The organism is Pseudomonas sp. FBCC-B35, from assembly GCF_059133755.1.
Map to the genome: position 1 here is coordinate 4,360,172 of NZ_CP101439.1, position 115,343 is coordinate 4,475,514.

Sequence of the window (115,343 nt, forward strand, 5' to 3'; positions counted from 1 at the left end):
CATCACGTGCCAGGCTCACCGCGCCAACGCCATTCATCCAGCGCGGGTCGTCGGGACACGCCTTGGCAAGGTTCTCGAAGCACTGCTGCGCAGCGTGCAGATCCTGTGCTCGGAACGCCGCCCAGCCCTGGTCATTGAGCGCAGTCGCCTGCTCGGCACTGAGCGTTTTTTTATTCGTGAACCACATGGTGTTTCCTGCCTTGCGAGGGTCTGCCATGTTAAGGGCGTATAGAAAAGCCAACAAGGTAATGGCTCTGCTGGGCAGGTTCGAACCACCTTCTTTGAAGCCGCGCAACTGTGCGGCTTTTTTGCATTTCATATCACGTCATGGGCCCGATGCCCGTGTTGAAACCGCCCTTGAGGCCACTATGTTCCCCGTTATGCATTAGACAGTGAGCCGAATAGGCGGCATTATCGGCTCATTTAATGAGCCGAATAGGCTCGCTAATCGGCTCACGTGAACGTAACCTATGAATGACCCGCAATGGATCTGGCAGCAGCCCGGTTGGCCAGGGTTTACTTGGCAAACTGAAACACTCGCCCCACTGCTGCACGCCTGCAGCCAGGCGCAGGGCCGTCTGTTGGGGATGCTCGATGCCGCAGGGCACGAAACTGAAGTGCAGAGCAGCCTGGATGCCATGCTGCAGAACATAATCACCTCTTCCGCCATCGAGGGCGAGCAACTGAATGTTGGTTCCGTGCGCTCATCGCTGGCGCAGCGCTTAGGGTTGAACGAGGAAAGCCAATCAGCCACACCGCGATCAGAAGGCCTGGCAGCATTGCTGCTCGATGCCACTCAGGGGTATGAACAAACGCTAGACACAGAACGGCTCTTCATTTGGCACCGCTGGTTGTTTCCAAGCGATGACCCGCTGATGTCAAGACCTCTGCATATCGGCACATTGCGCGGCGATGAGCCCATGCAGGTGGTTTCCGGTCGGCTCCACCGCCCGACGGTCCACTTCGAAGTACCTGCGCGAACTGGCCTGGAAACACAAGTGGCGGATTTTCTCGTCTGGTTCGAGCGCAGTCGCCGCGATGCCAGCCTGAACCCTTTCTTGCGTGCGGGTATCGCGCATCTTTGGTTCGTTACCCTGCACCCGTTCGATGACGGTAACGGCCGCCTTACCCGCGCCCTCACCGACTTGGCGTTGGCGCAAGGTGAACGACAAGCCATCCGTTTCTATGCGATGTCCGCGAGCATTCTCGACGACCGCGCCGGTTATTACCGCATCCTGGAAGCCAGTCAGAAAAGTGGGCTGGACATCACCCGTTGGCTGTATTGGTTTCTGACCACCTTGCTCAACAGCCTGGAAAAGGCTCTCGTACGTATTGATCGAGTACTGGCAAAGGCGCGATTCTGGCAGGCGCACCGCGGCCAGGGGTTATCCGCAGAGCAGGTAAAAGTACTCAACCGTCTGCTCGACGGTGGCGAGCGCGGCTTCGAGCAAGGTATCAGCGCAGCGCAGTACCAAGCCGTAGCGAAAGTTTCCAAAGCCACTGCTACTCGCCACCTCAGTGATCTTCTGGAAAAAGGCTGCATCGAACGCCTGCCCGGTGGCGGCCGCAGTACGCGTTACCAAATAGCCCAGTGAGCCTCAATGAACGTCTGAGCGCAGCGGGGCAATCCTCCTTGCCCCCACCCACCCAGCCTAGCTAGGCTACCTCCCCCCTTTCGCTCGCCGAGCCACGCCATGCCAGACCCTCGCCCGTTCGCCCTGGATGAAATCGACCGACAGCTGATCGCCCTGTTGCAGATCAATGCCCGCGAAAGCGTAGCCATGCTCGCGCGCCAGTTGGGCATCGCTCGCACCACGGTCAACTCACGGCTCGAGCGGTTGGAGAAGAACAAGGTGATTTCCGGTTATGGCGTGCGCTTGGGGCAGCAGGTGATGGGCGGTGGGCTACAAGCATATGTGGGCATCAAGGTGCAGCCACGCTCGGGCAAAGAGGTCGTCAAACGACTAAGCACGATGGCCGCTGTGCGGCAGTTGTGCGCAGTGAGCGGCGAGTTCGACTACGTGGCCTGGCTGCACACGGAGTCACCGGAGCAACTGGACCAGTTGCTGGACCGGATCGGCAACGTCGAGGGCGTCGAAAAAACCACCACGTCGATCATCCTCAGCAGCAAGGTGGATCGCGGTCAGGCGCTTTGAAACCCATGCTCATGAAGCCGAAATCGTCAAAGTGCTCACCTGACACGTCACTATGACCAACCCTGAGACATTTCGACCTCATTCTGCTTCTTAATAACGAAACGTCCCCTCTCTAAAATGACCGCCAGACGTCTCCTATACTCAGGCTCAGCACATCGCGCAGCCGCTCTGGCAAGGTCCTTCAATGAACAAGAACAACCGGCACCCTGACGACGGCAAGAAACCCATCACCATTTTCGGCCCGGATTTTCCATTCGCCTTCGATGACTGGCTGGAGCATCCGGCAGGCCTGGGCACGATTCCGGCGCAACGTCACGGCGAGGAAGTCGCGATCATCGGCGCCGGAATCGCCGGCTTGGTGGCCGCCTACGAGCTCATGAAACTGGGGCTCAAGCCAGTGGTGTACGAAGCCTCGAAACTGGGTGGCCGGCTGCGCTCGCAAGCCTTCAATGGCACCGATGGCATCGTCGCCGAGTTGGGTGGCATGCGCTTTCCGGTCTCGTCCACGGCGTTCTATCACTACGTGGACAAGCTAGGGTTGCAGACCAAGCCCTTCCCTAACCCGTTGAGCTCGGCCTCCAGCAGCACGGTGATCGACCTCGAAGGCCAGACCTACTACGCCGAAACCCCTGCCGATCTTCCCCAGTTGTTTCATGAAGTGGCCGACGCCTGGGCTGACGCGCTGGAAAGCGGTGCGCAATTCGCCGATATCCAGCAAGCGATCCGTGATCGCGATGTACCACGCCTCAAGGCGCTGTGGAACAAACTCGTACCGCTGTGGGACGACCGCACGTTCTACGACTTCGTCGCCACCTCGCGCTCGTTCGCCAAGCTCAGCTTCCTGCACCGCGAAGTGTTCGGTCAGGTAGGCTTCGGCACAGGCGGTTGGGACTCTGACTTCCCCAACTCGATGCTGGAAATCTTCCGGGTGGTCATGACCAACTGCGATGATCATCAGCATCTGATCGTGGGCGGCGTGGAGCAGGTACCGCAAGGTATCTGGCGTCATCGGCCCGAGCGCTGCGCCCATTGGCCCGAGGGCACCAGCTTGCGGTCCCTGCATGGCGGCGCACCCCGCACCGGGGTCAAGCGGATCCAGCGCGCTGCCGATGGCCGCCTGGCCGTCACCGACAACTGGGGTGATACCCGCCAGTACGGCGCCGTGCTCGCCACCTGCCAGACGTGGTTGCTGACCACCCAGATCGACTGCGAAGAATCGCTGTTCTCCCAGAAAATGTGGATGGCACTGGACCGCACCCGCTACATGCAGTCGTCGAAAACCTTCGTCATGGTCGACAGGCCGTTCTGGAAGGACAAGGACCCGGAAACCGGCCGCGACCTGCTGAGCATGACCCTGACCGACCGCCTGACCCGCGGCACGTACCTGTTCGATAACGGCGACGACAAGCCGGGGGTCATCTGCCTGTCCTATGCCTGGATGAGCGATGCCTTGAAAATGCTGCCACACCCGGTCGAGAAACGCGTGCAGCTGGCCTTGGACGCGCTGAAGAAGATCTATCCGAAGACCGACATCGCCGGCCACATCATTGGCGATCCGATCACGGTGTCGTGGGAAGCGGACCCGTATTTCCTCGGCGCCTTCAAAGGCGCTCTGCCCGGTCATTACCGCTACAACCAACGCATGTATGCCCACTTCATGCAAAAGGACATGCCCGCCGAGCAGCGCGGCATCTTCATTGCCGGCGACGACGTGTCCTGGACGCCTGCCTGGGTGGAGGGCGCCGTGCAGACGTCGCTCAATGCGGTGTGGGGTATCATCAATCACTTCGGCGGGCATACCCACCCCGAGAATCCGGGGCCAGGCGATGTGTTCGACGAGATCGGCCCGATCGCGCTGGCCGACTGACCCAGGAGCTGTCATGCGCATAGCCTTGTTCCAAGCGCCGCCTGGCCCGCTGGATGTGCCCGGCAACCTGCAGCGGCTGCGCGACCAGGCGCAGTTGGCGGCCGGCCAGGGCGCGTCACTGTTGGTTTGCCCGGAAATGTTTCTGACCGGCTACAACATCGGCTCGGCCCAGGTGCAGCAACTGGCCGAAGCCTGCGATGGCCCGTCAGCGCAGCACATCATGCAGACAGCGCAGACCTATGGTATCGCCATCGCCTACGGTTACCCGGAACGCGACCCAAACGGTGCCGTTTTCAACAGCGCGCAACTGATCGCTGCCGATGGCCGCACCCTGGGCAACTACCGCAAGACGCATCTGTTCGGTGAGCTTGATCGCACGATGTTCACGCAGGGGCCGGATCATTTTCCGGTCGTCGAGCTGGACGGCTGGAAAGTCGGCCTGCTGATCTGCTACGACATCGAGTTCCCGGAAAATGCCCGTCGGCTGGCCTTGGCCGGCGCCGAGCTCATCCTGGTCCCGACAGCCAACATGAAGCCTTACGACTTCGTTTGCCAGGTGACGGTGCGGGCCCGGGCCCAGGAAAACCAGTGTTACCTGGTGTATGCCAACTACTGCGGCACGGAAGACGCCATCGACTATTGCGGACAAAGCAGCATCGTCGGCCCGGATGGCGGCGTGTTGGGCATGGCAGGCCATGAAGAATGCCTGCTGCTGGCCGAGCTGGAACAGCAAGCCGTGGTGCAAGGCCGTCGAGCATTCCCCTACCTCACCGACCTGCGTCAGGCCTTGCACGGACGAACGCCTGGGCAGGATCACTGACAGCGCAGCGCTTGCAGGCTAGCATGGTCGGACCACACGGAGCCCCCATGCCTGACACCATCCGCCAGCTCACCCTTGCCAACGGCCTGCAGCTCACCCTGCGCCACGCCCCTCGTCTCAAGCGCGCCGCGGCGGCGCTCAGGGTGCACGCGGGCAGCCACGACGCCCCTGCCAAGTGGCCTGGGCTGGCGCATTTTCTCGAGCACCTGTTCTTTCTGGGGACAACGCGTTATCCCCTCGAAAATGGCCTGATGCGCTACGTGCAGGCGCTCGGCGGCCAGGTCAATGCAAGCACCCGCGAGCGGACGACGGACTTCTTCTTCGAAACCCCGCCCACAGCCTTGGCGGGCGGTTTGATGCGGCTGTGCCAGATGCTGGCCGAGCCGGACCTGGCCATCGCCCGCCAACGCGACGAGCGCGAAGTGATCCACGCCGAATTCATCGCCTGGTCGCGCAGTCGTCAGGCCCAGGCGCATCATGCCTTGCTGCAATCCGTCGCGCCGTGTCATCCGTTGCGCGCCTTCCAGGCCGGTAACCGTTACACCTTAACGCTGCAAGACCCCGCCTTCCAGCAAGCACTGAGGGACTTTCACCGACGCTATTACCAGGGAGGCCAAATGGTGCTGGCGGTGAGCGGCCCTCAGTCCCTGGATGAACTGGAACAGTTGGCCGTGCCCCCCGCGCAACTGTTCGCCAGCGGCACGCGCGAGCTGCGGCGCCCTCCACCCCCATTGGGCACAAGCTGCAACCCGCAACTGTTCGCTCATGACCAGATGCCGGCCGGCGCAGAGCATGCCCTAGCGCTGCTGATCAGTTGCCTGAACGACAGCCGGCCCGGTATGTGGCTCGCTGCCGCGCGCCAGCACTGCGGGTTGCAGGCCATCAAGGTTGAAACGCTCTACGCCTTCGCCGGGCAATTGCTCTGGCACATCGATCTGACGCCAGGCACCGGTGTGGCTGTTGGGCAGGCCATGGCCCTGCTTCACGGCTGGTTCGGATACATGCAGAACGCGGACTTGGCGCAGCTCAATCGAGAATTCGGGCGCTTGCAAAGGCGTCGTGAGCACAGCGCCAGCGCCATGGAGCTGGCACGCAGGGACAGCGCAGGGCTTCCCTTTACCGCGCTCGACACACAGGGCCAGCGCGCTTTTGCTGCGCTTCTGGCGAGCCTGCCCCATTCGGACCAGGGTCGCTGGCAGCTCCCTGTGAGCGAGCCGTTGCTGCACACACCGTTGCCTGAGACCGGTGAGTGGTCCTTACCCGGTGGACTGAGCATCAGCGACGCCTTGCCTGCCACGCGTCAGCACGCAGCCCTGCTTGTGCGTTGGCAGGTACCCCTTGCTTTGAAGGAATCACTGCATGCCGTTCTGGATCAAGCCCTGGCCCCACTCAAAGCGCGCTGCGAACGCGCTTCGGTACAGCTGAGTTTCGCCAGGGCCGGCCAGGGATGGGCGCTGCGCTGCGCAGGCGTAGCTTCGGCCGTGGTCACCGCCATGGGGATTGCCCTGCCATTGTTGAAGGCCCCGCCGGCCGACTGCTGGGCTGACCGCGCGGTACCACCCAATGAGCCCATGCCCATCAGGGCACTGCTCGAGCAGTTGCCAAACGCCGTGGCAGGCCTCGACGTGCAGGCGGAGACCGTGTCACGGCAAAGCCAGGCCCAACTCGACAGGCTCTGGCAACAGGCCACCTGGCGTGGGTTGGCTGTGGGTTTCGATACAGATACACAGCGGGCACTGGCAGCCGTCCTGCAAGGCCTGCCTGGCCATGGCCGCGCGCCTGTTCCCGTCCCACCGCCCGCCCGTCGTTGGCACACGGTGGACGGGTACGGCAGCGAGCATGCCCTGCTGTTGTTCTACCCTCTGCCAGCGGGCATGGAGGTAGCGGGCAGGCTGCTGGCTCACCTGCTTCAAGGCCCTGTCTATCAACGTTTGCGGGTCGAACTGCAACTGGGCTATGCGGTGTTCAGCGCCATGCGCCAGGTGGAGGGCGTGCACGGGCTGATGATCGGCGTGCAATCGCCCCACGCCAGCCCGGCCATGATCCTGGAACAGGTGGTCACCTTGTTGCGCGAGCGCGTCACGCTCGATCTTTCCTCGCAGCAACTGCTGGCCGATCAGTTCGATGAAGCGGTGATGAGCAACGCCGAGGTCGTGGAGTGGGCCTGGCAGACACACCTGGCTACACAACCCTGGACGCTGGATGGCGTACGCAGGGCTATCCTCAATGTGCGGCAGCATGATCTGGACAGGCTGCAGGACGCATTGCTCAATGGGCAGGCGCCCTGGATCTGTCTGGCCACCGCTGCCGCGCCACCTGACTTTCAGGCCAAGCAGCGCGAGATTATTGCACCTGGTGCAACGCTACTTTCCTGATACACAGTCTTCGGATGAACGGTTTTCTTGTAAGATAGCGCAACCCTGATTCAGGGAACCTCCTGCCCATGGCGGTACCCAAGTAGTAGTCAAGCGTTCCTCAAACCCATTCGGAAGGAGTAATCCCATGTGGACCAAACCTGCATACACTGACCTGCGTATCGGCTTCGAAGTCACCATGTACTTCGCCAACCGCTAAGCACGGCTTAGGGTACGACGCCTCGGCCTGCCGGGGCGTTTTCGTTTTTCAGGCATGACTTTCCGCACAGCATAGAGAGCACCCATGTATATCCAGGTTCTCGGCTCGGCCGCCGGTGGCGGATTTCCGCAGTGGAACTGCAACTGCGTCAATTGCAAGGGCTTCAGGGACGGTACCCTGCGGGCCACTGCCCGCACCCAGTCATCCATCGCCCTGTCCGACGACGGTGTGCATTGGGTGTTGTGCAACGCTTCGCCAGACATTCGCGCACAGCTTCAGGCCTTCGCGCCCATGCAGCCTGCCCGGGGTCTGCGCGACACCGGCATAGACGCCATCATCCTGCTGGACAGCCAGATCGACCACACCACTGGCCTGCTCAGCCTGCGCGAAGGTTGCCCGCATCCGGTGTGGTGCACCGACATGGTCCATCAGGACCTGACCACCGGCTTTCCGCTGTTCACCATGCTCAGCCACTGGAACGGCGGCCTGCAATGGAACCGTATCGAGCTTGAGGGCAGTTTCGTCATCCAGGCCTGCCCCAACCTGCGGTTCACCCCTTTCCCGCTGCGCAGTGCGGCGCCGCCTTATTCGCCACACCGTTTCGACCCGCACCCAGGCGATAACCTCGGCCTGCTGGTCGAGGACACCCGCACCGGTGGCAAGCTGTTCTATGCGCCCGGCCTTGGCCAGGTGGACGAGCAACTGCTGGAGATGATGCAAGGCGCCGACTGTCTGCTGGTCGATGGCACCTTGTGGGAAGACGACGAAATGCAGCGCCGCGGTGTGGGCACGCGCACCGGCCGTGAAATGGGCCACCTGGCCCAGAACGGCGCCGGCGGCATGCTCGAGGTGCTCGACGGCTTTGCACGCCAGCGCAAAGTGCTCATCCACATCAACAACACCAACCCGATCCTCGACGAAGACTCCCCCGAGCGTGCCGAAGTGCTGCGCCGCGGTGTGGAAGTGGCCTTCGACGGCATGAGCATCGAGTTGTAACGGGCCTGCCCGCCACCCCCAGACTTCCAGGAGCCAGCCGAATGAGCGATGCACTGCCGATGTCCCCTGCCGAGTTCGAGCAGGCCCTGCGCGCCAAGGGCGCCTACTACCACATTCACCACCCCTACCACGTGGCCATGTATGAAGGCCGTGCTACCCGCGAACAGATCCAGGGTTGGGTAGCCAACCGCTTCTATTACCAGGTCAACATCCCGATGAAGGACGCCGCCATCCTGGCCAACTGCCCGGATCGCGAGGTGCGCCGGGAGTGGATACAGCGCTTGCTCGACCACGATGGCGCACCTGGTGAGGATGGCGGCATCGAAGCCTGGCTGCGACTGGGCCAGGCGGTTGGTCTTGACCCCGAGCAGTTGCGCTCACAGGAGCTGGTATTGCCGGGGGTGCGCTTTGCCGTGGACGCCTACGTCAATTTCGCCCGTCGCGCCAGCTGGCAGGAAGCGGCCAGCAGCTCGCTGACCGAGCTTTTCGCCCCGCAGATCCACCAATCGCGCCTGGACAGCTGGCCACAGCACTACCCTTGGATCGACCCGGCAGGCTACGCGTATTTCCGCACGCGCCTTGGCCAGGCTCGCCGCGACGTTGAGCATGGCCTGGCCATTACGTTGCAGCACTACACCACCTGGGCTGGGCAGCAGCGTATGCTGGAAATCCTCCAGTTCAAGCTGGACATCCTGTGGAGCATGCTCGATGCCATGAGCATGGCCTACGAGCTGAACCGGCCGCCTTATCACTCCGTTACCCAGGAACGGGTATGGCATAAAGGGATCACCCTATGAATTTCGATCGTCAGCAAGTGCCCAGGTGGCGCCAGGGTTACCGCTTCCAGTACGAGCCTGCCCAGAAAGGCCATGTGCTGCTCTACCCTGAAGGCATGATCAAGCTCAACGAAAGCGCCAGCCTGATCGGAGGGCTGATCGACGGTCAGCGCGATGTGGCAGCCATCATCGACGCACTCCAGCAGCAATTCCCCGATGTGCCGGAAGTGGCCGACGATATCGAGCAGTTCATGGAGGTGGCCCGTGCCGAACACTGGATCGAGCTTGCCTGATCTGCCGCCCACGCCCGAAGTCGGCCTGCCGCTGTGGCTGCTGGCCGAGCTGACCTATCGTTGCCCGCTGCAATGCCCCTATTGCTCCAACCCTCTGGATTTCGCAGCCCAGGGCCAGGAGTTGAGCACTGCGCAGTGGTTCAAGGTCATGGCCCAGGCCCGCGAGATGGGCGCCGCGCAGATTGGGTTCTCCGGGGGCGAACCCCTGGTTCGCCAGGACCTCGCCGAGCTGATCGCCGAGGCCCGCCGGCTGGGGTACTACACCAACCTGATCACCTCCGGTATCGGCTTGACCGAGGCGCGCATCGCCGCCTTCAAGCAGGCCGGCCTGGACCATATCCAGATCAGCTTCCAGGCCAGCGACGAGCAAGTGAACAACCTGCTGGCCGGCTCCCGAAAGGCGTTCGCACAAAAGTTGGAAATGGCCCGCGCCGTGAAGGCCCACGGTTACCCCATGGTGCTCAACTTCGTTACCCATCGGCACAACATCGACAAGATCGACCGCATCATCGAGCTGTGCATCGCCCTGGATGCGGATTTCGTAGAACTGGCCACGTGCCAGTTCTACGGATGGGCGCACCTGAACCGGGTCGGGCTGCTGCCCACCCGTGATCAGCTGGAGCGGGCCGAGCGGATCACCAATGAGTACCGCGACAAGCTCAAAGCCGAAGGCAACCCGTGCAAGCTGATCTTCGTCACGCCGGACTACTACGAGGAGCGGCCCAAGGCCTGCATGAACGGTTGGGGCAATCTGTTCCTGACCATCACTCCCGACGGCACCGCGCTGCCGTGCCATGGCGCCCGTCAGTTGCCGGTGCAGTTCCCCAACGTGCGCGACCATGACCTGCGACACATCTGGTATGAGTCGTTCGGTTTCAACCGCTTCCGTGGCTACCAATGGATGCCGGAACCCTGCCGCTCCTGCGATGAGAAGGAGAAGGACTTTGGCGGCTGCCGCTGCCAGGCCTTCATGCTCACCGGTGATGCCAGCAATGCCGACCCGGTATGCGCCAAGTCGCCCGACCATGACTTGATCCTGAAGGCCCGCGAGCAGGCGCAAAGCGCCGACCTCGCCATAGAACAGATGACTTTCCGAAATGAACGAAACTCCCGTGTCATCGCCCGAGGCTGAGTTCACCGCCGCCCAGGCTGTCGCCGCCGGCACCGATTTCGCCGAACTCAAGGTCGGTGACGCCGGCCTGTTCTGGGTCGAGTTTCGGCCTGCCGACGACGCTTGCCGCATTTGGCACTGGCATCATCACCAGGCACGCTGCCTGACCCCCGACGGCTTCAGTGTACGCAGCCGTGTCTACGAATATGGCGGGGGCAGTTTCTGCCTGGGCGGGGACGGACTGGTGTTCGTCAACGAAAAGGACCAGCAGGTTTACACCCAACCTTTGGACAACACGCCGCCGCGCGCCCTTACCCATGACCCCGCCTGCCGTTATGGCGATGTGCAATGGCATGGCGGGCAGGCCCTGGCCGTGGAGGAGCGCCATGGCGAAACCGTGGAGCACCGTCTGGTGGCCTTGGCCGAGGGCACACGTCAGGTGCTGGTCGAAGGCGCCGATTTCTACGCTTCGCCCACGGTCAGCCCGGACGGGCAGCGCCTGGCCTGGATCGAATGGGATCGCCCGGCGCAGCCGTGGACGGTAACGCGACTCATGACCTGCCGTCGCGAGACCAGCGGCCAATGGGGGCCAGCGCAAACGGTGGCAGCGGGCGATGAATCGCTGCAGCAGCCCCGATTCGATGAGGCCAACCGCCTGTACTGCCTGTCCGATCGCGATGGTTTCTGGCAGCCATGGGGCGAGCGTGACGACGGCTGGCAAGCGCTGGCAAGCGAGCCTGCCGACCATGCTGCAGCGCCCTGGCAATTGGGCGCCAGTACCTGGCTGGCACTCGGGCCGCAGCATTACCTGGCCACTTGGTTCGAAGCAGGTTTCGGACAACTGGGTCTGCGCACGCCCGATGGTCGCACTGAGCGATTCGCCAGCGCCTACACCCGCTTTCGGCACCTGGCCATGGACGCCACCTGCGTGTATGCCATCGCCGCCTCGCCCATCAGCCCGGCGGCGGTCATTGCGATTGCGCGTGACACCCACGAAGTGAGCATACTGGCTGGGGGCGCCGAGGTACTGCCGGCGCATCGGGTCAGCGTGCCCCACTCATTTCATTGCGGAACCGGGAGTGCGCTGGCCCATGGCTTTTTCTATCCGGCGGCAGGCAGCACTACGCCATCGCCGCTGATCGTCTTCATTCATGGTGGCCCGACCTCGGCCTGCTATCCGGTGCTCGACCCGAGGATCCAGTTCTGGACGCAACGAGGTTTTGCCGTTGCGGACCTCAACTACCGCGGCAGTAGCGGCTATGGCCGCGCGTACCGCCATGCGTTGCACCTGCGTTGGGGGCAAAGCGATGTGGAAGATGCTTGCTCAGCCGTCGAGCGCCTGGCGGCCGATGGCCTGATCGACAAGACCAAAGTGTTCATCCGTGGCGGCAGTGCCGGCGGCTACACCGCCCTCTGCGCACTGGCGTTCAGGGAGGTATTCCGGGCAGGCGCGAGCCTGTATGGCGTCAGCGACCCGGTTGCATTGGCGCGTGCCACGCACAAGTTCGAGGGTGACTACCTGGACTGGCTGATCGGTGATCCGGAACAGGATGCCGAGCGCTACCGGCAGCGCACGCCGCTCCTGCATGCCGAGCGAATCAAGGTGCCGGTGGTGTTCTTTCAAGGGGAACTGGATGCGGTCGTGGTGCCGGAGCAGACCCGCGCCATGCTCGCAGCGCTCAACGCCAATGGCATCGAGGCCCAGGCACATTTCTACGCGGGGGAGCGGCACGGGTTTCGCAAGGCCCGTAACCTTGAGCATGCGCTCGAACAGGAATGGCGATTCTACTGCAAGGTGCTTGAGCAGCATTGAACCTGCGGCTCACGGCTACCCGTGAGCCGCAGGGAATTCAACGCTTGGCGATGATGTACACCGCGTGCACGATGCCTGGGATATAGCCAAGCAAGGTCAGCAGGATGTTCAGCCAGAAGGCTCCGCCAAACCCCACCTGCAGAAACACGCCCAAGGGCGGCAGAATGATTGCGATGATGATCCGAATAATGTCCATGCGAGTCTCTCCGTAAGGGGTTACATCACAGACTCGCCGCCGCTTGCAGAGGTTCCACAGGCAAAAAAAACGCCCTGGATCGAATGTGACAGACCCAGGGCGGTGCGCAGAAACGCCAGACGGTTCGGTTGTACGTGGGTGGACTAGGCGGGCATCTTGCGCCCCGAGACCTGGGCCGCGTGCAGTCGCGCGAACGCGCGCGATAGGCGCAACAGCATTTCGTCGACGTTGCCGCGGGTCACGGTAAGCGACGGCGAGAGCCGCAGTACATCGGCCTGGGGCGCACCGACCAGCAGGCACTCTTGCAACGCCGCACGCTCAAGCGCCCGTGCCAGGGGCTCGTTGAGCTGCAATGTCCACAGCAGCCCGCTCCCGCAGACCTGGCCCTGGCCAAAGCGGCCCGCCAAGCGGCTAAGTCCCTCGCGTAGATGGCGGCCAGTGTCCTGCACGTGCTCGATGAAGCCCGCACTCAGCACCGTTTTCAGGACTGCCAGGCCTGCTGCGGCCGTCAACGCATTGCTGTACCAGGCATCCGGCAGGCCCGCCATCGGCGTGCAGCCAGCGCTGCTGCGTACCAGCAAGGCGGCCAGTGGAACGCCTCCACCCAGGCCGCCACCTAGCACCACCATGTCGGCATGCACGCCGTACAGGGTTTCGGCCAGCAACGCACCGCAGCGGCCCACGCCGGTGTGCGCTTCATCAAGGATCAGCAGAATGCCCAGCTCGCGGCAAAGAGCCTCAGCGCCCTTGAGGTATTCCTCGGTTGCAGCAACGATTGCACCCTGGCTTTGCAACGGTTCCAGCACGACGGCTACCGTGCGCGACTCCACGGCCGCGTGCAGTGCGGCCAGGTCATTGAACGGCACATGGCTGAGAGGGGCGTGTTCGGGTTTGCAATGGCTTGCACGGCTGGCCACAGGCGCACCATACGCGGCTTCGCCGCCCTGGCGGGCAACGATGATATGGCCAGCACCGTGGCGATGGCGCTCACCCCACTGGCGAGCCAGGCGCACAGCACCTTCATGTGCCTGAGCCGTGCTGTCGAAAAGCAGGGCACGGTCACTCCCGGTTGCTTGGCAGAGCTGGTCGCGCAACGCCAGAACGCCCTCATGCGAGCGCCCCACGCCCGGGTTGATCAAGGCTTGAGCCTGGTTCGCCACCGCCTTCACCACGGGCTCTGGGCTGTGCCCCAGCATGTTGACCCCGTCGCCTTGATTGAAGTCCAGGCACGCGCGGCCTTGGTCGTCCCAAAGCCAGGCGCCTTGCCCTCTGACGAAAACAGGTGAGCCCATTGCCGCTGTATCGAGACGAGGCCGAGCACGTGCTGGCTCATGCAATGTTTCAATCCCGACAGCACGCGCTGGACGGCGAAGGTTGAACAGATTCATCGAAGTTCTGCACGCTAGGATGATGGGCAGGGCTGGAACGGCTTTGATTCAACTGAATGCCGTACCTATGAATAGGAAGTCAGGCTGCGGTAACGGTGGGGTCCGCACAAAGCCTGTAACCCGTTGTTATACAGCGATAGACTAGGCGCCGGATGCCGATTCCGACATTTCGATTTAGCAGTATTTTCAATAAGTAGAACTTATGGATTTTCGTCAACTGCGTTATTTCGTCGCGGTCTATGAAGAAGGCCATGTCGGGCGCGCCGCCGAGCGTCTGTCATTATCTCAACCGGCCCTGTCCCAGCAGATTCGCCAACTCGAGCATGGCCTGGACCTGAGCCTCTTCGAGCGCAGTAACAAGCGCCTGCTGCCTACACTGGCGGCGCACACCTTGTACAATCATGCCCTGCCCCTGCTCGACGGCCTGCAAAGGGCCCACGAGGCGATGCGAAACTTCAAAGGCCAGGCACTGCGCACCTTGGCGATCGGCGTTTTGCAAACGGTTCGGCCAAGCCTGGTACCGCAGCTTCTGGAACGACTGCGCAAGGCCCAGCCGCACCTGGTGGTGCAGATCTATGAGTTGTCGGGTCTGGAAATCGAGAAGCGCCTGATCAGTGGCACGCTGGATATCGGCATCAGCTATTTGCCCGCGCGCCAACCTGGGCTGCATGGCGTTTTGTTGTACGAGGACGAATTGCAGTTGGTCATCCCAGCGACCCACCCGCTCAAGGACTTCAAGAAGGTGTCGATCCACCAGGCGGCGGAATTGCCCATGCTGATGCTGGGCGAGGAGTTCCAGATGCGCCAGATCTGGCAGGCCCAGCTGGCCAGCCAAGGTCGTCGCCCGCAGGTTCAGGCAGAAATGAATAACATGGCAGGCATTCTCGACAGCCTGTCACACACCTCATTGGCGACCATCCTGCCGGGCCGTGCCAAGGAAGCCGAACAGGCGCAGCAAGGGCTGCTGTGGAAACCATTGAGTGAACCCAGGGTGCCCTTGAAAGTAGGGCTGGTGTTTCGTGACGCTCAGCGTCAACAGGCCTCTATCGAGCTTCTGCGTGGCCTGCTCGAAGAAGAAACCAACCTGCGCGGACCGGTGGCTTCGCCACTGGATGCACTGAGCTGAACGTGACGCACAAGAAAAACCCCGCCGAGGCGGGGTTCTTCAGACTGTTTCCCTGTGACATCCGTATCGCCCCACCATCCTGGCAGGAAATCCTTCGTCGTCTTCCTTGATCTGTCCTATGCGCTTCCTGCGCAACGTCCATGGAAGAAAGATAACCCTGGATCCAATCTGAGAACAGTGGTGAAAAGTCACCACGTGTTGTAGGAAAAGGCTTACAAAGGGTAATCATTCCTATCACCACCCTTTGTCATGGCGACCACCCTGGCGCCGAGCCCTTGCGCTACAGTCGTCTTCATCGCCTGCGCCAGTCCTAGAACTGTTCCGCACCCAGCAGGTACAGCGATTCGCTACCCGCCTTGACCGAGGCGATAAGCGAATCGACGCGGGGCAGCAAGCGAGCGAAATAGAAGCGTGCCGTGCCAAGCTTGCCTTGGTAGAACGCTTCATCACCCTCGCCTGCCAGTGCAGCCTGGGCCATCAATGCCCACATGTAGCCATAGGCGACATAGCCAAAGGCATGCAGGTATTCAACCGACGCCGCCCCGATTTCGTTCGGATTGCCCTTGGCTTGTTGCAGCACCCAGTCGGTCACGCCATCGAGCTGGTCGAGCGCCGCTTCCAAGGGGCTGGTAAACGCAGCCATGCCATCACCGGCACCGGCAATGAACTCACGCACTTCGTTCGAGAACAGCTGGTAGTACGCGCCACCACTGGCCACCACCTTGCGGCCCATCAAGTCCAGCGCCTGGATACCGTTGGTGCCTTCGTAGATCTGGGTAATACGCACATCGCGCACCAGCTGCTCCTGACCCCATTCGCGGATATACCCGTGCCCACCGAACACTTGTTGACCGTGCAAGGTGCACTCAAGGCCCAGGTCGGTCAGAAACGCCTTGGCCACCGGGGTCAACAGCGCGACCAGCTCCTCGCTGCGCTTGCGCACGGCACTGTCTTGCGCGTATTTGGCGCTGTCCAGTTGCAAGGCCACGTAGCTGGAAAACGCCCGTCCGCCCTCGGTCAGCGCCTTCATGGTCAGCAACATGCGCCGCACATCCGGGTGCACGATGATCGGGTCAGCAGGCTTTTCCTTGGCTTGGGGCCCGGTCGGTGCACGGCTTTGCAGGCGATCCCGGGCGTATTCGACAGCGTTCTGATAAGAGCGCTCGGCCGAAGCGAGCCCTTGGATGCCAACCCCGAGCCGCTCGTAGTTCATCATGGTGAACATCGCGGCCAGCCCCTTGTTGGGCTCCCCCACAATGTAACCGACCGCCTCGTCGAAATTCATTACGCAGGTGGCCGAGGCCTGGATACCCATCTTGTGCTCGATGGACCCACAGGTCGCCGGATTGCGAGCACCCAGGCTGCCGTCTTCGTTGACCAGGAACTTGGGGACCAGGAACAGGGAGATCCCTTTGGGGCCTGCCGGTGCGTCCGGCAGCTTGGCCAGGACCAGGTGAATGATGTTCTCGGTCAGGTCGTGCTCGCCACCGGTGATGAAGATCTTGGTGCCGGTCACACGGTAGCTGCCGTCAGCCTGGGGCTCGGCCTTGGTGCGGATCATGCCAAGGTCAGTACCTGCATGAGGTTCGGTCAGGCACATGGAGCCTGCCCACACACCTGAATACATGTTCGGCAGGTACGTGTGCTTGAGCGCCTCGTCGGCGTGGGCGTTGATCGACAGGCAGGCACCTGCGGTGAGCATGGGGTACAAGCCAAACGACAGGCTGGCTGCGTTGACCATCTCCTCGACCTGGGCCGATACCGCCTTGGGCATGCCCATGCCGCCGAAGGCAGGGTCGCCACCCACGCCTACCCAGCCGCCTTGAGCATAGGTGTCGTAGGCTTCGATGAACCCGGCAGGCGTATGCACCGCGCCGTTGTCCCAGCGGCAGCCTTCCTCGTCGGCAGCGCGGCTGAGCGGTGCAATGCTGCGTGCAGTGACCTTGCCTGCCTCCTCAAGCACCGCCATGGCCGTTTCGGCATCGACCAACTCAGCCAAGCCCGGCAACTGCGCCCACTGCTGGCCCACGTTGAAGACTTCATTCAGTACGAAGCGCATGTCGCGCAGGGGCGCTATATATTCAGCCATGACAACCTCTCGCTGGTCAGGACGGGCGGCGATGAGCATCGCAGCACGGGTAGTGGAACCAGTGTAACCGAACAACTTTTACGACACATAGGGTCATCAAGAGACTAGGTAGTCAGTTATGGTCACGCTTCCCGCACTGCTCCCCGACGATTTTTCAGGCCGTGCACCATCAAGCAATTACGCCCCGCGGCCTTGGCAGCGTACAGCGCCTGATCGGCAGCCTTGAGCACCTCTTCAACGCTGCGGTTATCGCCCTGCCGTTCGGCCACACCTACGCTGATGGTCACGGTAACCGTGTCGCCACTGCTGCCTGTGCGGCGCTGGCGGCCGGCGTTGTCATCCAGCGGACGAGCACTCTGGTCACGCAAGTGCATGGCATAGCCGGCAATCGCTTCTCGAACCGCTTCCAGATGCGGCACGCACTGGTCAGCCGTCTTGCCCGCGAACACCACGGCGAATTCTTCGCCGCCATAGCGGTAGGCGCGGCCTCCCCCCTTGACCTTGCCAAGCCGGCTGGCCACCAGCCGCAATACCTGGTCGCCCACATCATGGCCATGGGTGTCGTTGAAGCGCTTGAAATGGTCCACGTCGGCCATGGCGATCACATAGGAGCGCCCTAGTCGCTGCAGGCGCTCATTGAGCGCGCGACGGCCCGGCAACCCGGTGAGCTCGTCACGGAACGCCATCTGGTACGCTTCGTGAGCGACTGCCGTGGCAATCATCAGCATGACCTGGCTGCACATGATGTTCAGCGTGAAAGGCAACACGAACGTCTTGGGCAGCATCCAGAAAATACCGACCAGGCCCACGATCAAGGCGCCATGCAGGGGCCTGGGCGCACGCAGGTACTGTACGACGAGTAAGGCCAGCATGCCCATGAACACCGGGTAGGCCAGCTGAATCAGGCTCATCCACTGACCGTGCAAGATCGGCCAGCGGATTTCCGCCAGGCTGGCCAGCAGTGCCTCGGGAAAGCTTTGCTCGAAGCCGGCCGCCACTGCGGCCGTGGCCAACAGCACCGCACACCTGGCGACCAGGTCCTGGAGCAGGTGCGTGCGCTCCTGCCAGATGCCATAAAGGCCATACAACGCCGGTAACAGCAGGCACACGAGGTGGAAGATCACGGCAGCATCTTCACGAACGCGGCCGTTGTCTCGATAGAAGTCAGTCTGGGTATCGAGCAGGAAATAGGCGATGTAGACCGTGAGCATCAGAAACAGCTCCCGCTGGCGCCTGTACACCGCGCAATAGGCGCCGCCCATCAACAGCACGAGGGTTGGCAGCACATTGAAAAGCGATGTGAAGAAAACGCTGAGGTCCTTGACGTAAGCCGCAGCCAAGCCTGCCCCCAGCAAGACGAGAGAGGGTACGAAATGGCTTGGGCGGACAGCGTTAAGGCGAAGCAAGGGCAATTCCAACCTGGCAGAACAATAGTGGCATTGTGCCCTTAGTTGATCGGCCGTTCACCTGGACACTTGAGTACCTTTATTGTTGGCTTGCGCCAGACATAAAAAAACCGTCTGCCGAAGCAGACGGTTCGCATACGACCTGAGATGACTCAGTAAGCCAGGCCGAAGTGTTCTTCGTCCATGGCCATCAGGTTGTCAGCACCGGACAGCATGGCAGCCACATGCGTGCGGGTACGCGGCAGGATGCGCTGGAAGTAGAAGCGTGCCGTTTGCAGCTTGGCGGTGTAGAACGCCGCTTCACTGGTACCTGCTGCCAGCTTTTCGGCAGCCAAGCGGGCAATGTCGGCCCAGAAGTAGGCCAGGCAGGCGTAGCCGGAGTACATGAGGTAGTCCACCGATGCCGCACCCACTTCCTCACGGTCCTTCATGGCAGCCATGCCCACCTTCATGGTCAGCTCGCCCCATTCCTTGTTCAACGCAGCCAGGGGCTGAACGAACTCGTTGACCGCCTCGTTGCCTTCCTGCGACTGGCAGAACTTGTGCACGATCTTGGTGAAGCCCTTGAGGGCCTCGCCTTGGGTCATCAGCACCTTGCGGCCCAGCAGGTCCAGGGCCTGGATGCCCGTGGTGCCCTCGTACAGCATGGAAATACGGCTGTCACGAACGTTCTGCTCCATGCCCCACTCGGCGATGAAGCCATGCCCACCGTAGACCTGAACCCCATGGTTGGCCGCCTCGAAGCCGACCTCGGTCATGAAGGCCTTGGCGATTGGGGTCAGGAACGCCAGCAGGGCATCGGCCTTCTTGCGCTCTTCCTCATCCTGACTGTACTTGACGATGTCCACCTGCTTGGCCGTGAAGTAGACCATCGCACGGGTGCCCTCGGCGAAGGCCTTCATGGTCAGGAGCATGCGACGTACATCCGGGTGGACGATGATCGGGTCGGCGGCCTTCTCAGGCGCCTTGGGCCCGGTCAGCGAGCGCATCTGCAGGCGCTCGCGGGCATACTTCAAGCCACCCTGGAAGGCCACTTCGGCATGGGCCAGGCCTTGCAGCGCAGTCCCCAGGCGTGCCGTGTTCATGAAGGTGAACATGCAGTTCAGGCCTTTGTTGGCCGGGCCGATCAGGTAACCGGTGGCTGCGTCGAAGTTCATCACGCAGGTGGCATTGCCATGGATACCCATCTTGTGCTCGATGGAGCCGCAGCTCACACCATTGCGCTCACCCGCTGCGCCTTCGGCGTTGGGCAGGAACTTCGGCACGATGAACAGGGAAATGCCCTTGGTGCCAGCCGGTGCATCGGGCAGGCGTGCCAGCACGATGTGCACGATGTTCTCGGCCATGTCGTGCTCACCGGCCGAAATGAAGATCTTGGTACCGCTGACCTTGTAGCTGCCATCGGCCTGGGGTTCGGCCTTGGTGCGCAGCATGCCCAGGTCGGTGCCGCAATGCGGTTCGGTCAGGCACATGGTGCCGGTCCATTCACCCGAAACCAGCTTGGTCAGGTAGGTGTGCTGCTGTTCGGCAGTGCCGTGGGCCGAGATGGTGTTCATTGCGCCGTGGGACAAGCCTGGGTACATGCCCCACGACCAGTTGGCCCCGCCCACCATTTCGCTCAGGGCCAGGCCCAGCGACTCGGGCAACCCCTGACCACCGTGCTCCACATCGTGCGCCAGGCTCGGCCAGCCGCCTTCGACGAACTGCTGGTAGGCTTCCTTGAAACCGGTCGGCGTCTTCACGCCCGCCTCGCTCCAGGTGCAGCCTTCCTGATCGCCTACGCGGTTGAGCGGCGACAGTACCTGCTCACAGAACTTCGCACCTTCCTCGAGAATCGCGTCCACCATGTCGGGCGTGGCGTCCTGGCAACCTGGCAGGCTCTGATAGTGCGCCTCGTAGCCGAGTAGCTCATCACGCACGAAGCGAATATCACGCAGGGGGGCTTTGTAGTCAGGCATCGCGATGAACCTCTAGGTGAGTTCTGTGGGGGACCGGCGCACGCGGCAGGGTCTATCAAACAGTTGTTTGAAACTTACGTTTACCGCTGGCGGATGTCAAGAAGGGCCAGAGGTGCCATTTACGCCACGAAAAATGGCGAATCCGCCATCAACGCCCACGCCACTTCGCCCGTGAGGACGGGGACGCTTCTGGCGAAGAAAAGAAAACGAGGCAGTGCAAGCCTCTGGGCGGTGTGTGGCAGGCGGGAACGCGCTATCGACCGTTAGGCGTAGGTGTCGATGATACGACCCAGCATTTCGTCGGATGCCTTGACGACTTTGGCGCCAAGCTCGACTTCGGCTCTGCCCAGCGCCATTTGCACGGTGCTGGTGGCCAGGTCCATTTGCTGACTTCTGTCGACGGCACGCAGCCGCTCGGCCTGAAAATCACTCGACTGACTGGTGGCGGAACGTTCGGCGGTGGTGTTGGCGACCTGGCTGGCGGCCTGGTCAACGCGATTCTGACCATTGTGAATGGCACCAAGGCCTGCGTAGAAGGCGGAGCTACCGGTGATTTCCATGTCAGGACTCCATCGACACTGGATGACGGTGAGGCCTCATTAAAGCAGGCCAGCTACCAAAAAGCCCGTTTAAATCGCTAATGGCTCAGTGCCACTTGATAGGCCTTGACCATACCAGCGTCAGTTAACCTTGCACACGCTTGGCCCCGCCGCTACCGCAGACACGCGCTGGTTAATCCAGCAAGTCCAGTTGCAAATGCTCGGCCACCTTGTCCGCCGTGGCTTGCTTGAGCTTGGGCACTCGGCCCAGACAAGGCGCCGGCAGCCGTTCGGCCAGGCTGGCCAGATTCTCTTCGAGCCGCGACGTTTTTGGCTCGATGATGTTCGCCACCCACCCGGCGAGCTGCAGTCCGTCACGTTCGATGGCTTCGGCACTGAGCAGCGCGTGGCTGATGCAGCCCAGCCTTACCCCGACCACCAGGATGACCGGCAGCTGCAATGCAACGGCCAGGTCCGACAGGTTCGCCAGGCCCGAAAGCGGCACCCGCCAGCCGCCTGCGCCTTCGATCAAGGTGAAATCGGCCTGGTGCTGCAACACCGTGCGCATATCCGCCAGCAGCTGCGCCACCGCCAGCGTCACACCGGCTTCCCGCGCGGCGACATGGGGGGCGATGGCTGGCTCGAAGGCGAATGGGTTGACCTGCTCGTAGGCGAGCTTGATGGTGCTCTCGTCGATCAGCGCCAAGGCGTCGCTGTTGCGCAAGCCCTTGGCCGTCATGCTGCAGCCGGATGCCACCGGCTTGGCCCCCAGGGTGCTCAACCCCTGCAACTTCGCTGCGTGTAGAAGACCGGCTGCAATGGTGGTCTTGCCGACATCGGTGTCAGTTCCGGCAATGAAATACGCCTGACTCATGAAGTACTCCTATGCCACAGGCTTGCGCAGCACGCCGTAGACCACTTGATAAGTGGCAGGCAGCCCTTGGGGCTGGCGGTAGGCCTCGTACGCCTGGAGCATACTCTGTATGCGGGCGCGCCCGGTGAGCCCGGCAGGACGACCCGGGTTGAGGTTGTGCGCCCCCAGCGCCTTGAGTTCATGGGTCAATGTGCGCACGTGTGCATAATGCAATACATGCGGCAACTGTTGCAGTACCTGCGTCTCGAGGGCACTGGCGGCACATGAACGCTGGTATTCGTCGAAGCGCCTGAAGCGGTTGACGTGTACCTGGCCATCCACGGCCTGCCAACTACCGCGCAATTCATCGAGCGTACCCACGCACAGGCTGCTGAAAGCCAGGACGCCGCCTGGTCGCAGAATACGCGAAGCTTCTTCCAGCACTTGGGCAAAATGGCTGCACCACTGGACGGCCAGGCTGGAAAAGACGAGATCGACGCACCCCTCCCCCAGCGGCAAGCGCTCGGCATCGCCGACGATGTAGCTTTGGGCGCCATCGGCTCGATCGCGAGCATGACGCAGCATGCCTTCGGCGATGTCCACGGCAACACCGCTTGCAGGCCCGTAACGCTCGGCAAGCACCCGGCTGAAATGGCCCGTGCCACTGCCCAGATCAAGCCAGCGAGTCGGTTCGAGGTCAGATGGCAGCATCGTCAGCAGGTTCATACCGACCGAACGCTGCAGGGCTGCCACGCTGTCATAGCTGGCTGCCGCACGCGAAAACGACGTGGCCACCTGGCGTTTGTCGGGCAAGGCGCCAGGCAAGCCTGGCTGGGAAAGATCAGTCATCGCCACTCTCATGCAGGAAACTTTTGATACCGCTGGCCAGTTCTTGTGGGTACTCGAGCACAAACGCATGGGAACTGTCTTCGACAAGGCCCACTTCCACGTCGGGCAACAGCTCGCTCAACGCCTGCGCAGCTTCGGCTGGCACCAGGGCATCTGCGCCGGCAAAAAGATGAAGCTGCGGGCCGGCGAATGCCTCCAGCGCTGCTCGGGTATCGAGCTGGGCCAGTACCTGTAGCGCCGTAGCCAGGTACAGCGGATCGGTGTCTGGAACGCCTACGCCCAGCTGGCGAAGCAAGGTGCGCGGTTGCATGGCCCCTTCGCTGCACAACGTGCGAAAGCGCTTGAGCGTGACCGACGGATGGCTGCGGCAACCATCCAGGAACGTCCCGAAGGTGTCTTCGGCCATCCCGTGAGGCCAATCGGCACGGGCCACGAAACTAGGGTTACTGGCCAGGGTGAGCAAGCCGCAACAGTGGTCGCCGCGCTTGTCGGCCAGGGCACTGGCCAGCATACCGCCCAGCGACCACCCCCCCAGCCACACATCGTTGGGTACCTTGCGATCCAGGTGCTCGACCCAACCCTGGACGTCACAGTGATCCAGCTCCGGCATGGGCATCAGCGTCACCTGAAGCCCAGGGTCCTGGGCGCGCAGGCTGGCTGCAAGCGGCTCAAGAGAAGCGGTGCCCAGGCCCCAGCCTGGTAGCAGTACGAGTCGGTTACGCATCGGCGCGCTCCAGCTGTGGATAACACTCTGCCAATGCATTCAACAATAGCTGCACCTGAGCTGCTGTGTGGGCAGCGCTCAAGGTAACGCGCAATCGCGCACTACCGACCGCCACCGTAGGTGGCCGGATAGCGGTCACCAACAGACCGCGCTCGCGCAGTAGCTGCGACAGGCGAAGCGCTTGCGCGCTGTCACCGATGACAATCGGCTGGATCGGCGTCTGGCTCTCCATCAGGCGCAAGCCCAGTTGTTCTGCGCCTTCGCGAAATTGCTGTATCAGTGCCGCCAGGTGCTCGCGTCGCCAAGGCTGTGTCCGCACCAGCTCAAGGCTCTTGAGGGTGGCGCAGGCCAAGGCGGGCGGTTGGCTGGTGGTGTAGATGTAAGGCCGGGCGAACTGGATCAGCGCTTCGATCAGCGCTTCACTGCCAGCCACGAACGCACCCGCCGTACCGCAGGCCTTGCCCAGCGTACCGACCAGTACCGGGACATCGTCCACGCCCAGGCCATAGTGCTCGACGACTCCGCCGCCGCCCACACCCAGGGTGCCCAGGCCATGGGCATCGTCCACCATCAGCCAGGCATCGCGCGCACGCGTCGCCTGGGCCAGCGCCGGCAAATCGGCCACATCACCGTCCATGCTGAACACGCCATCAGTCACGACCAATGTATTGCCCGTGGCCTTGGCCAGGCGGTCGCTCAGGCTGCCGACATCATTGTGCAGGTAACGGCTGAAACGCGCGCCGCTGAGCAGGCCACCGTCGAGCAGCGAGGCGTGGTTCAGGCGATCCTGCAACACCGTATCGCCCTTGCCCACCAATGCGGTGATTACCCCCAGGTTGGCCATGTAGCCGGTGGAGAACAGCAGCGCTCGCGGCCGCCCGGTGAGTTCGGCCAATGCTTGCTCAAGTTGATGGTGTGCCGTGGTATGGCCTATGACCAGATGCGAAGCCCCCCCACCCACACCCCAGCGATCAGCACCTGCCTGCCAGGCCGCGAGCACTTCAGGATGACTTGCCAGGCCCAGGTAATCGTTGCTGCAGAAAGCCAGCAGCGGCTGGCCATCGACCACTACCAGCGGCCCTTGTGGGCTTTCCAGCAAGGGGCGCTGTCGGTAGAGGTCCGCCGCGCGCCGGTCGGCCAGCCGCGCGGCCAAGTCGAAGGCCATGTCAGGCCGAAGCTGCATCGTAGAACAACGCATCGTTGCGCTGCTCGACCAGCGCCTGCTCGATCGCAGCCTGGTGGACTTCATCGGCGTGCTCTTCACCAGCTTCAGGCTTGATTCCCAGGCGTGCGAACAGCTGCATGTCCTTGTCGGCCTGCGGGTTGGCCGTTGTCAGCAACTTTTCACCGTAGAAGATCGAGTTGGCACCGGCCAGGAATGCCAAGGCCTGCATTTGCTCGTTCATCTGCTCACGGCCTGCCGAAAGGCGCACGTGCGACTTGGGCATGAGAATACGGGCCACTGCCAGCATGCGGATGAAGTCGAACGGATCGACGTCGGCCTCGTCGGCCAGCGGCGTACCGGCCACCTTGACCAGCATGTTGATCGGCACGGACTCCGGATGCTCAGGCAGGTTGGCCAGTTGAATCAGCAGGCCTGCGCGGTCATCGAGCGTCTCGCCCATGCCGAGGATGCCGCCAGAGCAGATCTTCATGCCGGCATCGCGCACATAGGCCAGGGTCTGCAAGCGCTCGGCGTAGGTGCGCGTAGTGATGATGCTGCCGTAGAACTCGGGGGAGGTATCGAGGTTGTGGTTGTAATAGTCCAGGCCCGCCTGGGCCAGCGCCTGGGTCTGCTCCTGGTCGAGCTTGCCGAGGGTCATGCAGGTTTCCAGGCCCATGGCCTTGACCCCTTTGACCATCTCCAGCACATAGGGCATGTCCTTGGCCGAAGGGTGCTTCCACGCAGCGCCCATGCAAAAGCGCGTGGAACCAATGGCCTTGGCGCGCGCGGCCTCCTCGAGCACCTTCTGCACCTCCATCAGCTTCTGCTTTTCCAGGCCGGTGTTGTAGTGCCCGGACTGCGGGCAGTACTTACAGTCTTCGGGGCAGGCACCGGTCTTGATCGACAGCAGGGTGGAGACTTGCACCCGGTTGGGGTCGAAATGCGCACGGTGTACAGCCTGGGCGTTGAAGATCAGGTCGTTGAACGGCTGTTGGAACAGCGCCTTGACCTCGGCCAGGGACCAGTCGTGACGTGTTGTTGCAGTTGTACTGGCGCTCATCGGCGTTTCCTTGTTTAGGCTCTAGCAGGCGCCGGGCAAGGAGAACGCCCGCGCTTCACGGATAGCCGAAATAGTCAGGGAAGGCCCATGAACTGTCAACTTAAGCTTAAGAGGCTGGTCTACAACTGGTCACTAGTTAACCAAATATGCGCACTATGCGGTGCCACTGCGCTCCAGCCCTACGCGCTATGCGAGCCATGTGAACAACAACTGCCCTGGCTGGCTGATGACCAATGCTCACGGTGCGCCCTGCCTCTGGCCATGGCAGGCATGGAATGCGGACAGTGCAACCGCAGGCCGCCAGCATTCGAACGGGTTCTGGCACCCTGGCATTTCACATTTCCGGTGGACACCCTGATCAGTCGGTTCAAGCACAACCGTCAGTGGCCGCTGGGACGCCTGATGGCTGAGATTGCCGGTCATGCGCTGAGCCATCACTATGCCGAAGGCCTGCCCCGCCCCGACGTGCTGCTTGCTGTACCCCTGACACGGCGCCGGCTGCGTGAACGGGGGTTCAACCAGGCTGCGATGCTGGCGCGTTGGTGGTCAAGGCAACTGGCAGTGCCTTTCGTCGAACACCTGCTGGTACGCACCCGCCACACCACGGCCCAGCAGCATCTGAGCGCCAAGGCTCGATGGCGCAACCTGCGTCAGGCGTTCGCCGTATGCGGTGGCCTGCACGGCCAGCATGTCGCGCTCGTCGATGATGTACTGACCACCGGCGCGACGGCGCAGGCTGTTGCACAGGTCCTGCGCAAGGCAGGTGCCGCACGTGTAGACGTCTACTGCCTGGCACGCACACCCAAGCCCGGCTATGCATGAGCGTGCAGGCCAGTGGCGGCGACGCAGTGGTACGCTACGCCCACCCCGTACACTGGCCCATCACCGAACCGGTCGGATGCCCATGCCCTTACCTGCCCCACTGACCCATCACATTACCCGCCGCCCACAGCGCGTGGCCCTCTTGCAGCACATTGCCGAGCAGGGCTCCATCACCCGCGCCGCCAAGGCTGCCGGCATGAGCTACAAAGCTGCCTGGGATGCGATCGATGAACTCAACAACCTGGCCAGCAGCCCCTTGGTAGAGCGCAGCACTGGCGGGCGCGGCGGCGGCGGTGCACGCCTGTCTGCCGAAGGCGAACGGGTGCTGCGGCTGTATCAGCGCCTGCAAGCCTTGCAAGCTCAGTTGCTCGAAGCCACCGATGATGTGAGCGACCTTGACCTGCTCGGTCGCCTGATGCTGCGCACCAGCGCCCGGAATCAGCTGCAAGGCCAGGTCAGCGCCCTTCATCGCGTGGGGTGGCATGACCGGGTCGGCCTTGCACTGAGTGGGGGGCTGCAGATCGAAGCCTTGATCACTCATGACAGCACCGAGCGCCTTGGGCTGACCTTGGGCACGACGGTGGTGGCCTTGCTCAAGGCAGGTTGGGTGCGCCTGCTGGGCCACAGCGACGAGGCGGATCAACAGCACAATTGCCTGCAGGTGACCGTGGACTCGATTCTGACGGGCACCGATGGCCCCCACGAGGTGCGCCTTGCGCTTGGCAATGGTCAGACCCTGTGCGCCTTCGCCGAACCGGCCTGGCTGGCAGAGCACCAGGTGACCGTTGGCAACGCCCTGCGTGCGCAGTTCTCGGCCGCCGATGTGGTGATTGGTATCCCGGCCTGACCTGTAACGGCGTTTGGCACATGGCCGAGTGCCCTGCGGCGCCTCGGTGGCCAACGCGGTAACATGGGGGCCACGCTGCCTACCGCCGGAGTCATCATGTCCCACCCGTTCGCCACACTCACCCCCGACTTGGTGCTCGACGCCGTGGAATCATTGGGGTTTCTCAGCGATGCGCGGGTATTGGCACTCAACAGCTATGAAAACCGCGTCTACCAAGTGGGCATCGAGGGCGAGCAGCCCTTGATCGCCAAGTTCTATCGACCCGGTCGCTGGAGCGATGCAGCCATCGTCGAAGAACACCGCTTCACGGCCGAATTGGCCGGCTGCGAAGTGCCGGTGGTAGCGCCCCTGCAGCATCAAGGCAACACGCTGTTCGAACACGGCGGCTTTCGCTTTACGCTGTTCCCGCGCCGTGGTGGGCATGCCCCTGAACCCGGCAACCTCGATCAGTTGTACCGCTTGGGCCAGTTGATCGGACGCCTGCATGCCGTGGCTGCCAGCCGGCCGTTCGAACACCGGGAAGCGTTGGCTGTGGATAACTTCGGGCACGCCTCACTGGACACACTGCTAAAAGGCGGGTTCGTGCCCCGGGAACTGTTGCCCGCCTTCGAATCGGTCGCGCGCGATGTACTGGCTCGAGTGGAAGCCATCTATGCCCGCACCCCGCACCAGGTCATCCGCCTGCACGGTGACTTGCACCCGGGCAACCTGATGCACCGCGACGAGATCTACCATGTGGTTGACCTGGACGACTGCCGCATGGGCCCTGCGGTACAGGACCTGTGGATGATGCTGGCAGGCAATCGGGATGAGCGTCAGGGCCAGTTGGCCGAGCTGGTCGAGGGCTACAACGAATTTCACGACTTCGACCCGCGTGAGCTGGCGTTGATCGAGCCGCTGCGTGCCCTGCGTCAACTCCACTACAGTGCCTGGCTGGCGCGTCGCTGGGACGATCCGGCATTTCCGCCCAGCTTCCCGTGGTTCGGTCAGCCTAGATACTGGGGTGATCAGATTCTGGCGCTGCGTGAGCAAATGGCCGCCCTCGATGAAGCCCCACTCAAGTTGTTCTAGATCGACCGTCGGCGCTGTCTACAATAGCTGCCGTTAATCAGCATCTTAAGCAAGGACTCTGCATGCACGCTGCAAACCCGCGTCGCGGGTATCTACTGGGCCTGAGTGCCTACATCATCTGGGGCCTGTTCCCCCTGTACTTCAAAGCCATCCAAAGCGTCCCCGCCGTGGAGATCATCGTCCACCGTGTGCTGTGGTCAGCGCTGTTCGGCTCGATACTGCTCGCCTTCTGGAAACACCCCGGCTGGTGGCGCGACCTGCGCGACAACCCGCGGCGCTTGGCCATCCTGGCATTGAGCGGCACATTGATCGCAGCCAATTGGCTGACGTATGTCTGGTCGGTGAACAACGGACGCATGCTCGAGGCCAGCCTTGGCTACTACATCAACCCGCTGATCAACGTGCTGCTCGGCATGCTGATTCTCGGCGAGCGCTTGCGCCGTTTGCAGTGGCTGGCGGTCGGTCTGGCCGCGCTCGGCGTCATGCAACAGGTCTGGCAGGTGGGCAGCCTGCCCTGGGTATCCTTGGCACTGGCGCTGACCTTCGGGTTCTACGGGCTTATTCGCAAGCAAGCCCCCGTGGCGGCCCTGCCCGGCCTGGTTGTCGAGACCTGGATGCTGGTACCGCTGGCGCTTGGGTGGTTGCTGCTGCACCCCGGCGCGATGAGCGCGCAAGGTGAGTTCTATACCACAAGCGAGGCCTTGTGGCTGATGGCTGCAGGCCCCGTGACACTGGTGCCGCTGGTGTGTTTCAACGCTGCCGCACGGCATCTGCCCTACACCACGCTGGGCTTTCTGCAATACCTGGCGCCAACGCTGGTCTTGCTCCAGGCCATCTGGCTGTTCGACGAGCATCTATCCCCAAGCACGCTTACGGCATTCATGTTCATCTGGGCAGGGCTGGCGTTGTACAGCGTCGATGCGTGGTGGAGTTTGCGTAAAAATCGCTGATCAAAAAACGATCATGTCTCTGTACGCCTTGATATACATGGCCTGCAGAGACATCTCCAGAGCTTATCCACACCCTCGTCCCCGCCGTTTGTGCACAACCTCTCTACATTGATCAATTTTCGATCAAATCTCTGCAGCCCTTGCAAGCCGGGCGCTGGGACCCGATAGCCCCAGCTTATCCACAAGGCCGTCCTCTCTAAATCGGGATAACCTCTGCCAGAGTCTGCGGCAGTGGCGAGCCGCATTTACTCATCCGCGCGCAACCGCAACTCCACCATCAAGTCATCGGCCAGCGCTTCCAGACGTTGCTGCAGCTGCTCCAGCGGCAGGGACGCGGGTAATGCCAGAAGGGCCTCGGCATGAAACAGGGGTTCGTTGCTCATCGGTGCCGGGCGCACCTCTGTGGCAATCCGTTCGACGTTCACATTCAGCTCGGCCAGCACACGGGTGATATCCCGCACGATCCCTGGTCGGTCGTTACCTACCAGCTCCATGCCAAAGGGTTTGGATGCATGGGCAGGCTCGCTGCCACTTTCGGCCAGTTGCACGCGAATGCCGTGTGCGGACAATGCCCCGAGCGCGTCCACCAACGCGTCATACCGATCCGCCGGCACTGCCACCCGCAGGATGCCGGCAAATTGCCCAGCCATGCGCGACATGCTGCTTTCCAGCCAGTTACCCTCGAAGTCGGCGATGCACTGGGCGATCCGCTCGACTTGGCCGGCCTTGTCCGGGGCGATCACGGTAAGCACAAGATGTTCCACGGAATGTTCCTCGAGTGGGGTTCAGGCCATACAGCGCCAAGGTGTCGCCACAGTATAGGCAAGGCGCGTCAACCTGCCGCAGGGCAATCCTCCTTATAAATCGTGTACTGTTTTTAGATTTATCTGGAACAATCACTCCGTTTTTTGCGAACATGGCGCTTCCTTGCAGGATCCTGTGCGACCAACAGGTCGCCTGACGGCGCTTTTAGTCTGATAGTGCCCAGCCGGCTGCTTCATGTAGTATCCGTGGGCGCGGACTACACAACGTCGTTTGAAGGTCTGTCGAGGCGCCTGTGAAGAATGCACGTTGCTTGCTGTCAGGCAGGCAAACCGCACCCAGCCGCGTCCGGGCTTGTACCGGAGGCATGCACTGGTGCCGTGCGAGGAGAAGCGCTACAGGCTCAATACAAAAGAGCGAAATAGCTGAGCAGAGTGAGGCAAGCAATGACTGGATACGTTCAAGTCGGTGGCCTTCAGGTCGCCAAAGTCCTGTACGACTTCGTGAACAACGAAGCCATCCCCGGAACCGGCATCATCGCCGAGCAGTTCTGGGCAGGTGCTGAAAAGATCATCAACGACCTCGCTCCAAAGAACAAAGCCCTCCTCGCCAAGCGCGACGAGCTGCAAGCCCAGATCGACGCCTGGCACCAGGCCCGCAAAGGCCAGGCCCACGACGCCCCGGCCTACAAGGCTTTCCTTCAGGAAATCGGTTACCTGCTGCCACAAGCCGACGATTTCCAGGCCACTACGCAAAACGTGGACGAAGAAATCGCCCACATGGCCGGTCCGCAGTTGGTGGTACCGGTCATGAATGCACGCTTTGCCCTGAACGCCGCGAATGCCCGCTGGGGCTCGCTGTACGATGCGCTCTACGGCACCGACGCCATCAGCGAGGAAGGCGGCGCCGAAAAGGGGCAAGGCTACAACAAGGTACGTGGCGACAAAGTGATCGCCTTCGCCCGTGCCTTCCTCGACGAAGCGGCACCACTGGCTGCTGGCTCGCACGTCGACTCCACGGCCTATCGCATCGAGGCCGGCCAGTTGGTCGTCACCCTCAAAGGCGGCAGCAACACGGGCCTGCGTGACGACGCCCAACTGGTCGGGTTCCACGGCGACAGCAACGCCCCCACTGCCGTGTTGCTCAAGCACAATGGCCTGCACTTCGAAATCCAGATCGATGCCAGTACCCCGGTGGGCAGCACCGATGCCGCAGGCGTCAAGGACATCCTGATGGAATCGGCACTGACCACCATCATGGACTGCGAAGACTCCGTGGCGGCAGTCGACGCCGACGACAAAGTGATCGTGTATCGCAATTGGCTGGGGCTGATGAAAGGTGACCTGGCCGAAAGCGTCAGCAAGGGCGGCAAGACGTTCACCCGCACCATGAACCCCGATCGCGAGTACGCAGCGCCGAACGGGGGCAGCGTCACGCTGCATGGTCGCTCGCTGCTGTTCGTACGCAACGTGGGTCACCTGATGACCAACCCGGCCATCCTCGACGCGCAGGGTAACGAAGTCCCGGAAGGTATCCAGGACGGTCTGTTCACCAACCTCATGGCGCTGCACAACCTCAACGGCACCACCAGCCGCCGCAATACCCGTACCGGCAGTGTGTACATCGTCAAGCCGAAGATGCATGGCCCGGAGGAAGTGGCGTTCGCCGCCGAGATATTCAGCCGGGTCGAAGACCTGCTGGGTATGCAGCGCAATACCGTCAAGGTCGGCATCATGGACGAAGAGCGCCGCACAACGGTCAACCTCAAGTCCTGCATCAAGGCCGCTGCCGAGCGCGTGGTGTTCATCAATACGGGCTTCCTCGATCGCACGGGCGACGAAATCCATACCTCCATGGAGGCAGGCCCGGTCGTGCGCAAAGGCGCCATGAAGAACGAGAAGTGGATCGGCGCCTATGAGAACAACAACGTCGATGTAGGCCTTGCCACCGGCCTGCAAGGGCGTGCGCAGATCGGCAAGGGCATGTGGGCCATGCCCGACCTGATGGCCGCCATGCTGGAGCAGAAGATCGCTCACCCGCTGGCCGGTGCCAATACCGCGTGGGTGCCTTCGCCGACGGCAGCCACCCTGCACGCCCTGCACTACCACAAGGTGGATGTGCAGGCGCGCCAGCGCGAGCTGGCTTCGCGCACACCGGCTTCGGTCGATGACATCCTGGCCATTCCGCTGGCGACCAACCCCAACTGGTCGGACGAGGAAATCCGCAACGAGCTGGACAACAATGCCCAAGGCATCCTGGGCTACGTGGTGCGCTGGATCGATCAGGGTGTGGGTTGCTCCAAAGTGCCCGACATCAACAACGTGGGGCTGATGGAAGACCGCGCCACCTTGCGCATTTCCGCCCAGTTGCTGGCCAACTGGCTGCGACATGGTGTAGTCAGCCAGGAGCAGGTGCTCGAAAGCCTCAAGCGCATGGCGGCAGTGGTCGACAAGCAGAACGCCAACGACCCGCTGTATCGCCCGATGGCGGGCAACTTCGACGACAACGTTGCCTTCCAGGCGGCAGTCGAGCTGGTGCTCGAAGGTGCCAAGCAGCCTAACGGCTACACCGAGCCTGTGCTGCATCGCCGTCGCCGTGAGTTCAAGGCACGCAACGGGATCTGAACGACCGGCGTATAGCGTGAGCTGCTTGCAGCGTTGATCGGCGGGGCCTTCGGGCCCCGCTTGCACATCAGGCCAGCTTCAATTCGCGCTTCACCAGTTCGAGCAGTTTCGCCAGGTCGACGGGCTTCAACAGAAAGTCCACAACCCCCAGGTGCATGACATCAACGGCCTCTTTCACATCGGTATCGCCTGATACCACGATGATCGAAAGCGCAGCCCGGTCCGCTTCCTGCATCTCGCGCACCTTGTGGATAAGGTACAGCCCATCCTCGGGCTGCATCCGCAGGTCGGTGATCATCAGCGCGATGCGAGGCTCCCAATGGAGCTTGAACAGCGCCTCCTGGGCGCCATCGGCCGTCATGCCGTCGATACCCTTGCTTTTGAGATACAACATCAAGGCTTCGCTGTTGACCGGATTATCGTCGACCACGAGCACTACCGGCCGGGCAGGCGGCGGCGCACTCACAGCAGCGAGTGCCGCACGCTCTGCGTCGCTCAAGATGTCGGTGTGCTCGGACATGGTCGTCTCGTATCCATTCGCTCTACTGGTAAGACCGCAGATTCTCCGACACACAATTTACCTTTCGTCGGATTATTGACGTGTTCGTGCCCTAGACTTACGTCCAATGGGCACCACGCCCTCTGCAGGCCGACCATGAATGCCGAAAACAACAAAGCCGACCCTATAGATAGATATATATAGTTCGGCGTAGCGATACGGTCAGGTCGATGAGCAAAAAAGACGCCTACCAGCAAGCGGGTAGAACGGCAGTGCTGCAAAACATCCAGGGCACCCTGCAATTCCTGCAGCGCTTTGCGCCCTTCAACCAGATGGAGCAGAGCCATCTGGCCTACTTGGTCGAGCAGTGCCAGCTGCGCTTCTACGCCAGCGGCGAAAGCATCATCAAGCCAAGCGACGGGCCGGTCGAGCACTTCTACATCGTCAAGCAGGGCCGCGTGGTTGGTGAGCGGCAGCACCTGGTCAAACCCGGCGTCGAAACCACGTTCGAGATTACCCACGGCGAGTGTTTTCCACTGGCAGCCTTGCTCGGCGAGCGAGCCACGCGTACGGAGCACCTGGCCGGTGACGACACTTTCTGCCTGCAACTGAACAAGGCGGCATTCATCCGCGTCTTTTCCCTTTCCGAGGTGTTCCGCGATTTCGCCTTGCGAGGGGTCAGCAGTCTTCTGGATCAGGTCAACCAACAGGTCCGTCAACAGGCGGTGCAAACCCTGGGCACCCAGTATTCCCTCAATACACCGCTAGGCGAACTGGCCATGCGTCACCCCGTGGCCTGCGCCCCCGAGACACCGCTGCGCGAAGCCGTGCGGCTGATGCATGAGCAGCAGGTTGGCTCGATCGTGATCGTCGATGGGCAGCGCCAGCCGACGGGCATTTTCACCTTGCGCGATCTGCGCCAGGTGGTTGCCGCAGCCGATGCCGATCTGGGTGCACCCATTGCACGGCACATGACCGCCGCACCGTTCTACCTGAGCCCCCAGGCGAGTGCCTTCGATGCGGCCATGGCGATGACCGAGCGGCATATCGCGCACGTGTGCCTGGTGGAGAGCGGGCGGTTGTGTGGGGTGGTGTCCGAGCGCGATCTGTTTTCCCTGCAGCGGGTGGACCTTGTGCACCTGGCGCGTACCATTCGTCATGCGCCGCGCCTGGACACGCTTGTTTCCCTGCGAGGCGAAATCAGTCAGTTGGTCGAGCGCATGCTCGCCCACGGTGCCTCCTCTACGCAGATCACCCAGATCATCACCTTGCTCAACGACCACACGGTATGCCGGGTCATCGAACTGGCGCTGGCAGAACGTGGCGATCCGGGGGTGCCGTTCAGTTGGCTCTGTTTTGGCAGTGAAGGGCGGCGCGAGCAGACCCTGCACACCGACCAGGATAACGGTATCCTCTTCGACGCAGCCGATGACACCGAAGCGCAGGCCATCCGGGCGCGGCTGCTACCGTTGGCGCAGTACATCAACCAATGCCTGGCGCAGTGCGGTTTTACCCTGTGCAAGGGCAATGTCATGGCCGGCAACCCTGCGCTGTGCCTGTCGCACAGCGAGTGGTCACGGCGCTTTGCCGGCTTCGTGCGTGACGCAAGCCCGGAGAACCTCCTGGGCTCGAGCATCTACTTCGACCTGCGAGTAGTCTGGGGCGACGAACACACGTGCGAGGCGTTGCGCAGCACATTGCTGACGCAGATAGCCGACAACCGTATCTTCCAACGCATGCTGGCTGACAACGCCCTGCGCCAACGCCCGCCTGTGGGGCGTCTGCGCGACTTCGTGCTGACACGCCAGGGCACTGACAAGGCTGGCACCCTGGACCTCAAGGTTCAGGGCCTGACGCCCTTCGTCGATGGCGCACGTGTGCTGGCGCTGGCCCATGGGATCGGTGCTTGCAATACCCTGGAGCGCATCCGCCAACTGGTGGTCAAGGGTGTGATCGATCCCCTGGACGGCGCCGCCTACGAAGAGGCGTACCATTTCATCCAGCAGACCCGCATGCAGCAACATCAACGCCAGGCACGCGACAACCTGGCCTACTCCAACCGCCTGGACCCAGACAGCCTCAACCACTTGGACCGGCGCATCCTGCGCGAGTCGTTGCGCCAGGCTCAGCGGTTGCAAAGCAGCCTGGCCATGAGGTACCAGCTGTGAGCTTCTTCGCATGGCTGCGCCCCCAAGCTCCGCAACTGGCGCTTTCGCAGCGCGAACGCCTGGCGGCCTTGCCCCTACCCACCGCGCTTGGCACCTGCACCCTGCGCGAGCAGCGCTGGGTGGTACTTGACCTGGAAACCAGTGGCCTGAACACCAACCGCGATCAAGTCCTGTCCATAGGCGCAGTGGCCATCGAGGACGGGGCAGTGGACTTCTCGCAGCAGTTCGAGCGGACCCTGTACCGACCTGAGCAGAAGACCAACCCCAGCGTCCTGATACACGGCCTGGGCCCAAGCGCCCTGGCAGCGGGCTGCGACCCAGGGCACGCATTGCTTGACCTGCTCGAGTTCATTGGCACCAGCCCGGTGCTGGCTTTCCATGCGCCGTTCGATGAGCGCATGCTGGCACGGGCCCTCCGACAGAGCCTGGGTCATCGTCTGCAAATACCCTTCCTCGATGTGGCCGAGCTGGCACCCATGCTCAATCCCGACACGGTGTTGCGAGAAGCCGGTCTCGATGACTGGGTAGCGCGTTTCGAGCTGCAGGTACAAGCGCGTCATCACGCCAGCGCCGACGCACAGGTAACCGCAGAGCTGGCGTTGATTCTGTTGAGCCAGGCGCGCCGCCAGCACATCCAGAGCCCGGCGCAACTTGAGCAATGCCTGCAGAACTGGCGACGTCGGATGGCCCAGCGCCACGGCCTATAGGCAACGGGTCAGGCACCCGGCCCTTACTACGTGATGGCGGTAGCGGGCTAGCACGCATGCCCCTGCCATATCGCCCAGGCTCGCGATCTCTCTAAAGGAGTTCGCACCATGCCATCCGTCTCACCCTTGCAACATTTCGAGTCATTCGACGCTGAAATCACTGCCCTACTGGCTCCCCTGCCCTTACCAGACCTGCAGCTTTCACCGCTGGCGGGCCGGCAACAATTCTTCGGCGCGCTGGCAGACTACTGGAACCTGCCGGACGAAGCAGGCAGCAACCGCCGTGCTCGGCTCATTGCGCTTCGGCGACAACAGCTTCAGGCCGAAATGGACCTGCGCATCGCTGACGCAACACTGGAGCCTCCGGCAGCATCGCTATTACAGATGTGCCTTGACCAACCCATGTCCTGGACTCGCCAGGGCATCGAAGCGTCCAAGCGCCCACAGCTCTATCGGCTGCTGCTCGATTGCTCAAGACCCAACTGGCGGGCCTACTTGCCCGGCGCCATACTGCTTGTACAAGGCAGTATCGAGGGACAGATGATGACGGGCGATGCGGCCGGCGGCCCAGCCTTGTTATGCAGCCTCTCCCACGGCATCGAAGCGTTCGCCGATGTCCAGAGCCTGCACCTTGAGCTGTGCGAGCGGCTGGATGATCCCCTGCAAAGTCAGCCGATGCTCAAGCTACTGGCGCCTGGTGATGCCGACCGCGCCCATAACGCACAACGACTGCGTTACGACTGGCTGCCCGACGATCTAGTGGAAGTCCAGATTCAGGCCTTGATCGATGCCCAGCGAGCGCGATTGAACGCGGTATGGGGCAGCCAACCCGTGGATCAAACTGGGTTCGCCGAACGCCTGGCAACGGCCGCAGACCTGCTGCCTTGGGTGACCAGCAAGGCAGCGCTGCCGACGCGTTATGGCCTGCTGCTTGAAAAGCACGCTCCTGCCTGGCTCAAGAAGACCTCTACCCAAGGGCTCACGCATATCATGCAGACGATGCAGGAGCTGATCGTGGCCATCGATCAGGCCGCAGCGTCGGGCATTCCTACGCTTGAGCAGTTCACCGAACGCAACAGCCTGCTGCAGTGGACCCGCGCCCGCCTCAGCGAGCGATTGAGACTGGACCACCAACTCGATCTGGCACCCGAACAGATCTTCATCAGCGTCACCATTGCCCGTCAGACCGGCCCGGTGATGCCTCCAGCTCAGCCCAGCAGCTATATACCCATCGCTAGCCGGCCGCAGACAGGGGACACCGTGGAGTTGGTCAGGCAAACCTACAGTCTGGATCAGTTGGCGTTGGTGAATGTGGGCTTGCTGGACCTGGACTACTGGCTGACCGCTCGAGTCCACCATAAGGACGAGACAAACATTCAAGGCTTGTCCCCTGCGCAGGCTCGGCAGATGGTCCGTGAGCTCAATGTCGGCGACAGCTATTCACGCTTTCTACGCAGCCACCTGATCGATCTGGAGCAAGGCCAGTGGCGACGGGATGCACATGCGCGAATCAACTGTGCTCGCATGCGGGCTGAAGCCGCCAAAGCCCGCTATGCCGGCCACTTCATGCCCGACCCGCTTGAGCAGGGCTATCGCTGGAGCAGGACCGTGCTCAACTACCCCGACAGCGACTGGCGCCCCCTGGTGCAAGAGAACCGCCTGAGTGTACGGCAGTTGCTGATTGCCGGGCACACCGTACAGGGGGTACTGCTGATCACGCCTGAAACACCGCAAATGCAGCGCTTTCTGGTGTATGCGCCAGATGCACCGGATCGCAGGCCTTGGCGCGAATACGCCAATGCGCGTGCGCTGATCCGATCGCTCCGCGCCAACCCGGATCTACGCACCTACGTGATGGACCGCATACCCTTGGCCCGGCGCAAAACCATCGAGCGCTTGCTGACCAAGGGCGGGCTCGCTCAGCGTCTGAGTCGCCCGGTCATCTCCGGCAATTTTTTGCACGCCTGTTATCTGGCAGAGGTCCGCGCGCTCATGTCGACGGTCGATGCCAGCACTAACACCAAACTGGAGCTGCTGGGCGAGGCCAGCCTGCATGCGTTGTGGATAATACTCGACTTGCTCAGCTTCGTGATTCCGGTACGTGGCCTGGCGCCGTTGGCATTCGCCCGCGCGGTGCTGAGCGTGCTGGACAGCCTTGAAGCGCTGGAAAAGAAAGATCGGGTAGGCGTGCTCAAGCATATGGTGGAGGCTTTTACCCACATGAGCGACGGGGTCAACAGCATCGGCGGCACGACAGTGATCAGGCGCGCCATTCGCGCCATGCCTCCCAACCCACCCTTGATGCTACCGCCTACCTTCCAGGTACGTCCGGACACCGCCAAGTTGCGTTACCGAATCGACGGCATCCATAGCGAAGGCGTGTATGAAAAGCCATCCGAACGTGCGGGACTGGCCCTCTACTACATCCAGGACAAGCAAGGCCGGTACTATCAGGTGGCGTTCGACGGTTATCGCTGGCGTGCCATAGACCCCAGGAAAACCGATGCCTACAGCAAGGTGGCGGTCAGACGGAACGCTGAAGGTGAATGGATCGTCGACTCACCCGTGCTGTGGCACGACGGCCTGCCAGACCTCAACGCATTGCTGGAGCTCTGTCAGCTTCCCGCGCCCCCAGACGGGATCCCACTGGAAGGGGCGAAGGAACTGTACGAAAGCGACGGCCAACCTTACTTGCTTGCCGGTGGCCATGCCTTGCCCGTGCGTGCCCACCTGCTGGCGGATCACTACCATCTGCTGATACCCGGACAGCCCGCTGCGACCACCACCGCATGGGCAATCCTGCGCTGGCACGACGGTCAATGGCGTATACGCGTGCGCCAACCGGGGCGAAGCAGCGACTGGCTGGCACTGCCTGCCGCTTATGCCGTCACTGTAGGCAGCACCTGATCCAGCCGTTGGTACAAGGCACTCTCAGCCGGCCAGTTGCGAAGTAGCCTCGCCCGGTCCCGAGCGAAAGCCGGCGCGAAGCTGCCCTGGCTACCGTGCTGGCACATGGCGTCCAGGTCGATCAGCGACCACCGGCCCCGCTCCCAGAACAGGTTGTGCCCCTTGAAGTCACCGTGGCTGATGCGCTCGCCGATCAGCTGTTGCATGAGCTGCACCAAGGCCTCCACCTGTTCGGCCGGCGCATCGCCCTGCTCGACGAAGGGGGCAAAGCATTCGATGAGGTCGGGGCCGTCGATGTAGTCGGTCACCAGGTAGGCGCGCGTGCGCAAACCCAGTACTCGCTGCTCCAGCACCGCCAGCGGGCGCGGGGTAGCGATGTCGAGAAACGACAGGCGATGCCCTTCGATCCACGAGTGCCAGGCCCTGCTCGGTCGCCAGAAGCGCTTGAGCCAGTGGAGGGTGTTCTTGATGTTGTAGCGTTTGATGACCCGCTTGCGGCCATCCACCTCGACCCGTGCCACGCTGGCTGCGCCGCCAGTCTTGTACAGGTGCCCACGGTCGATCAGCTCATCCGCCTGCTCAAGCACCGGCAACAGGGCCTGGGCCTCGCTACGGACCACAGCCCGCAGGCTCGTCAGGCTGCGCTCCACACTGAACAGGCTGCAATCGCGGCCGGCCTTGTTCAGGAAGTCGCGTTGGCGCCAGACGCGGATCTTGTCTATGTGCTTCTGCAACGCCTCCATCGGCAATGCATGCTCGGCATTGGCCAACAGGTAATGCACCAGCAGCTCCTCGGTGTACGGTTCCAGGCGCTTGGGTAGCTGCGCGAAGAACACACCAAGGTTTTCCAGCACGCGAGGGCGAGAAAGCTGCTGGCCTGGCGTTTCAGCCTTGATACCGGCCCCATCGATCAGGTACAGCTTGCCTGCATGACGCAGCAGGTTGTCCAAGTGCAGGTCCTCCTGCCACAGCCCCTGCTTGTGCATCTGCGCCACAGCCGCCAGGGCCTCGCCCAGCACCTGCTGCTGCTCGTCGGCGAGCACAGGCAGGTGCTCGACCGCCGCCCAGGCATCGGCCAGGCTTTGCGCGCCATCGAGGTACTCGAACAACAGCCAGCCGCCCTCACCCTCCACCAGGCCATCGGCGAGCAGCACCGGCGTAGTCAGCCCCTGCGCGGCGAGCAGCTTCACGCCTTGCAGCTCACGCTGGAACTGGCGCGCGGCATTGCTGCCCACCAGCAATTTGGCCAGTACCGGCCTGCCACGCCATACCCCGGCCCCCACATAACGCTGGCCCGGCAGCACGCGCAGTAGACTGAGCAACTGCAGCTCGGCGCTACCGGCGGCATCGGCGAGGTTGATGGCAAGCGGCAGCGATGGGCTGCGTCCTGTGTCCTTCAGCTCGGAAAGCTGCATCAGCGAGCCTCCTTGTGATGACGGCGTTGTACCAGGCGGTTGACCCAGGTTTGGACCAGCGTGCTGTCGATGGGTTGTGCGAGGTAGGCTGCCAGCAATGTGCGTATCTCGCCGTCGCTCCATACCGGTGCCCGGCGCAGCAAGGGCTCGAGGTCCTTGAGGCGGTCGCGCATGCCGAAGAGCAAGGGCCGGGTCTTCTCCAGGTCGATCAACTGCGCCTCCCAGCCTTCTTTGCGCTTACGCAGGAAGATGTGCTTGGGGTAGAAGCAACCATGCACCTGCCCAGCACCGTGCAGCGTGCGCGCCAACTGGCCGCAGGCCTGGAGCATGCCATCGCGTACCGATGCATCGAGTTCGGACCATTGCAGCAACTGGCTGTCGAGGTCGCGCCAGTCGTCCAGCGCGCGGGTCATCAACAGGGCCCGGTGCTTGCCACCTTGCTTGCGCTCACCGTAGAACACTGCCTCCAATGCAGGAATGTGCAGCTTCTGATAGCGAACGATATTGCGAAATTCGCGAGCGAAGGTCGGCTCGCCAAAGGGCTTGTGCAGGCTACGGGTAAGGTAGTCGCTCTGGCGCTTGAGGTAATACCCTTTGCCCTCGAGTTCCAGGCGGTACACGCTGCTCCATCCGCCGCGGCCGGTATTGGGCTCGTCCACCGCGTCGAGTTCGAGCGCCCACAGCGCCTCGAAGTCGTCCAGGCCATGGCGCTGGAGCAACGCACGGTCTGCGCTGGCCATATAGTCGGTCATTCCCTTCCCTCGAAAAAGCCCAGTACCTGACGAATGCGCTTCTTGTCACGGGCATTGAGCCGGTCGCGGCCTCGGTACTGCAAGTAAAAGCGCAGGCGCTGGGTTGCCGAAAGGTGGTACTTGGCGACCTTGTCCAGGCAGGCCAGGTCCTTGATCAGGCGATGGCGCCACATGAACCCACGCCAGAAGTCACCCGTGGGGCAATCGATGAAGAACAGCGTCCCTTGGTCATCGACCAGCAGGTTGCGCCACTTCAAATCGTTATGGGCGAAGCGATGCTCGTGCATGACCCGGGTGTGGCGTGCCAGCTGGCGGCTGATGTGGTCCACCCAGGCGCGATCGGCCAGGCGGGCATCGTTGCGGTCGGCCAGTGCCGAGAGGTCCTCGGTGTTGGGCAGCTCGCGGGTGATCATTGCGCCACGGCCGAACGCCAGGCCATTGCGTTCGAGCCCCCAGGCGACCACGTCGGCCGTGGGGATGCCCCACTTGGCGAACTGCTTGAGGTTCTGCCATTCAGCCTTGATACGTGGGCGACCCAGGTAGCGGCGCATGTGCTTGCCAGCACCGGTGTAGCGCTTGACGTAATAGTTGACGCCTTCACGCTCGACACGCACCACTTCGCTGAGCGGATCCCGGGTCAGGCGTTCGCCCTGAAGGGCGAATACCGCCTCGAGGCTGCCGAAATCATTCGCCAGGTGCGCGTAACCTGGCGCCAGTGTCCAACTGGCCATCAGAGTGCATCCCCATAGCGTTGTTTACGGTCGTAGAGTTTCTGCGCCTTGCGCTCAAGCCAGGCGAGCAGTGCAGCTTCGTCCTTCATGACCTGACGCAGCGGGCGCTGGAAGTAGCTGCGCAGAAAACGCAGTTTGTCGCGTTGGGTCAGGCCAATGTCCAGGGCTGAGAAATACAGGGCAGCCAGGTCCTTGTTGCGCCAGCGGCGGCTGATGGCTGGGCGGGTCTGGGCGCGGTGCAGGTCGATCACCGACAACTTGAAATCATCGGCCGTCACGGGCCGGTCGGTGTGCAGCAGGAAGTGACAGATGTAGCAGTCCCGGTGGTTGACGCCGGCACGGTGCATGCCACCGGTCATCTCGGCCACGCGCGTGATCAGGGCACGTTTGAGGCGTGGCGCAGGCGGCTGCCTGATCCAGTCGATGCTGAAGTCTTCCAGGCTGACGGTCGGCGCCAGTTCCTCGGTGATGATGAACGAATGCTGAGTGGCCGGGTTGCCGCCCCGCTCACCGAACGCCACGGCCGTCATGGTTGGCACGCCAACCTGGTGCAGGCGCTCGATGGCCTGCCACTCCTGGCCGGCGCCCAACACCGGCAACTTGGCCGTGAGCAGGTTCTTGAAGATCTCGCCCCAGCCAATGCCGCGGTGGATCTTCACGAAAAAGCCTTCGCCGGCGACCTCCGTACGCAGGGTGCGGCGCCCCTCGAGCTCCCGATAGACTTCGCCCTGCAGCGCTTCTACCGCCTCGAAGGCATCGCGCCCAGCCCAAAGCCGCTTGAAGGGCTCTGCCACGATCAATTTCATGCCCCCTCCTGCCCTAGGATTACATCGGCGGCATGCTGCGGCATGCTGTAAAGGTCGGCCGTGTCGGCAAATGCCAGGCCGTTGCGCGACCAATCGGCCCGCGCCGCGGGGTCATCGAGCATACGCTGCAGGTAGCGGTTAAGCTGCTCCTGCTCGAACGGCTCGTCCAGCACCAAACCGCAGTCGGCCTCGGCGATGTAGTGGGCATAGCCGCACACGTGCGAAACCAGCACCGGCAGGCCGGCGACCAGGGCTTCAAGCAGCACGGTGCCTGTGTTCTCGTTGTAAGCCGGGTGGATCAGCAGGTCGGCGCCCAGCAGGAAGCGTGGGATATCGCTGCGCCCCTTGAGAAACTGCACCTGGTCGCCCAGGCCCAGCGTCGCGCTCTGCAACTGGAAGACCTTGGGGTCGTCCTGGCCGATCACCAGCAACCGGGTGCGCTTGCGCAAGGGCGCGGGCAATGCCGCCAACGCTTTGAGGCTGCGGTCCACGCCCTTGGTCTTGAAACCGGAACCGATCTGCACGATCAGCAACGCATCCTCGGCCAGGTCGAACTCCTTGCGCAGGTCGGCGCGAATTTCAGCAGCGTTGGGCGGCGCCCGACGATCCTGGGAAATGCCCGGTGGCAGCAGGTGAAAACGCTCGACCGGCGTGCCGTAGTGCTTGATGAACAGCGGCTGCTGCACCTCGGAAATCATCAGGATCTGGGTGCCGGCATCCTTGGCGAACACCGCCCGCTCGTATTCGGCGAAATGCCGATAGCGGCCCCAGCGGCGGTACAGGTCGCTGCGCAGGTTCTGCGCCTTGTCCTCAAAGCAGCCGTCGGCGGCGTAGTACACATCCAGCCCTGGCATCTTGTTGAAACCGATGAGCCGGTCTACCGGGCGCTTGGCCAGGTCGGCCTGCATCCAGGCGGTGAGTTTCTCGTTGCGCCGGTGATTGAAGATCGCCTTGACCGGCGCCACCAGCACTTCGAAGCCCGGCGGAATGTCGCCCTCCCAGATCAGTGTGTAGACCCGGATCTGGTGGCCGCGCTGCTGGCACTCCAGGGCTATGCGCATGAAGTCGCGCTGCAGACCGCCAAAGGGGAAGTATTTGTAAAGTACGAAAGCCAGTTGCATCAACGGACATCCTCAGCCAGCAGCAGCGCGCTCAGGCGGCTCGCTACATGCTCGGGATTCAGGCGAGTGAAACACAATGGCCACTCGCGGTTCAGATCGTACCGGCGCAGGTCTTCGGCGCTCGGTTTGTAGGTGCACTTCTTCTGCAAGCAGGGTGCGCACGGCCAGTCACTGGCCTGGTGGATCTGGGTCCGTCCATAGGCGCCGGTCAGGCCCGGATTGGTAGGGCCGAACAGCGAAAGCGTCGGTACATCGAGGGCTGCTGCCAAATGGCCCAGGCCGGTATCGACGGCGACGCAGGCCTTTGCAGCGGCCAGCACACGTGCGACGCCGGCCAGGTTCAACTTGGGCAGTACCTGGCAATGGTTCAAGCCTTGGGCGATGCGCTCGGCCCGGGCCTTCTCGGCCGGGTTGCCCCAGGGCAGGCGCACTTCCAGCCTGCGCCGGCCCATGCGCTCGGCCAGCTCGCGCCAGTAGGCCTCGGGCCAGTGCTTGGTGGTCCAGGTGGTCCCGTGCAGGAAAACCACATAGGGCGCTGCCGGCGGCAACTGCAAGCGCTCAAGGTCCAGGCCGTAACGGCCAATGCCCTCGGGCAGGTCATAGGCCAGCGCCATGGCGAACAGCTGGCGCACGCGCTCGACGGCATGCTGGCCGACCGCAACCGACAGGCGTCGGTCGTAGAAGCGGCTGGCCCAGCCCTCACGGGCCGAATACCGGTCCAGGCCTGCGACCGGCGCCTTCACGTAGCGGGTCAGCCACGCCGACTTGACCAGGCCCTGGGCATCGATCACCAAGTCGTACTGGCGTTCGCGCAGGCGCTGCTTGAAGGCCTTCCACTCGCCGCTGCGAACGGTCTGCCAGAGGTGTTTGCGCCAGCGACGGATGGCCACCGGAATGACCTGATCGACCGCCGGATGCCAGCTGGGTATCTCGGCAAAGCCTTCCTCGACGACCCAGTCGAACCGGATGCCGGGTATGGCATGGGCTGCATCGGTGAGCGCTGGCAGCGTGTGGATCACATCGCCCAGCGAGGACGTCTTGATGATCAGTACCCGCACTTAGTCGACCTCGGTCAGCACGTCGATGATGTTCGCACCGCCCAGACGGGTCAGCGCGGCGATGACCTGACCGGGTTCGAGCAGACGCAGGCAGTTGTAGTGACCGAAGCGGCAGGTGCGATCGAAACAAGGGCTGCATTCGATGCCCAGGCGCACCACCTCGACCTGGCTGGCCAGCGGCGGCGTGAAGCCAGGCGATGTCGAGCCGTATACGGCGACCAGCGGGCGATTGAGCGCCGCCGCCACATGCATCAACCCGGAATCGTTGGAGACCACGGCGCCTGCGCAGGACATCAGGTCGATCGCCTCGGCCAGGGAGGTTTCACCGGCCAGGTTCACGGACTCTTCGCGCAGGCCAGGGATCAGCCGTTCGCGGATCTGCTCACCCACTGGGTGATCACTTTTCGAGCCGAACAGCCAGACCTGCCACCCCTGGCGGATCATGGCATCGGCCACGGCGGCGTAGTGCTCGGCCGGCCAGCGCTTGGCTTCGCCGAATTCAGCGCCTGGGCACAGCGCCAGCACCGGACGGTCCAGCTCCAGGCCGAACTTGGCCAGGGCCGCCTCACGGCTGTGTGGCTCGATCTGCAGGCTGGGCTGGGGGTAGGGCTTTGGCAGCTCGGCGCCCGGGGCATAGGCCAGGGCCATGAAGCGCTCGATCATCAGCGGGTAACGCGCTTTGTCCAGCTTGCGGACATCGTTGAGCAAACCGAAACGCATTTCGCCACGCCAGCCGGTGCGCTTGGGGATACCGGCAAAGAACGGCACCAGCGCCGATTTCAGCGAATTGGGCAACAAGATGGCCTGGTCGTACTGACCACTGAGCGACTTGCCGAGGCGCCGCCGCGTGGCCAGCTCCAGCGCACCGTGGCCGAGCGGGAAGCTCAAGGCCTGGCGCACCTCGGGCATGCGCTCGAGGATTGGCCGGCTCCATTCGGGGGCCAGCACATCGATCACGCAGTCGGGGTGCTGCTGTTTCAGGCACTGGAACAAGGTCTGCGCCATCACCATGTCGCCGACCCAGCTGGGGCCAATGATCAGTATTCTCATGCTAGGTCCAGAAACGCTCGGGGAGGCGACAGGCTGCGATTCAGCCTGGCCTCCCCTCTTTATATTCAGGCTATGTGGCCGACAGTGTAACACCGGGGCTGCTTCACGCCCCAATCGCGGCGGATCGTCACCCAGACGAGCCGCCGCCACAGGGTTCAGCTCAGGCCGAGCTCGCTCCAGATACGCCGCACCTGGCGGCGCTCATCGACAAACTGCGCTGCATCGATCACCCCGGCCTGCTTCTGCAGCGCCTGGCGGTGAGAGGCAGCGCGAAACGCCTTGTATACCTCGCGCAGCAGCACCGCGTCGGCAGCAGGCATCAACCCCACTTGCTCCAGCTCTTCCAGAATGCGGATGTTATCGGTCCATCGAACCAGGGCCGTATGGTCATGGGACCAGGCCAAAGCGGCGTATTGCACCATAAATTCGATATCGACGATACCGCCCGCATCCTGCTTGATGTCAAAGGGCATACCCGGGTCGAAGGCGTTGGGTGCGGTGCCGGCCACAGTGGCCTTCGTGCCCAGGCTGGCGCGCATCTTGACGCGCATTTCACTCACTTCGATACGCAGCTTCTCAAGGTCGCGCGGTTGCCCCAGCACGTGCGCCCGCACCTTCTCGAACGCCTGGCCAACCCGCGGGCAACCCACCAGCACGCGCGCGCGGACCAGTGCCTGGTGCTCCCAGGTCCAGGCCTCGCTTTGCTGGTAGCGCTCGAATGCGCCCAGCGAGCTGACCAACAAGCCCGCGGCACCCGAGGGCCGCAGACGCATGTCCACGTCATACAACTGGCCCGAGTTGGTCTGGGTGGTCAGCAGGTGAATGATGCGTTGCCCCAGCCGCGTGAAGAACTGCGCACTGTCGATGGGCTTGGCACCGTCGGTTTCGGCCTGAGGGTCGCCATCGTGGATGAACACCAGGTCCAGGTCCGACCCATGGCCCGTTTCAAGGCCACCGACCTTGCCATAGCCGATGATGACGAATCCCGGGTCGCAGGGGATGCCGTCACTGCCCATGGGTTGACCGTGGCGGGCAACGGTCTGACGCCAGGCCAAGGCAAGCACTTGGTCGAGGATGGCCTCGGCCAGCCACGTCAGGTAGTCGCTGACTTTCATCAACGGCAGGTTGCCACTGATTTCCGAGGCCGCCACGCGCAAGCTGTGCGCCAGCTTGAAGTGACGCAACGCCTCCATTTGCTGCTCCAGATCATCCTCTGGAATGCGCGTGAGGCGCTCGCGCAATTCGCTGGCCAACTCCGGTGCCAGTGGCGGGCTGAACAGGCGGCCTTCATTGAGCAACTCATCGAGCAACAAGGGGTAGCGTGCGATCTGCTCGGCAATCCATGGGCTGGCGGCGCACAGGGTCAGCAGACGGCGCAGGGCACCGGGGTTCTCGGTGAGCAGGACCAGGTAGGCAGAGCGCCGGGCCACGGCTTCGACCAGCGGCAGTACCCGCTCGAGCACCAGGTCGGGGTTCTCGTGCTCGACCGCCTGGGCCAGCAATCGCGGGATGAAGGCATCCAGCCGCTCGCGCCCAAGGCGCTGCATCGAACGCAACTGCGGGCTGGCGCGCAGGGCCGCCAGGCGTCGCAAGGCCTCGCCTGGCAGCGTGAAGCCGGCCTCCTCCAGCTGACGGCCAGCAGCCTCTTCATCCTGGGCCTGCTCCCACAACGGCGACCATTCACCGCCGACCACCAACTCGCCTTCGCTTTCCTCCTCATCGGGATCGGCGATGACCTGCCGGAAGTGCCAGTCGATGCGCTCACGCCACTGACCAAGTTGAGCCTCGAAGGCTTGCCAGTCGGCGTAGCCCAGCATGTAGGCGACTCGGGCCTGATCGGTTTCGTTTTCCGGCAACATTTGCGTCTGGCGGTCGGCGATAGCCTGGATGGCGTGCTCGGTGTAGCGCAGGAATGCATAACCCTCTCGCAGCTCGGTGACCACGGCAGGGGGCAGGTAGCCTTGGCCTTCCAGGGTAGCCAGCACCTTGAGCAAGGGCCGCTGCTGCAAGCTGAGGTCGCGGCCGCCGTGAATCAGCTGGAAGGCCTGGGCGATGAACTCCACTTCGCGAATGCCGCCTGCGCCCAGCTTGATGTTGTCCGCCATGCCCTTGCGCCGCACTTCCTGCTGGATCAGCTGCTTCATGGTGCGCAGGGCCTCGATGGCCGAGAAGTCCAGGTACCGTCGGTAGACGAACGGGCGCAACATTTCCTGCAGCTGGGCGCCGGCAGCCTGATCGCCTGCCACTACCCGGGCCTTGATCATGGCGTAGCGTTCCCAGTCGCGGCCTTGGTCCTGGTAATACTGCTCCAGCGCGTTGAAGCTGAGCACCAGCGCACCGGACGACCCGTACGGGCGCAGGCGCATGTCGACGCGAAACACGAAGCCATCGACCGTGACCGGGTCCAGGGCCTTGATCAGGCGCTGCCCCAGGCGGGTGAAGAACTCCTGATTATCCAGCGAGCGTTTCACGCCTTCGGTTTCGCCGCCTTCGGGGAATGCGAAGATCAAGTCGATGTCCGAGGAAAGGTTCAGCTCCCCCGCACCCAGCTTGCCCATGCCCAGCACCACCATGTGTTGTGGCTGGCCGCTGCGGTTGCCGATCGGCGTGCCGAATTGCTGGCAGTGGCGTGGATACAGCCACTGGTAGGCCTCATCGATGGCGGCGTCGGCCAAGTCGGAGAGGTCGCGGCAGGTCTCACCGAGATCGGCCTGGCGGGTGATGTCACGCCAGATGATGCGTACCTGCTGGCGGTTGCGTTCGCGACGCAGGTTACGGGCAAGCTCGTCCTCGCTTTGCGCCGCCTGGGCAACCTTGGCCACATGGCCGCGCAGCTCGCCCTGCCCGTAGCCCCGTTCCAGCTCGCCGCTGCCCATCAGGCCGAACAGCAGCCCCGGGTCACGTTGCACCTGGGCGAGCACGAAGTCACTGACCGCCGCTACCTGATCGAACTGCCGAGCATGCTGCTCGCTCCAACTGCCCAGGTCCAGTTCCGGGTGTGCGGCCACCGCCTCGTGCAGAAACTGTTGGTTGCGCAGGGTCAGTGGTTGAAGAACGGCAGGCAGCTGGCAAGGCAAAGGCAGGCGCATGGGCTATCCTTGATCGGCGTGAAATGGATGAGGAAAGGCGGCCAAGGGAAAGCCGGACCACGGTTGGACTGTCATACAAAAGTTGGAAATAGCTGAAAACTTCGAATTCGTGGCATGGAACATCAACAGTTACCCGTTCGTGGAACATTGCCAACCAACATGAACGTTTTTCCTCACAAGCCAGGATGCGACCAAACGTCGCACAAATGTAGTTTTACTACTGTGCCTGTCGTGCAAAAGCATGAAATGCGAAAGCAAATGTAGTAAAACTACACGGCGCCGGACGAAGATCCCGGTAATCCAAGAATTCACGACGTCTGCCCATAAGGCCAGTCGCAATCTCAGGCAATCGATTCTGGTTGCCTTTCCGCCCTGGAGCAAGCCATGCAAGACCTCGATCCAATCGAAACCCAGGAATGGCTGGATGCCCTGGAGTCGGTCCTCGACAAAGAAGGCGAAGACCGCGCTCATTACCTGATGACCCGTATGGGCGAGCTGGCCACCCGCAGTGGCTCCCAGCTGCCGTATGCGATCACCACGCCATACCGCAACACCATCCCTGTCACCCACGAAGCACGCATGCCTGGCGACCTGTTCATGGAACGCCGCATTCGCTCGATGGTGCGTTGGAACGCCCTGGCCATGGTCGTGCGCACCAACCTGAAAGACTCGGACCTGGGCGGACACATCTCCAGCTTCGCTTCCAGCGCCACCCTGTACGACATCGGTTTCAACTACTTCTTCCAGGCACCGACCGAAGAACACGGTGGCGACCTGGTCTTCTACCAGGGCCACGCCTCGCCGGGCGTCTACGCCCGCGCCTTCATGGAAGGCCGCATCAGCGAAGAGCAGATGAACAACTTCCGCCAGGAAGTCGATGGCAACGGTCTGTCCTCGTACCCACACCCTTGGCTGATGCCTGACTTCTGGCAGTTCCCGACCGTTTCGATGGGCCTGGGCCCGATCCAGGCCATCTACCAGGCACGCTTCATGAAGTACCTGGAAGCGCGCGGCTTCATCCCGGCAGGCAAGCAGAAAGTCTGGTGCTTCATGGGCGACGGCGAGTGCGACGAGCCAGAATCCCTGGGCGCGATCGCCCTGGCCGGCCGCGAGAAGCTGGACAACCTGATCTTCGTCATCAACTGCAACCTGCAGCGCCTCGACGGCCCGGTTCGCGGCAACGGCAAGATCATCCAGGAACTCGAAGGCGTGTTCCGCGGCGGTGGCTGGAACGTCAACAAAGTGGTCTGGGGTCGCTTCTGGGATCCGCTGCTGGCCAAGGACACCAACGGTGCCCTGCAACGCCGCATGGACGAAGTCATCGACGGCGAGTACCAGAACTACAAGGCCAAAGACGGCGCCTACGTGCGTGAGCACTTCTTCAACACCCCAGAGCTCAAGGCCATGGTCGAAGACCTGTCCGACGACGAGATCTGGAAGCTCAACCGCGGCGGCCACGACCCGTACAAGGTCTATGCAGCCTACCACCAGGCGGTCAACCACAAGGACCAGCCTACCGTCATCCTGGCCAAGACCATCAAGGGTTACGGTACCGGTGCCGGCGAAGCCAAGAACACCGCGCACAACACCAAGAAGGTCGATGTCGACAGCCTGCGTCACTTCCGTGACCGCTTCGATATCCCTGTCAAGGATGCGGACTTGGAGAACCTGCCGTTCTACAAGCCCGAAGAAGGTTCGGCCGAGGCCCGTTACCTGGCCGAGCGCCGTGCTGCCCTGGGCGGCTTCGTGCCTCAGCGCCGCGCCAAGAGCTTCAGCGTGCCGACCCCGCCTCTGGAAACCCTCAAGGCGATCCTGGACGGCTCGGGCGACCGTGAAATTTCCACCACCATGGCCTTCGTGCGCATCCTGGCGCAGTTGGTCAAGGACAAGGAAATCGGTCAGCGCATCGTGCCCATCATCCCTGACGAAGCCCGCACCTTCGGCATGGAAGGCATGTTCCGCCAGTTGGGCATCTACTCGTCGGTGGGTCAGCTCTACGAGCCGGTCGACAAGGACCAGGTGATGTTCTACCGCGAGGACAAGAAAGGCCAGATCCTCGAGGAAGGCATCAACGAAGCCGGCGCCATGTCGTCGTTCATCGCTGCCGGTACTTCGTACAGCTGCCACAACCAACCGATGCTGCCGTTCTACATCTTCTACTCGATGTTCGGCTTCCAGCGTATCGGCGACCTGGCCTGGGCCGCTGGCGACAGCCGCACCCGTGGCTTCCTGATCGGCGGCACCGCCGGCCGTACCACACTCAACGGCGAAGGCCTGCAGCACGAGGACGGTCACAGCCACATGATGGCCGGTACCATCCCGAACTGCCGCACCTATGATCCGACCTACGGCTACGAGCTGGCGGTGATCATCCAGGACGGCATGAAGAAGATGACCGAAGAGCAACAGGACATCTTCTACTACATCACCGTGATGAACGAGTCCTACCAGCAGCCCGCCATTCCGGCCGGTGCCGAGGAAGGCATCATCAAGGGCATGTACCTGCTCGAGGAAGACACCCGCGAAGCCGCACACCACGTGCAGCTGATGGGTTCGGGCACCATCCTGCGCGAAGTGCGCGAAGCGGCGAAGATTCTGCGTGAAGAGTTCAACGTCGGGGCCGACGTGTGGAGCGTCACCAGCTTCAACGAACTGCGTCGCGACGGCCTGGCCGTGGAACGTGCCAACCGTCTCAAGCCTGGCCAGAAGCCACAGCAGACCTACGTCGAGCAGTGCCTGAGCGGCCGCAAGGGGCCGGTCATCGCGTCCACCGACTACATGAAGCTGTTCGCCGAGCAGATCCGCCAATGGGTGCCGAGCAAAGAGTTCAAGGTCCTGGGTACCGACGGTTACGGTCGCAGCGACAGCCGCAAGAAGCTGCGTCACTTCTTCGAAGTAGACCGTCACTTCGTGGTACTGGCTGCCCTGGAAGCGCTGGCTGACCGTGGCGAGATCGAACCCAAGGTTGTGGCTGACGCCATCGTCAAGTTCGGCATCGACCCGGACAAGCGCAACCCATTGGACTGCTGAGGAGTATTTTTAAGTGAGCGAACTCATTCGCGTACCTGACATCGGCAGCGGTGAAGGTGAAATCATCGAGCTGTTCGTCAAGGTCGGTGATCGTATCGAGGCTGATCAAAGCCTGCTGACCCTGGAGTCCGACAAGGCCTCCATGGAGATTCCGGCGCCCAAGGCCGGTATCGTCAAGGAACTGAAGGTCAAGCTGGGCGATCGCCTGAAAGAAGGCGACGAGCTCCTGGTTCTGGAAGCCGAGGGAGCCGCTGATGCGGCCCCTGAGGCACCTGCCGCCGAGCAGAAGCCCGCACAGGCTGAAGCGGCCGCACCGGCGCCTGCTGCCCAAGCAGCGCCAGCGCCTGCTGCCGCCCCGGCTGCTGCCAGCGTGCAGGACATCCACGTGCCGGACATTGGCTCGTCGGGCAAGGCCAAGATCATCGAAGTGCTGGTCAAGGCAGGCGATACCGTCGAAGCCGATCAATCGCTGATCACCCTGGAGTCCGACAAGGCCTCCATGGAAATCCCGTCGCCTGCTGCTGGCGTGGTCAAGGAAGTCATTGCCAAGCTTGACGACGAAGTGGGCACAGGCGACCTGATCCTCAAGCTTGAAATCGCAGGCGCAGCGCCTGCCGCAGCGCAGGCTCCGGCCGCCGCTGCACCGGCCAAGGCCGAGGCCGCACCCGCCGCCGCTGCCCCTGCCGCCGCCCCTGCTGCTGCCCCGGCTGCCGCTACCCCTGCGCCAGCCGCAACCGCCCCGGCTGCCGGCAACAACGCCAAGGTGCACGCCGGCCCAGCCGTGCGTCAGCTGGCCCGTGAGTTTGGCGTAGAGCTCGGTGCCGTGGCAGCGACCGGCCCACATGGCCGCATCCTGAAAGAAGACGTGCAGGTTTACGTCAAGGCCATGATGCAGAAGGCCAAGGAAGCGCCGGCAGCTGCCGGTGCAACCGGCGGCGCTGGCATTCCGCCGATTCCGGTGGTCGATTTCAGCAAGTTCGGTGAAGTCGAAGAAGTGGCCATGACCCGCCTGATGCAGGTCGGTGCTGCCAACCTGCACCGCAGCTGGCTGAACGTGCCGCACGTCACCCAGTTCGATTCGGCTGACATCACCGAGCTCGAAGCCTTCCGCGTGGCCCAGAAAGCCGTCGCCGAAAAGGCCGGCGTCAAGCTGACCGTCCTGCCGCTGTTGCTCAAGGCCTGCGCCTTCCTGCTCAAGGAACTGCCAGACTTCAACAGCTCGCTGGCACCAAGCGGCAAAGCGGTCATCCGCAAGAAATACGTGCACATCGGCTTTGCCGTGGACACGCCCGACGGCCTGCTGGTACCGGTGATCAAGAACGTCGACCAGAAGAGCCTACTGCAGCTGGCTGCCGAAGCGGCTGCACTGGCCGAGAAGGCGCGTACCAAGAAGCTCTCGGCGGACGAGATGCAGGGCGCCTGCTTCACCATCTCCAGCCTCGGCCATATTGGCGGCACCGGCTTCACGCCGATCGTCAACGCCCCTGAGGTGGCCATCCTGGGCGTCTCCAAGGCGACCATGCAGCCTGTCTGGGACGGCAAGGCCTTCCAGCCCAAGCTGATGCTGCCGCTGTCGCTGTCGTACGATCACCGTGTGATCAACGGCGCTGCCGCTGCGCGCTTCACCAAGCGTCTGGGCGATGTGCTGGGCGATATCCGCACCATGCTGCTGTAAGGCAGCGCACTGCCCCTCCCGGTGAGGGGCAGTCTCTTTTTCGAGCTGCCACGCTCGTACCTCAACCCCGTCGATTGACGGGGCTTTTTTTGCCTGGCGCAAAGTGGGCGCTGTGCGGGGACATGATGGCCCCGGTGCGCGTCGGCGTTGCCGATCATCGTTGCACAGCCGCTCTGAACAGCCGTCCTACAGATTCCGTACCCTCGGCCGATAACCTTGTTACAGCTTCGTACATGGCCGCTTGCCAGCTATAGGGACATGATGCAACCTTGCCAGATTCGACGCGGTCCAACGCGCGCGTTCCCTCTTCAAGCGAGTTTTCGATGAAAAGCCAACCCGATGCTGGCAACCGTGTGACGGGCGAGGTCGTCACGCAGTTACCCGTGCCCTCGCGGTTGGGCATGCTGCGCTTCGAAAGGCTCAATGAAGCCAGTTGGTCGTTGCTCTACCTGGACCCGGCCTGCGAGCGCCAGTTCGGCGTTCATGCCAGTGACCTCTGCGCGCTGGTCGATGCCCCTTACGCCAGCCTCATGGAACCTGAGGCCCGCTACCGGCTGCATGACGACATCCAGCTGCAACTGTCGCAACGCGGCTACTACCGCGTGCGCTACACCCTGCACACGCCAGGCGCTTCCGTGCGCATGCTGGAGGTCGGCGAAGCCTTCAAACAGCACGCCCGGCAGTTGCTGTGCGGCTACCTGAGCGTACTGGACGATCACCCGGAAGACACGGGCGAGACCGCCAGCGACCTGGAGTCACGCAACAACCGCCTGCAACTGGCCCTGCAACTGAACCAGCGTGCCCAACGTGAGCAGCTCGAGCACCTGGAGCGCGTACGCAGCCAGCAAGACCTGATCCTGCGCCTGGCCCGTCAACGCTACAGCGCCGAGAACTCGTTGCTCGAAGCCGCCGAACTGATCACCCGTAGCGCCTGTGAGATCTACAAGATCGACTGCGCCGGTATCTGGCACCTGGAAGGCCATCGGCTTGAGCCGATCACCGCCTGGTACAGCGATGTGCAAGCGCACCGGCAACCCCAGGCAATCGACGCCAGCCATTTCCCGGATTACCTCGAGGCCCTGCATGCCAGCCGTGCGATCGATGCGCACAACGCTGGGCACGATCCCCGTACACGTGCGTTGATGCAGAGCCTGGGGCCTGGCAACAAGGCCATGCTCGATGCCAGCATTCGCGTCGATGGCCAGGTGGTGGGCGTGTTGTGCCTGGAACAGGCCGGCCAGCCACGGGCCTGGCAGTCCGATGAGATCGCCTTTGCCGGCGAGCTGGCCGACCAGTTCGCCCAGGTCATTACCAATCACAACCGCCGCGCGGCGGCCAGTGCGCTGCACCTGTTCCAACGCGCCGTGGAGCAGAGCGCCAGCGCCTTCCTGCTGGTGAACCGGGATGGGCAGGTCGAGTATGTGAACCCGAGCTTCACCGCCATCACCCAATACAGCACCGAGGAAGTGCAAGGACGTCACCTGGGTGAACTGCCCGCCCTTGAGAACCTCAACGAGCTGCTGTTCGACTCGCCTTCGAGCCTGGCCATGGGTAATAGCTGGCAGGGTGAATTCAAGAGCCGGCGCAAGAACCTGGAACCCTACTGGGGGCAGCTGTCGATCTCCAAGGTGTATGGTGACAACCGCGAGCTGACCCACTACATCGGCATCTACGAAGACGTCACTCAGAGCAAGCTGGCCCAGCAGCGCATCGAGCGGCTGGCCTACACCGACAACCTGACCAACCTGGGCAACCGTCCGGCGTTCATCCGCAGCCTGGACGAATGCTTCGCCCGGGATGTGCAGAATCCGATGTGCCTGCTGCTGGTGGACATCGACAATTTCAAGCGCATCAACGACAGTCTCGGCCATCACACGGGCGACAAGTTGCTTATCAGCCTGGCCAGGCGCCTGCGCAACAGCCTGCATGCCGGCGGTATCCTGGCCCGTTTTGCCAGCAACGAATTCGCCGTGTTGCTCGACGACATCAGCCTGGAGGCTGGCCAGGGGGTTGCCCAGCAATTGTTGCGCACCCTCGACAAGCCGATGTTCGTCGATAACCAACTGATCAATGTCACGGCATCGGTGGGCCTAGCCAGCGCTCCCCAGCATGGTGCCGACCCCACCAGCCTGATGAAGAATGCCGGGTTGGCGCTGCACAAGGCCAAGGCCAACGGCAAACACCAGGTGCAGGTGTTCACCGAGGTCCTCAACGCCGAGGCCAGCTACAAACTGTTCGTCGAAAACAACCTGCGCCGCGCATTGACCCAGAACGAGCTGGACGTGTTCTACCAGCCCAAGCTGTGCCTGCGCAGCGGCCGGCTGCTGGGCCTGGAGGCACTGTTGCGCTGGAACCATCCCGAGCGGGGCATGATCCGGCCTGACCAGTTCATCAGCGTGGCCGAAGAAACCGGTTTGATCATCCCCATTGGCAAATGGGTTGTGCGCCAATCGTGCCGCATGAGCAACGAACTGCGTGCAGCAGGGCTTGGCAATCTGCACGTCGCGATCAACCTGTCGCCCAAGCAGTTTTCCGACCCTGATCTGGTCGCCTCGATCAGCAGCATCATCAGGGAAGAAGGCTTGCCTGCGCACCAACTGGAGCTGGAGCTGACCGAAGGGTTGCTGCTCGAAGCCAGTGAGGACACCCATCGGCAACTCGACGAGCTCAAAGCCTTGGGCCTGACCCTGGCCATGGATGACTTCGGCACCGGTTATTCCTCGCTCAGCTACCTGAAGAAATTCCCGATCGACATCCTCAAGATCGACCGCAGCTTCATCAAGGACATCCCCGACAACCAGGACGACATGGAAATCACCTCGGCGGTGATCGCCATGGCCCACAACCTCAAGCTGAAGGTGGTAGCCGAAGGCATTGAAACCCCTGCGCAGCTGGGTTTCCTGCGTCGACACCGGTGTGACATCGGGCAGGGCTACCTGTTTGACCGACCTATTCCGGGGCGAGAGCTGGCAGAGCGCCTGCAACGCTATCCGCGAGGTCCAGCCGCCTGACAGCGGCGCAAAGCTCGGGCACACTAGAAACCATTCGGGCTACATCGCGAGCAGGCCCGTCCCCACCTGGATCACGCAGGTCATGTGATCGGGAGCGGACATGTCGGCGATGGCCCTGAAGCTATCCAACTGAATAGACACAGAGGAACGGCCATGGTCCTGCGTTCGGAAATACTGGTGAACAAAAACGTCATGCCCACTGCGGAGCAGGCCCTGCCTGGCCGCGAAACGCCGATGAGCCTGCCCGAGTTCCACTACGTGTTCGAGGAAACGCCGCTGCTCGGGCCATTCTTCGAAGATGTGGATTTCGCCATTTTCGGCCTGGGGTGTTTCTGGGGCGCAGAGCGTCGATTCTGGCAGCGTGAGGGTGTGGTCAGTACCGTCGTGGGTTATGCCGGCGGCTTTACTCCGAACCCTACCTACGAAGAGGTCTGCTCAGGCCTGACCGGGCACACCGAAGTTGTGCTGGTGGTCTTCGACAAGAGCAAAGTGAGATACAGTGAACTGCTGGCCATGTTCTGGGAACTGCACAACCCGACCCAGGGCATGCGCCAGGGCAACGATGTCGGCACGCAGTACCGCTCGGCCATCTACTGCACGAGCCCAGAGCAGCTCGAGCAGGCCCAGTCCAGCCGCGAGGCCTTCCAGGCCGAGCTGGACAAGGCTGGCTTCGGTCAGATCACCACCGAAATCGACAAAGCACCCACTGTGTACTTCGCCGAGGCCTACCACCAGCAATACCTGGCCAAGAACCCGGACGGCTATTGCGGTATCGGCGGGACGGGCGTGTGCATGCCGGCCAGCTTGCAAGGGAATTGAGCATGAGCACTATGACCCTGTTCCACTCGCCCCTGTCGCCATTCGTGCGCAAGGTCATGGTGGTATTGCACGAAACCGGCCAATTGGACCGAGTGGCACTGCAGCCTGTGAACATCAGCCCAGTCAACGGTGACGAGCAGCTCAACGCCGGCAATCCCATCGGCAAGATTCCGGCGCTGCGCCTGGCCGACGGAACCGTGCTGCATGACAGCCGGGTGATCTGCGAGTACCTGGATCAGCAACATGTGGGGTTGCCACTGCTGCCCCGGGAAGGCTCGGCTCGCTGGCGGCGCATGACGCTGGCCTCCCAGGCGGATGCCATTCTGGATGCAGCCGTCTCGAGCCGCTACGAAACGTTCGTGCGACCCGTCGAGAAACGTTGGGATGGGTGGTTGGAGGCGCAGGGGGACAAGATCCGCCGCAGCCTGGCCAACCTCGAACAGGCCCACCTGGCGGAGCTGATGTCGGGATTCGATTTGGCAGCAATCGGCGTGGCTTGCGCATTGGGGTACCTGGACTTGCGTCAGCCAGCGTTTGGCTGGCGTGAGCGCCAGCCTGGGCTGGCGGCCTGGTACGCCGAGGTGAGCACACGGCCGTCAATGGTCGCCACCGCACCCGATGCCTGAACAGAAGGCTATTGCCGTCAAGCCGGCTCGTGTAGAAGCGATCCGGCGCCCCTGCAGGCGTGCGTCAGCGGCGATGCGCCCGTTCATGCAACGATAATCAGCAGTCAGGCTTGCCAGCGGTAAATCGTTTGGCAGGGTTCACCGCGCCTTTGAACTCGCGCAACGCCTTGGCACCCACCAACAGTGGGTAATTGAAGTTGCTGCGATCCACCAGGTTGACCTCCACGGTTCGCTTCACGTCTCCCAGGCACAGTTCCAGGTCCACCACTGGCCGCTTGGCGCTCTCGGGTGCATCGCCCTCATCCTCATCATCGGCACGGCCCTTGATCTTGCTGATGCGCGAGACCTGGTGCTCGTAAACCTTGTCGTCGGCATCCTTGGTTGCCAAACGGAAACGTACCCACTCCTGCCCATCGCGGGTGAACAGCTCGATGTCCTTGGCAGACAGTGACGCCGTATAGGCGCCAGTATCCATCTTGGCCTTGAGCGTCTGGCCAATCTCCGGCAGCGCGATATTCTCGTAACGCCCGTACAGCGTAGGCTCGGCGGCCATCACCGGTAGCGTCAACAGGGTCAGCACGGCAAACAGTGATTTCACAAGCAAGCTTCCTTGATCGATTTACGGGTTAGACCGCACAGGCAGCCCAGGTTCGCGGTCCAAAGCCTAACCAACATAATGTGAAACATTTGTCCGTGCCGCCGGGCATTGGAGGTTTGGCGTAGTTCGCAACCCTGCTTATCATTGCCGATCGTTATGGTTCTGACAGAAAGAGTCTCCTTATGCGTCGCGTGCTGACCGGCATACTTACAGCCACCTTGCTGCTGCTCAATACCTTGGTGTTGATCGGGCCCCTGCTGGTGTTCGCCTTGTTCAAACTGGTGCTACCTGGTCGTGGGCGAGACCATGCATCAGGGGCTGTAATGTGGGTGGCCGAAACCTGGTCGGAAATCGACAAAGCCATCTTTGCCTTGTGCACCCCCACCCAATGGGACATTCGCGGCATCGAAAACCTGCGCCGTGACACCTCGTACCTTGCGATCAGCAATCATCAGAGCTGGGTGGACATTCCCGCCTTGATCGAGAGCCTCAACCGGCGCACACCCTTCTTCAAGTTCTTCCTGAAAAAGGAATTGATCTGGGTGCCGCTGCTGGGCCTGGCATGGTGGGGGCTGGACTATCCCTTCATGAAACGCTACAGCAAAGCCTTTCTGGAGAAGCACCCCGAGCTCAAGGGCAAGGATCTGGAAATCACCAAGGCTGCCTGCGAGCTGTTCAAGCGCCAACCGGTGACCGTGGTCAATTACCTGGAGGGCACCCGCTTCACCGAGGCCAAGCGCCAGGAGCAGCAATCACCCTACCGCCATCTGTTAAAGCCCAAGGCCGGAGGCGTGGCGTTCGTACTCGCAGCGCTGGGTGAGCAGCTCGATGCATTGCTGGACGTCACCATCGTCTACCCCGGCGACAAGGCGCCAGGTTTCTGGGACTTGCTCAATGGCAGTGTCAGCCGGGTAATTATCGACATTCAGGTGCGTGAGCTCGACCCAGCGTTGTGGGCCGGCGACTACGAGAGCGATCCTGTTTTCCGCCAGGCAGTACAGGCGTGGGTAAACCAGCTGTGGCTGGAAAAGGATGAACGGATCGAGCAGTTGCGTTGGGAATGAGGGACGTTGTTGCCTGTAATGGCTATGGCGCCGGCATGCTGGGTCCTGCGGGGTCATGACGGTGCGCGGGGCATCCAGGCGATAGGCGCATTGGACGCTTGGACACCCTGCCAATGAGAGTCCGGCGTCTATTCGGCCCCTGATACTTCTTGTCACACACCCCTTTTGTGGATAAAGATCGATCACAGCACAACTACAAAAATGTCTGGATCGCCCGATGACCCACCCATCAAGCTCCGCCCCGCCCCAACTGCGTCGTGTTCTGGGCCTCCCTGCCCTGGTGTTCTTTGGCCTGGTGTACATGGTCCCACTGACCATTTTCACTACCTACGGCATCGTCACCGAGCTAACCGGTGGCCGTACGGCAACCGCCTATCTGATCACGCTGATGGCCATGCTGTTCACAGCCGCGTCCTACAGCTTTATGGTCAAACGCTTCCCGGTCGCGGGTTCGGCGTACTCCTACACCCACATGGCTTTTGGCCAGAACGTAGGCTTTCTGGCGGGCTGGTCGCTGCTGCTCGACTATCTGTTTCTGCCGATGATCAACTACCTGCTCATCGGCCTGTTCCTGAATATCGCCTTTCCAGCGGTGCCGGCCTGGGCGTTCGTACTCGCCTGCATCACCTTGGTGACCGTGCTCAACGTGGTTGGTATCAGCTCGGTGGCCAAGACCAGCAATCTGATCGTGGGCGCGCAGATCGTCTTCATTGGTGTGTTCATCGCGCTGTCCTGGCAGACCCTCAGCGACGGCCACCCCATCGACTGGCTGGCGCCGCTGCAAGGTGACGGTAGCGCACCCGGCTTTGGTCCGATGATGGCCGGCGCGGCGGTGCTGTGTCTGTCGTTCTTGGGGTTCGATGCCGTTTCCACCCTGGCCGAGGAAAGCCGCAATGCTCGGCGTGATGTGCCTCGGGCGATCATCCTCACCACGCTGTTCGCCGGCCTGCTGTTCACCGTGCTGGCCTATGTGAGCCAGTTGGTGCTGCCGGGCAGCACCTTCGCCAATGCCGATGCTGCTGCAAACGAGGTCATGCTCAAGGCGGGCGGCCAGTTCCTGGCCAACTTCTTCACGGCCGCTTATGTCGCCGGTAGCCTCGGCTCGGCCTTGGCCTCCCAGGCCGCAGTGTCGCGCATCCTCTACACCATGGGCCGGGACCGGGTGCTGCCCCCGCGCACCTTCGGCCACCTGTCGCCACGCCTCGGCACACCGGTATTCGCCATCGCGGTGGTATCGGCGTTCTCACTGCTGGCGCTGGTGATCGACTTGTCCACCCTCGCCTCGCTGATCAGCTTCGGCGCCTTGGTGGCGTTCTCGGCGGTGAACCTGGCGGTGGTGAAGACCCACCTGATGGACGATGCCAGCCAGCGCAATACCAAGGGGTTGCTGAGCTATGGCGTGGTGCCACTGGTGGGGTTGGGGCTGACGCTGTGGCTGTGGACCAGCCTGTCGGCGCTGACGCTGGTGATCGGGCTGTGCTGGTTCGCGCTGGGCCTTGCCTACCTGGCCGTCCTGACCGCCGGCTTCCGCCGCCCGGTGCGGCTAGTGGATTTCAGCGAAGCGGCCTGATCCAATGATCTGGCGGCCTGCGCTGGCTGTTGTGGAGCGGACGCGTGTCGCGAAAGGGCCGCGCCAGCCTTCACCATCTACCTGGATTGTCCATACCGTGCCCTAGACCGAAGGCTGGTTCAAGGGCGCTGGTGCGGTCCACAAGCTACCCAGGTTCTGCAACAACGACCCTGCAATGCCCTGTTGGCCGAGGTATTGCAGAATCAACGGCGCAAACTGCCCGATCATCCCGGCATCCATCCCCAGCGCCTTGAATGCACTGTACAAGTCGCTGCGGTTTTCCACGTTGTTGCCCAGCGCGTTGCTCAATGCCGACTGGCTTTCGCTGTGCTTGCCCAGCAAATCCCCCAGCCCGCTCAACCCACCCAGCGCATTGGCCCCAGCCAACAGGTCCAGCCCAGGCACCGCTTTGGTCAACTGGCCATATTCCTCAGTGCTGAGGTTGTTACGTGCCATCCCTAGCATCGCCCCCGCCCCGCCCATGGCCTGTTCGGGGGTGATGTTCAATTGGCTGCCCAGGGTATTGAGCAGATTGGCCTGGGCCGCAGGAGCCTGCACCTGGCCTTGTTGCATCTGGTTCTGCATGGCAGAGACGGCGTTGGCCGCATCGCTGAGGTTGAAGGCGAACACCGGGCTTGCGGCCAGGGTCATCAGGGTCGCCAGGGTGAATGCTTTCATCGGGAGGGACCTCGTAGGCCGGGATGGCCCGGGAAACGAGGCATTCGACTGGGGTTCGGGGGATTTGTTCCTATCCGACTGTCGACGCAGATGTTCACCCGTACCGTATCCATCACCTGTTACTTCTGCCAGTAGCGGCATACGGAGATCACCGGGATACTCAGAGCAGCCGCTTTAAAAGAGCGAGAGCTATGCGCATTCTGACAGGAGCACACCCGTATGAAAGACGTCGGACCGCACGTTTATTCTGCCTATGGCTTCTGCGCAACACTCCAGCCAGCAAAAATCTTACTTGGATTCAACGGCCAGGCCATAGAGCAGTTCACAAAGTATTATCAGCTGGGCGTCGGTTATCGTAGCTATGCACCGTCACTTCTACGTTTTCTAAGTCCTGACAGTCTGTCCCCCTTTGGCGAAGGCGGGATTAATGCATACAACTACTGCGCTGGTGACCCGGTTAATTTTCAGGATCCTACGGGACATATGCCGAGGCCGATTACTAAAGTCGGTCTACTCCCGAGATACAAGGGACTCGGGCCGACAGCCAAACTGGCGCTCGTCAAAAAATCGCTTAATACTTCTACACCCCGACCGGGTAAACAACCAACAATAAAGCCGGCAGGCACTGCTCCTCAGCCAAAGCACAAACCACCTCGAGCTTCAGAGGTCCCAACCCTGTCTATCAGTACAAATCCTGAGCAGCTCTCGAGCTTACCAGGGGTTAGCAGTTCACATGGTTCTTCCCGAGCGCGTAGCGTCCTTGATGACTACGTAAGTGATATTAACATCAACATCAAAAAAATTAAGGATGGTGCAGCGAAAGCGGGAAGAGCACTAATGCGCGACGAGCAAAATTCAATTGATCACTTCAGACGTGAAATTGAGTCCACGCGTCCAGCCTGGAGCTCTTCGAATGCCGACAGCGGTAGTCACCCACCAGAAGCGAACGCAAAGATCCGTGAAGACAGATTGTTATATTAGGTAATGCCCAACCGGACCAGCGGATCAGCGCGCCTAACGCCGCCAGTTTTCCGATTTTTCCGCTTACTTGTAGGACGTTTCAGAAATATGCTTCCAAGCCGTTTAAGCCGTTGCGGTGATCCGGGATGGGCTCTAGTCTCGGCCGGTCGTTGCAAAATCAGCGACCGGCTTTGACAGGCCGCCTTCGTCAAACACATGGCTTAACCTCTATGGCAGCTGTGCATGGGGCACTTCACGTGCGCCGGGTTTTGTTTGACCTACCGGTCTGTCAACCCATGTACAGCTGCCGCCTTCTTGTTTGACAGCAGGCTGGTTGTGGCCCCACTACAGGTCATTCCTCACGCTTAAAATCGTATATGCACGGGATTTGGACCATTGACGGCCTGATGGACAACAAGCCGCAGTTGCTTTGGGCTTCGCATTATCTAAGCGCGCTGGCCAAGGCGCTGTTGGACGATGCGGAGTTGGGGATGATGCGCTGAGTGATGGCTAGGGCGGGCTGGCCTCTTCGCGGGCGGGCCCGCTCCTACAGGTTCCGTGTGAGCTTCCAAAACTGTCATTTCTGCCAGTACCTAAATCCCTGTGGCTGTTCAGAATGGGCTTAGAGCAACCTCCATTCACCCCGCACGGCAGGGAGTTGAACCATGAGCAAAGCACCGAACAGTTCGCTTTTATTCTACCAAGGCAACAAGCTGAGTACCGTCCGGGAGGACGCCGTCACTCGTACGATCCTGCGCGGCGCTGAAGCGCCTTTGGCAGAACAACTCACGGGGGCCACAACAACCGCCGGGCTGCTGACAACCGACGACAAGGGTTCTGTGCTCTCTGTGCTGAGCGACGATGAGGAGCCTCCCCACAGCTATTCAGCTTACGGACATGATCCCACCTTGCCTTCAACGCGAGTGGCGACAGGCTTTAATGGTGAGGCGTTGGAACCAACTGCCAGATGCTATCTACTGGGGCAAGGATACCGCGCTTACTCTCCTAGCCTTGGCAGATTTATCGCAGCAGACAGTCTCAGCCCCTTTGGCGAAGGCGGCCTGAATAGCTACGCCTACTGTACGAACGACCCGGTGAACGCGGTCGATCCCTCAGGCCATGCCACGCTCGTTATTGAAATTTTCAAACAAATCAAGCGACAGCCCACAACGACTGTAACCAGGTTTACAGCGGGTAGCAAAGTGCCGCCCTCGACGAAGATCGTGAAACAAGGGAACAGCAAGTATTACTCAAAAACCTGGCAGCCGGATACCCTCTATCGATATGAAACTCGAACGCTTAACAGCGTACCGGTAAACCAGGATCTGGGCGGTGGAAAAGGGGCCATATTGAAGGAAAATTTGGCCCGATATAAAGCCAATGAAAAAGATCTACGGACGTTGCAAACGTTACAAGATCTACTTCCGACGGAAGCGGGTGGACTGCACCTCAACACACTGGTGGAACGACAGCGCGGTATGTTGAACGAGGGTGGAAGACTGCTGAAGAGCGCATTGGATCCTCAGGACCTTACCACTCATGTCCGTGGTAACCCCAGAACGACTCAGGGCGAATGATCCAGCCAAACGCAAAACGCCACGCACTCCCATGCGTGGCGCTTTCTTATACCGTTGCGAAGCCCGTCACGCCGCGCCCCACATCTTGTGCGGGTCGATCACGAATTTCTTCGGCACACCTGCATCGAACTCGCCATACCCTTCCGGCGCCTGATCCAGGTTGATCACCTGCACACCCACCACTTCGGCAATGTTGATGCGGTCCCACATGATCGCCTGCATCAGCTGGCGGTTGTACTTCATGGTTGGCGTCTGCCCGGTGTGGAAGCTGTGCGACTTGGCCCAGCCCAGTCCGAAACGGATGCTCAGTGCACCGATCTTGGCAGCCGCGTCTACAGCGCCCGGGTCTTCGGTCACGTACAGGCCAGGGATACCGATCTGGCCGGCAACTCGGGTCACCTGCATCAGCGAGTTAAGAACAGTGGCCGGCGCCTCGTGCTTGGCACCTTCATGGCCGTGGCCACGGGCTTCGAAGCCGACGGCGTCGACGGCGCAATCCACTTCCGGCTCGCCAAGAATGTCCACGATCTGTTCGTGCAGCGGGGTGTCTTTGGACAGGTCGACCACTTCGAAACCCTGGGACTTGGCGTGAGCCAGGCGAGCAGGGTTCAGGTCGCCCACGATCACACAGGCAGCGCCCAGCAGGCGAGCCGAAGCAGCGGCAGCCAGGCCCACAGGGCCGGCACCTGCAACATAGACGGTGCTGCCTGGGCCTACGCCTGCAGTCACGGCACCGTGGTAACCGGTTGGCAGAATGTCGGACAGGCAAGTCAGGTCACGGATCTTCTCCATGGCCTTGTCGCGCTCAGGGAGCTTCAGGAGGTTGAAGTCGGCGTATGGCACCAGTACATATTCGGCCTGACCACCGGTCCAGTCGCCCATGTCCACATAACCGTAGGCACCACCGGCGCGGGCCGGGTTTACGGTGAGGCAGACACCGGTGTGCATTTCCTTGCAGGAACGGCAACGGCCGCAGGCGACGTTGAATGGCACCGAGACCAGATCGCCGATCTGCATGCGCTCGACGTCACTGCCCTTCTCGACGATTTCACCAGTGATTTCGTGGCCCAGAACCAGGCCGACCTGGGCAGTGGTGCGGCCGCGGACCATGTGCTGGTCAGAGCCGCAGATGTTGGTGGAGACCACCTTCAGGATCACGCCGTGCTCGATCTTCTTGCCGCGCGGGTCCTGCATTTTCGGGTAGTCGATCTTCTGCACCTCGACCTTGCCGGCGCCGAGATATACCACTCCACGATTGCCAGACATGCTCTTACCTCGCTTGATTTGTATTTATGCAGCGGTGGTTGAACGCGCCGCCATCCATGGGCGGCATGTGTTTCTGGAATGGGGGAATTGTGGGCCGGATGGGGCCCGATGCACTGACTGGGAGCGACAGGGAGATGCCTTTTAGCGGCAGGTTTGTCGCGGGAAGATAAGGCGCACACACAGGGAGAGGCAGAGGCGAGCCTCGCCGCGACCCAAGCGGCGAGGAGGCCAGCAAAAACGCTAAAGAACGACCGTGCGGTTGGCGTTGAGGAACACCCGCTTTTCGATGTGGTATCCCACCGCCCGTGCCAGGGTCAGGCACTCGATGTCTCGCCCCTTGGCGATCAGGTCTTCGGGGTAATAGGTATGGTCCACCACTTCGACACCTTGGGCGATGATCGGCCCTTCGTCCAAGTCATTGTTGATGTAATGCGCCGTGGCCCCGACCATCTTCACACCCTTGTTGTACGCCTGGTGGTAAGGCTTGGCGCCCTTGAAACCCGGTAGCAGCGAGTGGTGGATGTTGATCGCGCGGCCATCGAGCTGGCGGCACAGCTCGGGCGAGAGCACCTGCATGTAGCGCGCGAGAATAACCAGCTCGGCGCCCGTCTGTTCGATCACCTGCAATACCTTGCGCTCTTGTGAAGGCTTGTCCTTCGGGTCGAGCGCGAAGTGGTAGTAGGGAATCTTGTGCCAGTGTGCCAACGGCTCGAGGTCGGGGTGGTTGGAAACCACCGCCACCACGTCCATGCCCAGTTGACCGATACGCTGGCGATACAGCAGGTCGTTCAGGCAATGGTCGGCCTTGGACACCATGATCACCACCTTGGGGCGATGGTTGGGGGCCGTCAGCTCGAACGCCATGCCAAACGCCTCGCTGCGCTCGGCAAGGCCTGCACGCAACCCGTCTTCGTCGAAGCCGTCAGGCACGCGAAACTCCACGCGAATGAAGAAGCGCCCGGACAGCCGATCATCGAAGGAATGGTGCTCCGTCACGTAGCAGCGTTGCTCGAAGAGGTAACGCGTCACCACGTCGACGGTACCGAGCATGCTCGGGCAGTCGGCGGTGAGAATCCAGGTATCCGGTGCCCGACTCATGGCAGTTCTCCTTAAGCTTCGATGGCCAGCCCGTACTCGGCCGATGCGTCCTGCAGCCACATCCACCAGTAATCGGAGAAGCTGCGGCGGATGACCAGCTCCCAGGTGTCTTCGGCAGTACGCCGAATCACCAGCTGCGACTTGGCGAACACCGTGCCGACAGCCTTGCCGACCGGGAAGTTGTTCGGATGCACGTCGTAGCTGGTGGACTTCATCAGCACATCGCGCACGTTCGGGCCGCGCAGCTCCAGCAGGCTCTGCCCACCGCTGACATTGACCACCTGGATGTGTTGCCCTTCAAGGGCAGCGCGCAGCTTTTGCTCAATCGCCACTTCCTGCCCACCCGGGACGATCAGCAGCCACTCGTCAGGACCGACCCATTGCAGCGACAGGTCGCCGTTGGCCACGACGGTCAATGCCACCGGCAACTCCAGGCCCAGGGCCTTGTGTACGCCACCGGCAAAGGCGGGATCATGACCGTTGCCACGCAGGGTCAGGTGGCCGAGGAACTTGCGCTCGCGCAGGGTCACGCCGGCGTTGTTGCGGCCCTTGCCCACCAGGCTTGCCAGGTCGGCGTGGTGCAATGGCGACTCGGCCTTGGCCGAGGCGCCGGGATTTTGCTCGAAGACGTTGATAGCGCTCATTTCATACCTGCCTTGAATTCTTGTTCGTCGATGGGATGCAGACACCCGGTCCAGCAAGCTCTGCCAGCCTCATCGCCGGCGAGCCGGCGCTTACTGAGCGTGCATGAACCTCGGTGTCTGCACCGCGCCTGTAGGAGCCGGCCGGCCTGCGACCCGGCCTGGCCTGCTCCCCAGGGGCCCGGAGTCAAACGTTCTGCCGCTCACCCTTCGGATCGAAGAACACCGAAGACACGATTTCCGCCTCGATCACGCTGCCATCGGCCTGAGGCGAGTAGACACGCTCGCCCATGCGCTTGAGGCCGCCCTTGACCACACCCATGGCGAACGAATAGCCCAGGGAGTTGGCGGCGTAGCTGGAGGTGACGTGGCCAACCATGTCCATCGGGATGGGCTGCTTCGGATCGAACACCAGCTGAGCGCCTTCGGGCAGCCACTGGTTAGGGTCGATCGGTTTCAGGCCAACCAGCTGCTTGCGGTTTTCACGCACGCAGTCTTCACGGTTCATGCCGCGCAGGCCAATCCACGAATACGGCTTGTTGCGCCCCACGCACCAGCTCATGTTCAGGTCGTCCGGCGTCATCGAGCCGTCCGTGTCCTGGCCGACGATGATGAAGCCCTTCTCGGCACGCAGCACGTGCATGGTCTCGGTGCCGTACGGTGTCAGGTTGTACTTCTTGCCTGCCTCGACGATCTGCTCCAGCACGCCCATGGCGTAGTTGGCTTGCACGTTGATTTCATACGACAGCTCACCGGTGAACGAGATACGGAACACACGGGCTGGCACACCACCGACGTTGCCTTCCTTCCAGGTCATGAACGGGAAGGCTTCCTTGTCCATGTCGATGTCGGTCAGTTCGCTGAGCAGCTTGCGGCTGTTCGGCCCGGACAAGGTCATGGTCGCCCAGTGGTCGGTCACCGAGGTGAAATACACCTTCAGGTCTGGCCACTCGGTCTGGTGGTACAGCTCCAGCCATTGCAACACGCGCGCCGCGCCGCCAGTGGTGGTGGTCATGATGAAGTGGTTGTCGCCGACGCAGGCGGTTACGCCGTCGTCGAACACCATGCCGTCTTCCTTGCACATCAGACCATAGCGCGCCTTGCCCACATCGAGCTTGGTCCAGGCGTTGGTGTACACGCGGTTGAGGAACTCACGCGAATCCGGGCCCTGGATATCGATCTTGCCCAGGGTGGAGGCGTCCAGGAAGCCGACGCTGTCACGCACCGCCTTGCATTCGCGGGCAACGGCGGCGTGGATGTCTTCACCGGCTTTGGGGAAGTACCACGGGCGCTTCCACTGACCAACGTCTTCGAACTCGGCGCCATTCTTCACGTGCCAGGCATGCAGGGCCGTGAAGCGCACGGGCTCGAACAGGTGCCCACAGTGACGACCGGCCACCGCGCCGAATGTCACCGGCGTGTAGTTGGGGCGGAACATGGTGGTGCCCATTTCCGGAATGGTGATGCCCATCGAACGCGCCGCAATGGCCAGGCCGTTGATGTTGCCCAGTTTGCCCTGGTCGGTACCGAAGCCCAATGCGGTGTAGCGTTTGACGTGCTCGACCGACTCGAAGCCTTCACGGGTAGCCAGCTCGATGGCAGCGGCCGTCACGTCGTTCTGCTGATCGACGAACTGTTTAGGCGCACGTGCGGTGCCCTTGTCGTGTGGCACCTGGAACAGCGCCAGGGTGGCGTCTTCCTTGCGCGAGACGGTTTTCGGCAAGGTGCCTACGGTCGCCTTGAAGCCTGCTTCGGTGGCTGCACGCACGCCGCCTTCGAAGCCGTCGGCAATGGCATCGCCCAACGGATAGACACCGTTGATGCCGCCAACGCACTCACGCTTTTGCGGGGCATTGCCCGGCACGAAGCCCAGAATGTCTTCACGCCATACCGGACGGCCGCCCAGGTGCGAAGCCAGGTGAACCACAGGGCTATAGCCCCCGGAGGTGGCGATCAGGTCGCACTCGAGGGTTTCGCCAGGGCTGGTGACCTTGTGGGCCTGCACATCGATGGCGGCCACCCGAGCACCCGTGACGTGCTTGCTGCCCTTGGCTTCGATGACAGCACTGGAGGTGAGGATACGAATACCCTTGGCACGCGCTTCTTCGACCAGCGAGCCCCGTGGGTTGTGGCGGGCATCGGCGATGGCCACCACCTGCAAACCTGCATCGTGCCAATCCAGCGCAGTACGGTAGGCATGGTCGTTGTTGGTCGACAGCACCAGCTTGCGGCCAGGCGCTACGCCGTAGCGGCGAACATAGGTCGAAACGGCGCCGGCCAGCATGTTGCCTGGCACGTCGTTGTTGCCGTACACCAGCGGGCGCTCGTGGGCGCCGGTGGCCAGCACCACACGCTTGGCCCGTACACGGTGCACGCGGTGGCGCACCTGGCCGAGCGGAGCACGGTCGCCCAGGTGGTCGGTGAGGCGCTCATGGATGGTCAGGAAGTTATGGTCGTGGTAGCCGTTGACCGTGGCGCGTGGCAGCAAGGTCACTTCCGGCAGGCCTTCGAGCTCCTTGATGACGCCACTGACCCATTCAGCGGCCGGCTTGCCGTCGAGGGTTTCACGGGTGTCCAGCAGGCTGCCACCGAACTCTTCCTGCTCGTCGGCCAGGATCACGCGAGCACCGCTGCGCGCAGCCGCGAGGGCTGCCGCCAGGCCAGCAGGCCCTGCACCGACGATCAGCACGTCGCAGTGCTGGTTCATGTAGTCGTAGCTGTCCGGATCATTCTGCAGCGGCGCGCGGCCAAGGCCGGCTGCCTTGCGGATGTACTTCTCGTAAGTCATCCAGAACGACTTGGGGTACATGAAGGTTTTGTAGTAGAAGCCCGGCGGCATCATGCTGCCGCCTACCTTGCCCAGGATACCCATGACGTCATTGTTGACGTTCGGCCAGCCATTGGTGCTGGTGGCGACCAGGCCCGAATACAGGGCTTGCTGGGTAGCGCGCACGTTGGGGATCTGGGTGGCTTCGCTGGAGCCGATCTGCAAGATGGCGTTCGGCTCCTCGGTGCCTGCGGCGATGATGCCGCGCGGACGCGAGTACTTGAAGCTGCGGCCGACGATGTCGACGCCGTTGGCCAGCAAAGCCGCCGCCAGGCTGTCGCCGGCATAGCCCTGGTAAGTCTTGCCGTTGAAGGTGAAGTTCAACACCTTGCTGCGGTCGATACGGCCGCCGCTGGCGAGGCGATAGGTCTGGCTCATACGTTGACTCCCCGTTCGTTTACAGCAGCCGAGCGCGCCGGTGTGTGTTCACGGGCGCTGACTTGCGGCTTCTCGCCAATCTTGTAGGTTTCCAGGATCTCGTAGGTTTCGGTGTTACGGGTGACGTTGAAATACTGACGGCAGCCGGCAACGTGGTCCCACAGTTCGTGGTGAATACCGCGCGGGTTGTCACGGTAGAACATGTACGTGCCCCACTCCTGGTCGGAGCAGGCGTTGGGGTCCAGCGGGCGGGCGATGTGCGCCTGGCCAGAGGCGTGGAACTCTTCTTCGGAGCGCAGCTCGCCGCAGTGGGGACAGAAAATATGCAACATGACGGTGTCTCCGGTTAGTGGGCGACGGCGGCAGCGCCGTGTTCGTCGATCAGGGCGCCGTTGTAGAAGCGGTCCATGGAGAACGGCGCGGCCAGGGGGTGCATCTCGCCCTTGGCCAGGCTCGCGGCGAAGACGTTGCCCGAACCTGGGGTCGCCTTGAAGCCGCCAGTACCCCAACCGCAGTTGAAGAACATGTTCTTGACCGGGGTCTTGGTGATGATCGGGCAGGCGTCCGGCGAGGTGTCGACGATGCCGCCCCATTGGCGGTTCATGCGCACACGCGAGAGGTTGGGGAACATCTCGACGATGGCCTGCAAGGTGTGCTCGATCACTGGGTAAGAACCACGCTGGCCGTAGCCGACCCAGCTGTCGATACCCGCACCGATCACCAGGTCGCCCTTGTCCGACTGGCTGATGTAGCCGTGCACGGCGTTGGACATGATGACGCTGTCGATGATGGGCTTGATCGGTTCGGAAACCAGTGCCTGCAATGGGTGCGATTCGAGCGGCAGGCGGAAGCCGGCCAGCTTGGCCATATGACCGGAATTACCTGCCGTGACCACGCCCACGCGCTTGGCGCCGATGAAGCCCTTGTTGGTTTCCACGCCGATGACCGCGCCGTTTTCCTTGCGGAAACCCGTCACTTCGGTCTGCTGGATCAAGTCCACGCCCAGGGCGTCGGCGGCACGGGCGTAGCCCCAGGCCACGGCGTCGTGGCGGGCGACGCCGCCACGGCGCTGCACGGTGGCACCCAGGATCGGGTAACGGGTGTTCTTGGAGCAGTCCAGGTACGGAATCTCGGCCGCGACCTGGGCGGTATTGAGCAGTTCGCCATCGACCCCATTGAGGCGGTTGGCGCTGACCCGGCGTTCGGAGTCACGCATGTCCTGCAGGGTGTGGCACAGGTTGTACACGCCGCGCTGGGAGAACATGACGTTGTAGTTGAGGTCCTGGGACAGGCCCTCCCACAGCTTCATGGCGTGCTCATACAGGTGGGCCGACTCGTCCCACAGGTAGTTGGAGCGCACGATGGTGGTGTTACGGGCGGTGTTGCCGCCGCCCAGGTAACCTTTCTCGATCACCGCGACATTGGTGATGCCGTGTTCCTTGGCCAGGTAGTAGGCCGTGGCCAGGCCGTGGCCACCACCGCCGACGATGACCACGTCGTACACCTTCTTCGGTGTCGGCGTACGCCACATGCGCTGCCAGTTCTCGTGGTGGCTGAGGGAGTGCTTGAGAAGGCCGAAGCCCGAGTAACGTTGCATGGTGTGGGACTCCACTCAGCGGTAAACAGGGAAATCTGCGCACAGCGCCGCGACATTGCTGGCCACATCGGCTTCGACGTCAGCGTCACCGAGGTTGTCGAGTACGTCACAGATCCAGCCGGCCAGGGCCACGCATTGGGCGACCTTGAAGCCGCGGGTGGTCACCGCCGGGGTGCCGATGCGCAGGCCCGAGGTCACGAAGGGCGATTGCGGGTCGTTGGGGACGGCGTTCTTGTTGACGGTGATGTGCGCACGGCCCAGGGCAGCGTCGGCATCTTTGCCCGTCAGGCCCTGGCGAATCAGGCTGACCAGGAACAAGTGGTTGTCGGTGCCACCGGAGACCACGTCATAACCGCGATCGATGAACACCTGGGCCATGGCCTGGGCGTTTTCGATGACCTGCTTCTGGTAGCTCTTGAACTCAGGCTCAAGCGCTTCCTTGAAGCACACCGCCTTGCCGGCGATCACGTGCATCAGCGGGCCGCCTTGGGCGCCCGGGAAGACGGCAGCGTTGAGTTTCTTCTCGATCTCTTCGTTCGACTTGGCCAGGATCAGGCCGCCACGCGGGCCGCGCAGGGTCTTGTGGGTGGTGGTGGTCACCACGTCCGCGAACGGGATTGGGTTCGGGTAAAGGCCCGCAGCGACCAAGCCGGCCACGTGGGCCATGTCCACGAACAACAGCGCCCCGACCTTGTCGGCGATGGCGCGGAAACGCGGGAAGTCCAGGGTCTTGGAGTAGGCCGAGAAGCCCGCGACGATCATTCTAGGCTTGTGCTCGACCGCCAGTCGCTCGACTTCGTCGTAATCGATCAGGCCGGTATCGGTGTCGATGCCGTACTGCACGGCGTTGTACAGCTTGCCCGAGGACGACACCTTGGCGCCGTGGGTCAGGTGGCCGCCATGGGCCAGGCTCATGCCCAGGATGGTGTCGCCAGGCTGCAGCAGCGCCAGGTACACCGCGCTGTTGGCCGAGGAGCCGGAGTGCGGCTGAACGTTGGCATAGTCGGCACCGAACAGCTGCTTGGCGCGCTCGATGGCCAGCGCTTCGACCTTGTCGACGTGCTCGCAGCCACCGTAGTAGCGCTTGCCTGGGTAGCCTTCGGCGTATTTGTTGGTCAGGCCGCTGCCTTGGGCCTGCATCACGCGCTTGGACGTATAGTTCTCCGAGGCGATCAGCTCGATGTGGTCTTCCTGACGCTGCTCTTCGGCACTCATCGCCGCCAGCAGTGCATCGTCATAACCCTGGATCTGGTCTTGCTTGCTGAACATCTTGTATCTCCCGGCAGCGATCATTTTTTGTTCGGAGGGTTCACTCTGACCCTTTGTGGCGATGGTAGGGCTGGCCGGGGTGTGCCAGATGCCTGCGCACGCCTTGCAATGGCGCGTTTACGACATTGGTCAGCGTCCGGATCACACTGGCCACACGTACGGCGCCCGGTGGGAGGCACAGGCCTGAAAACCAGCCGAGCCAAGCCCCCGTCTGCTCAAAGGGCAACGCTCACCCGTGTGGCGCTTCGGCGAGGTTGGCCACATTCGAATGTCGAGGATTCCTTGAACACACGACCTGAAAACGCACGGGTATCCGGGTTGTATAGTCAACCGCTGAATCGATGGTTTAGAGTGCTGTTCTGCGTCGTTCACAGGACAGTGTCATGACAGATAAGAGCCAACAATTCGCCAGCGACAACTATTCCGGCATCTGCCCGGAGGCCTGGTCTGCGATGGAAAAAGCCAACCACGGCCACGACCGCGCCTACGGCGACGATCAATGGACTTCGCGCGCCTCGGAATACTTTCGGGCCTTGTTCGAAACCGACTGCGAAGTGTTCTTCGCCTTTAACGGCACCGCCGCCAACTCCCTGGCCCTGGCCTCGCTGTGCCAGAGTTACCACAGCGTGATCTGCTCCGAGACCGCGCATGTCGAAACCGACGAGTGCGGCGCGCCGGAGTTCTTTTCCAACGGGTCCAAGCTGCTGACGGCACGCAGCGTCGGCGGCAAGCTCACGCCCGACAGCATCCGTGAAGTGGCGCTCAAGCGGCTGGACATCCACTACCCGAAACCGCGGGTGGTCACGCTCACGCAGGCCACTGAAGTCGGCACTGTTTACCGTCCCGACGAACTCAAGGCGATCAGCGAGACCTGCCGGGAGCTGAACCTGCACCTGCACATGGATGGCGCACGCTTTTCCAATGCCTGTGCCTTCCTGGGCTGCTCGCCTGCCGAGCTGACCTGGAAAGCGGGAGTGGATGTGCTGTGTTTTGGCGGCACCAAGAACGGCATGGCCGTGGGCGAGGCGATTCTGTTCTTCAACCGCGAGCTGGCCGAAGACTTCGATTACCGCTGCAAGCAGGCTGGGCAATTGGCTTCGAAGATGCGCTTCCTGTCGGCACCTTGGGTCGGTTTGCTGGAAGACGGCGCGTGGTTGCGGCATGCGCAGCACGCCAACCATTGTGCGCAGCTGCTGGCCTCGCTGGTGCAGGATCTGCCTGGCGTCGAGGCGATGTTCCCAGTAGAGGCCAATGGCGTGTTTCTGCAACTTCCCGAGCCTGCACTGACTGCGTTGAGGGATGAAGGATGGCGCTTCTACACGTTCATCGGCAATGGCGGCGCTCGCTTCATGTGCTCCTGGGATACCGAAACGGCACGGGTCGAGGCCCTGGCATCGGCCATACGCCGAATCGTGGCAGCCTAAGATCGACTGCGACTAGCAGATTTGCCAGTTGGGCGTGGTGCACCGCCTGAGTACCTTGGGCCCTCTAGTCCTAAGAGTATCCGCCATGAAATCTCTGAACGCACCTGATCGCCCATACAGCTCTGTACCAGTGGATCCGGAAAAACTGTTGCAAGCTAGCTTCGGCAGCATTTTTCCGGAACCTGCCTTGAATCACCGCGTCTGGGTACGCTACATCGAGTTGGATGAAGCATCGGACACTGCGGTTCTTAGTGTGCAAGCGCAAAACGTCGACGATGGCTCGACCCAGTTCTACACCGCGCAAGTTACCCGCCAGCAAGCCATAGACTGGAGCGGCCCACTCGATATAGTCATTGTCGATGGTAGCTACCACCATATCGAGCAAAAGCTCGTAACCAACAACCCTAAAGCCACTGCTCTTAAAACGTTGCCATGCCCCACGGATGCTCTCGTGCTCGGCGAGAAACACCAGGCGGCCCTGTACGCACCCAAAGGTACGGTGATCATGCTGCCAAGCACGTGGGAGACGGTTCATCACAGGACGCTGTATCACCTGGCAGACGGCACGCGTAAGTTCATCGTGAACCTTGGCGGTGACCGGCACCTGGAATACCCAGTCGATACCAGTGCTGGCCCGCTCGGTGTACCCGGCGATTTCATGGCGTTCGAGGGCAGTGGTTACGTGAGCCTGATCGTTGGTCGCTTATCGGAGAGGGAACTCATTAGAGACGACTCGAAACCGTTGATGCTCCTGGGCCTGGGCAAAGGGCAGTGGTTACGTGAGCCTGATCGTTGGTCGCTTATCGGAGGGGGAACTCATTAGAGACGACTCGAAACCGTTGATGCTCCTGGGCCCGGGCAAAGTGCAGGGCGTTGTAAACCCCGATTGAGCACGCGGCGCTAGGTGACTGCTGCACCAGCGGCCGTGGGCCGCTGGTGAAGTGAACGCGTCATCCGGCAAAGGCTGGCGCTTCTACACCTTCATCGGCAGCGGCGATGCGCGGCTCATGTGTTCCTGGGACACCGAGCAAGAACGTGTGCGTGAGCTGGCGGCAGACATCCAGGCCATCGCTGGCACCTGATACTTCTGCCAGTTTCTCTCTGCCGGACAGGACGATAGGCTGCTTACACCTGGCCGGGTAACCACTCTTGTGACATGGAGAAACGCGATGAACGAAAAAAATCAGGCAGTGCTCAGCGAAGCTGATGTTGCCAAGTGCATCAAGGTTGGCGACCGGATCAATGGCCAGGTCGTCACGGAGAAGGTGTGGACCCGCGACACCCCGGGGAACCTTACCGTTCACGTCATCTATAACAGTGACATCGCAGAGCGGGTGGAAGTACTCGATCCCGATATACTTTTCACCGTGCGTGAAGGCCTGGTGAGTTCAGGCGAGGTGTACGAAAAAAAACGTGTGGAAACACAGTACACCAAGTCTGATTCGGGTTGGACTGTCCAGGAAGTTCATTACGACCTGTTCGACGTGCTGAGTCTTAAGACTTGATAATCCAGATGCCGCCTCCTGCTCCGGACTGAGCGAAAGCAGGGCGCTTGGTGTGGTTGCCAGTGAAGCCATTGCTTTGCAAGCAGGACCACCTACACCTTCAGTCATTCAATGACTTGAGAAAACGTGAAGCGTGGGGGCGGGGTTAGCCGCTCCCACGTAGCTTGGCCAACGGCCTGTCACTGCTCGGCGATGGTCCGAACGATCGCATCCACCGTGGCGTCGATCTGTGCCTGGGTCCGGGCAAGGGTCCGCTGATGTTCCTTCTGCAGTTCGACCTGCTTTGAGCACAGGTTCAAGGCTGCCAGTACCAGCAGCTTGTCGCCGATCAGGGTCGGATACGAACGCTTGGTCTCGGCCAGGGCAGTGTTCAACATACGCACCGCGTGGGCCAAGGTCTCTTCCTGGCCTTCGGGCGCCTTGATCGAATAGTCGTTGCCCAGGATCGACACGACATTGACCGGCTGCGCTTGCAGGCTCATGCGTTGACGACACCCGCGCTGGCACGATCGACCAACGCCTGGATACGGGCGGCGGTGGCGCCGTTCTTTTCTTCCTGCTCCATCAACGACAGCTGCAGGGTTTCGTTCTCTTCGTTTGCCTGGGCCAGTTGCTGGCCGAGGACGTTGTTTTGCTCGGTGAGTTGAGCGTTCTTTTGCATCAGGTCGCTGACCAGTTGCTCGAGTTGATTCAGGGAAGCTTCAAGCATGGGTCTATCTCAGGTTGTTGCGAGGGGCGCACACGATAAAGAAAACCGTTGCCCATCGCCATTAAATATCGGATTCACAAGGGTTGTGCCCCGCACATTGACAGGGTAACCCCCCTCTTGTTCCGACCTGAGTCAACCATCGGTCAGTCAAAGACGTGGGGCTGCACCGCAGCCCCCGACAGATCCAAGCTGTGCCCTGGATTCAATAATCGATGCGCACATCCCCTTTCGGTACGCTGCAACATGACAGGATGTAGCCTTCGGCCTCGTCTTCCTCGGTGATGCCGCCGTTGTGTTCCATCTCCACTTCGCCGCCCAGCTTCAACACCTTGCAGGTACCGCAGATCCCCATGCCGCAGGCTTTGGGGATCATCAGCCCGACTTTCGCCGCCGCTGCGTGCACGGTTTCGCCCGGCGCGATGCGAATGCTTTTGTCGCTGCCGATGAACTCGACCAGGTTGAGGTCGGCTGCGTCCACTTCCGGCGCATCGGCGGCCGCTTCGGCATGTTCCACTGCATCGGCCTTGGCTTCGGCTGGCGTCGCCCCGAACGACTCCTCGTGGTAATTGTTCATGTCGAAGCCGACCGCTTCGAGCATGCGCTTGACCGCCGTCATATAGGGGGTCGGGCCGCAGCAGAACACCACGCGTTCCATGTAGTCCGGCGCAATCAGCTCCATCAGCCGCTGGTTCAGGTAGCCACGGTAGCCCGCCCAGGGTTCGCCCAGGCCATGCTTCTCGCAGATGATGTGCAGGCCGAAATTGGGCACGCGGGACGCCATCTGCTCCAGTTCGCGATGGTAGATGATGTCCTTGGGTGAACGGGCGCTGTGTACGAACACCATGTCGACATTGGCGTTGGTGTCATAGAACCAGCGGGCCATCGACATGACCGGTGTGATGCCCACGCCGCCAGACAGGTACAGCACCTTGGCGCCGGGGAAGTCGATGGCGTTGAACAGCCCCACAGGTCCGTGCACCGGCAGCTCGGCACCTTCGTGCATGGTGTCATGCAGGAAGTTGGACACCAGCCCGCCGGGTACGCGCTTGACTGTGATGGAGAAGCTGTAGGGCACCGAAGGCGAGCTGGATATGGTGTAGGAACGCATGACCGGCTTGCCTTCGATTTCCAGCTCCAGGGTCACGAATTGCCCAGGCTTGAAGAAGAACATGATCGGCTGGTCTGCCATGAAGCAGAAGGTGCGCACGTCCCAGGTCTCCTGGATGACCTTGACGCAGCGCACGATGTGGCGGCCGTTGGCCCAGGTCTGGGTAGTGACCGGATTGAGGTAGGTTTCGGACATGTTCATCTCCAGCAGCCGACAGTTGGCCTTTTTATGGCTCGGATGATGCTCAAGCTTGCGACCTTGAACATTCCTGCCAGCGACATCGGCGTACTTATCGCGACCAGCCCCGCACGACAAGGGTTGCGGCGTCGTAATTCAAATCGGCCATGTCGCCCATGGATACGGTTCACGCCGCCTTCGCACGCACACTCCACCGCAAAACAACACGCTGTTCATGGTTAACAGCCTTGCGGCACCACAACAACGATTAGCCACCTTTTGCCGGCCGCGCACGGCCCCGAGGAATACACGATGGACGTCACCGCAACCCTGAGCCTGGGCGATCCACTTGAACCTGCACGCAAGGCGACCGCCGAGATGCTGCAAAACCGCGAGCGCACCTACTCGCTGCCCCAGCCTTTCTACACCGACGAGCGTCTGTTCCAGATCGACATGCAGGAGATTTTCCACAAGGAGTGGCTGATCGCTGGCATGACCTGCGAGATCCCGGCGAAAGGCAATTACCTCACGCTGCAGATCGGCAAGAACCCGATCATTGTCGTGCGCGGCACCGAGGGCAAGGTGCATGCGTTTCACAACGTCTGCCGTCACCGCGGCTCGCGCCTGTGCGTCAGCGAAAAAGGCAAGGTGGCCAAGCTGGTGTGCCCTTACCACCAGTGGACCTACGAGCTGGACGGCCGCCTGCTGTTCGCCGGCACCGAGATGGGCGCTGACTTCGACATGAACCAGTACGGCCTGAAGCCTGTGAACGTGAAGGTCGCTGGCGGTTACATCTTCATCAGCCTGGCGGAAAACCCGCCAGCCATCGACGAGTTCCTGGCCACCCTGGACCACTACATGGAACCGTACGACATGGAAAACGCCAAGGTGGCGGTGCAGACCACCTTGATGGAAAAGGCCAACTGGAAGCTGGTGCTGGAGAACAACCGCGAGTGCTACCACTGCAATGGCTCGCACCCGGAACTGTTGCAGACCCTGCTGGAGTGGGACGACACCAACGACCCGCGCGCCAGCCAGGAATTCAAGGACCACGTGGCCGCCTCTGCTGCCGCCTGGGAGGCCGAGAAGATCCCGTACCTGCACAAGAGCCATGGCCTGCGTAACCGTATCGTACGCATGCCGCTGCTCAAGGGCACGGTTTCGATGACCATGGATGGCAAGCAGGCCTGCAAGAAGTTGATGGGCCGCATCAAGAACCCGGACCTGGGCTCGATGCGCATCCTGCACCTGCCGCACTCCTGGAACCACTGCATGGGCGATCACATGATCGTGTTCACCGTGTGGCCGATCAGTGCCCAGGAAACCATGGTCACCACCAAGTGGCTGGTGCACAAGGATGCCGTCGAAGGCGTGGACTACAACCCAGAAAACATGCGCAAGGTATGGGACGCCACCAACGACCAGGACCGCCGCCTGGCCGAAGAGAACCAACGTGGCATCAACTCCACGGCGTACCAGCCTGGTCCTTACTCCAAGACGTATGAGTTTGGGGTGGTGAACTTCATCGACTGGTACAGCGGGCGCTTGCTGAACAACCTGGGGGCGGAGCCTGCGCCGTATCTGAAGGAAGTGCAGGCGCAGTAACTGGCTAGAAGCCGGGATAGCGGCAACTGTCGCTATCCTTTCTTCAAGCCGGCATTAAGTAGATCTTATAGTTGCAGCCTGAGTCCGCATCCTTTCCGAGGAGCCAGGGTCTGCAGAGTGCCTGCGTCTCCCTGAAGCCCTGTCAGGGGCACTCACCGATCGCTCGGCCAACGGCAGGTTAACGAGTTCGGGCACGTTTAGTCGCCACGGTTTCGCTTGAGCCAGCTTCCATGCTTCATAGGTAGAGGTGCCCAGCGACACTATCGTCAGCGCTGCAAGCGCCCAGGTTTGCCATTTGCTGTCCGGGTCGACCGCTCTGGTCACCCCAATGGTCAACCCCGCCGTACCCGATAGGGCACTGATACTCGATAACACCCACTCAGCCCGCTTTGGCTTGGGTATCAGCGGTTGAAGAGCTTCCACGGCAGTTTGGGAAGCCGAATTGATCCGTTTATGGAAAGACCTGAAACGTAGGCCGCTGATAAAGACGCCCATGAGGTTGGTGAAGATGCTCAGGACTGGCAGCACATATTCCTCTGGCTTTTGCCCAGTAGGGTCGCTGTGGTTGACTGGATCACCCACGCAGTAGGCATAGGCATTCAAGCCGCCGTTACCGAATGGGCTCAATATGTCGGGTGAATGGAAGCGCATGAGCGATGGCTTGTAGTGCCGGTGTCCATTCCCCAGCGGGTAGCTGAACGTCAGCGGATCGCGCAACTCTCCACAAAAGGCAAGGCTTGGCTCCGAGAGTTCGTTCCCAGTGCCATAGGGCGAATAAGCCCGATGACCTTGGCGCCCGGTGTCTGATACGGGATGTCGTCGGTTGGCGCTGTAGAGAAAGGTCGGCATGATTCCCCGAACTCGCGTGGCATGCGTGCAGGATAGACGCGCATGCAGCGCTGGGGTACTGGCAAAAATGACAGGTCTTGCACGGCGCGCGTCACCCGCTGTGCTCCCCGGTGGAAGCGGGCTTGCCCGCGATCACCGGCACAGCCGATGCCAGCCGCTGCGCGGGATGCCTGGCGGGTTCAGTCGCCAGGCATGCCCATCAGCGCAGTACGCCTTCCTCCACCAATAGTTTCACAATGGCCTCGGCACCTTCCTGCGGCGTGACGTCCTTCAACACTTTGCCCCCGCCCCCGCTGGCCTTGGCCGTGGCGGCCTTCATGCGGTCGGCGCCGCTTTTGGCCTTGATAACCTTCAGCCGTTTGGGCCGTGGGCGGGCCGGTTGCAGGGCCTCTTCGCCCAGCAGTTCATCGTCCACCACCTGTACGTCCTGCGCCGCCAGCACACCACGGCGCGCTGGTCCGAAGGCACTTTGACGCGGCTTGGGCGCGGCGTTATCCACCGTCGCCACCATGGGCAGGCGTACCTTCAAACGCCGGCGCTGACCGCGCGGTAACGCCTGCAACACTTGGGCAGTACCGTTCTCGATGGATTCCACCTCGGCCAGCCCCACCACCAGCGGCCAGCCCAGTTTTTCAGCGAGCAGGAACGGCAGCATGCCCGACCCCTCCCCCGTCTCGGCCTGGCTGCCGGTAAGCACCAGTTGCGCACCGGCACCGCGCAGGTAATCGCCCAGCACCCCCAGCACATCGGCGCCGGCGGGTTGCTCGAGCACATCAAGGTGTTCCAGGCCCATGCCCAGGTAACCGCGCAAAGCCTCCTCACGGGGATCCCCTGCATGCACGACTTGCAGGTCCTCGCCGGCCAGTTGCAGACCCAACTCGACCGCCCGTGAGTCCTGCTCGGCGCGCCGCGCGCGACCGGAGCTTGGGTGCGCACCGATCGAAACCAGGCTGATGACTTTCGTACTCATGCTCGTGCCCTTATGCCGCGTCACGCTGGGCGCCGTTGCGGAACTGCTCCACAGCGTCGATCAGTGCCTGAAGAATCGCCGCGCTGTCGCCAATCACCGACAGGTCGGCGCGTTTGATCATGTCGCAACCGGGGTCCATGTTGATCGCCACCACCTTGTCGCAGGCACCGATGCCCTGCAGGTGCTGGATAGCGCCAGAGATACCTACCGCCATGTACACACGAGCCGTTACCCACGTCCCCGTAGCGCCGACTTGACGATCACGCGGCATGTGGCCATCGTCCACCGCCACCCGCGATGCACCTTGGGTCGCGCCCAATGCGGTGGTCGCCTTGTGAAACAGGGCCCAGTCCTTGACACCGTTGCCACCGGATACAATGAACTCGGCTTCGGCCATGGCGATCTTGGCCGGGTCGACGGCCACAGAGCCCAGGTCCTCGATGCGCGAGATACTGCGCGCCACACTGCCGGACAGCTCGACCGGCAAGGCCTCGTGACGGGTTTCGCTCACAGGCTCTGCACATTCGGCCGCAGCCAGGATCAGGCGTGGCAGCACGCGTTGCATGTCTTGCTGCCCCGCACCGGCGCGGCCGATGCACTGGCCGTCCTTGACCTGCCAGACACGCGTTGCCGGTCGCTCACCCAGCGCAGCACCGAGGCGTCGGCCGAGCTCGCCACCGCCGGAACGGCTGTCTGGCAGCAGCCAGTGACGCGGGGCGAACTGGTTATCGACAGCGCGCAGGCCCTGCACCAACTGCTCCGGTGCATACCCTTGGTACGCCTCGCCTTCGATGACCAGCAAGCGGTCCACGCCTGCGGCGGCAAAGTTGGTTTCCTTGTGCTCGCCGAACACGATGGCCAGTACCGCGCCGTCGCTGCCCGCCAACCCATGGGCCAGGCCCAGCAGGTCGCGGTCGTGGCTACCCAGGCGCCCGCCTATCATGTCCGGTACCACGGCAATGTAGAACGCAGGCTCTGCCACCTGGTGCAGCGGCAACTGCACTTCGGCCGCAGCGCTACGCCGTGCGCCACCGCTGGTGCCCTGCTGGGCCCCCGAGCGATCGATACGCTTGAGGCCGTTGGGGCCGATGAAGCCAGCCGCACTGGCGTGGGGGTTCTTGCGCATGAGGCCGTTGGGCCCCATCCAGCTGGTTTGTTGCGTCTGCATGGCCGCATGCAGCGGATGCAGACGGTTACGGGCGATCCACTCGGCGCGAGGGTCGCGGCGGATGATGTCGCTCATCAATGCACCTCCGCAGGTTCACGTTTGGATTTCGCAGGTTTGGCAGCCGCTGGCTGGGCCTCTTCCTCGATCAGCACATCGGCCACCAGTTCGGCCAAATCCTTGATCAGCGGCCGTGGCTCTACCACCCCTTCGAGCATGGCCGTGCACTGCGGGCAGCCCACGGCGACCACTTCGGCTTCGGTGGTGCGGATGTCGTCCATGCGCATGTCGGGAATACGCTGTTTGCCCGGGATGTCGGTGATCGGCGCACCGCCGCCACCGCCACAGCAGCGTGAGCGAAAGCCCGAGCGCTCCATTTCGCGAACTTCGATGCCCAGTGCGCGAAGCACCTCGCGAGGCGCCTCGTACTCGCCGTTGTAGCGGCCCAGGTAGCACGGGTCGTGGTAGGTGACGCTGCCGCCCTTGTGCTGCCCCAGGTTGAGCTTGTTGGCACCGATCAGCTCGGCAATGTAGGTGCTGTGGTGCTGCACCTGGTAGTTGCCACCCAGCGCACCGTATTCATTCTTGAGCACATGGAAGCTGTGCGGGTCGCAGGTAACGATGCGTTGGAACGTGTATTTGGCCAGGGTCTGAATGTTGCGCTTGGCCAATTGCTGGAACGTGGCTTCATCACCCAGACGGCGCGCCACGTCACCACTGTCGCGCTCCTCCAGGCCAAGCACGGCGAAATCGACGCCAGAGGCCTTGAGCACCTTGACGAACGCGCGCAGGGTGCGCTGGTTGCGCATGTCGAAGGCGCCATCACCCACCCAGAACAGCACGTCGGTACGTTTGACGTCCGCCAGCAGTTTGAGGTTGAGGTCAGCCGCCCAGTTCATGCGCCCGCCCGGGGCGAAACCGCCCGGGTTGTCGGTGGCGATCAGGTTGTCCAGCACCTCGGCGCCCTTGTTCGGGGTGGCGCCTTTTTCAAGCGTCAGGTGACGGCGCATGTCGACGATGGCATCGACATGCTCGATCATCATCGGGCACTCTTCTACACACGCGCGGCAGGTGGTGCAGGACCACAGTGTCTCGGCATCGACCAGCCCATTGACGATAGGCTGGTGGGGGTGGCCGCCGTGCTCACCCAACGGCTTGCCAGGATAGGGGCTGCCAGCGAACTTGGCATCGGTGCCGCCCGCCAGGCCGATGACTATGTCCTGAATGAGTTTTTTCGGGTTCAACGGCTGCCCGGCGGCAAAGGCCGGGCACATGGCCTCGCACTTGCCGCACTGCACGCAGGCGTCAAAGCCCAGCAGTTGGTTCCAGGTGAAGTCCACTGGCTTTTCAACGCCAAGCGGCGCACGGGGGTCTTCCAGGTCCAGCGGCTTGAGGCCAGTGGAGCGCCCGCCACCGAAACGCTCGGCGCGCCGGTGCCAGGCCAGGTGCAGGGCACCGGCGAAGGCGTGCTTCATGGGCCCGCCCCAGGTCATGCCGAAGAAAAGCTCCGACACGCCCCACAGCACGCCCAGGCCCAGAATCCCGACCATCACCCAGCCGCCCGTGTTGGCCGGCAGAATACCGGCCACGGGCAAGGTGGCGATGAAGAAGCTGGCAGCAAATACCAGCAGGCTCTTGGGCAGGCGCATCCAAGGGCCCTTGGACAGGCGCGAAGGCGGGTTCAGGCGGCGCTTGAAGACGAAGATGGCGCCGGTGAACATGATCACCGTGGCCAGCAGCAAGGCGTAGCCCAGGATCTTGCTCTGCAGGCCGAAACCATGCACCAGGATCGCCAGCAGCGCCGACAGCACGAAGCCGCCAGCGGTGGCCACGTGGGTATTGGACATGTACTTGTCGCGCTCGACCACGTGGTGCAGGTCCACCAGGTAGCGGCGCGGCATGGCCAGCAGACCGCCGATCAGGTCCACCTTGGAGGGTCGGCCTCGGCGCCACATGTTCACACGGCGCAGCGCACCGAGCACGGCAAGCCCGAGCGCGGCGAACAGCAGGATGGGTAGAAGGGTGTTCAACATGGGAAGCTCCCACAACAGCTAGATTCTTGCGCCACCCCGAAGGCCAGCGCGGGCCCCTGCGGGAGCGGCCTGGTGCTGCGAAAGGGCTATGAAGCAGCCCCAGCATCCGTGGTACTGATCAAATGCTGGGGCCGCTTCGCGACCCTTTCGCGGCACAAGGCCGCTCCTACAGGGGGGCCAGTCCCGCTTTCAGAAAGGCGGTGCGATCAGAAGTCCTTGCACAGACGCAAAGCATCGTAGATCGCCGCATGCACGTTACGCTGGGCCACACAGTCGCCGATGCGGTACAGCAGGTAGCCTTCGCCTGGCTGGCTCAAGATCGGCTGTGGCTTGATGGCGAACAGCGCCTCCACGTCGATCTGGCCCTTGTTGCGCGAACCGTCCTTGAGGGCGTAGTACAGCTGCTCGTCCGGACGCACACCGTTCTCCACCACCACCTGATCGACCACCCGCTCTTCCTTGGCGCCGGTGTACTCGTTCTCCAACACAGCGACCAGCTTGTCGCCCTCGCGGTAGACTTTCTCCAGCATCATGTCCCCGGTCATGATCACTTCCTTGGGGTACATGCTGCGGTAGTAGGTCGGGAACGTAGTGCCGCCCATGGCGACACCCGGCTTGATGTCGTCGGTGACGATCTCGACCTGGCTACCCTTGTCGGCAATGAAGTCGGCCACCGACATGCCGGTGAACTCGCAGATGGTGTCGTACACCAGCACGTTCTTGCCCGGCGCGACCTTGCCATCGAGCACGTCCCAGCTGCTGACCACCAGCCCTTCGGCCGCACCCCAGTGTTCGTTCTGCTCCAGGAACGAATGCCCGCCCACAGCCAGCACGATGATGTCCGGGCGCAGATCCTGAATGGTGTCTACATCGGCCGCGGTCCCCAGGCGCAGGTCCACCTTCAGGCGGGCCAACTCCAATTGGTACCAGCGGGTAATACCAGCAATCTGGTCACGTTGCGGCGCCTTGGCCGCGATGGTGATCTGACCGCCGATCTGGTCGCGTTTTTCGAACAGGGTCACATCGTGGCCACGCTCGGCGGCCACGCGCGCCGCCTCCATGCCTGCAGGGCCGGCACCGACGATGACGACCTTGCGCTTGGCGCCGGTGGTCTTCTCGATGATGTGCGGCACACCCATGTACTCACGCGAGGTCGCGGCGTTCTGGATGCACAGCACGTCCAGGCCTTGGTACTGGCGGTCGATGCAGTAGTTGGCGCCGACGCACTGCTTGATCTGGTCGATCTGGCCCATCTTGATCTTGGCGATCAGGTGGGGGTCGGCCATGTGTGCACGGGTCATGCCGACCATGTCCACATAACCACCTTCGAGAATCCGGGTGGCCTGGTTCGGGTCCTTGATGTTCTGCGCGTGCAGGACCGGGACCTTGACCACTTCCTTGATGCCCGCTGCCAGGTGCAGGAACGGCTCTGGCGGGTAGCTCATGTTCGGGATGACGTTGGCCAGGGTGTTGTGGGTATCGCAACCCGAGCCCACTACCCCGATGAAGTCGAGCATGCCGGTGCCATCGTAATAGGCAGCGATCTGCTTCATGTCTTCGTGGCTGAGGCCATCGGGGTGGAACTCGTCGCCGCAGATCCGCATGCCCACGCAGAAGTCGTCGCCCACTTCGGCACGCACGGCCTTGAGCACTTCCAGGCCGAACTTCATGCGGCCTTCGAAGCTGCCGCCCCACTCGTCGGTACGCTTGTTGACGCGCGGGCTCCAGAACTGGTCGATCATGTGCTGGTGCACCGCCGACAGCTCGACGCCATCGAGGCCACCTTCCTTGGCGCGGCGGGCTGCCTGCGCGTAGTTGCCGATCACACGCCAGATCTCTTCCACCTCGATGGTCTTGCAGGTGGCACGGTGCACCGGTTCGCGGATGCCCGAGGGCGACATCAGGGTCGGCCAGTTGAAACCATCCCAGCGCGAGCGACGCCCCATGTGGGTAATCTGAATCATGATCTTGGCGCCATGCTTGTGCATGGCGTCGGCCAGGTTCTGGAAGTGCGGAATGATACGGTCGGTGGACAGGTTGACCGACGACCACCATTCCTGCGGGCTGTCGATGGCCACCACGGACGAGCCGCCGCAGATGGCCAGGCCGATGCCGCCCTTGGCCTTTTCTTCGTAATACTTCACATAGCGGTCGGTCGTCATGCCGCCGTCAGTGGCGTAGACCTCGGCGTGCGCGGTGCTGAGCACGCGGTTGCGGACGGTCAGTTTGCCGATCTGGATCGGCTGGAACATTGCTTCGAATGCCATGACGCTATCTCCGGCTTACAACGGCTTCGTTACGAACAGGCCATCTTCGTGGCCTTCTTCCGACCCACCGTACACCTGCTCGGCAACGGTGCGGATCGAGCTGCCGCGGGCAGCGAGAATCTGGTCCATGGCACCGGCGAACCAGCCAGTGAACATGTAGTCGACCTTGCGGCCGCACTTGCCATAGACGTAGACGAAGGCCGAGTGCTTGAGCTTGACGCTGCACGTGCCCTTGTCCAGGTCGATGTCCTGGATCTCGAACAGCCCCCAGCCACGCTGGCTCAGGCGCTTCATGTAGTGCTCGAAGACCGCGACCCCTTCCAGGCCATGGCACTCGGCTTCTTTCTCGCACCAGTGCCACGCCGACTTGTAGCCCGCCTTGTAGAGAATGTCGGCGTACTTGTCGGCGCCCAGGACTTCTTCGATGCCCATGTGGTTGTTGACGAAGAAATGGCGTGGCACGTACAGCATCGGCAAGGCGTCGCTGGTCCAGACACCGGTCTCGCTGTCGACTTCGATTGGCAATTGCGGGGCGATCTTGGCCATGGAAACTCAACTCCAGAAAAAATTTTTATTGGGTAGCCCCGGCGTTGCTGGCAGGGGCTCGAAGCTTGAGAGCGGCTTATTCGCCCCAGACGTCTTTCAATACGTTGACCCAGTTCTCGCCCATGATCTTGCGAACCACGCGCTCGGAGTGGCCACGCTTGAGCAAGGTTTCGGTGAGGTTGGGGAACTCGCCCACGGTGCGAATGCCCAGCGGGTTGATGATCTTGCCGAAGTTGGTCAGGCGACGGGCGTAGCCCTTGTCGTGGGTGAGGTATTCGAAGAATTCCTTGCCGTGACCCTGGGTGAAGTCGGTGCCGATGCCGATGGCATCTTCACCTACGATGTTCATGGTGTACTCGATGGCCTCGGCATAGTCGTCGATGGTCGAGTCGATACCCTTGGCCAGGAACGGTGCAAACATGGTCACGCCAACGAAACCACCGTGGTCGGCGATGAACTTCAGTTCTTCATCGGACTTGTTGCGCGGGTGCTCTTTAAGGCCCGATGGCAGGCAGTGGGAGTAGCACACCGGCTTTTTCGATTCGAGGATGACTTCCTCGGAGGTTTTGGAGCCGACGTGGGACAAGTCGCACATGATGCCGACGCGATTCATTTCGGCAACGATTTCGCGACCAAAGCCCGACAGGCCGCCGTCACGCTCGTAGCAGCCAGTGCCTACCAGGTTCTGGGTGTTGTAACACATCTGCACGATGCCCACGCCCAGCTGCTTGAACACCTCCACATAACCGATCTGGTCTTCGAAGGCATGGGCGTTCTGGAAGCCGAAGAGGATACCGGTCTTGCCCAGTTCCTTGGCCTTGCGAATGTCGGCCGTGGTGCGCACGGGCATCACCAGGTCGCTGTTCTCGCGGATCAGTTTCTGGCTTGCAGCGATCTGGTCGACGGTTGCCTTGAAACCTTCCCAAACCGACACGGTGCAGTTGGCGGCGGTAAGGCCTCCTTTGCGCATATCTTCGAACAGCTCGCGGTTCCACTTGGCGATGATCAGGCCATCGATGACGATGCTGTCGGCGTGTAATTCGGCTGGGCTCATCAGGCGTCCCCTTTTATTGAATGGGCTGGCGCCAAACCTTGTGCCGGCGCTTTGGGGCCAGCATATGCCTGTGCCCCGAGGCGCCCCGATGCAAAAACGACAGGGGGTTTGCCGAAAGCGTCAATGCGCGACAAGCCGGCCTCTGGCGCGGCCTGCGGCGATGAGACACAGTCTCGATAACGACCATCGAGGGCCCTTTGATGAACAATCTGCCTAGGTGATACCGTACGCGCCGAGAGTGCGCGAGAATCGTCAGGATTCGTCAGCCGGTGGAGGAAACAACGAATGAAAGCGATGGCAGGGATGGTACTGCTGGCCGTGGTGGCCGCAGCCCAGGCCGGTGAGGAAGAAAATACCCCGTGCGACAACGTCGAGACCGAGGCGCAAGCCCACGCCTGCGCAGCGTTTAACAAGCAAGCCTCCGAACGGGAGCTGAAATCGGCCTATGACGAACTTCTCCAGCGCGTTCATGACGCGTTCGACGACAAAGGCAGCGTTGCAGCAACAATGATCGAGCGCTTGAAGCAGGCTCAGGGGCTGTGGACGCAGCTTCGCGATGCCGATTGCAAGGTGGAAACCCTCACCCTGCCAACCAACGGCAAAGCTTACCAGGCCGCCTGGGACACCTGCGTGGCGCAACGCACCGATGACCGGTCCGAGTACCTGCAATCGATTCTGCAACAGTAGCGCGAGACTGCCTGGTCAGGAAAAGTTTGCGGCTTATTCATCGCACCAACCTCAAGCTCCAACGTGTGGGCAACGACATTTTGCAGGGCTAATTCGGCGGTGACGGCTTCACGACCCTTCGCTCCTCGCGCGGGCAGCGCCCGAAGCGGCGCTTGTAACGTCGGGTGAAGTACGACGGCAGTTCAAAACCGCATGCCACGCTGACCTGGGTGATCGTCATCTGGGTTTGGCGCAACAACTGGCAAGCCTTGTCCAGGCGCAGGCCGAGGTAAAAGCCGCTGGGGGTGTCGTTGAGGTGCAACCTGAACAGGCGCTCCATCTGGCGACGGGTGATCATCGCGCGCGCGGCCAGTTCCGTTGTGCCAAGGGGGTGTTCGGTGTGCTTTTCCATCTCACCGATCACCTGCACCAGCTTGCGGTTGCTGATGCCATAGCGTGCAGCGATCTGCATGCGTTGATGATCTTGGCGCGGTCGAATACGGCTCAACACGAACTGCTCGGAAACCTGCACGGCGAGCTCGGCGCCATGGGCCTGGGCAATCAGATCGAGCATCAAGTCGATTGAAGCGGTGCCGCCCGCACAGGTAATGCGTTGCCGGTCAATTTCGAACAGCTCCTGGGTGGCCTGCAGGCTGGGGTAGTTTTCCCTGAACGCATCCAGCGCCTCCCAGTGTACGGTCGCACGATGGCCATCGAGCAAGCCTGCCTCGGCCAGCACCACAGCACCCGTATCGATCCCGCCTAGCATGCCACCCTCGTGAGCCAGGCGTCGCAGGCTTTGCTGGAGCTTGGGGGCGTAGCAGCGCAGGGGTTCGAAGCCTGCCACGATCAGCAACGTACCGCAGGGCGTTTGCGCACCCAGCGCTGCGTCGGCATTGACCGACATGCCATTGCTGGCGTTCACGGCGCTCCCATCCAGGCTCAACACCTGCCAGTGGTACGCCTGGGCTTTGAACCTATTGGCCACGCGCAGGGGCTCCAGGGCACTGATGAACCCCATGGCCGAGAAACCGGGCAATAACAGGAAGTGGATGATCTGCGCCATGGCGTGCTCCAGCGAACAGGTCGCCTGCGTGCAAATGTTGGTCGCCGGCGTGCGATTTTCAATAGTGCCACCAGCGTAGCGTGTTCACACGGTCCGCAGAGACCGCCACCATAACAATCTGTACTGCCGATGGAGAGCCACCATGCACAGCTTGATCCGCCGCAGCCTGTTGACCTTGGCCCTGACCAGCCTTGTTACCCCCTCGCTTTACGCAGCCGATGCCGCTGCCTGCAAGAATGTCCGTCTGGGCGTGGTCAACTGGACCGATGTGATCGCGACAAGCGCCATCGCTCAGGCATTGTTCGATGGCCTGGGTTACACCACCAAGCAAACCAGCGCGTCGCAGCAGATCATTTTCGCTGGCATTCGCGACAAACGCCTGGACATGTTCCTGGGGTACTGGAACCCGATTATGACCCAGACCATCACTCCCTTCATCGAGGCCGGGCAGGTCAAAGTCATGGACAAAGCCAGCCTCGAAGACGCCCGGGCCACGTTGGCAGTGCCCAGGTACCTGGCGGACAAGGGGCTGCGCACCTTCGCCGACATACACAAATTCGAGAAGGAACTGGGCGGCAAGCTCTATGGCATCGAGCCGGGTTCCGGTGCCAACACCCAAATAAAGGCCATGATCGCCAAGAACCAGTTCGGCCTGGGCAAGTTCCAACTGGTCGAGTCCAGCGAAGCGGGCATGCTGGCCGCCGTGGACCGCGCAGTACGGCGCAAGGAAGCCGTGGTGTTCTTCGGCTGGACCCCACACCCCATGAACGTGAACATCGACATGGTTTACCTCGGCGATAGCCAGGATGCGCTCGGCCCTGACGAAGGTCGCGCGACGGTGTGGACCGTAACCGCGCCCGATTACGCAGCGCGCTGCCCCAATGCCAACCGCCTGCTGGCCAATCTGAGCTTCAGTGCCGAAGACGAGAGCCGCATGATGCAGCCACTGCTCGACCACAAGGACGCGCTGGAATCGGCGCGCCAATGGCTCAAGGATCACCCCGAGGACAAGGCCCGCTGGCTTGAGGGGGTGACCACCTTCGATGGCAAGCCGGCCGCCGACAACCTCAAGCTTACCGCCAACTGATACCGCCCCATCACCAACAAGCCGGCCCCTACAGCTCCCTGCACACCGAGGTTCGTCCAGGACCTTGCAGGGGCCGGCTTGCCGGCGAAAAGCCCACAACAGATCGCACAGGATCCCTTATGAACCACGACGTCATCATCACGTGCGCCCTGACCGGCGCCGGCGACACCGCCTCGAAAAGCCATCTGGTCCCAGTCACACCCAAGCAGATCGCCGCAGCGGCCGTGGAAGCCGCCAAGGCCGGCGCCACCGTGGTGCACTGCCATGTACGCGACCCGCAGACAGGGCGCTTCAGCCGTGATGTGGCCCTGTACCGCGAAGTCATGGAGCGTATTCGCGAAGCCGACGTGGACATCATCGTAAACCTCACCGCCGGCATGGGCGGCGACCTGGAAATCGGGCCCGATGAAAACCCCATGGCATTCGGGCAGGGCACTGACCTGATCGGCCCGCTCGAACGCCTGGCCCACGTCGAGGCGTTGTTACCGGAAATCTGCACCCTGGACTGCGGCACTCTCAACTTCGGTGACGGCAATTCCATCTACGTTTCCACGCCCGCGCAACTACGCGCCGGTGCCCGGCGCATCACGGAACTGGGGGTCAAGGCAGAGCTGGAAATCTTCGATACCGGCCACCTGTGGTTCGCCAAGCAAATGATCAAAGAGGGCCTGCTCGACAACCCCTTGTTCCAGCTGTGCCTGGGAATCCCGTGGGGCGCACCCGCTGATACCACCACCATGAAAGCCATGGTCGACAACCTGCCCGCCAATGCGACCTGGGCCGGGTTTGGCATCGGCCGCATGCAGATGCCCATGGCCGCACAGGCCGTGTTGCTCGGCGGCAACGTGCGGGTCGGCCTGGAAGACAACCTGTACCTGGACCGTGGCGTACTGGCCAGCAACGGCCAGTTGGTCGAGCGCGCGGTAGAGATCATTTCACGCCTCGGCGCCCGTGTGCTGAGCCCCGCCGAAGGCCGGGCAAAGATGAACCTGAACCGTCGCTGATCGCTTCTGGAGACCCGCATGAACTTCATCACTGACATCAAGACATTCGCGGCATTAGGCAGCGGCGTGATCGGCAGCGGCTGGGTTGCACGCGCCCTTGCCCACGGGCTGGACGTGATCGCCTGGGACCCGGCGCCAGGCGCCGAACAGGCCCTGCGCAAACGTATCGCCAACGCGTGGCCTGCCTTGGAGAAACAGGGCCTTGCGCCGGGCGCGTCACAAGCCCGACTGGCCTTTGTCGACACCGTTGAAGCGTGCGTGCGCGACGCTGATTTCATCCAGGAAAGCGCGCCTGAGCGGTTGGACCTGAAACTCGACCTGCATGCACGGATCAGCGCCGCAGCCAAACCCGATGCGATCATTGCCAGCAGCACGTCGGGCTTGTTGCCCAGCGAGTTCTACGCCTCGGCCTTCCACCCTGAGCGCTGTGTGGTGGGGCATCCTTTCAACCCGGTGTACCTGCTGCCGTTGGTCGAGATCGTCGGCGGCATGCGGACCGCGCCGCAGGCCGTCGAGGCGGCCAGCACCGTCTATACCGCCCTTGGCATGCGCCCGCTGCACGTGCGCAAGGAAGTCCCCGGTTTCATCGCCGACCGTTTGCTCGAAGCGCTGTGGCGCGAGGCGCTGCACCTGGTCAACGACGGAGTCGCCACCACCGGTGAAATCGACGACGCCATCCGCTTTGGCGCGGGCTTGCGCTGGTCGTTCATGGGCACCTTCCTGACCTATACCCTGGCCGGGGGCGATGCCGGCATGCGCCACTTCATGTCGCAATTCGGGCCGGCATTGAAGCTGCCGTGGACCTACCTTCCGGCGCCTGAGCTGACCGACAAGCTGATCGACGATGTGGTGGAAGGTACGTCGCAGCAATTGGGTGATCGCAGCATCGCCGCGCTGGAACGCTACCGGGATGACTCACTGCTGGCGGTGCTGGAAGCGGTCACCACCAGCAAGGCCAATCATGGCATGTCGTTCGGCGACTGAGGACAGCACGATGCCTGCATTGATTACCTACCGGACCCAGGTGCTGGAAGACTGGGTCGATTACAACGGTCACCTGCGCGATGCCTTCTACCTGCTGATATTCAGCTACGCCACCGATGCGCTGATGGAGCGCATTGGCCTGGATGCCGATAGCCGTGGGAGCAGGGGCAACTCTCTGTTCACCCTGGAGACACATATCAATTACGTACACGAGGTGAAATTGGGCACAGAGGTATGGGTGCAGACACAGATCATTGGCTTTGATTGCAAGCGCCTGCACGTCTACCACAGCCTGCACCGGGCACGGTTCGACCCGGTACTGGCGGCCAGTGAGCAGATGTTGCTGCACGTTGACCTCACAGGGCCGAAAGCGGCAAAGTTCAGCCCATTCACCACCCAGGCACTTCAAACGCTGCTCAATGAGCAACGCGACCAGACAGCAGCGTGCTTTATAGGACGCCAGATCTCATTACGTTGAACGGCAGCAGAAGGTCAAACCGGTGCAGGCGGCTACTGAATGATGTCGTCTGCACGGTTGAAGCTTCATGGCGCGGGAGGCCAACCTGGGCTATTGTAGCCGAAGGAAATACGGTGCACTGAGCCATTTATGTGACCACCGCCTGCATGCGTGCGAACAAGCCCCTGCGGCAGGCCACTGCCAATGTCCCAATTTCTGATCTGAAAATTGCCCCGATAGCTCCCGGTGAAGCAAAGGCTTCGACGGTGGTCGCTGTTGAGGAAACAAAGTTTGTTATTACCCCCGGAGAAAGCGTGTATCTTCGCCGAGCGTGACTTGCCAGTGGCCACGGCGTCACATCCTGGCCATTCTGAAATATTGCGCACTGTGCCGAGGTTCAGGCGGAGCATACAGGAGTCACCTCGATAATCCGCGCGAGAATAAAGTTGAATGGTCGCGTAATAGTCAAAACTGTATCCGACACTCCGGACCTGCCCGATCAATGCCCCTGCATGAGCAGAGGTTTCCCGTACCAGTCCGTAAGGCAATGGGTGGTAGGCATCGAGGTCGCTCACTTCAAAATCACCTGAGTAAGCACCGCCGTAGCAGGCCCAGTTCAAGGTAGTGGCCTTGAAACACAACCGCATTCCACTGGTGAAATTTTTAAACTTAAACGAATGTACTCTATTACAAGGGGGAAACTCGTTAGCGTCGGAGAAAACCAGGGTGCACTGCCCTCCAGAAAAGTTCTTGCCGTTAAAAAGCTGCACTTGTGGACGCGGCGGATAAAAACCCTCTATCTTGCCCCTTTGCTCATTGAAGCGACGGGCGACGTCGTGATGCTCAACGGTGCCCAAGCGCATAGCATGATAGGTCAGTCGGGGATTGGACCAGTAGGCGATTCTCGGGCAGACTCCACCCGAACAGTCATAGGACATCTGCGTACGGAAACGCGGCGTTCCGGTATAACGATAGCCATATTGATAGGGGGGATTGCGGACCTTATCCCCAGCGTCCCAATTATGATCCGCCCCAAAATTATGCCCCAGCTCATGTGCAAGGGAAGAAGCACAGGTGATAACCGAGTGGGCCTGTGCTGCGCCGGGGTTGATCCACGCCATGCCACAAAACTCACTGGCGGTCGAGTACATGGAAACGAGGTGCGCTCTCAAGCGGTCGCGCTCTTTCAGTACCGCTCCTGCAAACGGCTGAGCCGAGCGAATGTCCTCTAACTGCTGCCTGTAACTCCTTCCGGTTTCGTTATACGGCCCCTCATAGAACCCAGCCAGTTCAAACGTGACGTTAACTTGGCTGTTCTTCATGTACTGATTTGCATTATTCAGCGCGTGACCCAGTTCGAGCATGTAGAAGGGCGAGGCCGCTTTACGCTGATTGGTCGCTATGAACAGTACGCGAATGATACTGTGGCTCGCCTGCGGATGGTTTGCCGACGTGGCGGGGGCAGCCTCACCCGATGCCGGTTCAGGCTCAAGGGGTTCTGCTTCCGGCGGCAGCTTCGACTCATCGACCTTGATCAGCACATGCTGCCCTGACCCAATGTTATCGATCCGGTAACGCTCGCCGTCGACGATCGCACTACCAATCAATACATCACCCGCACGAACAAGCGAAAGGTAGTACAGCGGGTCATGATCGATTTCCTCAGGGGAGGATGGCGCATGGCTCGCTTTCCAGGTAGACGCTTTATAACCGACCCAGCCTTGCATACCTTCAGCGAGCGTGTCGTAATCCCGTAGACGAAAATCGGCACTCTTACCATTGGGCAATGTGACCGTCAACGCTTGAGTTTTATCATTGATGAGCGCGGTATTGATGTCGATGAGCGTGATCTGCTCATTGGCAGGGTCTTTCAAGAGGCGCTTCAGATAATCACTTCCGTCTCGCTGGAGCGAAGTGCGGTCGGGCGTTGGCTCAAGTTTATATAAGGGCAGCCCACCCGACTTCTCGTTCTCCGAAGGGGAGGCAGCCATTGAACTTGCGGTGACCAGCATCATGCCTAGGCACAACAGAATGCGTGGCCATTCTGAATTTTTCATCATTTGCCCCTTTCATGAGTCCCAGGCACTCATGAGAGCAAACGCAAAAAAATTAGTAACCTGACAAAATTATCAGGCCTCTCGAATACTGAAACTATCCGGACGCGCAAAAATAACCCCGGAAAGCCGTGAGCGTCCGGGGCCAAGAGCGAGCAACATCCACTGTGCACGAGTGAGGGTGACCAAACCCTCCGCTTCGGTAGATGACTAGAGTGTGCGCAGTTCCTGGGCAGCGGATTTAGCCGGAAACGACCTGTTCATAGCCAAAGCAGCCACCCCGCCCTTTCGAGGTTGCGAGCATGACGGCGGCGTCACAGAATCGGTCGTGATCACTGCAGCACTCTCTATGCGATAAAAGGGACAACAGCCATGATGCATGCCGATTTGATTGATCAAGACGACCTGGCGGGCCACCTGCGAGCACGCGGGTTCGAGATTCCGGCCGGTGCCAGTGCCGAGCAGGCATGTGAGGCCGTGGTACGCGGGCTCACCGAACCAAACGCGCGGGCGCTCAAGGGGATGGTCGAGCAGATGTACGCGGGCAGCGCCACCTTGTTACCGGCCGTGCGGCAGGCGATTGATAAACAGCTGCTGCCAGCCTTGGCGCAATTCAATAACCGCACCTGAGCAAACGCTGCGATGCAGGCGTGATCGTCGGCAAGCCGGCCCCTACAGGGGCCGCGCCATGCCGGCGAGTGGGTTGAGACGCCGCCCCGGACCCTTAGAGCCTCACACTGGCAAACGTCGACTCATTACGCGCCTGACTCAATGCCGCCATGGGACCGCTGTGGGGCGACAGGGTGATGGCTTGTGGAATCGGCATCATCGCCACCTGCTGGGTCGTATTGGAGCCAACACGCTCGTCGCGCGGTGGAATGCCGAAGTACTCGCGGTAACACTTGGAGAAGTGTGGCGTGGACACGAAGCCGCAGACCGACGCCACCTCGATGATCGACATCGGCGTCTGCTTGAGCAGCTGACGTGCGCGTATCAGACGCAGCTTGAGGTAGTAGCGCGAAGGCGAACAGTGCAGGTACTTCTGGAAAAGACGCTCAAGCTGCCGACGCGACACCGATACGTAGACGGCGAGCTCGTCCAGGTCGATCGGCTCCTCGAGGTTGGCTTCCATCAGCGCGACGATTTCCTGCAGCTTCGGCTGGTTGGTGCCCAGCATGTGCTTGAGCGGTACGCGCTGGTGATCCTGCTCGTTACGGATGCGCTCGTAGACGAACATCTCGGAAATGGCCGCCGACAATTCCCGACCATGATCGCGGCTGATCAAGTGCAACATCATGTCCAACGGCGCAGTGCCGCCAGAGCTGGTGAAGCGGTTGCGGTCGAGGGTGAACAGGCGGGTGCTCATGTTGACCCGTGGGTAGGCCTCCTGCATGGCCGCCAGGCACTCCCAGTGCACGCTGCAATCGAAGCCGTCGAGCAGGCCGGCACAGGCCAGTGCCCAGCTGCCGGTGCACACCGCTCCAAGGCGGCGCGATTGGCGAGCCTGGGCTTGCAGCCAGGTCACGTGCTCACGTGTCACGGTACGCTGGATACCCACACCGCCACAGACGATGACCGTGTCCATGGGGGGTGCGCTGTGCATGGCGGCATCGGGGGTGATCTGCAGGCCGTCACTGGCCCAGACCTGGCCGCCATCGACGGTCAGGGTATGCCAGCGGTACAGCTCACGGCCGGACAGCTGGTTGGCCATGCGCAGGGGCTCGACCGCCGACGCCAGGGAAATGAGCGTGAAATTGTCCAGGAGAAGAAACCCGATGGACTGGGGGGTTGTGCGGTTCTGGGTTGGATTCCCGGAGGTGTACGACGTCATCGCGATTTCTCCTCACACAAATGCAGGGTGTGCCTCAGGCGGGCACTGATTTCTTGTTATTGCCCCAGGGTCGTCCACGGGGCTTGGTTGTCTATCACTACGCAAACGCCGTGCCTGAAATTGAACAGCTATCCGAAAAAACCTGAAAACGACCTACTCAGTGATCAAAATCAGGACTTTCCTACAAGTCTGTTACAGCGCTCAAACAGGCGTTCTAGGCGGTATGCGTGTAACCCCTGAGCACTTTGGTGACATACAGTCCCCAAGTTGCCCAGAAACGACACTCTTGAGTGTCACCGACAATGCCTGCACCGATCACGACATCCGACTGACGGTAGGCATCGTCTTGCACGTTTTAAGGTCACGAGGTGGTGCTTTGCACCGTTATGATGAGCGCAGTGCCAACGATTACGCGCCGATGACACTGCAGATCGAAGAAGTGCCTCAGCACTCGATGGCGCTGACGGCAAGGCCGCCGCGCGAGGTTTCCTTGTACTTGTCGTGCATGTCGGCACCTGTATCACGCATGGTGCGGATCACTTGGTCGAGGGAGATGAAATGCTCGCCATCACCGCGCAACGCCATCTGCACGGCGTTGATGGCCTTCACCGCAGCAATCGCATTGCGCTCGATGCAGGGCACCTGCACCAAGCCACCTACCGGGTCGCAGGTCAGGCCCAAATTGTGTTCCAAGGCAATTTCGGCTGCGTTTTCAACCTGGGGCGGGGTAGCACCCAGTACTTGGGCAAGCCCTGCCGCGGCCATGGCACATGCCGAGCCTACCTCACCCTGACAGCCCACTTCGGCACCTGAGATCGAGGCGTTCTTCTTGCACAGGATGCCCACGGCGGCGGCTGCGAGGAAGAAATCGACCACGCTGGACTCGTCCACCTCGTCGCTGAACCGCATGTAGTAGTGCAGCACCGCCGGAATGATGCCGGCCGCGCCGTTGGTAGGCGCAGTGACCATGCGCCCGCCTGCGGCGTTCTCTTCGTTCACGGCCAAGGCGAACAAGTTGACCCACTCCATGGCGCTCATGGTCGAGCCGATCACGTTGGGCTTGCCGATCTCCTGCAGGCTGCGGTGCAGCTTGGCAGCACGGCGGCGCACGTTCAGCCCGCCCGGAAGCGTGCCTTCGTACTTGAGCCCATTGTTGACGCACTCCTGCATGGCATCCCAAAGCGTGTGCAGGCCGGCGCGAATCTCCGCCTCGCTGCGCCAGACCCGTTCATTGGCCATCATCAATTGCGACACGCTCAGGTCGTTTTGCTTGCACAGGCGCAACAGTTCAGCCGCGCTGTTGAAATCGTAAGGCAGCACGGTCTGGTCGGCGTCCAGCACGCCACTGGCGGCCTGGGCGGCATCGACCACGAAGCCACCGCCGACCGAGTAGTAGGTATCGCGGTGAATTTCGCCATGCTCGCCTTCTGCCACAAGGGTCATGGCGTTCGGGTGGTAAGGCAGGTTCTCCTCGAGCAGCAGCATGTCACGGGCCCAGATGAAGTCGATGGGCAGGCGGTTATCGAGCTTGAGCACCTGGGTTTCACGCAGGTCGGCAATACGCGGGACGATCTGGGTGGGGTCGATGGCGTCTGGCCATTCGCCCATCAGCCCCATGATGGTGGCGTTGTCGGTCCCATGGCCGATACCGGTAGCCGACAGCGAACCATACAGGCGCACCTCGATCCGCTTTACCTGTTCCAGCTCGCCGCGCTCACGCAGCCCTTGGACGAACAGGGCACCGGCACGCATGGGGCCGACGGTGTGCGAGCTGGAAGGCCCGACACCGATCTTGAACAGGTCGAACACGCTGATGGCCATTGTCGAATCACCTCTTGCTGGGCTTGTCTGTGCGCGCAATGCGCAGGGCGGGGCAGCTGCTAGGCTGAACTGCAGGCCGCCTTCAATGCACGCATCATCGGGCTTTTGCCACCCTGCTCGCCGTCTGCAACCGACGTAGTCTTGTCCAGCCGCGCCGCCTGTTTTGCAGGCCCAGCGCGCCGCTTTCCGGCGCCTTGGTGACGCAAAAAAGCGGCAGGATGGGCAGAAGAATCCATAAGCGACATTGCCCATACTGGATGCGACCCGTTGCGTACTGGATACGACTCCACCAGTAGGCGATTGCTCGGCGCTGGAGGATTATCGAAAGCGACTCGTAAAGCACGGCCACGCAACCTGCCCTCTGCAGGCCTGATCGATCGGACCCTCAGAACGTCCGACGAACCACGCGAACCCGAAGACAAAATCACAGGAGTCCACCCATGAAAGGTTCACCCTCGCTGTTGCTGGTCGCGTTGCTGTCCGCACCGGTACTGGCCCAGGCTGCAGAACCCGAGCAGTGCCAGACGGTGCGGTTTTCGGATGTCGGCTGGACCGACATCACGGTAACCACGGCCACCACCAGCGCTGTGCTCGACGCCTTGGGCTACAAGACGCACACCACCATGATCTCGGTGCCGGTGACCTACAAGTCGCTGGCGGCCGGCAAGGACCTGGACGTGTTTCTCGGCAACTGGATGCCGACCATGGAGAACGACATCAAGCAGTACCGCGACGCCGGTACGGTCGAAACCCTGCGCGCCAACCTGGAAAACGCCAAATACACGCTGGCAGTACCGCAAGCCCTGTACGACAAGGGCTTGAAGGATTTCAGCGACATTCCCAAGTTCAAGGATGAGCTAGGCGGCAAGATCTACGGGATCGAGCCGGGCAATGATGGCAACCGCACCATCCAGAGCATGATCGACAAGAACGCCTTCGGCCTGAAGGACGCCGGCTTCAAGATCGTCCAGTCCAGCGAGGCCGGCATGCTGTCCCAGGTGGATCGCTCGCAGAAACGTGGCGAAGCCATCGTGTTCCTGGGGTGGGAGCCGCACCCGATGAACACTCGGTTCAAGATGCAGTACCTGACCGGTGGGGACGAGTTCTTCGGCCCCGATTTCGGCAAGGCGACGGTGTACACCAATACCCGCAAGGGGTATGCGCAGGAATGCAGCAACGTCGGCCAACTGTTGAAGAACCTGTCGTTCGAGCTCAAGGACGAAAGCACCATGATGGGCTATGTCCTGGACGACAAGATGAAACCTGACGCCGCCGCGCGCAAATGGCTCAAGGACAATCCTGGCAAGCTGGACACCTGGCTGGCAGGCGTGACCACCGTGGATGGCAAACCTGGTCTCGAGGCGGCCAAGGCCAAGCTGACGCAATAACCGAACTACGCAGTAGCGCTACCTCGGGGCAGGACCGTGCCCGCCCCGGGTTGATTTCAATCTACGCAGGTGGAAGCTCGCTATCATGCTTATCGATCAGAAAATACCCCTGGGCCAGTACATGTCCTCGTTCGTCGAGTGGCTGACCCAGCACGGCGCGAATTATTTCGACGCCATCGCCCAAGGCCTGGAGTTCATGATCCATGGGGTCACCAGTACCCTGACCTGGTTCAACCCGCTCGTGCTCATCGCGCTATTCGCTGCCCTGGCGCACCTGATCCAGCGCAAGTGGGCATTGACCGCCTTCGTCGCAGTGTCCTTTCTGCTGATCCTCAACCTGGGCTACTGGCAGGAAACCATGGAAACCCTGGCCCAGGTCAGTTTCGCCACCGTGGTCTGCGTGGCCATCGGCGTGCCGCTGGGTATCGTCGCCGCACACAAGCCGATGTTCTACACCGCCATGCGGCCGGTGCTCGACCTGATGCAAACGGTCCCCACCTTCGTCTACCTGATCCCTACCCTTACCCTGTTCGGCCTGGGCGTGGTGCCTGGGTTGATCTCGACGGTGGTATTCGCCATCGCCGCCCCCATCCGCCTGACCTACCTGGGTATCTGCGATGTACCCCAGGAACTGATGGACGCCGGCAAGGCCTTTGGCTGCTCGCGCCGTCAACTGCTCACCCGTATCGAACTGCCCCATGCGATGCCGAGCATCGCCGCAGGCGTCACCCAATGCATCATGCTGTCGCTGTCGATGGTGGTGATCGCCGCCCTGGTGGGCGCCGACGGCCTGGGCAAACCCGTGGTCAACGCACTGAACACCGCCGATATTTCCTTGGGCTTCGAAGCGGGCCTGGCAATCGTGCTGCTGGCGATCATGCTCGACCGTATCTGCAAGCAACCGGAGCTGCCGGCCAGGAGTGAAGCATGAGTATCATTCGATTCGAAGACGTCGACGTCATCTTCTCCAACAAGCCACGCGAAGCGCTGTCGCTGCTGGACCAGGGCAAGACCCGCGAAGAGATTCTCAAGCAGACCGGGCTTGTGGTCGGCGTCGAGAAAGCCAACCTGGACATCCAGAAAGGCGAGATCTGCGTGCTCATGGGCCTTTCCGGTTCGGGCAAGTCCAGCCTGCTGCGCTGTATCAACGGGCTGAACACCGTCAGCCGCGGCAAGCTGTTCGTGGAGCACGAAGGCAAGCACATCGATATCGCCCACTGCACCCCGGCTGAACTGAAGATGATGCGCACCAAGCGTATCGCCATGGTGTTCCAGAAGTTCGCCCTGATGCCTTGGCTCACGGTGCGCGAGAACATCAGCTTCGGCCTCGAAATGCAGGGCCGCCCCGAGAAGGAACGTCGCAAGCTGGTCGACGAAAAGCTCGAACTGGTAGGCCTGGCACAGTGGCGCAACAAGAAGCCCGATGAATTGTCCGGCGGCATGCAACAGCGCGTCGGCCTGGCACGCGCGCTGGCCATGGATGCCGACATCCTGCTGATGGACGAACCGTTCTCGGCCCTGGACCCCTTGATTCGCCAAGGCCTTCAGGACGAATTGCTGACCCTGCAGAGCCAGCTGAACAAGACCATCGTCTTCGTCAGCCACGACCTGGACGAGGCGCTCAAGCTGGGCAGCCGGATCGCGATCATGAAGGACGGCCGGATCATCCAGTACAGCAAGCCCGAGGAAATCGTGCTCAACCCGGCCGATGAATACGTGCGCACCTTCGTGGCCCATACCAATCCGCTGAACGTACTGTGCGGACGCAGCCTGATGCGCTCGCTCGACAACTGCAAGCGCGTCAACGGCTCGGTCTGCCTGGACCCCGGTGGCGATTCGTGGCTGGACTTGGGTGAAGGCAATTCGATCAAGCGTGCACGGCAAGGCCAGAACGGGCTGGAGATGCAGAACTGGGCGCCAGGGCAGTCAGTGGAAGGCCTGAGCCGCAGGCCAACCCTGGTGCATGCCGATATCGGCATGCGTGAGGCACTGCAGATTCGCTACCAGACCGGCAACAAGCTGGTGCTGCAGGAAAACGACAAAGTCGTGGGGATTCTGGGAGACACCGAGCTTTATCACGCCTTGCTGGGCAAGAACCACGGTTGATTGCACGAGGGCCGCATTCGCGGCCCTCTTCTTTGAAGGCGGCGCGCGCTGCGGGCTGGCTTGCCTACATCTTCAGAAACGCTTTACAGGCTGCCAATTCATCAGGTTAGAATCGGTTGGCACGCGACCTGCTAGCAAACACCGAATCCGCGCTATCACGTCTTCCCTCCTCGTTGTCCCGGAGTACCTGCCTTTGGATGCCAGTACCATCAATAGCCTGTTCCTGATCGGCGCATTGCTGGTGGGGGCAAGCATCCTGGTCAGTTCGCTGTCGTCGCGGCTTGGCATCCCGATTCTGGTCATCATCCTGGCCGTCGGCATGATCGCTGGCGTGGACGGGGGTGGCATCATTTTCAACAACTACCCAACCGCCTACCTGGTGGGCAACCTCGCGCTTGCCGTGATCCTGCTCGACGGTGGTTTGCGCACGCGGGTGGCAAGCTTCCGGGTCGCCTTGTGGCCGGCGCTTTCGCTGGCAACGGTCGGGGTCATGATCACCACGGCGCTGACCGGCATGGTGGCGGCCTGGTTGTTCGACCTGAGCCTGATCCAGGGCCTGCTGATTGGCGCCATCGTGGGCTCCACCGATGCCGCAGCGGTCTTCTCACTGCTGGGCGGTAAAGGCCTGAACGAACGGGTCACCGCCACACTGGAAATCGAATCGGGTAGCAACGACCCGATGGCGGTGTTCCTCACCGTGACCCTCATCGACATGATCGCCAGTGGCCAGACCGGGCTGCACTGGAGCCTGCTGGGCCACCTGTTGCGCGAGTTCGGCATCGGCGGGTTGCTGGGGCTGGGCGGCGGCTGGGTGATGCTGCAGTTGGTCAACCGCATCAACTTGGCAGGCGGCCTTTACCCGATTCTGGTCGTGGCCGGTGGGCTGGTGGTCTTCTCGCTGACCAACGCTTTGCACGGCAGTGGTTTCCTTGCGGTCTACCTGTGCGGGCTGGTGCTGGGCAACAAGCCGATCCGCAGCCGGCACGGCATTTTGCACATGCTCGACGGCATGGCATGGCTGGCCCAGATCGGGATGTTCCTGGTGCTGGGCCTGTTGGTGACGCCTCACGACCTGCTGCCTATCGCCCTGCCGGCACTGGGCCTTGCCCTGTGGATGATTCTGATCGCACGCCCGTTGTCGGTCGTTGCCGCACTGCTCCCCTTCAAGGCGTTCCACGACCGCGAGAAAGCCTTCATTTCCTGGGTAGGCCTGCGCGGCGCCGTGCCCATCATCCTGGCGGTATTCCCGCTGATGGCCGGCCTGCCGGACGCCCAGCTGTTCTTCAACCTGGCGTTCTTCATCGTCCTGGTTTCGCTGCTGGTGCAGGGCACCAGCCTGCCCTGGATGGCCAAACTGCTCAAGGTGACGGTGCCGCCAGACCCGGCGCCCATCTCTCGCTCGGCACTGGAAGTGCACATCACCAGCGAATGGGAGATGTTCGTCTACCGCCTGGGCGCCGAAAAGTGGTGCATTGGAGCGGCGCTCAGGGAGCTGAAGATGCCAGAGGGCACGCGCATCGCCGCGCTGTTCCGTGGCGAACAGCTGCTGCACCCTTCGGGCAGTACCGTGCTGGAAGTGGACGACATGCTGTGCGTGATCGGGCATGAGCACAACCTGCCTGCACTGGGCAAACTCTTCAGCCAGGCGCCCCAACGCGGCCTGGACCTGCGCTTCTTCGGCGACTTCGTGCTCGAAGGCGATGCCGAGCTCGGCGCCGTGGCGTCGCTCTACGGCCTCAACGTCGACAGCCAGGATGCCCACATGCCGCTGGCGCAGTTCATCCGACAGAAGGTCGGAGGCGCGCCAGTGGTAGGCGACCAGGTCGAATGGCATGGCACGATCTGGACCGTGGCGACCATGGACGGGAACAAGATTCAGAAAGTGGGCGTCAGATTCCCCGAAGGATCGCGACCAGGACCAGGATTGTTCCTCTAAACTTCGTTTCTGCCTGATCCACAAGTAGTCTGCCTATGTCCTTTCGCCTGCACCTTCGCACAGCCCTGCTCGGGCTGTGCCTTTGCCTTCCCCTGGCGGTCGCCGCCGCTGAAGCCCCCACCACCGCCAGCGTCCAGGAAAGCCTGGACAAGATCGCCGAGCGCAAGCTGCCCGAAGCCGATCAGAAGGCCCTGCAGCAAGTGCTCGAGCAAACCCTCAGCCTGCTGGCCAGCAAGGAAGACAACGAACGCAAGCTGACCGCCCTCAAGCAGCAGCTGGCCAGCGCGCCAAAGGAAACCAGCGACAGCCAGAAAGAGCTGGCAAGGCTCAAGCAGAGCTCGGTGCAGTCGGTGGCCCAGCGCTACGCCAGCCTTGGCGTGCCGCAGCTCGAGCAGATGCTCAGTGAACGCACCACCCAGCAAGGCGAGCTGCAAAAGGCGCTGTCCGAAGCCAACAGCCTGATCATCAATTCGCAGACCCGTCCCGAACGGGCTCAGTCCGAGATCAGCAGCAGCCAGGCGCGGGCCCAGCAGATCAACAGCATCCTCAAAAGCGGCAAGGATGCGGGCAAGCCTATCAGTGCCGACCTGCGCAACCAGCTCAACGCCGAACTGGCCTCGCTCAACGCCCTCACCCAATTACGCCGCCAGGAGCTGGCGGGCAACAGCGTGCTGCAAGACCTGGGCAATGCCCGCCATGACCTGCTGATCGAGCGCACGGCACGCCTGGAGCAGGAAATCCAGGACCTGCAGACCCTGATCAACGATAAACGCCTGGCCCAGTCCCAGGAAACCGTCACGCAGCAGTCGATCGAAGCCCAGAAAGCCGGCGGCAGCAGCCTGCTGGCCACCGAAAGCGCGGCCAACCTCAAGCTGTCCGACTACCTGCTCAGAAGCACCGACCGGCTCAACGAACTGACCCAGCAGAACCTGCGGACCAAGCAGCAGCTCGACACCCTGACCCAGGCCGATCAGGCGCTGGACGAGCAGATCAGCGTACTCAAGGGCAGCCTGCTGCTGTCCAAGATCCTGTACAAACAGAAACAGACTCTGCCGCACCTCAAGCTCGACCGTGACCTGGCTGACCAGATCGCCGACACGCGCCTGTACCAGTTCGAAGTCAATCAGCAGCGCGAGCAGATGAGCAGCCCGGTCAGCTACGTGGACAAACTGCTGGCTGCACAACCCCCCGAAACCGTCACCCCCCAATTGCGCAAGGCATTGCTGGAAGTGGCCATCACCCGCAGCGACTTGCTCGAACGCCTGAACCGAGAGCTGTCGGCGCTGCTCAACGAATCCATTACCCTGCAACTGAACCAGAAGCAGCTACTGGGCACTGCCCAAAGCCTGCGCACCACGCTGGACGAGCAGATGTTCTGGATACCCAGCAACAAGCCGTTGGACTGGGACTGGCTGGCCTATGTGCCGCAACGCCTGGCCGACCAGGTGGCGGACCTGCCGTGGAGCTCGGGCCTCAAGGAGCTGGCTGACGGGTTGAGCCAGCGCCCATTGCTGTTCCTGCCGCTGTTGCTGGTGATCGGCGCGTTGCTGTGGCGACGCAAGTACCTGTACCAGCGCCTGGGCAAGGTGCACCAGGACATCGGCCATTTCCGTCGCGACAGCCAGTGGCACACCCCGCAGGCGATCCTGATCAACATCCTGCTGGCGATGCCGGTGAGCCTGGGCCTGGCGCTGTGCAGCTACGCCCTGCAGATCGACGCTCGCGGCCAGAACGCCAACCTTGGCGCGGCACTGTGGCAACTGGCCCAGGCCTGGCTGGTGTTCTATACGGCCTACCGCATCCTCTCGCCTGGCGGGGTGGCCGAGATTCACTTCCGCTGGTACAAGCCCCAAGTGGAGTTCTTGCGCGGCTGGGTTCGGCGGCTGGGCACTGTGGTGCTGGCACTGGTGGGGGTGGTGGCGGTGGCCGAGCACCAGCCCTCGGCGCTGGCCGACGACGTGCTGGGGATTGGCGTTGTGCTGACCTGCTACGCACTGATGGCCTGGTTGCTCAGCCGCCTGTTGCTGAGCAGCCCTGCCCACCGCGACACCTCGCTGTTTCGCAAAGCAGTGGGCGTGGCCTTCACGGCCTTGCCCATCGCCCTGTTCATCGCCGTGTGCTTCGGCTACTACTACACGGCGCTGAAACTCACCGACCGCCTGATCTACACCCTCTACCTGCTGCTGTTCTGGCTGGTGATCGAGGCGGCATTCGTGCGCGGGCTTTCCGTGGCCGCCCGACGCCTGGCCTACCAGCGCGCGCTCAGCAAGCGGGCTGCAGCCAAGGAAGGGCTCGATGGCGAAGTCGTCGTCGAAGAACCGACGCTGGACATCGAACAGGTCAATCAGCAGTCCCTGCGCCTTATCCGCCTGGCCCTGCTCGGCGGCTTCATCGCCGGCCTGTACTGGGTGTGGTCGGACCTGCTCTCGGTATTCGCCTACCTCAACAACTTCGTGTTGTACGAATACACCAGCGGTACGGGCGCTGCGGCGAGCATGGTCCCCATCAGCCTCGGTGACCTGCTCGGCGCACTGGTGATCGTGGGCATTACCTTCGCCCTGGCCGGCAACTTGCCCGGCCTGCTGGAGGTGCTGGTACTGTCGCGGCTTAATCTGGCCCAAGGCAGTGCTTACGCCACCACCACGCTGCTGTCCTACACCATCGTCGGCGTCGGCATCGTCAGTACCCTCTCCACCCTGGGGGTCAGCTGGGACAAGCTGCAGTGGCTGGTCGCCGCGCTGTCGGTAGGCCTGGGTTTCGGCATGCAGGAAATCTTCGCCAACTTCATTTCGGGCATCATGATCCTGTTCGAACGCCCGGTGCGTATCGGCGACACCATCACCATCGGCAACTTGTCGGGCACGGTGAGCAAGATCCGCATTCGCGCCACCACCATCACCGACTTCGACCGCAAGGACATCATCGTCCCCAACAAGACGTTCATCACCGGGCAACTGATCAACTGGTCGCTCACCGATACCGTTACCCGCGTGACCCTGAAACTGGGCATCGACTACGGCTCGGACCTGGACCTGGTCCGCGACCTGCTGCTCAAGGGTGCGCATGAGAACCCGCGAGTGCTGAAGGACCCGGAACCTCTGGTGTACTTCCTGCAATTCGGCGAAAGCTCACTGGACCACGAACTGCGCATGCACGTCCGTGACCTGGGTGATCGCAACCCGACGCTGGACGAGATCAATCGCTACATCAACCGGGAGTTCAAGGCGCACGACATCAAGATCTCCGTACGCCAGGTCGAGGTGTTCCTGATGGACCCCAAAGCCGGCAAACAACAGTTGATACCGATGGACTCGCCCAAATCCGATGGCACTCAACCGGTGTGATTGGACTCCATAGGGCAGAGACGCCCGTTCAACCCGCGAGGGCCTGGCCCTCGCTCACGGCCGGTCCGCCCGCACAGGGCCACGCAGCGGCCGCTTGCCACCTCGACTCAGGAGCAGCCCCGTGAAAGCCCTCGACCAGCTCACCTTCGACAACCGCTTCGCCCGCCTGGGGGACGCATTCTCTACCCAGGTACTGCCCGAGCCGATCGCAGACCCTCGCCTGGTGGTCGCCAGTGCATCGGCCATGGCGCTGCTCGACCTCGACCCGGCCCAGGCCGAGCTGCCGTTGTTCGCCGAACTGTTCAGTGGCCACAAGCTCTGGGAAGGCGCCGATCCACGAGCGATGGTGTATTCCGGCCATCAGTTCGGCGGCTACAACCCGCGCCTGGGTGACGGCCGCGGCCTGTTACTGACCGAGGTGGTCAACAATGCCGGTGAACATTGGGACCTGCACCTCAAGGGCGCCGGCCAGACCCCCTACTCGCGCATGGGCGATGGCCGTGCCGTGCTGCGCTCCTCGATTCGTGAGTTTCTGGCCAGCGAAGCCTTGCATGCCCTGGGCATCCCCAGCAGCCGAGCCCTGTGCGTGATCGGCTCCAGCACCCCGGTGTGGCGGGAAACCCAGGAAAGCGCCGCCATGCTCACCCGCCTTGCCCAGAGCCATATCCGCTTTGGCCATTTCGAATACTTCTACTACACCCAGCAGCCCGAGCAGCAGCGCGTGCTGATCGACCATGTACTCGATGAGCACTACCCGCAGTGCAAAGACGCCGAGCAGCCTTACCTGGCCATGTTCCAGACCATCGTCGAGCGCAATGCCGAGCTGATCGCACGCTGGCAAGCGTACGGTTTCTGTCACGGCGTGATGAACACCGACAACATGTCGATTCTGGGGATCACCTTCGACTTCGGCCCGTTCGCTTTCCTTGACGACTTCGATGCCAACTTCATCTGCAACCACTCCGACGACCGCGGCCGCTACAGCTATGCCAACCAGGTACCGATCGCCCATTGGAACCTCAGCGCGCTGGCCCAGGCCTTGACCACGGTGGTCGAGGTCGAAGCGCTCAAGCAGGCACTGGCGCTGTTCCTGCCCCTCTACCAGGCCCATTACCTGGACCTGATGCGTCGCCGGCTCGGCCTGACTACCGCCGAGGATGAAGACATGGCCTTGGTCGAGCGTCTGCTGCAACGCATGCAGAGCGGTGGTGTGGACTACAACCTGTTCTTCCGCCGCCTGGGCGATCAACCGCTGGCCGACGCGCTGCAATCGGTACGTGACGCCTTCATCGACCTGGCGGGTTTCGATGCCTGGGCTGTCGACTATCAAGCGCGCTGCGAACGTGAACCGAACCATGCTGCCGGGCGGCGTGAGCGCATGCACGCCGTGAACCCGCTGTATGTGCTGCGTAACTATCTGGCGCAGAACGCCATCGAAGCGGCCGAGGCAGGCGACTACACTGAGGTCAGGCGTTTGCATGAGGTGCTGAGCCGCCCGTTCGAGGAACAGGCCGGAATGCAGGCCTATGCAGCGCCGCCACCTGCCTGGGGCAAGCACTTGGAAATCAGTTGCTCGTCCTGAAGCCCACAGACGCCAACGGAGATGCAATGACCGATCCGCTAATTGTCCCTTGCCCTCACTGCAACGGCCTGAACCGCTTGCCCGCCGACCGCCTGGGCGATGCGCCCAAGTGTGGCCGCTGCAAGCAGCAAGTGGTGCTCCAGGCGCCGTTCGTGCTGACCGAGAGCAGCTATGCAAGCCAGGTCAAAGGCGACCTGCCCTTGCTGATCGACGTCTGGGCCGATTGGTGTGGCCCCTGCAAGGCCTTCGCGCCAGTCTTCGAACAAGCGGCCCGCCAACTGACTGGCCGCTGCCGCCTGGCCAAGCTCGACAGCGAAGCCAACCGCTCCCTGGCCGGGCAACTGGGCATTCGCTCGATCCCGAGCCTCATACTGATGCGCAACGGCCGCGAGATCGCGCGCCAGGCAGGGGCACTTCCCCTTCAGCCACTGCTGGAGTGGCTGCGCAGCCAGGGAGTTTGACCTCAGGTACCTGCAAGCAGCGACTCATAGGGGATACGTAGCCCCTCGTGCAGACGTCTGATCAAGCTGCACCTACTCATCCCCACCCAGCAAATCATGCAGCGCCACGAATTGCTGGGTCAGTTTGTGACGGGGGTCGAGGTGGATCAGGGGCAGGCTGGCGTGATGCGACTCCCGCATCTTCACTGAACTGCCCAGGTACACCGGCAGCACCGGCAAGCCTTCGGCCAGTAGCGCGTCCAGCATCTGCTGCGGCAGGCTGGCACGGGGCTGGAACTGGTTCACCACGATGCCCTCGACGACCAGGTGTTCGTTGTGGTCTTCCTTGATGTCCTCGATCTCGGCCAGCAACCCGTACAGGGCCTGACGCGAGAAGCTGTCGCAGTCGAAAGGGATCAGCACTCGGTCCGCTGCGATGAGCGCCGAGACGGCATAGAAGTTGAGGGCCGGCGGGGTGTCGATGTAAATCCGCTCGTAATCTTCACTCAAGACGTCGAGCAATTTACGCAGCTTGTTGATCTTGTGCTTGGCTTCGAGCTTGGGTTGCAGGTCGGCCAACTCCGAGGTGGCGGTGACCACATGCAGGTTTTCGAACGGTGTCTGGTGGATATCGACCTTATTCTTCTTCACCCCGGGCCCACTGGACAGGCTCTGCTTGAAGAAATCGGCGATGCCCATGGGAATGTCTTCGCCCACCAGCCCGGTGAGGTACTGGGTCGAGTTGGCCTGTGCATCCAGGTCGATCAGCAAGGTTCGGTAGCCTTCATGGGCGCTTACCGCTGCCAGGTTGCAGGCGATGCTGGATTTGCCCACCCCGCCTTTCTGATTGAACACCACGCGTCGCATGACTGACCTCCGGATAGGGACGAGTTGCCGAGTATGTGGCGACGCCGTGCCCATGGCCAGCGCTGCTACAGCAGCTGCGCACCAGACATGGCGCTGTGCCGACTGTCGGAAAAAGGAAACTATTCAATCGGACCACGCCACATCCGCTTGAAGGCGTTGTCTCTTTGGATCCGAATTCATTGCTACATCACCGCCGCACCGGGATAATGCGCGCCACTCGATGAACGCACCACCCCTGACAGGCAGGCGCCGACACGTTCGCTCGGCATGGAAGCCCCTCAGGGCGGGAAGAAAACCACCGTGATCACCTTCAACATCACCCAATGGCGTGCATGGGCTCCGGGCCTTTCGGCGCCTGCCGACTGGCACGCCTGGGCCAGTGGCAATTCGCCATCGGGTGCTGACGCCTGCGCGCCTGACGTGGCCTTTCTGCCGGCCATGCAACGCCGTCGGCTGAGCCACATGGCGCGCATGGCGTTCGCGGTGGCCTGGCCATTGGCAGAGGGCCAGCCGCCGCTGCCGCTGGTCTTCGTGTCACGCCACGGTGAAACACCCCGTACGTTTTCGATTCTGGGCGAACTGGCTGCGGGGCAGCCGCTATCACCTACCCAGTTCAGCCTCTCGGTGCACAACGCGGTCATCGGCCTGTGGTCGATCCTGCGCGGTTCCACCTGCGAGATGACGGCACTGGCCGCCGCGGGGGATGGTTTCGAGCAGGGCGTGGTGGAAGCCGCAGCGCTCATGGCTGATGGTGCCCCAGCCGTGCTGTTGATCGTTACCGAAGAACAGCCGCCGCCGGCCTATGGCCCCTGGATAGACGACGTCCCATTCGCCTATGCGCTCGGCCTGTTGCTGACCCCAGGCCAGCAATGGCAGCTGGCGCCCGGCCAGGTCGCCGCATCACCGGCAGTGCCTGGGCTGCCTCACGGCTTGGCCTGGCTCAAGGCCATGCTCAACGGCCGCACCGATTTCACTCACACAGGGAAGCGTCGTACATGGAACTGGCACCGACAGCCGTGAGCAGGTCAGGCGATGCCTTCATCTGGCGCCTGTTGGCCACCGCGACGAGCTTTATACTGTTTGGCATGGGCTGCCTGACCCTGCGGCTGTTCGTGTTTCCGCTGCTGGCCTGCCTGCCCGGTGGCCGGGTGCGCCACCGCGAGCGGGCCCGGCGCACCATCAGCTGGTTGTTCTGGCGCTTCGTGCAGTTCATGCGCGCCATGGGCGTGCTGACGTACGAAATCGAAGGGGCCGAGCGCCTGGGCCGGCCGGGTCAGATGATCATTGCCAATCACCCCTCCCTGATCGACGTGGTGTTCCTGATCGGCCTGGTACGCCAGGCCAACTGCGTCGTGAAGCAGAGCCTGTTCGACAACCCGTTCACACGCGGGCCGGTCAGTGAGGCGCAATACATCGGCAACGATGGCAGCATGGACATGCTCGACGCCGCCGTCGCCTCGCTGCAGCAGGGCCAGACCTTGGTGATTTTCCCGGAAGGCACGCGCACCTCGCCCGGCCAGCCGCCGGCCTTTCACCGCGGCGCGGCTGCGATTGCCCTGCGCGGTGCAAGCGTCATCACCCCAGTCACCATCAAGGTCAGCCCAACCACGCTGACCAAGAACGAACCCTGGTACCGCATCCCTGGCAGGCGTGTGCACTTCACCCTTTCGGTGGGCCCGGACGTGCATCCCGACGCCTACGCAGCGCTGGGCCCTGCACCCAAAGCTTCCCGCCTGCTCAACGACTACCTGCACAACTACTACATCAAGGAGCTCGCCGCCGATGAGCGCGCCACAGCAAGACCTCAACCGTGATCTCAAGCAACTGATCATCGACGCCCTGGGCCTGGAGGACATCAGCATCCAGGACATCGACGACGAACAGACCCTGTTCGGCGAAGGCCTGGGCCTGGATTCGGTTGATGCGCTCGAGCTCGGCCTGGCCATCCAGAAGCGTTATGGCATCAAGATCGACGCCGATGCCAAGGACACCCGCAACCATTTCAGCAGTGTCGCCGCCCTGGCGGCGTTCGTCACTGCCCGTCAGGCCGCCTGAGATCGCATCATGCAAACCCGTGAAGACATCTTCAACATCCTGCGCGACGCCTTGGTCGAATTGTTCGAGCTCGAGCCTGAGCGTATCAGCCTGGACGCCAACCTTTACCAGGATCTGGAAATCGACAGCATCGACGCCGTCGACCTGATCGATCACATCAAGCGCCAGACAGGCAAGAAGATAGCCGCTGACGAGTTCAAGTCGGTGCGTACCGTCAACGACGTGGTCGAGGCCGTGTTCCGCCTGGTGAACCCGGAGGCATGAAGCGACTGATCGGCGCCGGCCTGCTGATTGCCGGGCTGGTGTATCCGTTCGCCGTGCATTTCGGCATGGCGCACTACGCCCCCTGGCAATTTGGCCTGCTGCTCGGCGGCCTTTGGCTGGCACGTGCGCTCAGCGCCCCTCGTCGGCCCGGCAGCCTGTGGATGGCAATTGCCGCCCTGCTGTTCTGTGGGCTGCTGGGGCTGTCGGACAGCCAGGCACTGCTGCGTTGGTATCCGGTGCTCATCAGTACCTTCATGCTGGGGCTGTTCGGTAGCAGCCTGCTGCACGGCATGCCGGTGGCCGAACGCCTGGCACGCTTGAGCGACCCAGCGCTGCCACCGCGCGCGGTGCGTTATACCCGGCAGGTCACCCAGGCCTGGTGCCTGTTCTTTTTGCTCAACGGCCTGATCGCGGCCGCGCTTACGCTGTGGGCGCCGTTGGGCTGGTGGACGCTCTACAACGGCGTGATCGCCTATGCCGCGATGGGCGTGCTGTTCGCCCTCGAATGGCTGATTAGACAACGTGTGCGAGGACGCTCATGAACTGGATCAACCTCCAACACCTGCTGCTGCCGCTGGATGCGCCGCGCCAGGTGACCCAAGCCCCTGTCCTGGACCATGCCGAACTGAGCCAGCAGGCACTGCGCCTGGCCGGTGGCCTGCGTGCGCGGGGTGTTCGCCGATTGGCGGTGCACCTGGAGGACGCCGCGCAACTGGCCGCTGCCCTGCTCGGTGCATGGCGGGCCGAGGTTGAGGTCTTGCTGCCGGCCGACCTGCAACCGGCCACACGCGAGCGCTGGAATGCCCACGTAGACCTGTGGCTCACGGATCAGGCTGAGGATACGCTGCCCGACGACCTGTTCGACGCGCCCTTGCCACCTGCCGTTCTGGACTTGGCCCGGTGCCGCATCAGCCTGTGCACCTCCGGGTCCAGCGGCGAGCCCAAGCGCATCGACAAGCAGCTCACGCAACTGGCCAGTGAGGTGAACGCGCTGGAGCACTTGTGGGGCGAGGCTCTGGGCCCTGCCTGGATCATCGGCAGCGTCGCCACCCAGCACATCTACGGGCTTTTGTTCCGCGTGCTGTGGCCCTTGTGCGCCGGGCGTGGTTTCGAGCGCCGTCAATTGCCGTTCCCCGAAGACCTGCAACGGGCCAGCC

Annotated in this window: 98 protein-coding genes and 2 pseudogenes (2 of these 100 running past the window's edge); 54 read left to right on the forward strand and 46 right to left on the reverse strand. The window is 62.1% G+C overall.

The window, feature by feature from the left end:
• Positions 1-187 carry the beginning of a tetratricopeptide repeat protein gene (locus tag NMB38_RS19895; RefSeq protein ID WP_028686626.1) on the reverse strand. It extends 779 nt beyond the left edge of the window, so only the first 187 of its 966 coding nucleotides appear in the window; the start codon lies at positions 185-187; its stop codon lies off the left edge, out of view.
• 283 nt (positions 188-470) lie between these two features.
• Here NMB38_RS19895 and NMB38_RS19900 point away from each other — a divergent pair, with 283 nt between their 5' ends.
• From NMB38_RS19900 to NMB38_RS19950, 11 genes are all read left to right on the forward strand, one after another.
• Positions 471-1,595, forward strand: a complete 1,125-nt coding sequence (locus NMB38_RS19900; protein ID WP_028686627.1) for a Fic family protein — start codon at positions 471-473, stop codon at positions 1,593-1,595.
• Between the two features lie 99 nt (positions 1,596-1,694).
• The gene (locus NMB38_RS19905) at positions 1,695-2,156 is read left to right on the forward strand and encodes an Lrp/AsnC family transcriptional regulator (RefSeq protein ID WP_028686628.1); all 462 of its coding nucleotides are present in this window, start codon (positions 1,695-1,697) and stop codon (positions 2,154-2,156) included.
• A 184-nt stretch (positions 2,157-2,340) separates the two neighbouring features.
• Entirely contained in the window at positions 2,341-4,023 is a 1,683-nt protein-coding gene (locus tag NMB38_RS19910) for a flavin monoamine oxidase family protein (protein WP_027913612.1), read from the forward strand.
• Between the two features lie 13 nt (positions 4,024-4,036).
• Entirely contained in the window at positions 4,037-4,843 is an 807-nt protein-coding gene (locus NMB38_RS19915) for a carbon-nitrogen hydrolase family protein (RefSeq protein ID WP_028686629.1), read from the forward strand.
• A 47-nt stretch (positions 4,844-4,890) separates the two neighbouring features.
• Complete coding sequence (gene pqqF / locus NMB38_RS19920) at positions 4,891-7,218, forward strand: pyrroloquinoline quinone biosynthesis protein PqqF (RefSeq protein ID WP_236166768.1); 2,328 nt, start codon at positions 4,891-4,893, stop codon at positions 7,216-7,218.
• Positions 7,219-7,345: 127 nt separating this feature from the next.
• Positions 7,346-7,417, forward strand: a complete 72-nt coding sequence (gene pqqA / locus NMB38_RS19925) for a pyrroloquinoline quinone precursor peptide PqqA (protein ID WP_003243383.1) — start codon at positions 7,346-7,348, stop codon at positions 7,415-7,417.
• An 84-nt stretch (positions 7,418-7,501) separates the two neighbouring features.
• Positions 7,502-8,413 (forward strand): pyrroloquinoline quinone biosynthesis protein PqqB, encoded by a 912-nt coding sequence (pqqB, locus tag NMB38_RS19930; protein WP_027913610.1) that lies wholly within the window; start codon positions 7,502-7,504, stop codon positions 8,411-8,413.
• A gap of 41 nt (positions 8,414-8,454) precedes the next feature.
• The gene (gene pqqC, locus NMB38_RS19935; protein WP_023532576.1) at positions 8,455-9,210 is read left to right on the forward strand and encodes a pyrroloquinoline-quinone synthase PqqC; all 756 of its coding nucleotides are present in this window, start codon (positions 8,455-8,457) and stop codon (positions 9,208-9,210) included.
• Positions 9,207-9,482 (forward strand): pyrroloquinoline quinone biosynthesis peptide chaperone PqqD, encoded by a 276-nt coding sequence (gene pqqD, locus NMB38_RS19940; RefSeq protein ID WP_023532357.1) that lies wholly within the window; start codon positions 9,207-9,209, stop codon positions 9,480-9,482. The genes pqqC and pqqD overlap by 4 nt, the downstream gene beginning before the upstream one ends.
• Positions 9,454-10,614 (forward strand): pyrroloquinoline quinone biosynthesis protein PqqE, encoded by a 1,161-nt coding sequence (gene pqqE / locus NMB38_RS19945; RefSeq protein WP_027913609.1) that lies wholly within the window; start codon positions 9,454-9,456, stop codon positions 10,612-10,614. Before pqqD ends, pqqE begins: the two co-directional genes overlap by 29 nt.
• A complete protein-coding gene (locus tag NMB38_RS19950; RefSeq protein ID WP_490805774.1) occupies positions 10,580-12,406 on the forward strand; it encodes a S9 family peptidase in 1,827 nt (608 codons plus the stop codon). The genes pqqE and NMB38_RS19950 overlap by 35 nt, the downstream gene beginning before the upstream one ends.
• A 37-nt stretch (positions 12,407-12,443) precedes the next feature.
• On the opposite strand, the gene NMB38_RS19955 is transcribed toward NMB38_RS19950, so the two are convergent.
• Both NMB38_RS19955 and NMB38_RS19960 read right to left on the reverse strand, forming a co-directional pair.
• Positions 12,444-12,602, reverse strand: a complete 159-nt coding sequence (locus NMB38_RS19955; protein WP_012316587.1) for a YqaE/Pmp3 family membrane protein — start codon at positions 12,600-12,602, stop codon at positions 12,444-12,446.
• Positions 12,603-12,745: 143 nt separating this feature from the next.
• Complete coding sequence (locus NMB38_RS19960) at positions 12,746-13,990, reverse strand: aspartate aminotransferase family protein (RefSeq protein WP_345956438.1); 1,245 nt, start codon at positions 13,988-13,990, stop codon at positions 12,746-12,748.
• 202 nt (positions 13,991-14,192) lie between these two features.
• On the opposite strand from NMB38_RS19960, the gene NMB38_RS19965 reads away from it, so the two are divergent.
• Positions 14,193-15,116, forward strand: coding sequence for a LysR family transcriptional regulator (locus tag NMB38_RS19965; protein WP_028686632.1), 924 nt, complete (start codon positions 14,193-14,195; stop codon positions 15,114-15,116).
• A 310-nt stretch (positions 15,117-15,426) separates the two neighbouring features.
• On the opposite strand, the gene NMB38_RS19970 is transcribed toward NMB38_RS19965, so the two are convergent.
• The 9 genes from NMB38_RS19970 to bioB all read right to left on the reverse strand — a co-directional run bounded on the left by NMB38_RS19970 (position 15,427) and on the right by bioB (position 25,759).
• On the reverse strand, positions 15,427-17,205 hold the full coding sequence (locus NMB38_RS19970; RefSeq protein ID WP_490805775.1) for an acyl-CoA dehydrogenase C-terminal domain-containing protein: 1,779 nt from the start codon (positions 17,203-17,205) through the stop codon (positions 15,427-15,429).
• 122 nt (positions 17,206-17,327) lie between these two features.
• Positions 17,328-18,611, reverse strand: coding sequence for a GGDEF domain-containing protein (locus NMB38_RS19975; RefSeq protein ID WP_027913604.1), 1,284 nt, complete (start codon positions 18,609-18,611; stop codon positions 17,328-17,330).
• A gap of 152 nt (positions 18,612-18,763) precedes the next feature.
• Entirely contained in the window at positions 18,764-20,569 is a 1,806-nt protein-coding gene (locus NMB38_RS19980) for a phenylacyl-CoA dehydrogenase (RefSeq protein ID WP_027913603.1), read from the reverse strand.
• Positions 20,570-20,832: 263 nt separating this feature from the next.
• A complete protein-coding gene (locus NMB38_RS19985) occupies positions 20,833-21,129 on the reverse strand; it encodes a pyrroloquinoline quinone biosynthesis protein PqqE (RefSeq protein WP_128610072.1) in 297 nt (98 codons plus the stop codon).
• 172 nt (positions 21,130-21,301) lie between these two features.
• Complete coding sequence (gene bioD / locus NMB38_RS19990; RefSeq protein WP_027913601.1) at positions 21,302-21,982, reverse strand: dethiobiotin synthase; 681 nt, start codon at positions 21,980-21,982, stop codon at positions 21,302-21,304.
• Positions 21,983-21,991: 9 nt separating this feature from the next.
• Positions 21,992-22,810: a malonyl-ACP O-methyltransferase BioC gene (bioC, locus tag NMB38_RS19995; RefSeq protein WP_088522860.1), complete on the reverse strand. Its 819-nt coding sequence runs from the start codon at positions 22,808-22,810 to the stop codon at positions 21,992-21,994.
• On the reverse strand, positions 22,803-23,534 hold the full coding sequence (locus NMB38_RS20000) for an alpha/beta fold hydrolase (RefSeq protein ID WP_088522859.1): 732 nt from the start codon (positions 23,532-23,534) through the stop codon (positions 22,803-22,805). The genes bioC and NMB38_RS20000 overlap by 8 nt, the downstream gene beginning before the upstream one ends.
• A complete protein-coding gene (bioF, locus tag NMB38_RS20005) occupies positions 23,527-24,699 on the reverse strand; it encodes an 8-amino-7-oxononanoate synthase (protein ID WP_027913598.1) in 1,173 nt (390 codons plus the stop codon). Before bioF ends, NMB38_RS20000 begins: the two co-directional genes overlap by 8 nt.
• Before the next feature lies 1 nt (position 24,700).
• Positions 24,701-25,759, reverse strand: a complete 1,059-nt coding sequence (bioB, locus tag NMB38_RS20010) for a biotin synthase BioB (protein ID WP_104926581.1) — start codon at positions 25,757-25,759, stop codon at positions 24,701-24,703.
• Positions 25,760-25,846: 87 nt separating this feature from the next.
• Between bioB and NMB38_RS20015 the strand changes: the two genes are divergently transcribed.
• The 4 genes from NMB38_RS20015 to rarD all read left to right on the forward strand — a co-directional run bounded on the left by NMB38_RS20015 (position 25,847) and on the right by rarD (position 29,449).
• Complete coding sequence (locus tag NMB38_RS20015; protein WP_286928542.1) at positions 25,847-26,581, forward strand: ComF family protein; 735 nt, start codon at positions 25,847-25,849, stop codon at positions 26,579-26,581.
• A gap of 82 nt (positions 26,582-26,663) precedes the next feature.
• Positions 26,664-27,428 carry a TOBE domain-containing protein gene (locus NMB38_RS20020; RefSeq protein WP_049695360.1) on the forward strand — a complete coding sequence of 255 codons (765 nt, stop codon included), beginning with the start codon at positions 26,664-26,666 and terminating at the stop codon, positions 27,426-27,428.
• 96 nt (positions 27,429-27,524) lie between these two features.
• Positions 27,525-28,499, forward strand: a complete 975-nt coding sequence (locus NMB38_RS20025) for a serine/threonine protein kinase (RefSeq protein WP_028686641.1) — start codon at positions 27,525-27,527, stop codon at positions 28,497-28,499.
• 62 nt (positions 28,500-28,561) lie between these two features.
• On the forward strand, positions 28,562-29,449 hold the full coding sequence (rarD, locus tag NMB38_RS20030) for an EamA family transporter RarD (protein ID WP_490805776.1): 888 nt from the start codon (positions 28,562-28,564) through the stop codon (positions 29,447-29,449).
• Between the two features lie 245 nt (positions 29,450-29,694).
• On the opposite strand, the gene NMB38_RS20035 is transcribed toward rarD, so the two are convergent.
• Complete coding sequence (locus NMB38_RS20035) at positions 29,695-30,213, reverse strand: glycine cleavage system transcriptional repressor (protein WP_027913593.1); 519 nt, start codon at positions 30,211-30,213, stop codon at positions 29,695-29,697.
• A 444-nt stretch (positions 30,214-30,657) separates the two neighbouring features.
• Between NMB38_RS20035 and NMB38_RS20040 the strand changes: the two genes are divergently transcribed.
• Complete coding sequence (locus NMB38_RS20040) at positions 30,658-32,835, forward strand: malate synthase G (protein WP_027913592.1); 2,178 nt, start codon at positions 30,658-30,660, stop codon at positions 32,833-32,835.
• A gap of 67 nt (positions 32,836-32,902) precedes the next feature.
• Here the strand turns inward: NMB38_RS20040 and NMB38_RS20045 are convergent, their stop codons facing one another.
• Positions 32,903-33,355: a response regulator gene (locus NMB38_RS20045; RefSeq protein WP_027913591.1), complete on the reverse strand. Its 453-nt coding sequence runs from the start codon at positions 33,353-33,355 to the stop codon at positions 32,903-32,905.
• A gap of 209 nt (positions 33,356-33,564) precedes the next feature.
• Here NMB38_RS20045 and NMB38_RS20050 point away from each other — a divergent pair, with 209 nt between their 5' ends.
• The 3 genes from NMB38_RS20050 to NMB38_RS20060 all read left to right on the forward strand — a co-directional run bounded on the left by NMB38_RS20050 (position 33,565) and on the right by NMB38_RS20060 (position 39,116).
• Positions 33,565-35,502 (forward strand): DUF294 nucleotidyltransferase-like domain-containing protein, encoded by a 1,938-nt coding sequence (locus tag NMB38_RS20050; protein WP_027913590.1) that lies wholly within the window; start codon positions 33,565-33,567, stop codon positions 35,500-35,502.
• Positions 35,499-36,209, forward strand: a complete 711-nt coding sequence (locus NMB38_RS20055; protein ID WP_027913589.1) for a 3'-5' exonuclease — start codon at positions 35,499-35,501, stop codon at positions 36,207-36,209. The genes NMB38_RS20050 and NMB38_RS20055 overlap by 4 nt, the downstream gene beginning before the upstream one ends.
• A gap of 108 nt (positions 36,210-36,317) precedes the next feature.
• On the forward strand, positions 36,318-39,116 hold the full coding sequence (locus NMB38_RS20060) for a dermonecrotic toxin domain-containing protein (protein ID WP_028686644.1): 2,799 nt from the start codon (positions 36,318-36,320) through the stop codon (positions 39,114-39,116).
• Here the strand turns inward: NMB38_RS20060 and NMB38_RS20065 are convergent.
• From NMB38_RS20065 to glnE, 8 genes are all read right to left on the reverse strand, one after another.
• A complete protein-coding gene (locus NMB38_RS20065) occupies positions 39,089-40,531 on the reverse strand; it encodes a lipopolysaccharide kinase InaA family protein (protein WP_027913587.1) in 1,443 nt (480 codons plus the stop codon). The genes NMB38_RS20060 and NMB38_RS20065 overlap by 28 nt on opposite strands.
• Positions 40,531-41,283, reverse strand: coding sequence for a lipopolysaccharide kinase InaA family protein (locus NMB38_RS20070; RefSeq protein ID WP_027913586.1), 753 nt, complete (start codon positions 41,281-41,283; stop codon positions 40,531-40,533). Before NMB38_RS20070 ends, NMB38_RS20065 begins: the two co-directional genes overlap by 1 nt.
• A complete protein-coding gene (locus NMB38_RS20075; protein ID WP_027913585.1) occupies positions 41,280-42,014 on the reverse strand; it encodes a lipopolysaccharide kinase InaA family protein in 735 nt (244 codons plus the stop codon). Before NMB38_RS20075 ends, NMB38_RS20070 begins: the two co-directional genes overlap by 4 nt.
• Positions 42,014-42,820: a lipopolysaccharide core heptose(I) kinase RfaP gene (rfaP, locus tag NMB38_RS20080; protein WP_027913584.1), complete on the reverse strand. Its 807-nt coding sequence runs from the start codon at positions 42,818-42,820 to the stop codon at positions 42,014-42,016. The genes NMB38_RS20075 and rfaP overlap by 1 nt, the downstream gene beginning before the upstream one ends.
• Complete coding sequence (locus tag NMB38_RS20085) at positions 42,817-43,941, reverse strand: glycosyltransferase family 4 protein (RefSeq protein WP_028686646.1); 1,125 nt, start codon at positions 43,939-43,941, stop codon at positions 42,817-42,819. The genes rfaP and NMB38_RS20085 overlap by 4 nt, the downstream gene beginning before the upstream one ends.
• Entirely contained in the window at positions 43,941-44,999 is a 1,059-nt protein-coding gene (gene waaC, locus NMB38_RS20090; protein WP_028686647.1) for a lipopolysaccharide heptosyltransferase I, read from the reverse strand. The genes NMB38_RS20085 and waaC overlap by 1 nt, the downstream gene beginning before the upstream one ends.
• Positions 45,000-46,049 (reverse strand): lipopolysaccharide heptosyltransferase II, encoded by a 1,050-nt coding sequence (waaF, locus tag NMB38_RS20095; protein WP_028686648.1) that lies wholly within the window; start codon positions 46,047-46,049, stop codon positions 45,000-45,002.
• 155 nt (positions 46,050-46,204) lie between these two features.
• Positions 46,205-49,138 (reverse strand): bifunctional [glutamate--ammonia ligase]-adenylyl-L-tyrosine phosphorylase/[glutamate--ammonia-ligase] adenylyltransferase, encoded by a 2,934-nt coding sequence (glnE, locus tag NMB38_RS20100; RefSeq protein ID WP_028686649.1) that lies wholly within the window; start codon positions 49,136-49,138, stop codon positions 46,205-46,207.
• Between the two features lie 384 nt (positions 49,139-49,522).
• Between glnE and aceE the strand changes: the two genes are divergently transcribed.
• From aceE to NMB38_RS20125, 5 genes are all read left to right on the forward strand, one after another.
• Positions 49,523-52,168 (forward strand): pyruvate dehydrogenase (acetyl-transferring), homodimeric type, encoded by a 2,646-nt coding sequence (gene aceE / locus NMB38_RS20105; RefSeq protein WP_027913579.1) that lies wholly within the window; start codon positions 49,523-49,525, stop codon positions 52,166-52,168.
• A 13-nt stretch (positions 52,169-52,181) separates the two neighbouring features.
• On the forward strand, positions 52,182-53,843 hold the full coding sequence (aceF, locus tag NMB38_RS20110) for a dihydrolipoyllysine-residue acetyltransferase (RefSeq protein WP_028686650.1): 1,662 nt from the start codon (positions 52,182-52,184) through the stop codon (positions 53,841-53,843).
• Between the two features lie 323 nt (positions 53,844-54,166).
• On the forward strand, positions 54,167-56,854 hold the full coding sequence (locus NMB38_RS20115) for a putative bifunctional diguanylate cyclase/phosphodiesterase (RefSeq protein WP_028686651.1): 2,688 nt from the start codon (positions 54,167-54,169) through the stop codon (positions 56,852-56,854).
• A gap of 153 nt (positions 56,855-57,007) precedes the next feature.
• Entirely contained in the window at positions 57,008-57,673 is a 666-nt protein-coding gene (gene msrA, locus NMB38_RS20120; protein ID WP_028686652.1) for a peptide-methionine (S)-S-oxide reductase MsrA, read from the forward strand.
• A 2-nt stretch (positions 57,674-57,675) separates the two neighbouring features.
• A complete protein-coding gene (locus NMB38_RS20125) occupies positions 57,676-58,299 on the forward strand; it encodes a glutathione S-transferase (protein WP_028686653.1) in 624 nt (207 codons plus the stop codon).
• A gap of 97 nt (positions 58,300-58,396) precedes the next feature.
• Here the strand turns inward: NMB38_RS20125 and rloA2 are convergent, their stop codons facing one another.
• The gene (gene rloA2 / locus NMB38_RS20130; protein ID WP_028686654.1) at positions 58,397-58,897 is read right to left on the reverse strand and encodes a retropepsin-like aspartic peptidase RloA2; all 501 of its coding nucleotides are present in this window, start codon (positions 58,895-58,897) and stop codon (positions 58,397-58,399) included.
• 182 nt (positions 58,898-59,079) lie between these two features.
• Here rloA2 and yihG point away from each other — a divergent pair, with 182 nt between their 5' ends.
• Both yihG and NMB38_RS20140 read left to right on the forward strand, forming a co-directional pair.
• Entirely contained in the window at positions 59,080-59,961 is an 882-nt protein-coding gene (gene yihG / locus NMB38_RS20135; protein WP_028686655.1) for a 1-acylglycerol-3-phosphate O-acyltransferase, YihG family, read from the forward strand.
• A 217-nt stretch (positions 59,962-60,178) separates the two neighbouring features.
• The gene (locus NMB38_RS20140; RefSeq protein ID WP_027913572.1) at positions 60,179-61,531 is read left to right on the forward strand and encodes an APC family permease; all 1,353 of its coding nucleotides are present in this window, start codon (positions 60,179-60,181) and stop codon (positions 61,529-61,531) included.
• Positions 61,532-61,633: 102 nt separating this feature from the next.
• Here the strand turns inward: NMB38_RS20140 and NMB38_RS20145 are convergent, their stop codons facing one another.
• Positions 61,634-62,209, reverse strand: coding sequence for a DUF2780 domain-containing protein (locus NMB38_RS20145; protein WP_027913571.1), 576 nt, complete (start codon positions 62,207-62,209; stop codon positions 61,634-61,636).
• 219 nt (positions 62,210-62,428) lie between these two features.
• Here NMB38_RS20145 and NMB38_RS20150 point away from each other — a divergent pair, with 219 nt between their 5' ends.
• From NMB38_RS20150 to NMB38_RS20160, 3 genes and pseudogenes are all read left to right on the forward strand, one after another.
• Positions 62,429-63,190, forward strand: a complete 762-nt coding sequence (locus tag NMB38_RS20150; protein WP_080992806.1) for an RHS repeat-associated core domain-containing protein — start codon at positions 62,429-62,431, stop codon at positions 63,188-63,190.
• A gap of 371 nt (positions 63,191-63,561) precedes the next feature.
• Positions 63,562-63,672, forward strand: a pseudogene (locus NMB38_RS20155) (DUF3077 domain-containing protein); the annotation flags it as partial.
• Between the two features lie 162 nt (positions 63,673-63,834).
• The gene (locus NMB38_RS20160; RefSeq protein ID WP_088522850.1) at positions 63,835-64,746 is read left to right on the forward strand and encodes an RHS repeat-associated core domain-containing protein; all 912 of its coding nucleotides are present in this window, start codon (positions 63,835-63,837) and stop codon (positions 64,744-64,746) included.
• Between the two features lie 66 nt (positions 64,747-64,812).
• Here the strand turns inward: NMB38_RS20160 and fdhA are convergent, their stop codons facing one another.
• The 7 genes from fdhA to NMB38_RS20195 all read right to left on the reverse strand — a co-directional run bounded on the left by fdhA (position 64,813) and on the right by NMB38_RS20195 (position 73,822).
• Positions 64,813-66,012: a formaldehyde dehydrogenase, glutathione-independent gene (gene fdhA / locus NMB38_RS20165; protein WP_023532721.1), complete on the reverse strand. Its 1,200-nt coding sequence runs from the start codon at positions 66,010-66,012 to the stop codon at positions 64,813-64,815.
• Positions 66,013-66,252: 240 nt separating this feature from the next.
• Complete coding sequence (purU, locus tag NMB38_RS20170) at positions 66,253-67,110, reverse strand: formyltetrahydrofolate deformylase (RefSeq protein ID WP_027913570.1); 858 nt, start codon at positions 67,108-67,110, stop codon at positions 66,253-66,255.
• An 11-nt stretch (positions 67,111-67,121) separates the two neighbouring features.
• On the reverse strand, positions 67,122-67,754 hold the full coding sequence (locus NMB38_RS20175; RefSeq protein WP_027913569.1) for a sarcosine oxidase subunit gamma: 633 nt from the start codon (positions 67,752-67,754) through the stop codon (positions 67,122-67,124).
• Between the two features lie 184 nt (positions 67,755-67,938).
• Positions 67,939-70,956, reverse strand: coding sequence for a sarcosine oxidase subunit alpha (locus NMB38_RS20180; RefSeq protein ID WP_028686657.1), 3,018 nt, complete (start codon positions 70,954-70,956; stop codon positions 67,939-67,941).
• Entirely contained in the window at positions 70,953-71,288 is a 336-nt protein-coding gene (locus NMB38_RS20185) for a sarcosine oxidase subunit delta (protein WP_027913567.1), read from the reverse strand. The genes NMB38_RS20180 and NMB38_RS20185 overlap by 4 nt, the downstream gene beginning before the upstream one ends.
• A 14-nt stretch (positions 71,289-71,302) precedes the next feature.
• Positions 71,303-72,553 (reverse strand): sarcosine oxidase subunit beta family protein, encoded by a 1,251-nt coding sequence (locus tag NMB38_RS20190; RefSeq protein ID WP_023532460.1) that lies wholly within the window; start codon positions 72,551-72,553, stop codon positions 71,303-71,305.
• A 15-nt stretch (positions 72,554-72,568) separates the two neighbouring features.
• Complete coding sequence (locus NMB38_RS20195) at positions 72,569-73,822, reverse strand: serine hydroxymethyltransferase (protein WP_023532571.1); 1,254 nt, start codon at positions 73,820-73,822, stop codon at positions 72,569-72,571.
• 383 nt (positions 73,823-74,205) lie between these two features.
• Here NMB38_RS20195 and NMB38_RS20200 point away from each other — a divergent pair, with 383 nt between their 5' ends.
• From NMB38_RS20200 to NMB38_RS20215, 4 genes and pseudogenes are all read left to right on the forward strand, one after another.
• Complete coding sequence (locus NMB38_RS20200; RefSeq protein ID WP_027913565.1) at positions 74,206-75,246, forward strand: threonine aldolase family protein; 1,041 nt, start codon at positions 74,206-74,208, stop codon at positions 75,244-75,246.
• 85 nt (positions 75,247-75,331) lie between these two features.
• Complete coding sequence (locus NMB38_RS20205; RefSeq protein ID WP_125921859.1) at positions 75,332-76,069, forward strand: hypothetical protein; 738 nt, start codon at positions 75,332-75,334, stop codon at positions 76,067-76,069.
• A gap of 118 nt (positions 76,070-76,187) precedes the next feature.
• Positions 76,188-76,328, forward strand: a pseudogene (locus NMB38_RS20210) (threonine aldolase); the annotation flags it as partial.
• A gap of 87 nt (positions 76,329-76,415) precedes the next feature.
• A complete protein-coding gene (locus NMB38_RS20215; protein WP_027913563.1) occupies positions 76,416-76,751 on the forward strand; it encodes a hypothetical protein in 336 nt (111 codons plus the stop codon).
• Between the two features lie 179 nt (positions 76,752-76,930).
• Here the strand turns inward: NMB38_RS20215 and NMB38_RS20220 are convergent, their stop codons facing one another.
• The 3 genes from NMB38_RS20220 to gbcB all read right to left on the reverse strand — a co-directional run bounded on the left by NMB38_RS20220 (position 76,931) and on the right by gbcB (position 78,763).
• Positions 76,931-77,233 carry a cell division protein ZapA gene (locus NMB38_RS20220; protein ID WP_027913562.1) on the reverse strand — a complete coding sequence of 101 codons (303 nt, stop codon included), beginning with the start codon at positions 77,231-77,233 and terminating at the stop codon, positions 76,931-76,933.
• Entirely contained in the window at positions 77,230-77,460 is a 231-nt protein-coding gene (locus NMB38_RS20225) for a hypothetical protein (protein ID WP_027913561.1), read from the reverse strand. Before NMB38_RS20225 ends, NMB38_RS20220 begins: the two co-directional genes overlap by 4 nt.
• Positions 77,461-77,662: 202 nt before the next feature.
• A complete protein-coding gene (gene gbcB, locus NMB38_RS20230; protein ID WP_027913560.1) occupies positions 77,663-78,763 on the reverse strand; it encodes a glycine betaine monooxygenase reductase subunit in 1,101 nt (366 codons plus the stop codon).
• A gap of 294 nt (positions 78,764-79,057) precedes the next feature.
• Between gbcB and gbca the strand changes: the two genes are divergently transcribed.
• Complete coding sequence (gene gbca, locus NMB38_RS20235) at positions 79,058-80,350, forward strand: glycine betaine monooxygenase oxygenase subunit (RefSeq protein ID WP_028686661.1); 1,293 nt, start codon at positions 79,058-79,060, stop codon at positions 80,348-80,350.
• A 54-nt stretch (positions 80,351-80,404) separates the two neighbouring features.
• Here gbca and NMB38_RS20240 read toward each other — a convergent pair whose 3' ends face one another.
• From NMB38_RS20240 to NMB38_RS20270, 7 genes are all read right to left on the reverse strand, one after another.
• On the reverse strand, positions 80,405-81,199 hold the full coding sequence (locus NMB38_RS20240; RefSeq protein ID WP_104926589.1) for an RHS repeat-associated core domain-containing protein: 795 nt from the start codon (positions 81,197-81,199) through the stop codon (positions 80,405-80,407).
• A gap of 199 nt (positions 81,200-81,398) precedes the next feature.
• Positions 81,399-82,169, reverse strand: coding sequence for an electron transfer flavoprotein subunit beta (gene etfB / locus NMB38_RS20245; RefSeq protein ID WP_027913558.1), 771 nt, complete (start codon positions 82,167-82,169; stop codon positions 81,399-81,401).
• A 10-nt stretch (positions 82,170-82,179) separates the two neighbouring features.
• Positions 82,180-83,412 (reverse strand): electron transfer flavoprotein subunit alpha, encoded by a 1,233-nt coding sequence (etfA, locus tag NMB38_RS20250; protein ID WP_027913557.1) that lies wholly within the window; start codon positions 83,410-83,412, stop codon positions 82,180-82,182.
• On the reverse strand, positions 83,412-85,367 hold the full coding sequence (gene dgcB / locus NMB38_RS20255; RefSeq protein ID WP_494354857.1) for a dimethylglycine demethylation protein DgcB: 1,956 nt from the start codon (positions 85,365-85,367) through the stop codon (positions 83,412-83,414). The genes etfA and dgcB overlap by 1 nt, the downstream gene beginning before the upstream one ends.
• A gap of 206 nt (positions 85,368-85,573) precedes the next feature.
• Positions 85,574-87,634, reverse strand: coding sequence for a dimethylglycine demethylation protein DgcA (gene dgcA, locus NMB38_RS20260; protein ID WP_027913555.1), 2,061 nt, complete (start codon positions 87,632-87,634; stop codon positions 85,574-85,576).
• 15 nt (positions 87,635-87,649) lie between these two features.
• Positions 87,650-88,180: a DUF5943 domain-containing protein gene (locus tag NMB38_RS20265; RefSeq protein WP_023532428.1), complete on the reverse strand. Its 531-nt coding sequence runs from the start codon at positions 88,178-88,180 to the stop codon at positions 87,650-87,652.
• Positions 88,181-88,256: 76 nt separating this feature from the next.
• A complete protein-coding gene (locus NMB38_RS20270) occupies positions 88,257-89,234 on the reverse strand; it encodes a dipeptidase (protein ID WP_023532386.1) in 978 nt (325 codons plus the stop codon).
• A gap of 285 nt (positions 89,235-89,519) precedes the next feature.
• Between NMB38_RS20270 and NMB38_RS20275 the strand changes: the two genes are divergently transcribed.
• Positions 89,520-89,921: a lysozyme inhibitor LprI family protein gene (locus NMB38_RS20275; RefSeq protein ID WP_027913554.1), complete on the forward strand. Its 402-nt coding sequence runs from the start codon at positions 89,520-89,522 to the stop codon at positions 89,919-89,921.
• Positions 89,922-90,009: 88 nt separating this feature from the next.
• Here NMB38_RS20275 and NMB38_RS20280 read toward each other — a convergent pair whose 3' ends face one another.
• Positions 90,010-90,966, reverse strand: a complete 957-nt coding sequence (locus tag NMB38_RS20280; protein WP_027913553.1) for a GlxA family transcriptional regulator — start codon at positions 90,964-90,966, stop codon at positions 90,010-90,012.
• Positions 90,967-91,108: 142 nt separating this feature from the next.
• On the opposite strand from NMB38_RS20280, the gene choX reads away from it, so the two are divergent.
• The 4 genes from choX to NMB38_RS20300 all read left to right on the forward strand — a co-directional run bounded on the left by choX (position 91,109) and on the right by NMB38_RS20300 (position 94,519).
• Positions 91,109-92,053 carry a choline ABC transporter substrate-binding protein gene (gene choX, locus NMB38_RS20285; protein ID WP_028686663.1) on the forward strand — a complete coding sequence of 315 codons (945 nt, stop codon included), beginning with the start codon at positions 91,109-91,111 and terminating at the stop codon, positions 92,051-92,053.
• 119 nt (positions 92,054-92,172) lie between these two features.
• On the forward strand, positions 92,173-93,057 hold the full coding sequence (gene cdhC / locus NMB38_RS20290) for a 3-dehydrocarnitine:acetyl-CoA trimethylamine transferase CdhC (protein WP_028686664.1): 885 nt from the start codon (positions 92,173-92,175) through the stop codon (positions 93,055-93,057).
• An 18-nt stretch (positions 93,058-93,075) separates the two neighbouring features.
• On the forward strand, positions 93,076-94,041 hold the full coding sequence (locus tag NMB38_RS20295; RefSeq protein ID WP_104926591.1) for an L-carnitine dehydrogenase: 966 nt from the start codon (positions 93,076-93,078) through the stop codon (positions 94,039-94,041).
• A gap of 10 nt (positions 94,042-94,051) precedes the next feature.
• Positions 94,052-94,519, forward strand: a complete 468-nt coding sequence (locus tag NMB38_RS20300; protein ID WP_104926592.1) for a thioesterase family protein — start codon at positions 94,052-94,054, stop codon at positions 94,517-94,519.
• A 65-nt stretch (positions 94,520-94,584) separates the two neighbouring features.
• On the opposite strand, the gene NMB38_RS20305 is transcribed toward NMB38_RS20300, so the two are convergent.
• Positions 94,585-96,555, reverse strand: a complete 1,971-nt coding sequence (locus NMB38_RS20305) for a zinc-dependent metalloprotease family protein (RefSeq protein ID WP_494354858.1) — start codon at positions 96,553-96,555, stop codon at positions 94,585-94,587.
• Between the two features lie 369 nt (positions 96,556-96,924).
• Here NMB38_RS20305 and NMB38_RS20310 point away from each other — a divergent pair, with 369 nt between their 5' ends.
• Entirely contained in the window at positions 96,925-97,182 is a 258-nt protein-coding gene (locus NMB38_RS20310) for a hypothetical protein (protein ID WP_027913547.1), read from the forward strand.
• A gap of 94 nt (positions 97,183-97,276) precedes the next feature.
• Here the strand turns inward: NMB38_RS20310 and gbdR are convergent, their stop codons facing one another.
• Together gbdR and NMB38_RS20320 are read right to left on the reverse strand one after the other, a co-directional pair.
• Positions 97,277-98,383 (reverse strand): choline metabolism transcriptional regulator GbdR, encoded by a 1,107-nt coding sequence (gbdR, locus tag NMB38_RS20315; protein ID WP_023532694.1) that lies wholly within the window; start codon positions 98,381-98,383, stop codon positions 97,277-97,279.
• Between the two features lie 444 nt (positions 98,384-98,827).
• Positions 98,828-100,204, reverse strand: a complete 1,377-nt coding sequence (locus tag NMB38_RS20320; protein WP_027913546.1) for an L-serine ammonia-lyase — start codon at positions 100,202-100,204, stop codon at positions 98,828-98,830.
• Positions 100,205-100,644: 440 nt separating this feature from the next.
• On the opposite strand from NMB38_RS20320, the gene NMB38_RS20325 reads away from it, so the two are divergent.
• The 7 genes from NMB38_RS20325 to trxC all read left to right on the forward strand — a co-directional run bounded on the left by NMB38_RS20325 (position 100,645) and on the right by trxC (position 111,021).
• Positions 100,645-101,592, forward strand: coding sequence for a choline ABC transporter substrate-binding protein (locus tag NMB38_RS20325; RefSeq protein ID WP_023532510.1), 948 nt, complete (start codon positions 100,645-100,647; stop codon positions 101,590-101,592).
• 82 nt (positions 101,593-101,674) lie between these two features.
• A complete protein-coding gene (gene choW, locus NMB38_RS20330) occupies positions 101,675-102,523 on the forward strand; it encodes a choline ABC transporter permease subunit (RefSeq protein WP_173645905.1) in 849 nt (282 codons plus the stop codon).
• Complete coding sequence (gene choV / locus NMB38_RS20335; protein ID WP_027913544.1) at positions 102,520-103,698, forward strand: choline ABC transporter ATP-binding protein; 1,179 nt, start codon at positions 102,520-102,522, stop codon at positions 103,696-103,698. Before choW ends, choV begins: the two co-directional genes overlap by 4 nt.
• A 193-nt stretch (positions 103,699-103,891) precedes the next feature.
• Positions 103,892-105,634: a potassium/proton antiporter gene (locus tag NMB38_RS20340; RefSeq protein WP_023532459.1), complete on the forward strand. Its 1,743-nt coding sequence runs from the start codon at positions 103,892-103,894 to the stop codon at positions 105,632-105,634.
• A 35-nt stretch (positions 105,635-105,669) separates the two neighbouring features.
• Positions 105,670-108,978 (forward strand): mechanosensitive channel MscK, encoded by a 3,309-nt coding sequence (gene mscK, locus NMB38_RS20345; RefSeq protein WP_104926594.1) that lies wholly within the window; start codon positions 105,670-105,672, stop codon positions 108,976-108,978.
• A 121-nt stretch (positions 108,979-109,099) separates the two neighbouring features.
• The gene (gene selO / locus NMB38_RS20350) at positions 109,100-110,560 is read left to right on the forward strand and encodes a protein adenylyltransferase SelO (RefSeq protein ID WP_104926595.1); all 1,461 of its coding nucleotides are present in this window, start codon (positions 109,100-109,102) and stop codon (positions 110,558-110,560) included.
• Between the two features lie 26 nt (positions 110,561-110,586).
• On the forward strand, positions 110,587-111,021 hold the full coding sequence (gene trxC, locus NMB38_RS20355; RefSeq protein ID WP_027913541.1) for a thioredoxin TrxC: 435 nt from the start codon (positions 110,587-110,589) through the stop codon (positions 111,019-111,021).
• A 72-nt stretch (positions 111,022-111,093) separates the two neighbouring features.
• Here trxC and NMB38_RS20360 read toward each other — a convergent pair whose 3' ends face one another.
• A complete protein-coding gene (locus tag NMB38_RS20360; protein ID WP_027913540.1) occupies positions 111,094-111,867 on the reverse strand; it encodes a ParA family protein in 774 nt (257 codons plus the stop codon).
• A gap of 267 nt (positions 111,868-112,134) precedes the next feature.
• Between NMB38_RS20360 and NMB38_RS20365 the strand changes: the two genes are divergently transcribed.
• The 6 genes in view from NMB38_RS20365 to NMB38_RS20390 are tightly spaced (at most 9 nt apart) and all read left to right on the forward strand, a layout consistent with a single transcriptional unit that may run on beyond the window.
• On the forward strand, positions 112,135-112,887 hold the full coding sequence (locus tag NMB38_RS20365; RefSeq protein ID WP_173645885.1) for a beta-ketoacyl synthase chain length factor: 753 nt from the start codon (positions 112,135-112,137) through the stop codon (positions 112,885-112,887).
• The gene (locus NMB38_RS20370; protein ID WP_027913538.1) at positions 112,863-113,681 is read left to right on the forward strand and encodes a lysophospholipid acyltransferase family protein; all 819 of its coding nucleotides are present in this window, start codon (positions 112,863-112,865) and stop codon (positions 113,679-113,681) included. Before NMB38_RS20365 ends, NMB38_RS20370 begins: the two co-directional genes overlap by 25 nt.
• On the forward strand, positions 113,650-113,922 hold the full coding sequence (locus tag NMB38_RS20375) for a phosphopantetheine-binding protein (RefSeq protein WP_027913537.1): 273 nt from the start codon (positions 113,650-113,652) through the stop codon (positions 113,920-113,922). Before NMB38_RS20370 ends, NMB38_RS20375 begins: the two co-directional genes overlap by 32 nt.
• 9 nt (positions 113,923-113,931) lie before the next feature.
• The gene (locus NMB38_RS20380) at positions 113,932-114,186 is read left to right on the forward strand and encodes an acyl carrier protein (RefSeq protein ID WP_027913536.1); all 255 of its coding nucleotides are present in this window, start codon (positions 113,932-113,934) and stop codon (positions 114,184-114,186) included.
• Positions 114,183-114,728 (forward strand): COG4648 family protein, encoded by a 546-nt coding sequence (locus NMB38_RS20385; protein ID WP_125921863.1) that lies wholly within the window; start codon positions 114,183-114,185, stop codon positions 114,726-114,728. Before NMB38_RS20380 ends, NMB38_RS20385 begins: the two co-directional genes overlap by 4 nt.
• Positions 114,725-115,343, forward strand: partial view of an ApeI family dehydratase gene (locus NMB38_RS20390; protein ID WP_049695326.1) — the 5' end (the start) only. 1,061 nt of this gene lie beyond the right edge of the window; the window shows 619 of its 1,680 coding nt (coding positions 1-619); the start codon lies at positions 114,725-114,727; its stop codon lies off the right edge, out of view. The genes NMB38_RS20385 and NMB38_RS20390 overlap by 4 nt, the downstream gene beginning before the upstream one ends.

Bases quoted from the DNA above. Each gene is read 5' to 3' on its own strand.
- NMB38_RS20045 (WP_027913591.1), bottom strand. From the start codon at position 33,355: ATGTCCGAGCACACCGACATCTTGAGCGACGCAGAGCGTGCGGCACTC.
- NMB38_RS20020 (WP_049695360.1), top strand. From the start codon at position 26,664: ATGCCCTTACCTGCCCCACTGACCCATCACATTACCCGCCGCCCACAG.
- NMB38_RS20115 (WP_028686651.1), top strand. From the start codon at position 54,167: ATGAAAAGCCAACCCGATGCTGGCAACCGTGTGACGGGCGAGGTCGTC.
- NMB38_RS20065 (WP_027913587.1), bottom strand. From the start codon at position 40,531: ATGCAGCTTTCCGAGCTGAAGGACACAGGACGCAGCCCATCGCTGCCG.
- NMB38_RS20150 (WP_080992806.1), top strand. From the start codon at position 62,429: ATGAAAGACGTCGGACCGCACGTTTATTCTGCCTATGGCTTCTGCGCA.
- glnE (WP_028686649.1), bottom strand. From the start codon at position 49,138: ATGCGCCTGCCTTTGCCTTGCCAGCTGCCTGCCGTTCTTCAACCACTG.
- NMB38_RS19905 (WP_028686628.1), top strand. From the start codon at position 1,695: ATGCCAGACCCTCGCCCGTTCGCCCTGGATGAAATCGACCGACAGCTG.
- NMB38_RS20180 (WP_028686657.1), bottom strand. From the start codon at position 70,956: ATGAGCCAGACCTATCGCCTCGCCAGCGGCGGCCGTATCGACCGCAGC.
- NMB38_RS19950 (WP_490805774.1), top strand. From the start codon at position 10,580: ATGAACGAAACTCCCGTGTCATCGCCCGAGGCTGAGTTCACCGCCGCC.
- NMB38_RS20320 (WP_027913546.1), bottom strand. From the start codon at position 100,204: ATGGCCATCAGCGTGTTCGACCTGTTCAAGATCGGTGTCGGGCCTTCC.
- NMB38_RS20295 (WP_104926591.1), top strand. From the start codon at position 93,076: ATGAACTTCATCACTGACATCAAGACATTCGCGGCATTAGGCAGCGGC.
- aceE (WP_027913579.1), top strand. From the start codon at position 49,523: ATGCAAGACCTCGATCCAATCGAAACCCAGGAATGGCTGGATGCCCTG.
- pqqD (WP_023532357.1), top strand. From the start codon at position 9,207: ATGAATTTCGATCGTCAGCAAGTGCCCAGGTGGCGCCAGGGTTACCGC.
- NMB38_RS20205 (WP_125921859.1), top strand. From the start codon at position 75,332: ATGAAATCTCTGAACGCACCTGATCGCCCATACAGCTCTGTACCAGTG.
- NMB38_RS20185 (WP_027913567.1), bottom strand. From the start codon at position 71,288: ATGTTGCATATTTTCTGTCCCCACTGCGGCGAGCTGCGCTCCGAAGAA.
- choX (WP_028686663.1), top strand. From the start codon at position 91,109: ATGCACAGCTTGATCCGCCGCAGCCTGTTGACCTTGGCCCTGACCAGC.
- NMB38_RS20305 (WP_494354858.1), bottom strand. From the start codon at position 96,555: ATGAAAAATTCAGAATGGCCACGCATTCTGTTGTGCCTAGGCATGATG.
- pqqB (WP_027913610.1), top strand. From the start codon at position 7,502: ATGTATATCCAGGTTCTCGGCTCGGCCGCCGGTGGCGGATTTCCGCAG.
- pqqC (WP_023532576.1), top strand. From the start codon at position 8,455: ATGAGCGATGCACTGCCGATGTCCCCTGCCGAGTTCGAGCAGGCCCTG.
- NMB38_RS20380 (WP_027913536.1), top strand. From the start codon at position 113,932: ATGCAAACCCGTGAAGACATCTTCAACATCCTGCGCGACGCCTTGGTC.
- NMB38_RS20060 (WP_028686644.1), top strand. From the start codon at position 36,318: ATGCCATCCGTCTCACCCTTGCAACATTTCGAGTCATTCGACGCTGAA.
- NMB38_RS20280 (WP_027913553.1), bottom strand. From the start codon at position 90,966: ATGGCGCAGATCATCCACTTCCTGTTATTGCCCGGTTTCTCGGCCATG.
- NMB38_RS19970 (WP_490805775.1), bottom strand. From the start codon at position 17,205: ATGGCTGAATATATAGCGCCCCTGCGCGACATGCGCTTCGTACTGAAT.
- NMB38_RS20140 (WP_027913572.1), top strand. From the start codon at position 60,179: ATGACCCACCCATCAAGCTCCGCCCCGCCCCAACTGCGTCGTGTTCTG.
- bioB (WP_104926581.1), bottom strand. From the start codon at position 25,759: ATGAGCGCCAGTACAACTGCAACAACACGTCACGACTGGTCCCTGGCC.
- rfaP (WP_027913584.1), bottom strand. From the start codon at position 42,820: ATGAAATTGATCGTGGCAGAGCCCTTCAAGCGGCTTTGGGCTGGGCGC.
- NMB38_RS20040 (WP_027913592.1), top strand. From the start codon at position 30,658: ATGACTGGATACGTTCAAGTCGGTGGCCTTCAGGTCGCCAAAGTCCTG.
- NMB38_RS19910 (WP_027913612.1), top strand. From the start codon at position 2,341: ATGAACAAGAACAACCGGCACCCTGACGACGGCAAGAAACCCATCACC.
- gbcB (WP_027913560.1), bottom strand. From the start codon at position 78,763: ATGTCCGAAACCTACCTCAATCCGGTCACTACCCAGACCTGGGCCAAC.
- cdhC (WP_028686664.1), top strand. From the start codon at position 92,173: ATGAACCACGACGTCATCATCACGTGCGCCCTGACCGGCGCCGGCGAC.
- NMB38_RS20160 (WP_088522850.1), top strand. From the start codon at position 63,835: ATGAGCAAAGCACCGAACAGTTCGCTTTTATTCTACCAAGGCAACAAG.
- dgcA (WP_027913555.1), bottom strand. From the start codon at position 87,634: ATGGCATTCGAAGCAATGTTCCAGCCGATCCAGATCGGCAAACTGACC.
- gbca (WP_028686661.1), top strand. From the start codon at position 79,058: ATGGACGTCACCGCAACCCTGAGCCTGGGCGATCCACTTGAACCTGCA.
- NMB38_RS20300 (WP_104926592.1), top strand. From the start codon at position 94,052: ATGCCTGCATTGATTACCTACCGGACCCAGGTGCTGGAAGACTGGGTC.
- yihG (WP_028686655.1), top strand. From the start codon at position 59,080: ATGCGTCGCGTGCTGACCGGCATACTTACAGCCACCTTGCTGCTGCTC.
- NMB38_RS20370 (WP_027913538.1), top strand. From the start codon at position 112,863: ATGGAACTGGCACCGACAGCCGTGAGCAGGTCAGGCGATGCCTTCATC.
- NMB38_RS20240 (WP_104926589.1), bottom strand. From the start codon at position 81,199: ATGCCGACCTTTCTCTACAGCGCCAACCGACGACATCCCGTATCAGAC.
- bioD (WP_027913601.1), bottom strand. From the start codon at position 21,982: ATGAGTCAGGCGTATTTCATTGCCGGAACTGACACCGATGTCGGCAAG.
- rarD (WP_490805776.1), top strand. From the start codon at position 28,562: ATGCACGCTGCAAACCCGCGTCGCGGGTATCTACTGGGCCTGAGTGCC.
- NMB38_RS20015 (WP_286928542.1), top strand. From the start codon at position 25,847: ATGAACTGTCAACTTAAGCTTAAGAGGCTGGTCTACAACTGGTCACTA.
- trxC (WP_027913541.1), top strand. From the start codon at position 110,587: ATGACCGATCCGCTAATTGTCCCTTGCCCTCACTGCAACGGCCTGAAC.
- NMB38_RS19980 (WP_027913603.1), bottom strand. From the start codon at position 20,569: ATGCCTGACTACAAAGCCCCCCTGCGTGATATTCGCTTCGTGCGTGAT.
- purU (WP_027913570.1), bottom strand. From the start codon at position 67,110: ATGAGTCGGGCACCGGATACCTGGATTCTCACCGCCGACTGCCCGAGC.
- NMB38_RS20275 (WP_027913554.1), top strand. From the start codon at position 89,520: ATGAAAGCGATGGCAGGGATGGTACTGCTGGCCGTGGTGGCCGCAGCC.
- NMB38_RS20175 (WP_027913569.1), bottom strand. From the start codon at position 67,754: ATGAGCGCTATCAACGTCTTCGAGCAAAATCCCGGCGCCTCGGCCAAG.
- NMB38_RS20195 (WP_023532571.1), bottom strand. From the start codon at position 73,822: ATGTTCAGCAAGCAAGACCAGATCCAGGGTTATGACGATGCACTGCTG.
- NMB38_RS20070 (WP_027913586.1), bottom strand. From the start codon at position 41,283: ATGACCGACTATATGGCCAGCGCAGACCGTGCGTTGCTCCAGCGCCAT.
- choV (WP_027913544.1), top strand. From the start codon at position 102,520: ATGAGTATCATTCGATTCGAAGACGTCGACGTCATCTTCTCCAACAAG.
- NMB38_RS20310 (WP_027913547.1), top strand. From the start codon at position 96,925: ATGATGCATGCCGATTTGATTGATCAAGACGACCTGGCGGGCCACCTG.
- etfA (WP_027913557.1), bottom strand. From the start codon at position 83,412: ATGAGCGACATCATCCGCCGCGACCCTCGCGCCGAGTGGATCGCCCGT.
- NMB38_RS20085 (WP_028686646.1), bottom strand. From the start codon at position 43,941: ATGCAACTGGCTTTCGTACTTTACAAATACTTCCCCTTTGGCGGTCTG.
- NMB38_RS20050 (WP_027913590.1), top strand. From the start codon at position 33,565: ATGAGCAAAAAAGACGCCTACCAGCAAGCGGGTAGAACGGCAGTGCTG.
- NMB38_RS20215 (WP_027913563.1), top strand. From the start codon at position 76,416: ATGAACGAAAAAAATCAGGCAGTGCTCAGCGAAGCTGATGTTGCCAAG.
- NMB38_RS19985 (WP_128610072.1), bottom strand. From the start codon at position 21,129: ATGGAAATCACCGGTAGCTCCGCCTTCTACGCAGGCCTTGGTGCCATT.
- bioF (WP_027913598.1), bottom strand. From the start codon at position 24,699: ATGGCCTTCGACTTGGCCGCGCGGCTGGCCGACCGGCGCGCGGCGGAC.
- msrA (WP_028686652.1), top strand. From the start codon at position 57,008: ATGGTCCTGCGTTCGGAAATACTGGTGAACAAAAACGTCATGCCCACT.
- NMB38_RS20365 (WP_173645885.1), top strand. From the start codon at position 112,135: ATGGAAGCCCCTCAGGGCGGGAAGAAAACCACCGTGATCACCTTCAAC.
- NMB38_RS20360 (WP_027913540.1), bottom strand. From the start codon at position 111,867: ATGCGACGCGTGGTGTTCAATCAGAAAGGCGGGGTGGGCAAATCCAGC.
- NMB38_RS20190 (WP_023532460.1), bottom strand. From the start codon at position 72,553: ATGCAACGTTACTCGGGCTTCGGCCTTCTCAAGCACTCCCTCAGCCAC.
- dgcB (WP_494354857.1), bottom strand. From the start codon at position 85,367: ATGTTGAACACCCTTCTACCCATCCTGCTGTTCGCCGCGCTCGGGCTT.
- NMB38_RS19900 (WP_028686627.1), top strand. From the start codon at position 471: ATGAATGACCCGCAATGGATCTGGCAGCAGCCCGGTTGGCCAGGGTTT.
- NMB38_RS20270 (WP_023532386.1), bottom strand. From the start codon at position 89,234: ATGAGCCCAGCCGAATTACACGCCGACAGCATCGTCATCGATGGCCTG.
- NMB38_RS20325 (WP_023532510.1), top strand. From the start codon at position 100,645: ATGAAAGGTTCACCCTCGCTGTTGCTGGTCGCGTTGCTGTCCGCACCG.
- NMB38_RS20125 (WP_028686653.1), top strand. From the start codon at position 57,676: ATGAGCACTATGACCCTGTTCCACTCGCCCCTGTCGCCATTCGTGCGC.
- NMB38_RS19915 (WP_028686629.1), top strand. From the start codon at position 4,037: ATGCGCATAGCCTTGTTCCAAGCGCCGCCTGGCCCGCTGGATGTGCCC.
- NMB38_RS19960 (WP_345956438.1), bottom strand. From the start codon at position 13,990: ATGAATCTGTTCAACCTTCGCCGTCCAGCGCGTGCTGTCGGGATTGAA.
- fdhA (WP_023532721.1), bottom strand. From the start codon at position 66,012: ATGTCTGGCAATCGTGGAGTGGTATATCTCGGCGCCGGCAAGGTCGAG.
- NMB38_RS20145 (WP_027913571.1), bottom strand. From the start codon at position 62,209: ATGAAAGCATTCACCCTGGCGACCCTGATGACCCTGGCCGCAAGCCCG.
- NMB38_RS20075 (WP_027913585.1), bottom strand. From the start codon at position 42,014: ATGGCCAGTTGGACACTGGCGCCAGGTTACGCGCACCTGGCGAATGAT.
- etfB (WP_027913558.1), bottom strand. From the start codon at position 82,169: ATGAGTACGAAAGTCATCAGCCTGGTTTCGATCGGTGCGCACCCAAGC.
- mscK (WP_104926594.1), top strand. From the start codon at position 105,670: ATGTCCTTTCGCCTGCACCTTCGCACAGCCCTGCTCGGGCTGTGCCTT.
- NMB38_RS20200 (WP_027913565.1), top strand. From the start codon at position 74,206: ATGACAGATAAGAGCCAACAATTCGCCAGCGACAACTATTCCGGCATC.
- NMB38_RS20385 (WP_125921863.1), top strand. From the start codon at position 114,183: ATGAAGCGACTGATCGGCGCCGGCCTGCTGATTGCCGGGCTGGTGTAT.
- NMB38_RS20000 (WP_088522859.1), bottom strand. From the start codon at position 23,534: ATGCGTAACCGACTCGTACTGCTACCAGGCTGGGGCCTGGGCACCGCT.
- bioC (WP_088522860.1), bottom strand. From the start codon at position 22,810: ATGACTGATCTTTCCCAGCCAGGCTTGCCTGGCGCCTTGCCCGACAAA.
- waaF (WP_028686648.1), bottom strand. From the start codon at position 46,049: ATGAGAATACTGATCATTGGCCCCAGCTGGGTCGGCGACATGGTGATG.
- pqqF (WP_236166768.1), top strand. From the start codon at position 4,891: ATGCCTGACACCATCCGCCAGCTCACCCTTGCCAACGGCCTGCAGCTC.
- gbdR (WP_023532694.1), bottom strand. From the start codon at position 98,383: ATGACGTCGTACACCTCCGGGAATCCAACCCAGAACCGCACAACCCCC.
- NMB38_RS19955 (WP_012316587.1), bottom strand. From the start codon at position 12,602: ATGGACATTATTCGGATCATCATCGCAATCATTCTGCCGCCCTTGGGC.
- NMB38_RS20375 (WP_027913537.1), top strand. From the start codon at position 113,650: ATGAGCGCGCCACAGCAAGACCTCAACCGTGATCTCAAGCAACTGATC.
- NMB38_RS19965 (WP_028686632.1), top strand. From the start codon at position 14,193: ATGGATTTTCGTCAACTGCGTTATTTCGTCGCGGTCTATGAAGAAGGC.
- NMB38_RS20265 (WP_023532428.1), bottom strand. From the start codon at position 88,180: ATGGCCAAGATCGCCCCGCAATTGCCAATCGAAGTCGACAGCGAGACC.
- NMB38_RS20225 (WP_027913561.1), bottom strand. From the start codon at position 77,460: ATGCTTGAAGCTTCCCTGAATCAACTCGAGCAACTGGTCAGCGACCTG.
- NMB38_RS20025 (WP_028686641.1), top strand. From the start codon at position 27,525: ATGTCCCACCCGTTCGCCACACTCACCCCCGACTTGGTGCTCGACGCC.
- NMB38_RS20220 (WP_027913562.1), bottom strand. From the start codon at position 77,233: ATGAGCCTGCAAGCGCAGCCGGTCAATGTCGTGTCGATCCTGGGCAAC.